General features: G+C 57.2%; 103 protein-coding genes and 13 pseudogenes (1 of these 116 only partly in view). 49 read left to right on the top strand and 67 right to left on the bottom strand.

The features are described 5' to 3' along the window. Position 1: 1 nt before the first annotated feature. Positions 2-328, bottom strand: a pseudogene (locus ACZ9EJ_RS24240) (IS6 family transposase); the annotation flags it as partial. 52 nt (positions 329-380) lie between these two features. Here ACZ9EJ_RS24240 and ACZ9EJ_RS24235 point away from each other — a divergent pair. Beyond that, positions 381-467: pseudogene (locus ACZ9EJ_RS24235) on the top strand (IS6 family transposase); the annotation flags it as partial. Between the two features lie 221 nt (positions 468-688). On the opposite strand, the gene ACZ9EJ_RS24230 reads toward ACZ9EJ_RS24235, so the two are convergent. From ACZ9EJ_RS24230 to ACZ9EJ_RS24220, 3 genes are all read right to left on the bottom strand, one after another. Further along, positions 689-1240 carry a hypothetical protein gene (locus ACZ9EJ_RS24230; protein WP_046642164.1) on the bottom strand — a complete coding sequence of 184 codons (552 nt, stop codon included), beginning with the start codon at positions 1238-1240 and terminating at the stop codon, positions 689-691. A gap of 192 nt (positions 1241-1432) precedes the next feature. Next, complete coding sequence (locus tag ACZ9EJ_RS24225) at positions 1433-2275, bottom strand: alpha/beta fold hydrolase (RefSeq protein WP_046642165.1); 843 nt, start codon at positions 2273-2275, stop codon at positions 1433-1435. 194 nt (positions 2276-2469) lie between these two features. Next, positions 2470-2988: a Dps family protein gene (locus tag ACZ9EJ_RS24220; protein WP_046642166.1), complete on the bottom strand. Its 519-nt coding sequence runs from the start codon at positions 2986-2988 to the stop codon at positions 2470-2472. A gap of 258 nt (positions 2989-3246) precedes the next feature. On the opposite strand from ACZ9EJ_RS24220, the gene ACZ9EJ_RS24215 reads away from it, so the two are divergent. The 5 genes from ACZ9EJ_RS24215 to ACZ9EJ_RS24195 all read left to right on the top strand — a co-directional run bounded on the left by ACZ9EJ_RS24215 (position 3247) and on the right by ACZ9EJ_RS24195 (position 7980). Further along, positions 3247-4824 carry a sensor histidine kinase gene (locus ACZ9EJ_RS24215; RefSeq protein WP_046642182.1) on the top strand — a complete coding sequence of 526 codons (1578 nt, stop codon included), beginning with the start codon at positions 3247-3249 and terminating at the stop codon, positions 4822-4824. Continuing rightward, positions 4817-5458, top strand: coding sequence for a response regulator transcription factor (locus ACZ9EJ_RS24210; protein WP_046642167.1), 642 nt, complete (start codon positions 4817-4819; stop codon positions 5456-5458). Before ACZ9EJ_RS24215 ends, ACZ9EJ_RS24210 begins: the two co-directional genes overlap by 8 nt. A 93-nt stretch (positions 5459-5551) precedes the next feature. After that, on the top strand, positions 5552-5923 hold the full coding sequence (locus ACZ9EJ_RS24205) for a response regulator transcription factor (RefSeq protein ID WP_046642168.1): 372 nt from the start codon (positions 5552-5554) through the stop codon (positions 5921-5923). A 24-nt stretch (positions 5924-5947) separates the two neighbouring features. Then, complete coding sequence (locus ACZ9EJ_RS24200) at positions 5948-6253, top strand: UBP-type zinc finger domain-containing protein (RefSeq protein WP_046642169.1); 306 nt, start codon at positions 5948-5950, stop codon at positions 6251-6253. Positions 6254-6306: 53 nt separating this feature from the next. Further along, positions 6307-7980: an FAD-dependent oxidoreductase gene (locus ACZ9EJ_RS24195; RefSeq protein ID WP_046642170.1), complete on the top strand. Its 1674-nt coding sequence runs from the start codon at positions 6307-6309 to the stop codon at positions 7978-7980. Between the two features lie 91 nt (positions 7981-8071). Here the strand turns inward: ACZ9EJ_RS24195 and ACZ9EJ_RS24190 are convergent, their stop codons facing one another. Together ACZ9EJ_RS24190 and ACZ9EJ_RS24185 are read right to left on the bottom strand one after the other, a co-directional pair. Next, entirely contained in the window at positions 8072-9187 is a 1116-nt protein-coding gene (locus ACZ9EJ_RS24190) for an FAD binding domain-containing protein (protein WP_046642171.1), read from the bottom strand. A gap of 10 nt (positions 9188-9197) precedes the next feature. Continuing rightward, entirely contained in the window at positions 9198-10421 is a 1224-nt protein-coding gene (locus tag ACZ9EJ_RS24185; protein WP_046642172.1) for an MFS transporter, read from the bottom strand. A 153-nt stretch (positions 10422-10574) separates the two neighbouring features. On the opposite strand from ACZ9EJ_RS24185, the gene ACZ9EJ_RS24180 reads away from it, so the two are divergent. The 3 genes from ACZ9EJ_RS24180 to ACZ9EJ_RS24170 all read left to right on the top strand — a co-directional run bounded on the left by ACZ9EJ_RS24180 (position 10575) and on the right by ACZ9EJ_RS24170 (position 14294). Continuing rightward, positions 10575-12869 (top strand): FdhF/YdeP family oxidoreductase, encoded by a 2295-nt coding sequence (locus ACZ9EJ_RS24180; RefSeq protein WP_046642173.1) that lies wholly within the window; start codon positions 10575-10577, stop codon positions 12867-12869. A gap of 473 nt (positions 12870-13342) precedes the next feature. Then, positions 13343-13831 (top strand): hypothetical protein, encoded by a 489-nt coding sequence (locus ACZ9EJ_RS24175; RefSeq protein WP_255743293.1) that lies wholly within the window; start codon positions 13343-13345, stop codon positions 13829-13831. Beyond that, positions 13764-14294 carry an extracellular solute-binding protein gene (locus tag ACZ9EJ_RS24170; protein ID WP_370649814.1) on the top strand — a complete coding sequence of 177 codons (531 nt, stop codon included), beginning with the start codon at positions 13764-13766 and terminating at the stop codon, positions 14292-14294. Before ACZ9EJ_RS24175 ends, ACZ9EJ_RS24170 begins: the two co-directional genes overlap by 68 nt. 460 nt (positions 14295-14754) lie before the next feature. Here ACZ9EJ_RS24170 and ACZ9EJ_RS24165 read toward each other — a convergent pair whose 3' ends face one another. The 6 genes from ACZ9EJ_RS24165 to ACZ9EJ_RS24140 all read right to left on the bottom strand — a co-directional run bounded on the left by ACZ9EJ_RS24165 (position 14755) and on the right by ACZ9EJ_RS24140 (position 18734). Continuing rightward, complete coding sequence (locus ACZ9EJ_RS24165) at positions 14755-15909, bottom strand: epoxide hydrolase family protein (protein ID WP_251090071.1); 1155 nt, start codon at positions 15907-15909, stop codon at positions 14755-14757. After that, positions 15906-16259 carry an NIPSNAP family protein gene (locus ACZ9EJ_RS24160; protein WP_046635102.1) on the bottom strand — a complete coding sequence of 118 codons (354 nt, stop codon included), beginning with the start codon at positions 16257-16259 and terminating at the stop codon, positions 15906-15908. Before ACZ9EJ_RS24160 ends, ACZ9EJ_RS24165 begins: the two co-directional genes overlap by 4 nt. 65 nt (positions 16260-16324) lie before the next feature. Beyond that, on the bottom strand, positions 16325-16879 hold the full coding sequence (locus ACZ9EJ_RS24155; RefSeq protein ID WP_046635101.1) for a CGNR zinc finger domain-containing protein: 555 nt from the start codon (positions 16877-16879) through the stop codon (positions 16325-16327). 97 nt (positions 16880-16976) lie between these two features. Beyond that, the gene (locus ACZ9EJ_RS24150) at positions 16977-17303 is read right to left on the bottom strand and encodes a hypothetical protein (RefSeq protein WP_046635099.1); all 327 of its coding nucleotides are present in this window, start codon (positions 17301-17303) and stop codon (positions 16977-16979) included. A 40-nt stretch (positions 17304-17343) separates the two neighbouring features. Further along, positions 17344-18222 carry an alpha/beta fold hydrolase gene (locus tag ACZ9EJ_RS24145; protein WP_046635097.1) on the bottom strand — a complete coding sequence of 293 codons (879 nt, stop codon included), beginning with the start codon at positions 18220-18222 and terminating at the stop codon, positions 17344-17346. Positions 18223-18389: 167 nt separating this feature from the next. Then, positions 18390-18734 (bottom strand): Tn3 family transposase, encoded by a 345-nt coding sequence (locus ACZ9EJ_RS24140; protein ID WP_046642175.1) that lies wholly within the window; start codon positions 18732-18734, stop codon positions 18390-18392. Here ACZ9EJ_RS24140 and kynU point away from each other — a divergent pair. The 5 genes from kynU (at position 18733) to ACZ9EJ_RS24115 (ending at position 22661) form a co-directional block, all read left to right on the top strand. After that, entirely contained in the window at positions 18733-19926 is a 1194-nt protein-coding gene (kynU, locus tag ACZ9EJ_RS24135; protein ID WP_046635168.1) for a kynureninase, read from the top strand. The two genes, ACZ9EJ_RS24140 and kynU, sit on opposite strands and share 2 nt — an antisense overlap. Continuing rightward, positions 19923-20762, top strand: a complete 840-nt coding sequence (gene kynA, locus ACZ9EJ_RS24130) for a tryptophan 2,3-dioxygenase (RefSeq protein WP_046635093.1) — start codon at positions 19923-19925, stop codon at positions 20760-20762. Before kynU ends, kynA begins: the two co-directional genes overlap by 4 nt. Positions 20763-20775: 13 nt before the next feature. Beyond that, entirely contained in the window at positions 20776-21606 is an 831-nt protein-coding gene (locus ACZ9EJ_RS24125; protein ID WP_046635091.1) for an alpha/beta hydrolase, read from the top strand. Between the two features lie 98 nt (positions 21607-21704). Continuing rightward, positions 21705-22394 carry a GntR family transcriptional regulator gene (locus ACZ9EJ_RS24120; RefSeq protein ID WP_080954248.1) on the top strand — a complete coding sequence of 230 codons (690 nt, stop codon included), beginning with the start codon at positions 21705-21707 and terminating at the stop codon, positions 22392-22394. Between the two features lie 60 nt (positions 22395-22454). Next, entirely contained in the window at positions 22455-22661 is a 207-nt protein-coding gene (locus ACZ9EJ_RS24115) for a tautomerase family protein (protein WP_046635090.1), read from the top strand. Here ACZ9EJ_RS24115 and ACZ9EJ_RS24110 read toward each other — a convergent pair whose 3' ends face one another. The 5 genes from ACZ9EJ_RS24110 to ACZ9EJ_RS24090 are packed head-to-tail and all read right to left on the bottom strand — an operon-like array spanning position 22662 to position 27068. Beyond that, positions 22662-23495 carry an alpha/beta hydrolase gene (locus ACZ9EJ_RS24110; protein ID WP_051903978.1) on the bottom strand — a complete coding sequence of 278 codons (834 nt, stop codon included), beginning with the start codon at positions 23493-23495 and terminating at the stop codon, positions 22662-22664. 15 nt (positions 23496-23510) lie between these two features. Beyond that, positions 23511-24425, bottom strand: coding sequence for a DMT family transporter (locus tag ACZ9EJ_RS24105; protein WP_046635088.1), 915 nt, complete (start codon positions 24423-24425; stop codon positions 23511-23513). Beyond that, positions 24425-25585 (bottom strand): M14 family metallopeptidase, encoded by a 1161-nt coding sequence (locus ACZ9EJ_RS24100; RefSeq protein ID WP_037082685.1) that lies wholly within the window; start codon positions 25583-25585, stop codon positions 24425-24427. The genes ACZ9EJ_RS24105 and ACZ9EJ_RS24100 overlap by 1 nt, the downstream gene beginning before the upstream one ends. A gap of 32 nt (positions 25586-25617) precedes the next feature. Continuing rightward, positions 25618-26700, bottom strand: coding sequence for an aldo/keto reductase (locus ACZ9EJ_RS24095; protein WP_046642176.1), 1083 nt, complete (start codon positions 26698-26700; stop codon positions 25618-25620). After that, complete coding sequence (locus tag ACZ9EJ_RS24090; RefSeq protein ID WP_046635084.1) at positions 26697-27068, bottom strand: TIGR04076 family protein; 372 nt, start codon at positions 27066-27068, stop codon at positions 26697-26699. Before ACZ9EJ_RS24090 ends, ACZ9EJ_RS24095 begins: the two co-directional genes overlap by 4 nt. Positions 27069-27218: 150 nt before the next feature. Here ACZ9EJ_RS24090 and ACZ9EJ_RS24085 point away from each other — a divergent pair, with 150 nt between their 5' ends. The 5 genes from ACZ9EJ_RS24085 (at position 27219) to ACZ9EJ_RS24065 (ending at position 34856) form a co-directional block, all read left to right on the top strand. Beyond that, positions 27219-29222 (top strand): hydantoinase B/oxoprolinase family protein, encoded by a 2004-nt coding sequence (locus ACZ9EJ_RS24085; protein WP_037082690.1) that lies wholly within the window; start codon positions 27219-27221, stop codon positions 29220-29222. Further along, positions 29219-31300 (top strand): hydantoinase/oxoprolinase family protein, encoded by a 2082-nt coding sequence (locus ACZ9EJ_RS24080; RefSeq protein ID WP_046642177.1) that lies wholly within the window; start codon positions 29219-29221, stop codon positions 31298-31300. The genes ACZ9EJ_RS24085 and ACZ9EJ_RS24080 overlap by 4 nt, the downstream gene beginning before the upstream one ends. Before the next feature lie 96 nt (positions 31301-31396). Further along, positions 31397-32905 (top strand): ABC transporter substrate-binding protein, encoded by a 1509-nt coding sequence (locus ACZ9EJ_RS24075; protein WP_052764705.1) that lies wholly within the window; start codon positions 31397-31399, stop codon positions 32903-32905. A 110-nt stretch (positions 32906-33015) separates the two neighbouring features. Beyond that, complete coding sequence (locus tag ACZ9EJ_RS24070; RefSeq protein ID WP_046635163.1) at positions 33016-33966, top strand: ABC transporter permease; 951 nt, start codon at positions 33016-33018, stop codon at positions 33964-33966. A 74-nt stretch (positions 33967-34040) separates the two neighbouring features. After that, the gene (locus ACZ9EJ_RS24065) at positions 34041-34856 is read left to right on the top strand and encodes an ABC transporter permease (protein ID WP_080954246.1); all 816 of its coding nucleotides are present in this window, start codon (positions 34041-34043) and stop codon (positions 34854-34856) included. Between the two features lie 7 nt (positions 34857-34863). Here ACZ9EJ_RS24065 and ACZ9EJ_RS24060 read toward each other — a convergent pair whose 3' ends face one another. The 3 genes from ACZ9EJ_RS24060 to ACZ9EJ_RS24050 all read right to left on the bottom strand — a co-directional run bounded on the left by ACZ9EJ_RS24060 (position 34864) and on the right by ACZ9EJ_RS24050 (position 37283). Then, complete coding sequence (locus tag ACZ9EJ_RS24060; protein ID WP_046642178.1) at positions 34864-35580, bottom strand: aspartate dehydrogenase domain-containing protein; 717 nt, start codon at positions 35578-35580, stop codon at positions 34864-34866. Between the two features lie 210 nt (positions 35581-35790). Beyond that, positions 35791-36780, bottom strand: coding sequence for a ShlB/FhaC/HecB family hemolysin secretion/activation protein (locus tag ACZ9EJ_RS24055; RefSeq protein ID WP_046635077.1), 990 nt, complete (start codon positions 36778-36780; stop codon positions 35791-35793). Positions 36781-37007: 227 nt separating this feature from the next. Next, positions 37008-37283 carry a 3-keto-5-aminohexanoate cleavage protein gene (locus ACZ9EJ_RS24050; protein WP_080954253.1) on the bottom strand — a complete coding sequence of 92 codons (276 nt, stop codon included), beginning with the start codon at positions 37281-37283 and terminating at the stop codon, positions 37008-37010. Here ACZ9EJ_RS24050 and ACZ9EJ_RS24045 point away from each other — a divergent pair. Next, a pseudogene (locus tag ACZ9EJ_RS24045) lies at positions 37184-37432 on the top strand (Tn3 family transposase); the annotation flags it as partial. The gene ACZ9EJ_RS24050 and the pseudogene ACZ9EJ_RS24045 overlap by 100 nt on opposite strands. A 46-nt stretch (positions 37433-37478) precedes the next feature. Here ACZ9EJ_RS24045 and ACZ9EJ_RS24040 read toward each other — a convergent pair. Then, entirely contained in the window at positions 37479-38195 is a 717-nt protein-coding gene (locus tag ACZ9EJ_RS24040; protein ID WP_046635070.1) for an IS6 family transposase, read from the bottom strand. Between the two features lie 309 nt (positions 38196-38504). On the opposite strand from ACZ9EJ_RS24040, the gene ACZ9EJ_RS24035 reads away from it, so the two are divergent. Both ACZ9EJ_RS24035 and ACZ9EJ_RS24030 read left to right on the top strand, forming a co-directional pair. Beyond that, the gene (locus ACZ9EJ_RS24035; RefSeq protein WP_046635074.1) at positions 38505-39221 is read left to right on the top strand and encodes an antitoxin Xre/MbcA/ParS-like domain-containing protein; all 717 of its coding nucleotides are present in this window, start codon (positions 38505-38507) and stop codon (positions 39219-39221) included. Positions 39222-39225: 4 nt separating this feature from the next. Beyond that, positions 39226-39816 (top strand): RES family NAD+ phosphorylase, encoded by a 591-nt coding sequence (locus ACZ9EJ_RS24030; RefSeq protein ID WP_046635159.1) that lies wholly within the window; start codon positions 39226-39228, stop codon positions 39814-39816. 57 nt (positions 39817-39873) lie between these two features. On the opposite strand, the pseudogene ACZ9EJ_RS24025 reads toward ACZ9EJ_RS24030, so the two are convergent. Next, positions 39874-40060 (bottom strand): annotated as a pseudogene (locus ACZ9EJ_RS24025) (Tn3 family transposase); the annotation flags it as partial. A gap of 51 nt (positions 40061-40111) precedes the next feature. On the opposite strand from ACZ9EJ_RS24025, the gene ACZ9EJ_RS24020 reads away from it, so the two are divergent. Then, on the top strand, positions 40112-40828 hold the full coding sequence (locus tag ACZ9EJ_RS24020; protein WP_046635070.1) for an IS6 family transposase: 717 nt from the start codon (positions 40112-40114) through the stop codon (positions 40826-40828). Between the two features lie 29 nt (positions 40829-40857). Further along, positions 40858-41136 (top strand): annotated as a pseudogene (tnpB, locus tag ACZ9EJ_RS24015) (IS66 family insertion sequence element accessory protein TnpB); the annotation flags it as partial. 110 nt (positions 41137-41246) lie between these two features. Here the strand turns inward: tnpB and ACZ9EJ_RS24010 are convergent. The 7 genes from ACZ9EJ_RS24010 to ACZ9EJ_RS23980 all read right to left on the bottom strand — a co-directional run bounded on the left by ACZ9EJ_RS24010 (position 41247) and on the right by ACZ9EJ_RS23980 (position 48454). Then, on the bottom strand, positions 41247-41444 hold the full coding sequence (locus ACZ9EJ_RS24010) for a UPF0262 family protein (RefSeq protein WP_370649762.1): 198 nt from the start codon (positions 41442-41444) through the stop codon (positions 41247-41249). 195 nt (positions 41445-41639) lie between these two features. Further along, the gene (locus ACZ9EJ_RS24005; RefSeq protein WP_046635065.1) at positions 41640-42539 is read right to left on the bottom strand and encodes a dihydrodipicolinate synthase family protein; all 900 of its coding nucleotides are present in this window, start codon (positions 42537-42539) and stop codon (positions 41640-41642) included. A gap of 243 nt (positions 42540-42782) precedes the next feature. Beyond that, positions 42783-43754, bottom strand: coding sequence for a proline racemase family protein (locus ACZ9EJ_RS24000; protein WP_046635156.1), 972 nt, complete (start codon positions 43752-43754; stop codon positions 42783-42785). Positions 43755-44139: 385 nt separating this feature from the next. Next, positions 44140-45375, bottom strand: a complete 1236-nt coding sequence (locus tag ACZ9EJ_RS23995) for an NAD(P)/FAD-dependent oxidoreductase (RefSeq protein WP_046635063.1) — start codon at positions 45373-45375, stop codon at positions 44140-44142. Positions 45376-45644: 269 nt separating this feature from the next. Next, complete coding sequence (locus tag ACZ9EJ_RS23990) at positions 45645-47021, bottom strand: FAD-dependent oxidoreductase (RefSeq protein ID WP_080955889.1); 1377 nt, start codon at positions 47019-47021, stop codon at positions 45645-45647. Then, positions 47014-47331 (bottom strand): (2Fe-2S)-binding protein, encoded by a 318-nt coding sequence (locus ACZ9EJ_RS23985; protein ID WP_080951310.1) that lies wholly within the window; start codon positions 47329-47331, stop codon positions 47014-47016. Before ACZ9EJ_RS23985 ends, ACZ9EJ_RS23990 begins: the two co-directional genes overlap by 8 nt. Further along, the gene (locus ACZ9EJ_RS23980; RefSeq protein WP_046635059.1) at positions 47324-48454 is read right to left on the bottom strand and encodes an NAD(P)/FAD-dependent oxidoreductase; all 1131 of its coding nucleotides are present in this window, start codon (positions 48452-48454) and stop codon (positions 47324-47326) included. The genes ACZ9EJ_RS23985 and ACZ9EJ_RS23980 overlap by 8 nt, the downstream gene beginning before the upstream one ends. Before the next feature lie 566 nt (positions 48455-49020). Between ACZ9EJ_RS23980 and ACZ9EJ_RS23975 the strand changes: the two genes are divergently transcribed. The 5 genes from ACZ9EJ_RS23975 to ACZ9EJ_RS23955 all read left to right on the top strand — a co-directional run bounded on the left by ACZ9EJ_RS23975 (position 49021) and on the right by ACZ9EJ_RS23955 (position 54786). Next, a complete protein-coding gene (locus ACZ9EJ_RS23975) occupies positions 49021-49863 on the top strand; it encodes a transporter substrate-binding domain-containing protein (RefSeq protein ID WP_046635057.1) in 843 nt (280 codons plus the stop codon). A 331-nt stretch (positions 49864-50194) separates the two neighbouring features. Further along, positions 50195-50848, top strand: a complete 654-nt coding sequence (locus tag ACZ9EJ_RS23970) for an amino acid ABC transporter permease (RefSeq protein WP_046635055.1) — start codon at positions 50195-50197, stop codon at positions 50846-50848. Next, the gene (locus ACZ9EJ_RS23965) at positions 50848-51711 is read left to right on the top strand and encodes an amino acid ABC transporter ATP-binding protein (protein WP_046635053.1); all 864 of its coding nucleotides are present in this window, start codon (positions 50848-50850) and stop codon (positions 51709-51711) included. Before ACZ9EJ_RS23970 ends, ACZ9EJ_RS23965 begins: the two co-directional genes overlap by 1 nt. Positions 51712-51923: 212 nt before the next feature. Then, positions 51924-53357, top strand: a complete 1434-nt coding sequence (locus tag ACZ9EJ_RS23960; RefSeq protein ID WP_046642470.1) for an NAD-dependent succinate-semialdehyde dehydrogenase — start codon at positions 51924-51926, stop codon at positions 53355-53357. Positions 53358-53397: 40 nt separating this feature from the next. Beyond that, positions 53398-54786, top strand: coding sequence for an aminotransferase-like domain-containing protein (locus tag ACZ9EJ_RS23955; RefSeq protein WP_046635049.1), 1389 nt, complete (start codon positions 53398-53400; stop codon positions 54784-54786). Between the two features lie 489 nt (positions 54787-55275). On the opposite strand, the gene ACZ9EJ_RS23950 is transcribed toward ACZ9EJ_RS23955, so the two are convergent. Further along, the gene (locus ACZ9EJ_RS23950) at positions 55276-55677 is read right to left on the bottom strand and encodes a transposase (RefSeq protein ID WP_476099971.1); all 402 of its coding nucleotides are present in this window, start codon (positions 55675-55677) and stop codon (positions 55276-55278) included. Positions 55678-55928: 251 nt separating this feature from the next. On the opposite strand from ACZ9EJ_RS23950, the pseudogene ACZ9EJ_RS23945 reads away from it, so the two are divergent. After that, positions 55929-56012, top strand: a pseudogene (locus ACZ9EJ_RS23945) (IS5 family transposase); the annotation flags it as partial. Between the two features lie 347 nt (positions 56013-56359). On the opposite strand, the gene ACZ9EJ_RS23940 reads toward ACZ9EJ_RS23945, so the two are convergent. After that, positions 56360-56629 carry an FAD-dependent oxidoreductase gene (locus ACZ9EJ_RS23940; RefSeq protein ID WP_245282870.1) on the bottom strand — a complete coding sequence of 90 codons (270 nt, stop codon included), beginning with the start codon at positions 56627-56629 and terminating at the stop codon, positions 56360-56362. A gap of 122 nt (positions 56630-56751) precedes the next feature. Then, complete coding sequence (locus ACZ9EJ_RS23935; RefSeq protein ID WP_046635047.1) at positions 56752-57651, bottom strand: dihydrodipicolinate synthase family protein; 900 nt, start codon at positions 57649-57651, stop codon at positions 56752-56754. 215 nt (positions 57652-57866) lie between these two features. On the opposite strand from ACZ9EJ_RS23935, the gene dapB reads away from it, so the two are divergent. From dapB to ACZ9EJ_RS23910, 5 genes and pseudogenes are all read left to right on the top strand, one after another. Beyond that, positions 57867-58673, top strand: coding sequence for a 4-hydroxy-tetrahydrodipicolinate reductase (gene dapB / locus ACZ9EJ_RS23930; RefSeq protein WP_046635154.1), 807 nt, complete (start codon positions 57867-57869; stop codon positions 58671-58673). A gap of 309 nt (positions 58674-58982) precedes the next feature. Continuing rightward, positions 58983-59675, top strand: a complete 693-nt coding sequence (locus ACZ9EJ_RS23925) for a GntR family transcriptional regulator (protein ID WP_080954243.1) — start codon at positions 58983-58985, stop codon at positions 59673-59675. Between the two features lie 186 nt (positions 59676-59861). Continuing rightward, on the top strand, positions 59862-60722 hold the full coding sequence (locus tag ACZ9EJ_RS23920; RefSeq protein ID WP_046642472.1) for a tyrosine-type recombinase/integrase: 861 nt from the start codon (positions 59862-59864) through the stop codon (positions 60720-60722). 12 nt (positions 60723-60734) lie between these two features. After that, positions 60735-61895 (top strand): annotated as a pseudogene (locus tag ACZ9EJ_RS23915) (IS91 family transposase); the annotation flags it as partial. A gap of 382 nt (positions 61896-62277) precedes the next feature. Next, positions 62278-63229 (top strand): IS630 family transposase gene (locus tag ACZ9EJ_RS23910; RefSeq protein WP_255743295.1). Its coding sequence is split into 2 segments (ribosomal slippage): positions 62278-62613 and positions 62615-63229, totalling 951 coding nucleotides; the frame shifts between segments, so codons are not numbered across the junction. Between the two features lie 169 nt (positions 63230-63398). On the opposite strand, the gene ACZ9EJ_RS23905 is transcribed toward ACZ9EJ_RS23910, so the two are convergent. The 10 genes from ACZ9EJ_RS23905 to ACZ9EJ_RS23860 all read right to left on the bottom strand — a co-directional run bounded on the left by ACZ9EJ_RS23905 (position 63399) and on the right by ACZ9EJ_RS23860 (position 72733). Beyond that, a complete protein-coding gene (locus ACZ9EJ_RS23905; RefSeq protein WP_476099969.1) occupies positions 63399-63824 on the bottom strand; it encodes a hypothetical protein in 426 nt (141 codons plus the stop codon). Beyond that, positions 63769-64788: an aminotransferase-like domain-containing protein gene (locus ACZ9EJ_RS23900; protein ID WP_476099967.1), complete on the bottom strand. Its 1020-nt coding sequence runs from the start codon at positions 64786-64788 to the stop codon at positions 63769-63771. Before ACZ9EJ_RS23900 ends, ACZ9EJ_RS23905 begins: the two co-directional genes overlap by 56 nt. Positions 64789-65487: 699 nt before the next feature. Next, entirely contained in the window at positions 65488-66453 is a 966-nt protein-coding gene (locus ACZ9EJ_RS23895) for an ornithine cyclodeaminase family protein (RefSeq protein ID WP_046635038.1), read from the bottom strand. 116 nt (positions 66454-66569) lie between these two features. Further along, complete coding sequence (locus ACZ9EJ_RS23890) at positions 66570-67445, bottom strand: Rossmann-fold NAD(P)-binding domain-containing protein (RefSeq protein WP_255743329.1); 876 nt, start codon at positions 67443-67445, stop codon at positions 66570-66572. A gap of 874 nt (positions 67446-68319) precedes the next feature. Then, positions 68320-69009, bottom strand: a complete 690-nt coding sequence (locus ACZ9EJ_RS23885) for an aldehyde dehydrogenase family protein (RefSeq protein ID WP_255737031.1) — start codon at positions 69007-69009, stop codon at positions 68320-68322. After that, a complete protein-coding gene (locus tag ACZ9EJ_RS23880; RefSeq protein ID WP_046635034.1) occupies positions 68966-69178 on the bottom strand; it encodes a hypothetical protein in 213 nt (70 codons plus the stop codon). Before ACZ9EJ_RS23880 ends, ACZ9EJ_RS23885 begins: the two co-directional genes overlap by 44 nt. 47 nt (positions 69179-69225) lie before the next feature. Next, positions 69226-71145, bottom strand: a complete 1920-nt coding sequence (locus ACZ9EJ_RS23875) for an acyltransferase family protein (RefSeq protein ID WP_046642632.1) — start codon at positions 71143-71145, stop codon at positions 69226-69228. Between the two features lie 710 nt (positions 71146-71855). After that, positions 71856-72098, bottom strand: coding sequence for a DDE-type integrase/transposase/recombinase (locus ACZ9EJ_RS23870; RefSeq protein ID WP_157885375.1), 243 nt, complete (start codon positions 72096-72098; stop codon positions 71856-71858). Further along, on the bottom strand, positions 72082-72318 hold the full coding sequence (locus tag ACZ9EJ_RS23865) for an IS3 family transposase (RefSeq protein ID WP_080955890.1): 237 nt from the start codon (positions 72316-72318) through the stop codon (positions 72082-72084). The genes ACZ9EJ_RS23870 and ACZ9EJ_RS23865 overlap by 17 nt, the downstream gene beginning before the upstream one ends. A 145-nt stretch (positions 72319-72463) precedes the next feature. Then, positions 72464-72733, bottom strand: a complete 270-nt coding sequence (locus ACZ9EJ_RS23860) for a hypothetical protein (protein WP_244447638.1) — start codon at positions 72731-72733, stop codon at positions 72464-72466. A 678-nt stretch (positions 72734-73411) separates the two neighbouring features. Between ACZ9EJ_RS23860 and ACZ9EJ_RS23855 the strand changes: the two genes are divergently transcribed. The 9 genes and pseudogenes from ACZ9EJ_RS23855 to ACZ9EJ_RS23815 all read left to right on the top strand — a co-directional run. Next, positions 73412-74029 (top strand): nitrogen fixation protein NifQ, encoded by a 618-nt coding sequence (locus ACZ9EJ_RS23855; protein WP_080719419.1) that lies wholly within the window; start codon positions 73412-73414, stop codon positions 74027-74029. Next, positions 74026-75330 (top strand): dicarboxylate/amino acid:cation symporter, encoded by a 1305-nt coding sequence (locus ACZ9EJ_RS23850; protein ID WP_046635032.1) that lies wholly within the window; start codon positions 74026-74028, stop codon positions 75328-75330. Before ACZ9EJ_RS23855 ends, ACZ9EJ_RS23850 begins: the two co-directional genes overlap by 4 nt. A 353-nt stretch (positions 75331-75683) precedes the next feature. After that, positions 75684-76490: a calcium-binding protein gene (locus ACZ9EJ_RS23845; protein ID WP_040126002.1), complete on the top strand. Its 807-nt coding sequence runs from the start codon at positions 75684-75686 to the stop codon at positions 76488-76490. 293 nt (positions 76491-76783) lie between these two features. Beyond that, positions 76784-78484, top strand: coding sequence for a type I secretion system permease/ATPase (locus ACZ9EJ_RS23840; RefSeq protein ID WP_046635030.1), 1701 nt, complete (start codon positions 76784-76786; stop codon positions 78482-78484). A 35-nt stretch (positions 78485-78519) separates the two neighbouring features. Then, on the top strand, positions 78520-79830 hold the full coding sequence (locus ACZ9EJ_RS23835; RefSeq protein WP_046635147.1) for an HlyD family type I secretion periplasmic adaptor subunit: 1311 nt from the start codon (positions 78520-78522) through the stop codon (positions 79828-79830). Positions 79831-80814: 984 nt separating this feature from the next. After that, positions 80815-81297, top strand: coding sequence for a MaoC family dehydratase (locus ACZ9EJ_RS23830; protein WP_040126001.1), 483 nt, complete (start codon positions 80815-80817; stop codon positions 81295-81297). A 530-nt stretch (positions 81298-81827) separates the two neighbouring features. Further along, positions 81828-82808 (top strand): LysR family transcriptional regulator, encoded by a 981-nt coding sequence (locus ACZ9EJ_RS23825; RefSeq protein WP_046635028.1) that lies wholly within the window; start codon positions 81828-81830, stop codon positions 82806-82808. A gap of 159 nt (positions 82809-82967) precedes the next feature. After that, a complete protein-coding gene (locus tag ACZ9EJ_RS23820) occupies positions 82968-83960 on the top strand; it encodes a hypothetical protein (RefSeq protein WP_040126079.1) in 993 nt (330 codons plus the stop codon). 157 nt (positions 83961-84117) lie between these two features. Further along, a pseudogene (locus ACZ9EJ_RS23815) lies at positions 84118-84318 on the top strand (IS5/IS1182 family transposase); the annotation flags it as partial. A 76-nt stretch (positions 84319-84394) separates the two neighbouring features. On the opposite strand, the pseudogene ACZ9EJ_RS23810 reads toward ACZ9EJ_RS23815, so the two are convergent. Next, positions 84395-84817 (bottom strand): annotated as a pseudogene (locus ACZ9EJ_RS23810) (IS66 family transposase); the annotation flags it as partial. Position 84818: 1 nt separating this feature from the next. Between ACZ9EJ_RS23810 and ACZ9EJ_RS23805 the strand changes: the two are divergent. Continuing rightward, positions 84819-85442, top strand: a complete 624-nt coding sequence (locus ACZ9EJ_RS23805) for a reverse transcriptase domain-containing protein (protein ID WP_476099963.1) — start codon at positions 84819-84821, stop codon at positions 85440-85442. Between the two features lie 48 nt (positions 85443-85490). After that, a pseudogene (locus tag ACZ9EJ_RS23800) lies at positions 85491-85852 on the top strand (transposase); the annotation flags it as partial. 61 nt (positions 85853-85913) lie between these two features. Here the strand turns inward: ACZ9EJ_RS23800 and ACZ9EJ_RS23795 are convergent. Next, positions 85914-86366: pseudogene (locus tag ACZ9EJ_RS23795) on the bottom strand (IS5 family transposase); the annotation flags it as partial. Between the two features lie 70 nt (positions 86367-86436). Between ACZ9EJ_RS23795 and ACZ9EJ_RS23790 the strand changes: the two are divergent. After that, on the top strand, positions 86437-87465 hold the full coding sequence (locus ACZ9EJ_RS23790; protein ID WP_046636226.1) for an IS110 family RNA-guided transposase: 1029 nt from the start codon (positions 86437-86439) through the stop codon (positions 87463-87465). 255 nt (positions 87466-87720) lie between these two features. Here ACZ9EJ_RS23790 and ACZ9EJ_RS23785 read toward each other — a convergent pair. The 23 genes and pseudogenes from ACZ9EJ_RS23785 to ACZ9EJ_RS23675 all read right to left on the bottom strand — a co-directional run. Next, a pseudogene (locus ACZ9EJ_RS23785) lies at positions 87721-88053 on the bottom strand (IS5 family transposase); the annotation flags it as partial. Positions 88054-88126: 73 nt separating this feature from the next. Beyond that, entirely contained in the window at positions 88127-89839 is a 1713-nt protein-coding gene (gene nodU, locus ACZ9EJ_RS23780) for a nodulation protein NodU (RefSeq protein ID WP_040125997.1), read from the bottom strand. 1188 nt (positions 89840-91027) lie between these two features. Continuing rightward, the gene (gene nifT / locus ACZ9EJ_RS23775) at positions 91028-91264 is read right to left on the bottom strand and encodes a putative nitrogen fixation protein NifT (protein ID WP_040125995.1); all 237 of its coding nucleotides are present in this window, start codon (positions 91262-91264) and stop codon (positions 91028-91030) included. 285 nt (positions 91265-91549) lie between these two features. Then, positions 91550-91741: a 4Fe-4S dicluster domain-containing protein gene (locus ACZ9EJ_RS23770; RefSeq protein ID WP_080719417.1), complete on the bottom strand. Its 192-nt coding sequence runs from the start codon at positions 91739-91741 to the stop codon at positions 91550-91552. Then, the gene (gene nifB, locus ACZ9EJ_RS23765; protein ID WP_080719416.1) at positions 91723-93246 is read right to left on the bottom strand and encodes a nitrogenase cofactor biosynthesis protein NifB; all 1524 of its coding nucleotides are present in this window, start codon (positions 93244-93246) and stop codon (positions 91723-91725) included. The genes ACZ9EJ_RS23770 and nifB overlap by 19 nt, the downstream gene beginning before the upstream one ends. Before the next feature lie 191 nt (positions 93247-93437). Then, the gene (locus ACZ9EJ_RS23760) at positions 93438-93683 is read right to left on the bottom strand and encodes a thioredoxin family protein (protein ID WP_157885372.1); all 246 of its coding nucleotides are present in this window, start codon (positions 93681-93683) and stop codon (positions 93438-93440) included. 166 nt (positions 93684-93849) lie between these two features. Further along, on the bottom strand, positions 93850-95475 hold the full coding sequence (gene nifA / locus ACZ9EJ_RS23755) for a nif-specific transcriptional activator NifA (RefSeq protein WP_046636069.1): 1626 nt from the start codon (positions 95473-95475) through the stop codon (positions 93850-93852). A 157-nt stretch (positions 95476-95632) separates the two neighbouring features. After that, on the bottom strand, positions 95633-95929 hold the full coding sequence (locus ACZ9EJ_RS23750; protein WP_040125992.1) for a ferredoxin family protein: 297 nt from the start codon (positions 95927-95929) through the stop codon (positions 95633-95635). Between the two features lie 12 nt (positions 95930-95941). Then, positions 95942-97249 (bottom strand): NAD(P)-binding protein, encoded by a 1308-nt coding sequence (locus ACZ9EJ_RS23745; protein WP_040125991.1) that lies wholly within the window; start codon positions 97247-97249, stop codon positions 95942-95944. Then, on the bottom strand, positions 97242-98321 hold the full coding sequence (locus ACZ9EJ_RS23740) for an electron transfer flavoprotein subunit alpha/FixB family protein (protein WP_046636076.1): 1080 nt from the start codon (positions 98319-98321) through the stop codon (positions 97242-97244). Before ACZ9EJ_RS23740 ends, ACZ9EJ_RS23745 begins: the two co-directional genes overlap by 8 nt. Before the next feature lie 67 nt (positions 98322-98388). After that, positions 98389-99276 carry an electron transfer flavoprotein subunit beta/FixA family protein gene (locus tag ACZ9EJ_RS23735; RefSeq protein WP_040125990.1) on the bottom strand — a complete coding sequence of 296 codons (888 nt, stop codon included), beginning with the start codon at positions 99274-99276 and terminating at the stop codon, positions 98389-98391. Positions 99277-99563: 287 nt separating this feature from the next. Continuing rightward, positions 99564-99893: a ferredoxin III, nif-specific gene (gene fdxB, locus ACZ9EJ_RS23730; protein WP_080719415.1), complete on the bottom strand. Its 330-nt coding sequence runs from the start codon at positions 99891-99893 to the stop codon at positions 99564-99566. 232 nt (positions 99894-100125) lie between these two features. Continuing rightward, on the bottom strand, positions 100126-100623 hold the full coding sequence (nifX, locus tag ACZ9EJ_RS23725; RefSeq protein WP_040125989.1) for a nitrogen fixation protein NifX: 498 nt from the start codon (positions 100621-100623) through the stop codon (positions 100126-100128). Between the two features lies 1 nt (position 100624). Further along, a complete protein-coding gene (gene nifN / locus ACZ9EJ_RS23720; protein WP_046642646.1) occupies positions 100625-101971 on the bottom strand; it encodes a nitrogenase iron-molybdenum cofactor biosynthesis protein NifN in 1347 nt (448 codons plus the stop codon). An 18-nt stretch (positions 101972-101989) separates the two neighbouring features. Further along, on the bottom strand, positions 101990-103420 hold the full coding sequence (nifE, locus tag ACZ9EJ_RS23715; RefSeq protein WP_080719414.1) for a nitrogenase iron-molybdenum cofactor biosynthesis protein NifE: 1431 nt from the start codon (positions 103418-103420) through the stop codon (positions 101990-101992). 55 nt (positions 103421-103475) lie between these two features. After that, on the bottom strand, positions 103476-105017 hold the full coding sequence (gene nifK / locus ACZ9EJ_RS23710) for a nitrogenase molybdenum-iron protein subunit beta (RefSeq protein ID WP_040125987.1): 1542 nt from the start codon (positions 105015-105017) through the stop codon (positions 103476-103478). A 96-nt stretch (positions 105018-105113) separates the two neighbouring features. After that, positions 105114-106613, bottom strand: coding sequence for a nitrogenase molybdenum-iron protein alpha chain (gene nifD / locus ACZ9EJ_RS23705; RefSeq protein ID WP_040125986.1), 1500 nt, complete (start codon positions 106611-106613; stop codon positions 105114-105116). A gap of 101 nt (positions 106614-106714) precedes the next feature. Next, positions 106715-107611: a nitrogenase iron protein gene (nifH, locus tag ACZ9EJ_RS23700; RefSeq protein WP_040125985.1), complete on the bottom strand. Its 897-nt coding sequence runs from the start codon at positions 107609-107611 to the stop codon at positions 106715-106717. Between the two features lie 430 nt (positions 107612-108041). Next, positions 108042-108830, bottom strand: a complete 789-nt coding sequence (locus ACZ9EJ_RS23695) for an ABC transporter permease (protein ID WP_040125984.1) — start codon at positions 108828-108830, stop codon at positions 108042-108044. A 2-nt stretch (positions 108831-108832) separates the two neighbouring features. Then, complete coding sequence (gene nodI, locus ACZ9EJ_RS23690) at positions 108833-109849, bottom strand: nodulation factor ABC transporter ATP-binding protein NodI (protein WP_255743301.1); 1017 nt, start codon at positions 109847-109849, stop codon at positions 108833-108835. 2 nt (positions 109850-109851) lie between these two features. Then, on the bottom strand, positions 109852-111153 hold the full coding sequence (gene nodC, locus ACZ9EJ_RS23685) for a chitooligosaccharide synthase NodC (RefSeq protein WP_040125983.1): 1302 nt from the start codon (positions 111151-111153) through the stop codon (positions 109852-109854). Positions 111154-111176: 23 nt separating this feature from the next. Next, positions 111177-111816 (bottom strand): annotated as a pseudogene (nodB, locus tag ACZ9EJ_RS23680) (chitooligosaccharide deacetylase NodB). Beyond that, positions 111813-112403, bottom strand: a complete 591-nt coding sequence (locus ACZ9EJ_RS23675) for a NodA family N-acyltransferase (RefSeq protein ID WP_080719412.1) — start codon at positions 112401-112403, stop codon at positions 111813-111815. The pseudogene nodB and the gene ACZ9EJ_RS23675 overlap by 4 nt, the downstream one beginning before the upstream one ends. Positions 112404-112648: 245 nt before the next feature. Between ACZ9EJ_RS23675 and nodD1 the strand changes: the two genes are divergently transcribed. Then, entirely contained in the window at positions 112649-113560 is a 912-nt protein-coding gene (gene nodD1, locus ACZ9EJ_RS23670) for a transcriptional regulator NodD1 (RefSeq protein WP_040125982.1), read from the top strand. A gap of 648 nt (positions 113561-114208) precedes the next feature. Continuing rightward, positions 114209-114238: the beginning of an acyl carrier protein gene (locus tag ACZ9EJ_RS23665; protein WP_040125981.1), read on the top strand. Its footprint extends 249 nt past the window's final position; the window shows 30 of its 279 coding nt (coding positions 1-30); it begins with the start codon at positions 114209-114211; its stop codon lies off the right edge, out of view.

The following is a 114238-nucleotide window of genomic DNA, read 5'->3' as shown; positions in this document are numbered from 1 at the left end:
CCAGGGCGTCGAGAACGTAACCGTTGGCATCGACGGCGCGCCATAGCCAGTATTTCCTTCCCTTGATCGTCACCACCATTTCATCGAGCTGCCATTTGTCGGCAAAGTGACCGCGTGAACGTCGCCGGAGGTGATGGGCGAATTTCAAGCCGAATTTCGCCGCCCATTCGGAGACGGTCTGGAATGAGACGTCGATGCCCCGCTCAACCAACAGATCTTCGACATCCCGGAGACTGAGCGGGAACCGAAAATAGAGCCATACCGCATGGGCAATGATCTCAGCGGGAAAGCGGTGGCGTCTATAGCGGGTGGGTGAGGCTTCGGTCATGACAATCCGAATATCAACTCCATCCCAACCAGACGGTTAAGGCGACGCCACCATCGAGGTAGCTCACATGATCCGCAAGCATCAGTTTCGAACCAGTGGCCAATCCGCATTTCGGCAATTTGCCGCACTCGCAGCATAAGTGTGTCCAGCGATTGCCCTGTCTCCGGCCTTTGCAAGAATTTGCGACAGAACCACTTCATGTCTCCAAGATTGCGATTTTCGCTGCACTGCCCTCGGCATCATCCTTTGCACATGTAAAGGTGCAGCGCGGGATCTAGGTTGTCCTACGAGACAATGCGTCTCAGGATCGCCCGCAGGGCGATACCGTTCGGCAGCGATAATCTGCGCTGCCGATTTGACCTACCGGGCCGCTGTCTTCGCCCGCGCCGTGCGGGCAATGCTTTCCGCAAAAAGTGGTGTTTCGCGGCTGTTGTGGTCGCCGCTTGCTGACTGACGAGCGGTCGCGGCCTGCTCGAAGGTCTGGCCGTGCTGCTCGATGAACGCCAGAAAGGCTTCGGTCGGATGAGATGTCACACGGTTTGTGTATCGGGTGCGGTTGCCCTCGAGAGGTTCGGCGATCAGCTCCCAGATCACGTTCACCTGCGTGCGTTCGCCCGTTGGTGTGAACACGTCGGAGATCGAATTCATCCGGCAATAGGCAGGCGTTGCCGTGTCTGCGACATAATGCTGAACGACTAGACCGGTGCCGATCTTTTCGACATTGATCGACATAAGACGACCGTCATCCGTCGTCGTGGCACCGGCGGAAATGTGGTCGGGCGGGCAGCAACGCTGATACTCGGCCTCCGGCAGATTGAAGAGCCAATCCGCGATATCGACCTGTTCGAAGGGGACGTCGATATCGTGCGAATATGCGGATTGCGAAAGAAGCATTTCGGTCAGAATTTTCATGGTTTTCTCTTTCGTTACGTTTCGGCACCGTGTCGTCTCGTCACGTGCCGGCAAGGTTCGGAAGTAGTCGCTTTGCGTGTTGTTCGAGGAGATGGCAGCTTGCCCGTTCCGGTTTACTGATCAGCGCCGCACTGCCAATTCAAGAATATGGCGGCTGAACGACCGCCATATTCGAACGTCGCCGCTGAATGTTCAGCCCTCCACGAAAGCCAACAGATCAGGATTGATGACGTCGGCATGGGTGGTCAGCATTCCGTGCGGGAAGCCCTTGTAGATTTTCAGGGTGCTGTTCTTCAGCAGCTTGGCCTGGAGTTCCACGGCGTCCTTGTAGGGAACGATCTGATCGTCATCACCCTGTGTGACCAGCATCGGCACGGTGATCGCCTTGAGGTCTTCTGTCTGGTCGGTCTCCGAAAAGGCCTTTATGCCGTCATAATGCGCTTTGGCGCTGCCCATCATGCCCTGGCGCCACCAATTGTCGATCACGCCTTGCGAGACCTTCGCGCCTTCCCGGTTGAAGCCGTAAAATGGGCCGGACGCAACATCGAGGAAGAACTGAGCACGATTGGCTGCGAGCGCGTTCCGGAAACCATCGAATACTTCGATGGGTGTGCCATCAGGATTGGCTGCGGTCTTGACCATCAGCGGCGGAACGGCGCTGACAAGGATGGCCTTGGCGACACGGCCCTGCGGCTGCCCATATTTGGCGACGTAACGAGCGACTTCGCCACCACCTGTCGAATGGCCGATATGGACGGCGTTGCGCAGGTCGAGGTGCTCGGCGACAGCTGAAGCATCGGCGGCGTAATGATCCATGTCGTGACCGTCGCTCACCTGCGACGAGCGGCCATGGCCGCGGCGATCATGTGCGACGACGCGGTAGCCCTTGCTGAGGAAGAACAGCATCTGGGCATCCCAGTCGTCGGAGGACAATGGCCAGCCATGGTGGAACACGATCGGTTGGGCGTCCTTCGGACCCCAGTCCTTGTAGAAGATTTCAACGCCGTCCTTTGTGGTCACGAAACTATGGGTCATTGGTCCAATTCCTTGCTGATGAGGGGAAATTTTCTTTTCAGAAGCCAAAGCCGGGATGGCCAGGGCGAGAGAAATGGTGGTGCCGGTCAGGAGAACATGCCGACGGGAGAGAGAGAGAATTCGTTGGTCATGAGATGTCTCCAGGACTTCGAGCCGGCCAAACCGCCAGCTTAGCCGTTGACGCACTGTTGCGCTTACTCGGCGCCACGGGTGCTCTCGAACAGGAACCAGGCACGGCGCTCAGCCTCGTCCACCCAGTTTTCGATCAGGCTGGCAGTGGCGATATCGCCATGCTCATCGCAAAGATTGTGGGTCTCCTTCATCAGAGAAACGAGCGTGAGATTGTCCTCGCGGAGTTCGGCCAGCATGTCGGCCGGCGTCACGAAATCGGCATCGTTGTCAAGCAGGCGCTGCACCTTGGAAATATGGCCGATTGAACGAATGGTGGTGCCACCGATTTTGCGGGCCCGCTCGGCGATATCGTCCGTCATGGCAAAAATCTGCTCGCCCTGCTCATCGAGCATCAGGTGGTAATCGCGGAAGTGCGGCCCGCTCATGTGCCAGTGGAAATTCTTGGTCTTGAGATAAAGCGTGAAGACATCGGCCAGAAGCGCGGTCAGCGCGCCGGAGATGTCGGTCGTTGCGTTGGCACCGAGGGTAGTCGGCGTTGCGAGCGGCGATTTGCGATGTTTCTCAGCGAGCGTGCGGTCCATGATGATCTCCTTTGGATTGTGTGGGCTGCTGAGGATTTTTTAGAGCGGTAAGCCACCCCACGGTATCCAATGCTTGGCTAGTCAAACCCACACCAAGGTATAGTTTCGGAACTCTCCACATTTCGAAACATCCGCGCTATCAATGCTGCGCGCGCCAACCTATCGGTCTGGTTTTACACGGGAATAGTCGATTTTGAGTTTGCGTTTTGCCAACCGGGATGGCTTGATGAGGCAATCGACGTCAATATGGGAAACGACATGCCTTCGCTTGAACTTGTGAACCCGAAACGACGGTTATCGGCACGCTACGAAACCAGCATCCTTTCGTTCGCGTTCGTTCTTGCAACGACAGTTTTCTATCTCGATACATTCACCGACATCCACAGCGCGCTTGCCACGCTCTATGTCGTCACGCTGCTTCTCTCTGCGGAAACGCTGACGGAAAAGGGAACGCTGCTGCTGACGGCAGTCTGCATCGGTCTGTCAATTCTCTCCTACGCCGCGGCCCATGGCACAGAAGCCGACCTTGCGGCAATATTGCGCCTGGCGGTGGCCGTCGCTGCCATCTCGATTACCTGTGCGCTGATCATACGGAACCACCGTGCGCGGCTGGATCTGATAAAATCCAATATCGCCTTGCAGAGCAGCGAAGAACGCTACCGGACGATTTTCGAGCAGAGCCGCGTCGCTCTGTGGGAGCGTGACTATTCCGAGGTACGCGCGTCGTTGATGGCCCTTAAAGCGCAGGGCGTCGCTGATCTGCGTGTTTATGCGCGACACAATCCGAACTTCATCGGCGACTGCATTGCCCGCATACCGACAGTCGCTGCCAATGCCGCGGCGCTTGAGCTTCTCGGTAACGTCAGTGCAAAGAATGCAGGCTCGATGCGCCGCTACATCGCGCAGGACGACGAGACCTTTCTCGATCTGATGGTGGCGATCTTCGATAACCAGAGTTATTTCGAGGGGAAAGGCACGATCATCACCAGCGACGGCACCACCAAGCTGGTTTTGCTGACGGTGGGCTTTCCAGTGGACGTCGCCAACTTCAACCGCGTCATCGTCGGCATGTTCGACATTACGGAGCGCGAACTGGCCCAGAAGGCGTTGTTCGAGGCCCAGGCCGAACTCGCACTCGCATCGCGTGCCGCGACTGTGGGAGCCCTTTCGGCGTCTCTCGCACACGAACTCAACCAGCCACTCGGCGCAATCGTCGTCAATGCCCAAACCCTGCAGCGCTGGCTCGATCGGGATCCGCCGGATCTGGCGGCGGTTTCCCGCTCGGCCGAGCGGATCGTGCGCGACAGCCAACGCGCCAGCGACATTATCCAGAGCACCCGGTCGATGTTGAGCGAGCGCACGCCGGTCCTTGAGCCGGTCTCACTGGCCGATCTCGTTAGCGAGACGCAAGCGTTGATGGAGAGCGAGCTTTCGAGGAACAAGATTACATTCGCGACAAGCGAGGCTTCCAGCGTCACCAGCGTCAGTGCTGTCCGCATCGAGCTGCAGCAGGTGCTGATCAACCTGATCACCAATGCCATTCAGGCCATGGCCGCAACGCCGGAAGAGCTTCGACGGATTTCGGTATCGATCAACCCGGCAGAGGGCCATGGCATGCGAGTCAGTGTTCGTGACAGCGGCCCTGGTCTGAGCGACGAAATCCTCAAAACTCTGTTCAAGCCGTTCTGCACAACCAAGGAAACCGGCCTTGGCATGGGGCTCGCCATCTGCCGCGGCATGCTGGAAGCCCGGGGTGGCTCCCTTACTGCAAGCAATCACGTTGAAGGCGGCGCGCTGTTCGAAATGATCGTACCGATGGAGGCTGTCCATGAATGATGCCAGAAAGCTCACCAAAACCACGAGCAACGATGCACCAGTCGTTTACGTCGTGGATGACGATCCCTCGATCCGCGAGGCGTTGGTCGATCTCTTCCTGTCGGTCCGAACGGAAGCAAAGGCCTTCGAGAGTGCCCAGGACCTTCTTGACAATGCCGATCTCAAGCGGCCGGGCTGCATCCTGCTCGACGTAAGGCTACCCGGCCCCAATGGCCTGGATTTCCAGCTTCATCTGGAAAAGCTCGGTAACCAGATGCCGATCATCTTCATGACCGGCCATGGCGACATACCGATGACCGTGCGGGCAATGAAGGCCGGCGCGGTGGATTTTTTGGCAAAGCCGTTCCGGGATCAGGATATCCTCGACGCTGTCGCCGTAGCGTTTCAGAAAGACAGGGACCTGCGCCGACAGTCTGCTGCAAATGGCGCCGTCACGGAACTGGCCAAGACATTGACCCGTCGCGAACACGAGGTCATGACGGCAGTGGTTCAAGGCCTGATGAACAAGCAGATCGCCTTCAACCTTGGTATCAGCGAGATCACGGTCAAACTTCATCGCGGCAATGTCATGCGCAAGATGGAGGCGCGCTCGGTAGCAGATCTGGTGCGCAAAGCTGAGCTGCTGGGTCTGTGAGTGGCAAAAACCTAGACCCTTGTATGGTGCAACGCGCGACCTCGAAGGCGCATACAGAGGCTAATTGATTTTACGAAGCAAGGCCCATCCAAATTGTCCAAAACACCAGTCATAGCCATCGTCGACGATGATCGGTCGATCCGCGAAGCGCTTGACGATCTCATATTGTCCTGCGGCTATCAGAGCCGGCTGTTCACGTCGGCGGAAGAGTATCTTGCTGCGCAGGATCGCGCCTCGATCGATTGCATGCTCGTGGATGTCAAAATGCCCGGTCTGACGGGGCTCGAGCTGCAGGCTGTGCTGAACGAACACGATACGCTGAAGCCTCCGATGATCTTCATGACGTCCTATAGCGACGACAAGACAAGGGCGGCCGCGATGAGTGGTGGCGCTTTTGCCTTTCTCGGCAAGCCCGTAAATTTTAACCAACTGGTCCAGTGTCTCGAGCGGGCGCTGAAGCACTGATCCACGCCAACGAGGAGTTACTCCATGTCGCACGGCTGCTCTCACACATCGACGATCCGAACGGTTCGGCCCAAAACGCTCGGCTGCAAGGAATGCCTTGAAACCGGACAGGCCTGGTTTCATTTGAGGCTCTGCCGCGAATGCGGCCATGTCGGCTGCTGCGACCAGTCGCCTGGCCGGCACGCGACCGCGCATTTTCATGCCACTCAGCATCCGATCATCGAGGGCTATGACCCACCCGAGGGCTGGGGTTGGTGTTTTGTCGACCAGACCATGGTCGAACTGCCGGACCAGACTCCGCAGCGCGGACCGATCCCGCGATATTACTAACTGGAAACGCCAACCGGCGTTTGCCAAATGACAGTGTAACCCCGGGAGAATTTATGGCGGATCTCAACGCCCGACAGCACCAGATGTATCCGGTGCTCTCCACCCTTCAGATCGAGACAGCAAAACGATTTGCCAATGGCGAGCCGGAGCACTTTAATGCCGGTGAGTTCGTCTACAAGGTTGGCGATCACGCTGCACCCGCCTGGCTGGTGCTTAGCGGTTCGATGGATGTCTTTCGCCATGAAGGCCTGTCGCATGAGGCGTCCATCACCACCCATGGTGCCGGCCAGTTGTCAGGTGAAGTCAATCAACTTTCCGGCCGCCCGACGTTGGCCGGGGCGCGTGCCGGAGCCGACGGCTGCACGGCGATCGCATTCGATGCAGCTCATCTTCGTGCCTTGGTCATCGGCTCGGCGGATGTCGGCGAGATCATCATGCGCGCCTTTATCCTGCGTCGCGTCGGCTTGATTGATGCCGGCGCGGGCTCGGTTCTGATCGGCGCTCCCGGCAATGCCGCACTTTCACGATTGCAGGGGTTCCTCGCCCGCAGTGCCTTTCCCTATATCGTGCTCGACTCTTTGTCCGAGGGTGAAGGCCGCGCGTTGATCGAACGTTTGGGCATTCTCGCCTCAGAGCTGCCTCTTATGGTTTGCCCCAATGGCACGGTGCTGAAAAACCCGACCGATGCGGAAGCCGCAGCGTGCCTGGGCATGACGCCTGAACTCACGCCCGGCAAGCTTTATGACGTTGCCGTCGTTGGCGCCGGGCCCGCTGGCCTCGCCACCGCCGTTTATGCCGCCTCCGAAGGGCTTGACGTCATTGTCATCGACGAACGTTCCGTAGGAGGACAGGCTGGCGCATCGTCGCGGATTGAAAACTATCTCGGCTTCCCGACCGGCATATCGGGCCAGGCTCTGGCCGGCCGCGCCTATAACCAGGCACTCAAATTTGGCGCCGAAATGGTATTGCCGGTCGCGGTCGACAGTCTGATCGCGCCCGAGCGCGATGCAGGAGTTCTGACGCTGGAGCTCGCAGGTGGAAAGGCCGTGACGTCGCGAACGATCGTCATTGCCTCCGGTGCGCACTACCGGCGTCCGAATATCGCCAACATCGAGAGCTTCGAGGGGAATGGCATCTCCTATTGGGCCTCGCCGATCGAGGCAAAACTCTGCGCAGGCGAAGAGATCGCCCTGGTCGGCGGCGGCAATTCGGCCGGCCAGGCCATCGCTTTTCTCGCACCTCAGGTCAGGAAACTGCATCTCGTCGTCCGGCGTGCGCTCGCGGAAACGATGTCGCAATATCTGATCGACCGCATCAAGGCTTTCCCAAATGTCGAACTGCACATGCACTGCGAAGTGGATACGATCGAAGGCGATCCCGTAGGCGGCCTGAAATCCGCCACCTTACGCAATCGGCTGGATAACAGCGAAAGACAGCTGTCACTTCACCACCTTTTTCTTTTTATCGGGGCCGATCCGAATGCCGGCTGGATCAGCGACCGCGTCCATACCGATGACAAGGGCTTCATCGTCACCGGACAATCTTTCGATGCGCCTTGCAGCTTCACCCGCAAGCCTCTGCCGCTGGAGACCAGCCTGCCGAACGTCTTTGCCATCGGCGATGTCAGGGCCGGATCGACCAAGCGGGTCGCGGCCGCAGTCGGGGAAGGTGCCGCCGTTGTCTCCCAGATCCACGCTGCGCTCAGCCTGATGAAGATCCCGCGCTGAAGCATTCGGACATCTCAAAATAAAACGACCCGCTGGTGATGCCGGCGGGTCGAAATTTTGTTCTCTAAGGTGATAGACGATCGGTCGATGCTCAAATCGCCGATGCACCAAGCTGGCGGCCATATGCCACGATTTCTCGGCCAACGACGATGCGATCAGCTTCGAACCGATCCAGGGCGGTGGGAAGGTCAATCTCGGACGCCAGGCAGTTGCTCAACGCCATGACAGCGCCCGCTGCTTTCGACACGCCCATCGCCGTGTGCGGCCGCGCGACGAAGGCGGCGTCGCCGATCAGGACGATTGACCGGCCGATCATATGGGGTCCCTCGTAGTCAAAAACACCTTGATTCGACGGGCTTGGCTCGGCAGCAATCGCCAGCGCGAATTGCGGCGGAAGCATTTGTGCGGCATCGGTGCGCAAGGCCTGCAGACGGTCGTTCGACAGACCGCCACGCGGTAGCGAAAACGGATGCACCCGCTGATCGAGATCGGTGAGGGTGCCGGCAAGTTCGCTTGGCGGCACCTTGCGATACCAGACCCAGTTGTACCGACGGCTGCCACTGTTCATCTCGCCCTTCGGACCCGGCACCAGATAGCCGAGTGCATGGACGCCTGGACGGACATGGAAGGCAAACCGGTCGAGAAGCAGCGCGGCGGCGGTCGGAAGGCTCGCTTCCGGGATCAACCCGCGCCATGCGACATAGCCGGAATAGCGGTTTTGATTGTCTTTGGCATTGACCACCCCGCGCACCACCGAGCCGAGGCCATCGGCCCCGATCACAAGATCGGCTGTCTCTCGCGTACCATCACCAAAAATCAGTTCGGCACCGTTCTCGCCGTCCAGCACATCGACGACGTCCCGGCCCAAGAAATAGGTTTCGGGCGCGATATGCGATGCGACGGTCTCGAACAGCACATCCCAGGACATCTGCGTCTGCGGCATCCTGACGGTTTGCGCAACGCTTCCGTCATGATTGAGATAGATGCGCTCCTTTGCCACCACGCCAACCCGCGCGACATGCTCGCATCCGATCAGCCTGAGAATGTGCAGCAGGTCGCTTTGGCTGACCAGACCCGCACCCCGCCCGGCCAGGCCGCTTCTCGATCGCTCGTAGATACGAACATCGTGACCGGCCTGCTGGAGCATGATGCCCGCGAAGAGACCGGCGAGAGAACCGCCGACTATTGCGATACGAAGCTGTTTCATCGTCCCGACCTCACTGCCCGGTAACCGTCGGCGAAGGCCGGGGATGATGAATGAGTTTCACCGCGAAGGCTGCGATACCAAGTGCCACGCCAAGAACACTAACGGAGAGCCAGCCACCCTGCCCCCAGGCAAATGTCGCCATCGCCGAACCCGCAGCGCCACCAAGAAACATCCCGGTCATGAACACCGTATTGAGCCGGCTGCGTGCATCGGCGTCGAGCGCGTAGATAATGTGCTGGTTGGAAATCAGCGCGCTCTGTATGCCGAAATCGAGCACTATGACGCCGACAACCAAGGCAGTGATCGATGCCCAGACACCAAAGATCAGCCAGGCGACGATCGTCAAGCCCGCGCCCATCCAAACCACAGAATGCGGTCCCCGAGTGTCGGCGACCCGGCCTGCCAGCGGCGCTGCAAAGATGCCGACCGCGCCGACGATCCCAAACAGACCCGCGACATCCGCGCCGAGCTGGAATTTCGGCCCGGCGAGATAGAGCGCCAGGATTGTCCAGAAAGCTGTGAACGATGCAAACAGGAATGCCTGGATGCTAGTTGCAGCCCGCAATGCCGGATGGCGCTGCCACAGGTGACCGAGCGACCGGATCGCCTGATGATAGCGCAGAGTCGATGTCGGTCGGTGATGCGGAAGAACCGCAAACATGAGACCTGCGGCGAGCAGCGCCAACGGCACCCCGATCCAGAACATCTCCCGCCAGCCCGCATGTTCGCCGACGAAGCCCGACAGCGTGCGGCTGAACAGGATGCCCGACAGCACTCCAGCCATGACGGTGCCGATCGTGGCACCCCGTTTTTCCGGCGGTGCCAGCGATGCGGCAAAGGGAACAATCTGCTGGGCAACAGTCGAACAGGCCCCGACGATGACCGAAGCTGCGACGAGCATCCACGCAGTCGGCGCCAGTGCTGCAAGTGCGAGGGCGGCTGCCAGTACGACGAATTGACCGATGATCATGCGACGGCGGTTAACGAGGTCGCCGAGTGGCAGCAGCAGAAAGAGCCCCGATGCATAGCCGAGCTGCGTTGCCGTGGGCACCATGCCGGTGATCGACTGCTGGCTGAAATCCGCCTCGATGAGGCCGAGCATTGGCTGATTGTAGTAGATGTTCGCGACGGCAATACCGCCCGCGACGGCCATGGCCAGCAGCGCGACTTGCCCGACCGTATCATTGTGGGTGGCGCTTGCCGCCCTGCCCTGCATCTGTTCTGTCTTTTCCATCATCCTGCTCCATCGTCAATTGATGTGAGCAAGGTATGTCCAACGGCGTTGCACGCACATCCAATGGACGTCTACCCGGACCTATACATCGGTCTAGGTTCGCGTCGATGCGTTCGATGCTAGACCTATCGAATACCATGAAGGGAAATTGCGATGAGCGAGAAGCGGCCGGATGGGATCGAGAGTTACACAGCGCCAGCTGGTGGCTGGGGCGCCCTGAAGGCCGTTGCCAAAACGCTGGCCCATCAACAGATCATCGCCGAGGGCGCGGCGACACTGTTGAAGGCCAACCAGCCCGAGGGTTTCGACTGTCCCGGCTGCGCCTGGCCCGATCCGAAGCACACAAGTTCTTTCGAATTCTGCGAGAACGGCGCCAAGGCGATCACCTGGGAATCGACAGCCAAGCGCGTCGGCCCCGATTTCTTTGCTTCGCATTCGGTGTCGGATCTCTGGGACTGGAGCGATCACAAGCTCGAAGACCAGGGCCGCCTGACACATCCGCTGATCTACGACCTTGGCAGTGACCGCTATATTGCGATCGAATGGGAGGACGCATTCAATCGCATCGCTGCCGGGCTGAACAGTTTGCCCGACCCTGACATGGCCGAGTTCTATACCTCCGGTCGCGCGTCGAATGAGGCGGCATTCCTGTTCCAGCTGTTTGTACGCGCCTATGGTACCAACAATTTTCCCGACTGTTCCAATATGTGCCATGAGGCAACCAGCGTGGGGCTGCCGCTGTCGATCGGCGTCGGCAAGGGCACGGTGACGCTGGAGGACTTCGACAATTGCGACGCGATCTTCTCGTTCGGCCACAATCCGGGTACCAACCATCCGCGCATGATGACCACACTTCACGACGCTTCGCGACGTGGCGTGCCCATCGTGGTCTTCAATCCCCTCAAGGAGCGCGCGCTGGAGCGGTTCGCCGCCCCGCAGGACCCGATCGAGATGACAACGATGTCCTCGACGCCGATCGCGTCGGCCTATCACCAGGTTCGAACCGGTGGCGATCTCGCGGCACTTAAGGGTCTGATGAAGCGCATCTTCGAACGGGACGCGGCCGATATCGCGAGGGGTGGCTCCGGCGTACTCGACCGCGAATTCATCGCAGCCCATACAATAGGGCTCGATGCTTTGAAAGCCGATGTCGAGCAAACCGAATGGCCTGAAATTGTTGAAAAATCTGGCCTGACGCTGGAGGCGCTGGACAGCGCCGTCGATGCCTATCTCAAGGCGAAAAACGTCATCCTTTGTTACGGCATGGGCATTACCCAGCACGCCAATGGCACAGCGAACGTCCAGCAGCTTGCCAACTTCCTGATGCTGCGTGGCAATATTGGCCGGACGGGCGCCGGAATTTGCCCTTTGCGTGGCCATTCCAATGTCCAGGGCGACCGCACTGTCGGCATCACCGAAATCCCGAATGCGGCCCTCCTGGACGGCATGGAAAAAGCCTTCGGTTTTCGGCCGCCTGCTGAAAAGGGCCACAATGCCGTGGAGGCCATCGAAGCCATTATTGACGGCAGATCGAAAGCCCTCGTTTGCCTCGGTGGTAATCTCGCCGTCGCCATGTCAGATCCCGAGGCGACATTCGCAGGCATGCGAAAGCTCGACCTGGCCGTCCACCTCGCGACAAAGCTCAATCGCTCGCACCTCCTCTTGGCAAAGACGTCGATCATCCTGCCAGTGCTGGGCCGCACGGATCTGGACATTCAGGCGTCGGGGCGCCAGTCCGTCACGGTGGAAGATTCGATGTCGATGGTGCATGCGTCGCGGGGGTTCCTCAAACCGCCAAGCGACCAGCTGCGCTCGGAACCTTGGATCGTTGCCCGCATGGCCAAGGCGACGCTCGGCGATCGGTACGGCATAGATTGGGAGGGTATGGCCGGCGACTACGGCCTGATCCGCGACAAGATCGAGATCGTCTTTCCAGATTTCCACGAATTCAACACCCGCGTGAAAACGCCCGGTGGCTTCCGCCTTACTGTCGCAGCATCGGATCGCGTCTGGCATACTTCATCCGGCAAGGCCCAATTTCTTGTCGCGCCGGGTCTCGATGAGGACGCCCGCTTCCGCGACCCCGAGGCTCTCGTGCTGACCACATTGCGCAGCCACGACCAGTACAACACCACCATATACGGCCTCGACGACCGTTATCGGGGCGTCTTCGGCCGCCGCGATGTGATCTTCATGAACCGAAACGACCTTAAAATGCGGGGGTTAAGAGACGGCGATCTGATCGATGTCGAAGCGATTTGCGCCAGCAATGCCAAAACCGTTGCCGGATTTACCGCAGTTGCCTACGATATCCCGTCCGGCTCCGTGGCAGGATACTACCCCGAAATGAACCAGGTGATCGCGCTGACCGATTACGACAGAAAATCCGGGACGCCCGCATATAAGGGCGTTCCCGTGAGAATACGCCGATCCGTAAGCAGAGATTGACCACATCCGGGACCAGAGATGGTGGTGGGAACCACACAGCAGTCTATTCCAGCTACAAGCGGCTCTATCAACTCTCAAAGTTCAGTCGCTTTGAAAGGACTCGAACCGGCGACCGGCTGATATCTCGTCGCTCATGAGCTTAAGTTTCTGCAACTACTGCAGTGACCTCTGGTTGGCTCATTCAGTAGCCGCCTTCGACCCCCTCTTCCGGTCTTCCCACTCCTGCGGCATCAGAGTCTTGATATCGAACTGGTCGCGGTACGAGCATAAGTGTGGCCAAGTTGATCGAGCAGATCTGAAATGCCAAGCGGCTGCGCTCGACCATTGAATATGCAGATCACACGCAGAATTTGAAACCTGCTTAGCCAAGCGGGCGGCGAAGAGTGAAGCTCTTCGCGGGCCCAGTCCGAAGTCGCTTTTAATCGCATGGAAGCCATCAGAAGCCAAGCATTCTTAATTTCAGTATCCCCAAAGTGGTTCTGGGATATCTGTCAAAGCGGTACTTTGAAGGTGCCGATCTTCCTGACAGATTTTTTCGCACACCGAGCCGACCAGGCGCAATCATTACGATTGAAGCGGTCACTCTGGGTGAATTGACTAAAAGTCACACCAATAAGGGGAACGTCAAATGTCATTCAGTCGGGGGAACATTCGCAGCAAACTCCAAGAAAGTTTTCTGGGAGCCCTTCACCGCCGAAACCGGTATCAAAATCATCGAAGCCAACTACACGCTTGCAAAGCATAAAGCTATGGTCGAAAGCGGGCAGGTCGAGTGGGATATTTTGGCCTTCCTGCCATTGCCCCGCTGGGCGAGCTTCTCGATATCAATGCCGTCGTGCCGATCGACTACAGCAAGGTCAAAAAAAGCCAGTATTCCGGCGCCGCTGCCGGGGAATATCATGTCGGCTTCCAATATTACTCATCAAATATTGCGCTCAACACGAAGCAGTTTCCGGCAGTAAACCGGCGCCGAAGAGGTGGGCCGATTTCTTTGATCTCAAAGCCTTTCCGGGACCGCGGAGCATGCAGCGTCAGCCTTATATTCTGCTTGAATCGGCATTGCTCGCTGATGGTGTTAGCCCAGAGAAGCTTTACCCGCTTGACGTCGATCGCGTCTTTAAGAACCTCGATCAGATCAAGTCGAGCGTTTCGGTGTGGTGGACGACTGGTGCGCAAGCTGTTGATGTGTTGGCAAGCGGAGAGTGCACTATGGGCGTGGCTTGGGACAGCCGTATTGCGCCTGCGAAAGCGTCTGGCCAACCAGTTGACAATGTTTTCAACGGCGGCCTGTTAGTTCTCGTCCTACGGGAAGAGCGCGCCAAACCGCATCGAGGAATCCTTTGGCGATGCCAAGAACCTTCGCTTGCGCCACCCGCTTGCGGCACTAGGGTTTCTGTTTGGCCTGCGCTCCGATATCCTGGATAAGGAACCGAAAACGGCGGAGTGGCTGTTCGATCTTCTCGCCAAGCTTGGCCGCGAGGACGATGCGTATCACTCCACCTGCCTGGTGTTGATGGACTATTCGACCGATCCGGTACTGTCGGCGGCCGACGAGCAAGAACCCACCGAAGGTATATTAGAACCGGGCCCTCAGCCGATCGAAGATCCCGCCGAGGGCGAGATCGCGCATCTTCCTGACAGCACTGTCGAGGCAATCGTCAAGGCCCTGCCAAAGGTATCGATCCTGGAAGAGCGGACGCCAGATGATCTGTCGCCGACTCGTTTTCTCACGTCTTTAGTTACACGTGTTCTCGCAGCCACACCCGTCAACATGCACGAAGAAGCGCGCGATCGCCGTGGTTCGATCCTTGCGAGGAAACAGAGCTTCACGGCGCTTGCCAGCGGTAGGTTCAAGAGCAAGCGATCGGAGCGTTCCACTTCTTCTTTACGAGCGCTCGAGCGAACTGAAAAACTCGAGCAGGTCAGCCGAGTAGAGGTCAGGCGCTTCGATGGCGGCGAAATGTCCGCCGCGGTCGTATTCATTCCAATGGACGACGTTGAATTCCTGGTCAGCGCGGTGGCGCAGAACGGGATCGGTTGGGAATACAGCAATCCCCGTTGGAACCTCAGTCCGTGGCAGAGGAGACATCATCTGTTTTTCGGCACGAACTTCGTAATAGAGATTCGCGGACGACGCTGCTGTGTTGGTCAGCCAGTATAAGGAGACGGTCGAAAGGATATCATTGAGATCGACGGCCTCCTCTGGCAAGGGTTTTCGCGGATCAGTCCATTCCTTGTACTTTTCGATTATCCAGGCCAGCAAACCGACGGGGGAGTCGGTGAGGGCATAACCGACCGACTGAGGACGGGTGGCCTGAATGTGCGCATATCCAGTTCCAAGCCGCAGCAGTTCGGTCGCGAAATCAATTCGACGGCGCTCATCGGCGCGCAATCCCAGATACTCGTCTGCAGTCAAGTGGGGCCGCAGGAGACCTCCGTTGACGTGGACTCCCACCACCCGCTGGGGAAATAAGCTTGCAAGAGCTGGTGCAACCAAAGATCCAGTATCCCCTCCGCAGGCGCCAAATTCCTCATAGCCGAGCTGGCCCATCAATTGTCCCCAGGCGGCCGCGATACGGCGGTGGTTCCATCCAAAGCTCTGCAACGGGCTGGAAAAGCCAAATCCGGGCAAGGACGGGATGACTAGGTTGAAACAGATCTTGCCATTTCCGTTCAGCAGCGCTGGGATAACCTGGTCGAACTCCATGAATGAGCTTGGCCAACCGTGCGTCATCACGAGCGGCATCGCGTCGGGACGGTCCGAACGATAGTGCAGAAAATGGATTGGTTGGCCTTCGATCTCGGTTCTGAAATGTGGCATCCCAGACAGCCGGGCCTGCCAAAGCTCCCAGTCGAAACCGTGGACCCAATAGTGAGCCACCGTTTGCAGGTAACTCTTCGGCACGCCACGGCTCCAATCGTCGGCATAGACAGAATTTGGCCACTGCGTGGCGTCGACACGTCGTTTCAGATCTTCAATGGCGAGCGTGAAGTCCGGCAAATGGTATTGCAATACACGTGTCGAGGCGCTCCCGCTCACGATGAAACTCCCTTTATGTGCTCGCTCCAGGCCGGCGTGTTCTGGCTGGGGAAAAGCGGGGTGAAGAACCGACGATCCCACGAGCGGAGACGTCCGGTCTCTGCTTTATACTCGTCTGCCGAGAGCGCCCCGGGATGGGATTTCGCTTTGATCCGATAGGCTTCATATTCGGCCAGAGATCGAAACGAGAATAGACCGAGCGCTACATCGCTATGTCCCTCGCCGGGCAGGAAGTACCCATGATGGACGCCTCCAAACTCGGGGATGAGCTCAAGCCACATTCTGCACCAAGCTTCGAACTCCGCCTGCTTCGTCCAATCAATGCGGTATTCCAACACACAGGTAATCATCGGTCCTCATCCTGGTTTAATCACAGTGCGGAGTCCCGGTATCTGCTCATCGGCACTGTCTCGGATTAACGGGAGGCTCTGTGCGTCATCTTCTTGGCGCGATTGCCGCATGTGCCCATGTCGCACCAGCGCCTCGAGCCGTTCTTTGTGCGATCGATGAACAGCCAGTGACAATCGTCAGGTGGACATTGCTTCAGTCGGGAGAGTTCGTCTCCCCGAAGCAGGTCGAGCGCGGACCATGCGATGGCGCCGGTCACACGATAGATGCCCTCGAAATGCAACGTGGACGGGGTTCCGGAAAGCGACGCCTGGCGCAGGGCCAACGCGGCAACGTCGCGAATGACATCCAAATCTGGCCGTGGCGGATGGAGGTTGTTCGCTATCGCCGATCCCGCGGCGCTAATTGCCTTGCGAAGCGCAAGCACCTGCTCGTACAGCGTCTTTTGCTCCGGCGGCGATAAGACAAAGTTATCGCCGATCAATCCGACTTCTTTCGACCATGCCACGACGTCATCGAAGGTTGCCAGATGGTCAACTTCCCGACTCGTGTTGCGCCAACTGATGGTGTTGGCGAGATCAAGCGCCAGGTTGCCAGAAATCCGATGGGGCAGTGATATCATATTGGCTTTCGTTCTTCTGATCGGCGCCGTTGCACCAACACAATGCGAACTCCGCTGTGGTCGACGCTCGTCGCCGGCAGGCTGAGATCGGACCTAGTCAACGAAGGCTCGGATCGTGCACCAGGATGCGATGGAGCTCAATGCGCTCCGGCAGTTCGATGAGGAACTCGGCGTCGCGATCGAGATGATGAACTTTGATCGGATCTCCCTTCGTGAAGGCGGTCATTGCCTCGATGTCAGGCCAGTAGGAGATAGTCGTGAACCACGTCACCTCGTCCCGGTCCTCCCGAAAGAGCTGGACGCCGAGGGCAACCTCCTGAAGCGGAGGAATGCCCTCGGCTCGCAAATAAGGCTCGTAGCTGTCGGCGACGTCGCGGCGCGTACGGCCGCGCCAGATGCGTGCAATTGTGGGCTTCGTAACCATGTATGCCTCCTTTAGTCCGAGATTTTTCTTAGAGGCGCAATCATCGGAGCGCCCGAGAGAGGAACCCGCGGACGAGCGGTAGCGCCTGTTCGAAATGTGTCTCCAGCAGCCAGTGCCCGGCATCGTCGAGAATGTGGAACTCGGCGTCGGGGAGATCGCGCTGGTAGGCTCGCGCCGACGCCTCGGGCATGTAGCCGTCCTGCGGGCCCCACACCACTAGCGTCGGGGGGCGGTGCTCGCGCAGATAGGCTTGATAGCGCGGGAACCAGTCGAGGTTCTCCTCCAGCTTTTCCATAAGGCCGACTGACACCATCTTGCGTGTCGGCGTGTCCATGAGCGGCCAATGCAGCTTCCAAAGGTCAGGAGGGACTCGGCTTGCTACCTCCTCCGAGACCTCGCCGAGGAACTCCTTGCGAAACCCGTCTTCGCTTACGGCCTCCTCGAGAGGGCGGTGCTTCTCGGGCGACTTGTCGGCCCACCACGCTTTGATCGTCCCGTATTTAGGGCCGAGCACGTCTTCGTAGATGTCACCGTTCTGGATGATCAGCGCGGCGATCCGCTCCGGGTGGGCGATGGCATGCCGAAGACCGATCTGCGATCCGTAGTCGTGGAGCCAGAGCGCGTAGCGCTCCAGACGGAGCGCCTCAGCGACGTCGTAGAGCACCTCGGCGTAAGCGTCGAAGTCATAGCCGAACTCGGCGGGATCAGGCGTATCGCTGTAGCCAAAACCTGGCCAGTCGAAGGCGACGGTGCGCCACTGATCGGCAAGCGCCGGCATTAGCCTCCGGTACTGATAGGAAGAACATGGGTATCCGTGCGGCAGGAGCAGGACAGGAGCGTCGGTCGGTCCCGCTTCCCGGAGAAACAGCGTGCGCCTTCCAATGGTCGCCCGACGGTGAGTTATTTCGCATCTTGTCATGCTTTCTCTCCTAACAGCTTCTCCGCATTGTGGAACCAGCATAACATCTTTAGCCGGTTCTTGTTCCAATTTCCGCGAGCCGATGGTTGTCGCGACCTGAACCTGCGTGTTTGGGGTCGGAATAAGAGCAGTCCGAAATCGTACGCTAAGGCGAACAGATTGAGTACTTATGCGACCCGCCGCAGCCCGGCTGGCATACGAAGCGATCGAAATCCGTTCGGCATCTGATGTTCGGCATCCCAGGTGTAGATGCCGGTAAGGTCGATGCGTTCCCAACTGAGCGGCGAGATGTGCTTCGACAGAGTGTCAGGCATGTCTCGACCCGCTCGCTTCAGCTGTGTGATTGCACGGTGGAGATAAACGGTATTCCAATGGACGATCGCACTGACGACGAGGTTGAGACCCAATGCGCGGATCTCGACGTCGCGCTTGGCCGAACGTCTCCCTCGATTTGATCCTTGATCAAAGATCAATTTGTTGATAGGCAAAATGCACCAAAAGGTGTTTGCCATGACGGATTTTTCGAAGACACGCTCGCTGTTCTACCTGCCGGAAGGCGTGATTTACCTCGACGGCAACTCGCTGGGGCCTCTGCCGCTTTCAGCCAAAGCCCGCGTCGCCGGCCTGATGACCGACGAATGGGGCGAACTGCTCATCAAGGGCTGGAACAAGGCCGGCTGGATGATGATGCCGCGCCGGATCGGTGACCGTGTCGGCAAGCTCGTCGGCGCTGCCGAAGGCACGATCGTAATGGGCGATACGCTGTCGATCAAGGTCTACCAGGCGCTGGCCTCGGCGATCGATCTCGTGCCGGAACGCAAGGTCATCCTCTCCGACAGCGGCAATTTTCCCTCCGACCTTTATATCGCCCAAGGCCTGATCGGCTCGCTCGGCCGTGGCCATGAGCTGAAGATCGTCGAGCCGGAAGCCGTGGAGGCCGCAATCGACGAGACGGTCGCCGTGGTGATGCTGACCGAAGTGGATTACCGCACCGGCCGTCTGCACGACATGAAGGCGCTGACGAAAAAGGCGCATGCGGCAGGCGCCGTCACCGTTTGGGATCTTGCCCATTCCGCCGGCGCGCTGCCGATCGATCTGTCCGGTGCGGAAGCCGATTTCGCCGTCGGCTGCACCTACAAATACCTCAACGGCGGCCCCGGCGCGCCGGCTTTCATCTATGTGGCGCCGCGCCATGCGGACAAAATTCGGCCGGCCCTTTCCGGCTGGCTTGGCCATGAGGCGCCCTTCGCCTTCGATCTCGACTACCGCCCCGGCGGCGGCATCGACCGGATGCGCGTCGGCACCCCGCCGATCCTTGGCCTCGCCGCGCTCGATGCGGCGCTGGATGCCTGGGACGGCGTCGAGATGGCGGACCTGCGCCGGCAGTCGATCAAGCTCTGCGACCTGTTTATCGCCGAGGTCGAAAGGCGCTGCCCGATGCTGGTGCTCGCTTCGCCGCGCGACGGCACGAAGCGCGGTAGCCAGATTTCCTTCCTTCACCCGCAAGGTTACGCGATCATGCAGGCGCTGATCGCCCGCGGCGTGATCGGCGATTTCCGCGCGCCGGATGCGATCCGCTTCGGTTTCACGCCGCTCTATATTGGCGAGAATGACGTCATCAGGGCCGTCGATATCCTTGAGGACATCATGTCGAACAGCCTTTGGGACACGCCCGAATACAAGCAACGGGCACTCGTGACATGAGCTCGAAACCCTACGACCCATCGCAGGACGGCGCGGAAATGTCTTTCCGCGATAAGATGTCCTATACCGACTACCTGCAGCTCAACGACGTGCTCGGGGCGCAGAAGCCGATCTCGGACGCGCATGACGAACTCCTGTTCATCATCCAGCACCAGACGTCGGAACTGTGGATGAAACTGGCGATCCACGAGGCCACCTCGGCGATATCGGCCATCCGCGACGACAATCCCCAGCCCGCGTTCAAGATGCTGTCGCGCGTGGCGCGCATCTTCGAACAGCTGAACAATGCCTGGGACGTGCTGCGCACCATGACGCCCAGCGAGTATACGACATTCCGCGATTCTCTCGGCAAGTCCTCCGGCTTCCAGTCCTACCAATACCGGGCGGTGGAATTCCTGGCCGGCAATCGCAATCTGGCGATGCTCGGCCCGCACGCGCACCGGCCGGATATCCTGGAAAAGCTCGAAGCCATTCTCGCCAAGCCGAGCCTTTACGACGAGGCGCTGCTGCTTTTGAAACGCCGCGGCTTCGACATCGGCGAAGACGGGAACCGGACCGGCTGGCGCGAGAACCGCAGTGAGAACCCGAACGTCCTGGAGGCTTGGCAGCAGGTCTACAGCGCACCCGGAAAATACTGGGAACTCTACGAACTGGCGGAAAAACTCGTCGACTTCGAGGATTATTTCCGCCGCTGGCGTTTCAACCACGTGACCACGGTCGAACGGGTGATCGGCTTCAAGCGCGGCACCGGCGGCACATCGGGCACGCAATATCTCAAGAAGATGCTGGAGGTCGAACTGTTTCCCGAACTCTGGCGCGTTCGCACCGTCCTTTGATGCAGGAACCAAGATGATCTACCACCGGATTTCCGACTGGGAAAATTCCTATTCCAACGGCATCAATATCGCCGGCGGTGATGCCTGGCCGGAAGCATGGGTCGCACCGGCCCAGACCTACCGCGACAGGATGCTGGCAGCCGGCCGCGCCGAGCTCGGTATTTCCTATGGCGAGCGGCCCCGCAACGTCTATGACCTCTTCCTGCCGGAACAGGCGCCGCGCGGCATCGTGGTCTTCATTCATGGCGGCTACTGGCAGAGCCTCGACAATTCCTACTGGTCGCATCTGGCCGAAGGTTCGATTGCCCACGGTTTCGCCGTCGCCATGCCAACCTATACGCTGTGCCCGGACGTCCACATCACCGATATAGTCGTCGAAATCGGCAGCGCGATCACCCAGATCGCCGCGCGGTTCGACGGCCCGATCCACCTGACGGGCCATTCCGCCGGTGGTCATCTGGTCTCCCGCATGGTGTCGAACACATCGCCGCTGCCGCCCGGAATTCGCGCCCGGATCGGCAATACCGTATCGATCTCCGGCGTCCACGACCTGCGTCCGCTGATGCGCGTCAACCTCAACGAGCGCTTGAAGATCACCCCTGAAGAAGCGCAACGGGAGAGCCCGGTGCTGCTGGAGCCCGGCCCTAACACACGGATCTTCTGCTGGGTGGGTGGCAACGAGCGTGCCGAATTCCTGCGTCACAACGAGCTCCTGGCCAATATCTGGACCGGTCTTGGTGCTGAAACCGGCGCCTATGCGGAGCCGGACAAGCACCATTTCAGCGTTCCGGACGGGCTGATGGACCCACACCATCCCCTCACCCGCACATTGTTGGGTGTATGACGTTTTCCAAATCTGGTTTTTTGATCAATTATATGATTTCGATGGGAGCGAAATCGGTCAACTAACCGGTAAAAGGCCTGGGAGAGGGCGCAGATAACGTGGCAGATATCGATAGCAGCACGCTTCTTTCCGACGTGGCACCCGTCATGCGCGAAACCGTGCAGGCCCGCGTCCATCAGCGTCTGCGCCATCTGCTGATGGTCGGCCGCTTCCAGCCTGGCCAGGCGCTGAAGATCCATGACATCGCCGAGGTGTTCGGAACCAGCGCCCAGCCGGTGCGCGAATCGATCCGCCAGCTTGTGGCCGAGCGGGCGCTCGAAGCCCTGCCCAACCGCAGCGCCCGCGTGCCGCTGATGAGCCATGAACAGCTGGAAGACCTGCGCCGTACCCGCTTGGCACTGGAAGGCCTCGCCGCTGAAATCTCCGCCGAACGGGCGACGCCTGCCGATATCGAGGCGCTGGCGAAAATCGTCGACGAGGAAGTACAGGCAGACGAACAGCTGCATGTGGAATCGAGCGTTTCGCGCAATCTGGAATTCCACTTCACGCTCTATCGCATCTCCGGTTCGACCATCCTGCCGCCGATCATCGAAGGGCTCTGGCTGCAGATCGGCCCGAACATCCGCCGCGCCGCCGAAAATTTCGATGCCCGCGACGGCCGGGGAGCGGAACTGCATCTGCGCACCATGGCCGCCCTGCACAAGGGCGACGTCAAGGGCGTGCGCGCCGCGATCGAGGATGACATCAACCGTTTCTTCGACCTGCTGGCTCCGCAGGATCGCAAATGATGTGCCGATGACGCGGGTCCAGCTCTGGACCCCGCGCATTCATCCCAAACGGAGCTGGAAATGGCCGTAGTCCAAATCACCCTGGTCAAGGGGCGCACCAGGGAACAGAAGGCTGCCATCGCAGCCGCGATCAACAAGGCGATGGTGGAGATAGCCCATTCGCCTGCTGATCACATCAATATCGTTTTCCATGAGGTGGATCGCGAGGATTGGGCGATCGCCGGAAAGCTCCTGCCCGAATATATCGCGGACATGGACCGCAAATAGCTAGCCCAGCATCCACTCCCGCACCTTCCGGGTCCAGATATCGTCCGGATTGGCGGTGTTGAGGTGGATGCTGAAATGGTCGTCATCTGCAAAGGCGTGAGATTCGACCGGCTGGCCCGCGGCACGCAATGCCTCGACGAAGGCCAGACCATCGCGCTGCACCTGTTCCTTCTCCTTGCCGCCCCAGGTGATGTAGAAGGGCGGAAACGTCTTCGTGGCGGTTTCGATCGGGCTGTCGGGCGTCTCGGGGCTGACATGGAGGCTCTCATCTGCCTCCAGATCCGCCAGCCGCCGCGAATAGCTGCCACTCACCGCAAACACACCCTTGATGCCATCTTCGGGAATACCAGCGGCACGGCGGGTATCGTGACGCAGTGCCATATGGGCGACGGTCTGCGCACCGGCCGAATGGCCGCCGATGAAGATGCGATCCGGATCACCACCATGCTCCGCGATATGGGCGCGGACATAGGCGAGCGAGGCGAAGGCGTCGCCGATAATGTCGCGATAGGAGGTGTGCGGCGCCAACCGATAGGACACGGAAACGAGGATCGCCGGAAACGCGGTGATCGCCGGCGCCATGAAACCGCACCATTCCTTGTAGCCATGGGTGAAATTGCCGCCGTGGAAGAACAGCAGCACCGGCACCGGCTTTTCCGTTGGCTCGGGCGGCAGGTAGATGTCGATCTTCTGCCAGTAGTCTGGGCCATAGGCCACATCGAGCACGCAACGGGTCGTCTCGGCGACCTTGCGCGACTGCTCAAGGCAGGTCTCGGCGTAACGATCGGCGTTCGGATTGATCGGCGTCTGCGGGGGAAGATCGTCAAAGCTCATGATGGGCCTCCAATGTCAGGAAATGATATCCGGCCGTTTCGGCGAACGGCTCAGGGAAAGAAGCGCACCGGCGATGACCACCAGCGTGCCGATCACCGCCGTCAGGGTCGGCACCTCGCTCAGAAAGGCGAGGCCGATCAGCACGGCGAACACGGCGCGGGTGAAATCGACCGGCGCCAGCGCCGAGGCCTCGCCCATCTTCAGCGCCATGATCATCGATGTATTGCCGATGACGCTGAGGAGCCCGGTGCCGACGAGGACGCCGAGCGTCGCGAGATCCGGCGACACCCAGTTCCAGATCGCGACGGGCGCCAGCATCAGCGTGCCGAAGGCGGTCTGGTAGAGAAGCAGCAGCGATGCCGGATCGCGCTGGGCCAGGAAGCGGGTCGAGATCGCGCCGGCCGCGGCCGTCGCCGCCGAGATGACGCCGAGTGCGGCGCCGGTCACCGAAAGATCGCCACCACCGGGCCGAGCCAGAATGAGGATACCGCCGAAACCGATGGCGACCGCGAGCCAGCGTTTCGGCCCCACGGCCTCCTTCAGCAGGATGGCGGCAAATAGGGTGACGAAGAACGCTTTGGAAAAGCTGATCGCCGTCGCCTCCGCGAGCGGCAGGAGCACGACGGCGGAAAAGCCGGCATACATGCTGGAGACCAGCAGGAAGACCCGCAGAAGATGGGCGCCACGCAGCGTGCTGCCCATGACCGCCTGGCCAAAACCGCGAAAGTGCCGCAGCCCAATGAACAGGAACTGGGTCGCCACTGAGAAGAACATCACCAGCGTGATCGGCACGGTGCTCGAACTGACCTTGATCAGCGCTACCATGATCGAGAAGATCAGGGCGTTGATCAGCATTAGCAGCGAGCCGCGGATATTGCCGCTGAGCCCGCCCCAGGCCGTCACCAATCGGGGCGGGATGAGATTTGGCATCAGCCGAGCCGTCCGGCAGTTGCCCTCAGGGCTTCGACAAAGGACCGGCCGAAGCGATAGGCGCGGGCGGGCGACCAGCCGGTTTCCGGCATGGTGAACCGCGTCACATCCTTGAACGGCTGTTCGAGCAGGATCGACAGCGCATGCGGGAAACGATTGCCGATCCAGTTCCAGGCCATGCTGAGATCGGCTACTTCAGGGCAGCCGCCGGGATAGGGATGGCCGAGCTCGTAATCCGGCGAGGCCTGCGCCCAGGCGTTTTCGAACGTCTCGAATATGCCGCGACGCTCCGGCGTCCAGGTCGGCACATTTTCCGACGGCCAGATGAAATTGCAGCGAAGCTCCTTGTCGGCATGGCAATCGATGCAGAAATCCAGCCCGATCTCCTCCATCTTGCCGCGCACATGAAAAACTTCCGGCGAGTTCTCCAGCGACGGGCTGACCCATTCGCGGTTGAGATTGGCGCCCTTGACGTTGGAACGGGTCAGGCCATTGGCGGAACCATCGGGATTGACGTTCGGCACCACATAGATGACGGCGGACGACAGCAGCGCCCGCGACACCGGATCGGTCCGGTCGAGCAGCCGGTCCAGCAGGCCTTCGACGAAATAGCCGCCCTGGGTTTCGGACGCATGCTGGCGGGCGATGATCCAGCATTTCTTCTTGTCGGCCGCCGGCTCGCCAATCGTCAGCATGTCGATCGGCCGGCCCTCGACGCTTGTGCCCAGGGTTTCGAGCCGCACGAGCGGCGACATCTGCGCCCGGGCGATCGCCGCATGTTCGCGTTCCGCGCCATAGGGCGCCCAGGTGGCGTAATAGCAGATGTCGTGTTCCGGCGTGTGCTCGAAGCTGAAGGTCGTGCCTTCGAACGTGCCGGGAATACGGAACCAGGTCTGGCCGTCATAGCTCACCATCGGCCCGGTTCCCTGCCAGCCGTGCTCGTAATCCTCCCGGTTGGCGAGCCGCCAGGAGAGGATATCGCCGGCATTGACGAGGTTGAACCGGCAGGGCGTGCCCCGCGCGCCGGACACCCGGAAGTGAAACCAGCCGAGGAACACGCCGTTCGGATCCTGGCGGAGGGCAAGTTTGATATCGGACGGGTCGGACACATCGATGATATCGACACTTCCCGACGCGATGCTGGTGCTGATCGAAACCATATCCTGCCCTCCCCTTTATCCGACAATCCGGCTCAGGCGGCCGGTTTTTCCTCGTTGAGATTGTAGTGCATGATCCGGCCGTGACGGCCCTTCTGATCACGCTCCAGATCGTAGACGTCGCCTTCCAGCGGTGTCTTCTGGTCGAGGATCGCCTTGATCTCGGCGTGGTCGGTTGCCGTCAGCTCCAAGCCGAACAGGCGGGCATGGGCTTCCAGATGACCGCCATGACGGACGCCGACGATGATGCCGGAAACCTGCGGGAAGGCGAGTGCGGCGCGCATCGCCACATCAGCCACCTGCACGCCGTGACGGTCCGCCACACGGCGCAGCGTCGACAGCAGGGCCTGGAACATGTCCCAGCCGCCCATGTCGTCGATGATCAGCTTGTATTTGGTCAGCGAACGATTCTCCAGCGGATGCGCCGGTTCCGGCACGCCGAGCCAGCGATCGCTGAGGAACCCGCCGGCCACCGTGCCGTAGCAGAGGATCTTGATGTCTTTTTCCTTGCAGAACGGCAGCAGCGTCCTTTCCGGACGGTTGTCGAGCAGCGAATACTGGACCTGCATCGACGCAAAATTGACGCCGGCATCGGTCATTTCCTGCATGCAGGCGGTGTTGAAATTGGTGGTGCCGAGAAGGTCGATCTTGCCTTCCTTCTGGAATTCGGAAAGCCAGCCCGCCACTTCGACATAACGCCGCACATCCGTATCCCACCAGTGGAACTGCACGAGGTTGAGCTGGTCGAGGCCGAGGCGCAGCAGCGAGCGGTCGATGGTTTCCTGCAGCTCGGCGCGGGTCAGCGTCGCCAGTTTCTGCAGGTCGGGCACACATTTGGTATGAACCTTGAGCGGCGCCAGAAGCGACACATCGCCGGTCGCGATCGTCGCGCGGCGGAAATCGCCGATCATCTGCTCGACGCCGGTATAGATGTCGGCGCAATCGAACGTGGTGATGCCGGAGCGGATGTAATCGCCCATTTCGGTGATCGCCTTTTCACGGTCGATCTCCGCATGGCCGCCGGCCAGCTGCCAGCCGCCCTTCAACACCCGGCTGATCCGGTATCCCGGCCTGATTTCGGTGGTTTCCACAGGTGTCCAGGTTTCCGCAGGTGTCATGCTGTCTCCTCGCCCGGCAGGGCCACTTTCGTCGTATCACTATGATTGAAGGCACGGCGCGCCAGCCGCGTGATGCGCAGCCGCGTCGGGCAATTGGGATCGGGGCAGGCGACTTCCGCATCGGAGGTCATCCAGTCGTTCGGATGCGTCGGCCGCTGTTTGGCGGCCAGCAGCGGCAGCACCGCCGCCAGCGAATAGACCGAGAACCCCTGCCCCGGCGGCAGATACAACATCTCGCCGCGCAGCTCGAAATGGTCGCCCGGCTCGGCGCCGCAATATATCTTGCCCTCGCCGCAGCGCACGACCTCGACCTTGAGGTCGTAGAGCTCGAACAGATGGTCGGTCTGGGATATCCCCGTTTCAGACATGCATCGCTCCCACGGTCTTTGACGCCGTTTCAAGTTCTTCAAAAACGTTGTTGATCTTTGATCAAATGTCAAGCAGCTTTGCCGGCACCAGAAAAGCCAGAACCATCGGCTCCCGATTTTACGTTGGAATGGCATAGGGGAAATAGCACGATGATACCGGATAGCACGACGCTCGAGATCCTGCGCTACAAGACGGTGGCCGCCGCCGAGGAGATGGGGCTGACGCTCGTGCGCTCCGCGCGCACCATCTATATCAAGGAAGTGGCGGACTTTTCGACCGCGATTGCCGGGGTCAACGGCAAATTCTTCGCCTATCCGGAAGCGCTCGGCGTCTCGGCCTTCGTCGATCTCGACCTCAACCCGTCATTCAAGGATATCGGACCGCTGAAACCCGGCGACGTGATCCTGTCCAACCTGCCCTATGCCAATGGCGGGCTTTCCACCCACCTGCCAGACCTGCAATTCATCAAGCCCTATTTCCACGAGGGCGAGATCGTCGCCTATGGCTGGACCTTCGCCCATACGTCGGACATCGGCGGCGGCGTGCCGAGCTCGATCTCGCCGCGCTTTTCCGACGTCTACCAGGAAGGCCTGCAGATCCCGCCGGTGAAGATCGTTCACGAGGGCCGTATGGACGAGGGCATCCTGCGGATCTACCTCTCCAACTGCCGCTCGCCGGAAACCAATCTCGGCGACGTCAAGGCGATGCTGGCAGCCCTCGACAAGGGCGGACAGCGCATCGCCGATGTCATCGCCGCGCATGGCGCCGAGGCGCTGGTCGCCTCTCAAACGATGCTGGCGGAATATGCAGCCGACAAGGCCAAGGCAGTGCTGAAGCGCATCCCCAACGGCACCTACGAGTTCTGGGATTATCTCGACCACGATTTCGTCAGCCAGGTGCCGGTGCGCATCCGCTGCAAGGTCACCGTCAAGGACGGCGCGATCGACCTCGATTACGAGGGCACCGATCCGCAGCTGATGTCGGCCTTCAACGTGCCGACCGAAGGGCTGCGCCATCCCTACCTGACGCTGCGGCTGATGCACATGATCACCAGCCACGATCCGTCTGCGCCGCTGAACCACGGTCTGATGGATACGATCACGGCAAAAGCCCCGAAGGGCACGCTGATCAACCCGGAATATCCGGCCGCCTGCGGTGTGCGCCACGCCACCGTCATGCGCCTGATCGACGTCGCCTCCGGCGCGCTGCACAAGGCCGATCCTTCTCTGGTGCCGGCCGCCGGCGGCGGCACGGTTCTGCCGGTGGTGCTGGCAGAGCCAGACCCCGTCACCGGGCTTCGCCGCTCCATGGTCATCCAGTCGATCGTCTGCGGCTCCGGCGCGCGCGACGGGTCCGATGGCGTGGACGGGCGCGAATCCGGCCTGTCCAACACCCGCAATTCGCCGATCGAACGCACCGAGGACGAAGCCGGCGTGATGATCGAGGAATATGCGCTGCGCTCCGATTCCGGCGGTCCCGGCCGCTGGCGCGGCGGCACCGGCATCGTCTACACGATCCGCATCCTGAAAGACGACTGCGCCGTTCTGGCGCGCGGGCTCGAACGGTTCTTCTTCACCCCCTGGGGTGCATCGGGCGGGCGTTCCTCCGCGCCTTGCCGCGTCGTTCTCAATATCGGCCGCCCGGATGAAAAACAGCTCAACCGCGTCGACATGCTGGAAGTGAAGCGTGGCGATACGCTGACCCTGATGACCCCCGGCGGCGGCGGCTTTGGCGATCCCTTCACCCGGCCGATCGAAGAGGTATCGTACGACGTGGAGCGCGGCTTCGTCAGCGAGGCATCCGCGGAGCGCGATTACGGCGTGGTGATCCGCAAGGGCAGCGTCGATCAGGACGCGACGGCCAAGTTGCGCGGCGCGCATCAGGCGTCGGAAGGTTTCGATTTCGGCCAAAACCGAAAGCTGTGGGAAACCGTGTTCGATGACGAACTCGTCACCCGCCTCAACCGCACGCTAACCCGCTTCCCCGCCTCGATCCGCGGCCGGAAACGGCGCAGCATCTATGAAGACGTGGTGCCTGAACTGAAGGCCGAAGGCCATTTCAATATTGCCGACATGGCCGGCAGGGCGGAAACCCTGCGGGCAAAACTTGCCGATCTGGTCGCGGCACTGGAAGCACAGGAGACACGGGCATGACGACGACGACACGCACAGGCTGGCGGATCGGCATCGATGTCGGCGGCACGTTCAACGATTTCGTCGCCGCTGAAAACGGCACGGGAAAACGCGTCTTCTTCAAGGAACCGAGCGTGCCGAGCGATCCGTCGCTGGCCGTCGAGCGCGGCATCGGTGGGTTGCTCGCCCGCGCCGGCATTGCGGCAAGCGATGTCGAACTGGTCATGCACGGCACGACGCTGGCGCTGAACTCGATCCTGCAGCGCAACGGACCGCGTCTCGGCATGGTCGTCTCCCGCGGCAATCGCGACGTGCTGGAAATCGCCCGCTCGCGCATGCCGTCTGCCTTCGATTTCACCGCCAAGCGCGAAACGCCGCTCATCCCGCGCAATCTCGTGTTCGAGGTCAATGCCCGCTGCCTGTCCAATGGCGAGATCGTGCACAGGCCGGATGAGGCCGAACTGGATCGGCTGGCGGACGAAATCCGCGCCGCCGACCTGAAGGCCGTCGCGGTGATGCTGATCAACTCCTTCCGGCATCCGGAACTGGAGCAGCTGGTGGCGGAGGGCCTGCGCAAGCGGCTGGGCGAATTGCCGGTGACCGAAAGCGCCTCCATCTGGCCGGAAATGCGCGAATACGAGCGTGGCCTTCTCGCCGGCTTGAACGCCTATATCCAGCCACTGATGAAATCCTATTTCGACCGGCTGGAAAGCCGCATGCGCGGGCTCGGCCTGACCGCACCGATCTTCATCACCACCAACAATGGCGGCACCGTGAGCCTGCAGACCGCCCGCGCCCGGCCGATCGACACCGTGCTCTCCGGCCCGGCCGCCGGCGTGGTCGCCTCGGTCAAGATGGCGCCGGCCGATCTGCGCGATCATCTCGTGACGCTCGACATGGGGGGCACCTCCACCGACATGGCCGTCGTCATGGGCGGCGAGCCGGAATATACCCAGCTTGCCCAGGTCGGCATTTTCCCGATCATCCTGCCGGTCGTGGCGGTGACCGCCATCGGCGCCGGCGGCGGATCGGCTGTCTGGATCGATGCGCAGGGCATTTTGAAGATCGGCCCGGAAAGCGTCGGCTCCGATCCCGGACCGATCTGCTACGGTCGCGGCGGCGAACGCGTGGCGATCACCGACTGCTATCTCACAAGCGGCATTCTCGATCCGACCACCTTCCTCGGCGGCCGCATGCAGCTGGCCAAGGAGCCGGCGGTCGAAGGCCTGCGCAAGCTTGCGAGGGCACTGAACCTCGATGTGGCAAACCCGGCCGAAGAGGCGGCAGCGGCAGCGCTCAAGGTCGCAACCGCCAAGATGGCCGTGGAACTGTCGAAAATGCTGGCGCGGCGCGGTCTCGACCATCGCCAGTTCGCGCTGGTCGCCTTCGGTGGTGCCGGTGCCACCCATGCCACCTTGCTGGCCGAAGAAGCCCGGCTTGAAAAGGTGGTGATCCCGCTTGCCCCCGGCACGTTCTGTGCTCTTGGCGCAAGCCTTGCCGACATCCGCCGCGATTTTGCCCGCTCGCTCGGTGTGCTGCTGACGCCGGCCGGCGACGGGTTCTCCCGTGTCGCCGACGCGATCACCGACATGATGAAGGAATCGCTTGCCTGGATCGCCGGCGAAACGGATTCCGGTGCCGCGCTCTCCTTCCGGGTCAAGGCCGACATGCGGTTTGCCGACCAGGCCTACGAGCTGGAAATCTTCGTGCCCGAGGCGATGCGCGAGCAGCTTGACGGTGCGGCCCTGCTGGAACTTTTCCATGCCGAACATGAGCGGCTCTACGGTTTTGCCGACCGCGCCGCATCAGTTCGGGTCAGCACCGTACGCCTAGCGATTGCAGCCCTGAACGAAGCACAGGTCGAGCGAGTGCTCGAAACCGGAACGGCACAGTCATCCGGCACGCGAAAGGTCTATCATAAGGGTGAATGGGTGGACGCCGCGCTCTTCCGGCGCGCCGATCTGCGATCGGGATTTGCCGTCAGCGGCCCTGCTATCGTGGAACAGGATGACACGACGGTCTGGATCACTCCGGGCTGGCAGGCTACCGTCGAGCCACATGGAAACCTCGTGCTGGTTCCAGACGACAAAACGGCCTGATCGCACTGCAACAAGGGATTGACGGCCCGAAGGGTTTACGGCACTCTCAAGAAAAAGTTGATCAAAGATCAAAATAAACGGGAACGGAGAAATTATATGAAGCGCATCGCCTCTCACATTCGCTCGGTCGCGCTTGCGGCCCTGGCTACCGCAGCGTTTGGCGCAGCCGCCCATTCGGCGGATCTTCGCATCGCGCTCGCAGACGATCCAGACGCGCTGGATTCGATGACCAACCGCGCCCAGACCGGCATCACCGTGCTGACCGCCATGTGCGACCGCCTGATGTGGACGGATAGCAAGCTGACGCTGACCCCCGGTCTCGCCAAGAGCTGGAACTGGTCGGCTGACGGCCTGACCCTGACGATGGATCTGGTGGAAGGCGCAAAATTCCAGGACGGCACGCCGTTCGACGCCGAAGCGGTGAAGATCAACATCGAGCGTTATCTCGGCAAGGGCTCGCAGCGCGCCGACGACATCTCGACCATCGCCAGCGTCGAGGCACCGAGCGCCAACAAGGTCATCATCAAGACCAAGGTTCCAAGCGCCCAGCTGCTGTCCAAGCTTGCCGAGCGTCCGGGCATCATCTTCTCGCCGGCGGCGATCAAGTCGCTCGGTGAAAACCTCGGCCGCGCACCGGTCTGCATCGGCCCGTACAAGTTCGTCGAACGTGTCGCGCAGGATCGCATCGTGCTCGCCAAGGACACGGCCTATTACGACGCCGCCAAATATTCCTTCGACAAGGTGATTTTCCGCATCATCCCGGATGACGCGGTGCGCCTGGCCAACCTTCAGTCCGGCGAGCTGGACCTGATGGAAAAGCTCGACCCGTCCAACGCCGCCTCGCTTGCCAGCGACAAGAAGCTGCAGATCCTGCCGATCACGGTTCTCAACAACCAGACGCTGGTTCTGAACTTCAACTTCAACGGCCCGATGCAGAACCCGAAGATCCGCGAAGCGCTCGAATATTCGATCGACCGCCAGGCGATCGTCGATGTTGCGTTTGCCGGCCAGTATCAGGCGGGCAACCAGTTCGCCGCACCGGATTCGCCCTTCTACAATTCGAAATTCCCGGTCCCGGCACGCGATCCCGCCAAGGCCAAGGCGCTGATCGCCGAGGCTGGCATCAAGGGTCCGGTGCCCTTCACCATTCTCGTGCCGAACCGGCCGCTGTCGGTCCGCGTCGGTGAAATGATCCAAGCCATGGGCTCGGATGCCGGATTTGCGATCAAGCTCGACGTCGTCGATTTCGCCACGACGCTCAAGATGACCGACGAAGGCAAGTTCGAATCCTGGGGCCCAATCGGCCCGCAATTCGCCAACGACCTGGATACGGTCGCCTTCGCCGTGCTGCACTCCACCGGCGGCCGCAACCTGACCCGCTACAAGAGCCCCGAAATGGACAAGCTCCTGGAAGCGAGCCGCACCGCGACCGACCCGGCAAAGCGCATGGAGATCTTCAAGGAAGCCGCAGCGCTCGCCGTCAAGGATCGCCCGGTTCTCTATCTCTACCACCAGAAGCCGCTTTTCGTGGCCAAGGCAGGCCTGAAGGGCTTTCACACCACCGGCGACGGCTTCCCGAAGCTTGACGGCCTGACCCTGAACTGAGCAGACTTGAGAACAAGTCCTTCCGCGCCTGACGACCCGGCATTCCGGGTCGTCTCTCTGGCCGCCACCTTTCCGGCGGCCCGCCCTCTGGACGCAAAGAGGAGATGCTGATGATCGGTTTCCTAATCCAGCGATTGCTAGTCGCCATACCAACGCTTCTGATCATCTCGGTCATCGTCTTCTGTCTCCAGCAGCTGCTGCCGGGCGATCCGGCGCTGGTGATCGGCGGCGGCGAGGCGACGCCCGCCATGCTGGCGGAAATTCGCGAACGTTACGGCTTCAACGATCCGCTCATCGTGCAATACTGGCACTGGATCACAAGCGTCATGCATGGCGATTTCGGCGTGTCCTACCGGACGCGCGAGGAAATCGGCCCGATGCTGGCGGCGAAGATCCCGGTAACCCTGCATCTGGCGCTGGCCGCCATGTTCATCTCGCTGATCATCGGCATACCGGCCGGCATTCTTGCCGCGATCTGGCGCGGCCGCGGCTGGGATCATGTCGTCACGATCACCGCGCTCTCCGGCATCTCCATCCCGAATTTCTGGCTGGGGATCATGATGATCCTGCTGTTTGCGGTGAACCTCGGTTGGCTGCCCGCCAGCGGCTATGTCAGCCCGTTCGTCGATCCCTGGGCGAGCCTGAAATCGATCACCATGCCGGCGATCGTGCTGGGCACCGCGCTTGCCGCCGCCATGATGCGCCACACGCGAAGCGCGATGCTGACCGTGATGAGCCAGGACTATGTCCGTACCGCCCGCGCCAAGGGGCAGCGGGAGTGGATCGTCATCCTCAAGCACGCCTTTCTCAACGCGCAGGTGCCGATCATCACGCTCGCGACGCTGCAGTTCGGCACGCTTCTGGCCGGCGCCGTGCTGACCGAGCAGATCTTTTCCATCCCCGGCATCGGCAAGATGGTCGTCGATGCGGTGTTCAACCGCGAATACCAGGCGGTTCAGGCCGTGACGCTGCTCTCGGGCGCCGCCTTCGTGCTGATGAGCCTGCTCGCCGATGTCCTGTATTTCTGGGCCAATCCGAAGCTGAGGTCGAAAACGCTGTGAGTGCATCGAGCCCTTCCATCGCCCCCGTTGCCATCGGATCCACCGAGGCGGCTACCGTTTCCGAGCTGAGACGCATGGTGCGCCGGTTCACGCGCAACCGCGCCGCCGTCTTCGGCCTTGCCATCGTGGCGCTGTTCGTTGTCATCGCCATCGTCGCACCGCTGATCTCGCCCTTCGATCCGATCAAGACGAACTGGGGCCTGGTGCGCAAGGCGCCCTCGGCTGCACACTGGTTCGGCACCGACGAACTCGGCCGCGACGTGCTGTCCCGCGTGCTCTATGGCGCGCGCGCCTCGCTTTACGCCGGTGTCGTCTCGGTGGTGATCGCCTTTGCCATCGGCGTACCGATCGGCATCATTTCCGGTTTTGCCGGCGGCGTGCTGGATGTGGTGGTGATGCGCGTCGTCGATGCGTTTCTCGCCATTCCCTTCCTCATTCTCGCCATTGCGCTCGCCGCCTTTCTCGGCCCGAGCCTCACCAATGCGATGATCGCCATCGGCGTTTCCACCGCGCCGGTCTTTGCACGCCTCGCCCGCGGCCAGACGCTGATCATCAAGGTGGAGGAATATATCGAGGCGGCGCGCTCCATGGGCGTGCGCCCGTCGACGATCCTAACTAAGTACATCTTCGCCAACGCCCTGCCGCCGCTTCTGGTACAGTCGACGCTGGCGATCGCCACCGCGATCATTGCCGAGGCGGCACTTGCCTTTCTCGGCCTTGGCCAGCAGCCGCCGGATGCGAGCTGGGGCAGCATGCTGAACTCGGCGCGTTCCTCGCTTGGCCTCGCGCCGTGGATGGCGATCTATCCGGGCATCGCGATCTTCCTGACCGTGCTCGGCTTCAACCTTCTCGGCGACGGATTGCACGACGCGCTCGACCCGAAGGCGTGACGAGGGTTTAACCGATGCGGATCGGGCGCGTTGCGTCCTTCAGGGCGGCGATAATCGACGCCGCCACGGGATGCAGATGGCCCAGCGACAACGGCCGGATCAGGATATCGACGTCGAGCGTCGCAAAACCGCCGTCACCCTTCAGCATCAGCCGGTGTTCGCCCCCCGGACCCGGATCGACAAGCGTCATGGTCGTGATGTTGATGCCGGGACCCGCAAGCGCCACGGCCACAGCTGCATTGACCTCGTCCGGATAAAGCCCGGCCGCGTCCCGCAGCGATCCGGAAAACACCGTGCCCGCCTGTTTGCCAAGACCCGGCCGCTGGTTGATGATTTCAAGCCTTGAAGCACCGCCCGCCGCCTGCGCCGCAACGCCATCGAGGCCCGCCATCGAGCCGGACAGAAGCCGAAGCCGGTGACCGGACTGCGCTCCGGCCCGTTCGACCGCTTGCCGGAAACCATCATCGGCCAGCACACTGCCGCTGACGGTCCACAGATCCGCCATTGCCAGCGCCCGGATTGCATGTTCATGCAAGGCTTCCGGCCCGGCCGCCTCAATGATCAGGTCATAGTCACGGTCGAAAAATGCATCGGCCTGCAGCTCGAATTCCCGGCTCGGATTGCGGGCCAGAACGCCGGCCAGCTGCCAGTCGCCATTGTTGCGGATGGCCTCGATCACCGGCCCGGCAATGCGGCCGCGTCCGATCACACCGACACGTTTCAAGACTTTCTCCCGCAGACAACCCTAAACACTCCCGGCACCCTATCAGAAGATACGGCCGATCACCCGGGCGAACACCGTATAATCCGGGCTGCCAGGCACTGGATCACCGACCGGTACGCCGAGCGTCGCTTCCAGCGTCTGGCGCTGGTTATAGGAATAGGAAACACCGGCACCGACGCCGGTGAGGCTGATCTTCGACGGGCTGGTGGATTAGACCGCGCCATTGTCGACGAAGGTGAACACATCGACCACGCCGAAATCGCCGTTGAAGCTCTTGTGCAACTCGAGATTGGCATAATAACCGCTGCCGCCGCCGACCGAGTTGCCGTATCCGCGCACCGTGGTTGCGCCGCCGATCTGGAACAGCTGGTCGCCCGTCACCAGCGGCTTCGACGAAACCTGCCAGGCACCGAAACCCTGCAGCGCGAAATCTTGCGGCAGCACGGCGGAAAAGGACGCGGTACCGTTGAAGAACTCCGCTTCGTCGAGGGCTTCGGTGACCTTGATATCCGTCCGCCCGTAGGGATAGGACGGCGCGAAGGAGGCGGAAAAATCCTGTCCGTAATAGTTGAACGTCGCGCCGATCAAGGGTTTCAGTGTGCGATTGTCGGTAAAGGCGATGCCGCTCTGCTTGGTCGTCGAATGGCTGAGCGTGCCGCCGAGATTGAGCATCGCCAGCCACGTGCCATCGGAATAGACCGGCTGGATGAAATTGATGCCGGCGCTGCGCGAGCCACCGGTCACGTCCAGCCCCTTGAAGCCGAACGTATAGGAGGCATTGCCGGAGAGGTTGCCCTCGGCATGCACGCCGTAGAGCTTCAACCGGTCGTCAATCCCGAGCAGGCCATAATGCTGGAAAAGCAAGCCGCGCTGAAACCGGCCGGTCGTCGGCGAGCCGAAATTGTCGAGGAAGACGTCGAGAATGTCTTCCTTCGGCTCGGTCACCGAAAGGGTGATATCGTTCTGGCCAAAATCCGTGCCCGGCTGCAATGCGATGCGGATATGCACCTCACTGATGCGGTTCTGCGCCGCCATGCGGCCGCTGAGATCGGGCACATCCACCACCGTGCCGGGTTCCAGCTGCGCACGCCCGCGCACGTAATCTGCGGAACGCGTCGCGCCCTCAACGGTGACCTTGCCCACCCGCCCTTCGACGAGCTCGATCCGCAGCACGCCGCCCTCGAGCTGCTGCTCGGGCAATGAGGCACCTGCCTACTTTAAGATAGCCCCTTTCAGCCCGGGCGACCGACTAAGCTCAGCACCCACGAAAGACGCTCTGACCGGCTCCGCGAGTACGCGAGTGACCGGTCCAGGCCCGCCTTGTCGCTCAGAGCACCGCAGTCATCATGACGGGAAGCCTTTGTGGTCTTAGGGTTCCGCTCAAAGTTCGGCGGCAACTCCAAGGCAACGCGGCACTTCTAAGTCGCTCAGAAAGCGGTGTTGTCCGTTCCCTTGGTCAAGAGCATAACGCGCGCCTCGTCGGGCGTGGCGACAATGAGGGAGAGTTTCTCGAGGATACGGCGGATCTTGCGAACTTGGTCGGCATTGGACGGCGCGAGTTCGCCCTTGCCCAAATAGAGGTTGTCCTCCAGGCCCACGCGCACATGTTCGCACTGGCGACGTCCCAAGAAATGTCTCTGCCATGCTCGCCGGCATTCTGGCAGATGGGACGAACCTCGGTCCGAAACGAATGGCGGGCGCATCAAAAGGAATCAGCGCTCACCAGATCAGCTGGATGCGCACCTTCCACACCCGCTCTGAGACCTACCGTGCCGCGCAAGCATGCATCACGGACGCACACACCAGCCATCCGCATTCTCTCCTTTGGGGCTATGGCACAACGTCAGGCGCCGTAAAGTTAACGGACACCGGTCAAAAATGTTGCGCGCGGCTTTCGTTTATGCGGCTTGCAGGTGTGCGATTTCGTTCCACATCTGCATGGCTTCGGTTCTCAGTTCGCGGTGATGGTCTGATGAGATCTCGTGGCGTGGAATGTGAAAAAGGTTGGCAATCGGGTCGTGGATGGAAACGAAACGCTGGAGATGTCGCGCTGACTTGAAGCGCTTCATGATCCTTTCTCGCTTGCGGATCGGCTGATGGGAGTTTTCTGCCCGATTGTTCAGTCCCTTGTGCGAACGATGCTCGACGCCAGGCATGATCTCCCGCTTCGCCGCACCGTAGGATCGAAGCTTGTCGGTGATCAGCACGCGTGGCGAACGGCCTTGCCCTTTTAGAAGCTTTCGCATCAACCGCTTTGCAGCCTTGGTATTGCGGCGGCTCTGTACCAGGACGTCGAGGACGAACCCATTCTGGTCGATGGCGCGCCAAAGCCAGTGTTTCTTGCCGGCGATCGTGATGACAACCTCATCGAGGTGCCATTTGTCGCCGAGCCTGCCGGCGGATCGCCTCCGGATATCATTGGCGAAGCGCCTGCCGAATTTCTCCACCCAGAGACGCACGGTCTGGTGCGAGACGATGACCCCACGCGCTGCCAGCATATCCTCGACCATGCGCAGACTGAGCGGAAAACGAAGATACAGCCACACTGCATGGGCAATCACTTCAGCTGGAAACCGATGGCGGCGATAAAGGCGATCAGGAGCAACTTGGGTCATGCTGGAAGATCGCACAGGTCAATCGCCGACAGGTTAACTTTACGATGCCGTTGACGCTCGTCGGCATGTTGGCTGGGGGGGTTATATCTGGGCCAATACCACCCGAGATATCGAAGACCTCATGAAGTGGCGCCTGTCTCACGAGGACTATCACAAGGAGCGGTTTGCGGAAACACGGGCGCGAGAAGCCACTTTCAACGAACGCCTTTGCGCCGAGGAGGTCAGGGGCAATGACGTTGATGCGCCCTGCAATCTGGACATTCCGGACAATCTGTACTATCTATCGTCGCAGATGATAGGAGCAGGAACATGGTCACATCCGTCAGAAAATCGTCAGCAACCTCCCTGTCGGGGTTGAACCCGGCGGCCATCGCCGATGTCGTCGAGGTCCTCGCCCGTCATAATCCACGTCTTTCCAAGACGGCGCTTGCCGCGACGGGGCGTGTCGTCGCCGCAGTCACCGCAGCAACCGCACGTCTTGCCGCCGACCAGCAACGCCGGATCGTTGCCGACGAACGCGAGCTGGCGCAAGCCGTCGAGGTCGCGGTTGCTGGCCTCGTCGCGGAATCTGGTGTCTACCTCACGCCGCTTGCGGTTGGAAAATCCGTCGAGGTCAGTCAGGGTGCAGGCCTTCCCGCGCCCATCGATCTGGATGATGGCAGGCGCAGACTTGCAGCTTTTGCAGAGCCGACGCGTCTCGAGGACTGGGCCGGTCCTGTCGCGGGACCGGCCGAGATCGAAAAAACATTTGGCACGAAACGGTCGACCCTGCACGACTGGCAGAGGCGTGGCGCGGTGATTGGCCTGCTGAAGGGCGAACGCAAGCATGTCTTTCCATTGGCGCAGTTCGTCGATGGCCGCCCGGTAGAGGGTATGGCTCAGGTGACGCGGATCATCGCCAATCCTCGTGTCGCATGGCAGTGGTTGATCCGGACAAAGCCTGATATCGGCGGCTCGCCGTTGGATCTCATGAAAAATGGCTGTCTGGACGAGGTCCTTGCTGCGGCCGAGCGTGATTTCGGCTGACACTGTGAAGCTCGATCCCAAAACAGTTGCCGATCTCGCGCTAGCGTTTCGGCCGAATGCCTGGCTGCGCGTTTTGCCGCGTGCCCACATGGCGACACCACTCGGCATGGGCTTTGGCAATAGCCGCTTTTCCAGCCCTCACAGGCGATTTCGCCTGGTCTACATCGCGCAGGATCTACCGACGGCGATTGCCGAAACGATCGTGCGTGACCGCTTCGAGGGCAGCGCCGACCGGGTGCTTGATGAAACAGAGTTCGAAGACTGGGCGATTGCCGAGGTTTCCGCTGTCGATCCCTTGACCATCCTCGATCTGAGAACCACCGGTCTGCTCAAGCTAGGAGTCAGCACCGATGCTGCCCGTGCGAAAACACACAACGATGGGCAGGCGCTGAGCGAGGCCGTCTACGGAACCTTCGATGCTGACGGATTGTTGTACGCATCGCGGTTGACAGGTGCCCATTGCCTCGCGGTCTACGACCGTGCGGTGACGCGCAAGCTTGCGGCGACGCCGGCAATCGAGCTTCTTCGACACCCAGACCTCGTTCCCGCACTGAAGGAAATCGGTGTCTCGGTCCGGAGCGCCCGCTCTCCATGACAGGCATTCTCACTCCCTTCTGCCGATGCGCTCATGGCCGCGACAGGGATGCATGGATAGCCCATCGAGCACATAGGCCGCCTCGCTTTCGGTCGGACTGATGGGCAGAATGCTGAAGTAGCCGTACTGATCTGACAGAGCTGTAGAATTTCGATCCAGGTTCGCTGCCGTAATGCAAATTGATATCGCCGCGCTTTGCGGCTCGGTCGCTCGCGCGGAAGAACTGGCCATCGGATGATGACGTTGGGCATCGTAAAGTTAACCTGTCGGCGATTGACCTGTGCGATCTTCCAGCATGACCCAAGTTGCTCCTGATCGCCTTTATCGCCGCCATCGGTTTCCAGCTGAAGTGATTGCCCATGCAGTGTGGCTGTATCTTCGTTTTCCGCTCAGTCTGCGCATGGTCGAGGATATGCTGGCAGCGCGTGGGGTCATCGTCTCGCACCAGACCGTGCGTCTCTGGGTGGAGAAATTCGGCAGGCGCTTCGCCAATGATATCCGGAGGCGATCCGCCGGCAGGCTCGGCGACAAATGGCACCTCGATGAGGTTGTCATCACGATCGCCGGCAAGAAACACTGGCTTTGGCGCGCCATCGACCAGAATGGGTTCGTCCTCGACGTCCTGGTACAGAGCCGCCGCAATACCAAGGCTGCAAAGCGGTTGATGCGAAAGCTTCTAAAAGGGCAAGGCCGTTCGCCACGCGTGCTGATCACCGACAAGCTTCGATCCTACGGTGCGGCGAAGCGGGAGATCATGCCTGGCGTCGAGCATCGTTCGCACAAGGGACTGAACAATCGGGCAGAAAACTCCCATCAGCCGATCCGCAAGCGAGAAAGGATCATGAAGCGCTTCAAGTCAGCGCGACATCTCCAGCGTTTCGTTTCCATCCACGACCCGATTGCCAACCTTTTTCACATTCCACGCCACGAGATCTCATCAGACCATCACCGCGAACTGAGAACCGAAGCCATGCAGATGTGGAACGAAATCGCACACCTGCAAGCCGCATAAACGAAAGCCGCGCGCAACATTTTTGACCGGTGTCCGTTAACTTTACGGCGCCGGTCGACTTCAGGGCCGGCATCGACAGCCTTGCCATTCTGGTGGAGCAGTCGATGGCGCTTGATCCTTTTGCGCGGGCTGTCTTTGCTTTCTGCAACCGTCGCAGGGACCGGGTGAAGCTTTTGTTTTTTGATCGGTCAGGCTTCGTCTTAATTTTGAAGCGCCTTGAGGAAGACCGGTTTTGCTGGCCAAAGCGCCGGGATGCAGTGGCGCATCTGACGACGGAACAGCTTCATTGGCTGCTCGACGGTATCGATATTGAAGCCGTGGCCCGGCACCCGATACGTCAGTATGTCAGCGCCGGCGCAGATGTGCAGCAGCACTTCGATACGCCTATGCTGCCCGAGCGGTCTTCGGGATATTCTTCTCAACAGGATCCTATGCTCGGCATTGCGGTCGAGGAGCGTATAGATCGGGTTGAACAGGCGGGCGCCGTGTCCTTGTCGATGCTGACTTTGGAGAAAAGACGCTCTCTCAAAAGCTCGGCCGCTTCATTATGGATGCCACGGCGGCCGATATCGATTGGCTCCAGCCGCTCTATCCCGGGTCGGCAGATGGCGTACATAATTGCATGTACTCCTTGACCATCCGTCGGAAGCGGGTGGTCGCATCTCATAAGGCTATGCCGTGGCCTACACGGTTCGCGTGCGACTGCCGCCACGATCCGGCAATCACCGTCGCCCTCAATCAATACTGCCGGAGCCGAGCCTGTACAACAACTCCTGCAGAGCCGGACGAGTTGCGCAATTTTTGATCGCCTTTACACTTTTGCCCAGCGCCCGAGGCCGGCATCCGCAATGATCTTGCGGATCGTTGCTTTTTGCTCATCCGCCAGTGGCATCAGTGGCATCCGAGGACCTCCCACGTCGCGACCAAGCTGGTTCATGGTTTCCTTGATTGCTGCGTAGTACGATCCAGACTGAAAGCAACGATAAAAAGCGAAAATGTCGCGGCCAAGTGTTTCGACCGACTTGTCTCCGTTCAGCGCCTTATCCCAGTAGTCCCGGACCAGAGGTCCAGCGATCTGATGGGCCATTGCAACGACACCATGCGCTCCAACAGCACGGGCTGGAACAATCATTGTTTCATAGCCGACAAAAACACGAAGCTTATCGCCGACCCGCTGTACAAGCTCACTTACCTGCGTGATAGCGCCCGAGCTGTCTTTGATCGCGACCACGGTTGGAAGCGCGGAGAGCTGTTCTACCAGCGCCGGGATGAGGTCGATGCCGGCGCGGCGGGGACTATTGTACAACATCAGCGGCAACGTTGTGTTTTGAGAGATGTGTTCAAAAAAAGCCAAAATTTCCCGGGGATTGGGCATCGCGTAAATCGGCGGAAGAATCATACCCCCAGCGCAACCCGCCGCAACAGCCGACTGGCACGCAGCCAACACGTCTTCGACGCGCAAGTCAGCTACGCCCGCAAGGACTGGAACGCGGCCAGCGACATGACTGACGGTAAGTTTGTAGAGGGCTGCGCGCTCGGCGATTGTTAAAGCGTAAAATTCACCTGTGCTACCGGCAGCAACAATGCCGTGCGCGCCATTGGTGATCGCTTCATCGACAAGCTCCCTGTACAGCGCCTCATTGATCGAACCATCGACATCGAACGGTGTGACAAGTACGGGGAAGATGCCGCTCCAATTGACATTAGCCATTTAATTTTCCTTCTTTGGAAGATGTGGTTGAAGAATGCTCCGTTGGGCACCGAAGAGTTCGACCGAGATCCTGCCGATCCACGGCGATAAGGACCAAGGACTGAGTTGGAGAACGGCAACAAGCAGGCCGAGGCAAGTCCAAACGCGCAGCTTTAGATCTTGTATTTTCTATCGAGCAGGCCGGGTGGGAGTAGACCCCAGTTTCACGTTGAATGGGCGAATCAAGGTTCATGGCAGACTCCATCACGTAGGAAGGAAACCGGCAGGCAAAGGATCGCCCTCTTCCAGCACGATTGTCGAAAATGCGCTGATGTGAGCCATCCCACAAATTTCAGGGATGACAGCAGCCCGCCCGTCTTGCAGTTGAGCTGTGGCCACGACCTTGGAAGTGAACGGTATTCCGAGGATGTTCTCGGCTCGGTAGGGTGTATCGAGAGCAAGCTCCCCCTGAGCGTGAAGTTGCGCAAGCCTGGCTGACGTGCCTGTCCCGCAGGGCGAGCGATCGAACTTATTGGCAGCTAATATCACCAGGTGACGCCCGCCACCTTCGATCGCTTGGTGGAAAAGAATGCTGTTAACCGGCGGTATAGCGTGCTTTGCGTTCAGAGTGTCTTTAATCGCCATCCCCGCTTGGCACCAGCGGCTGACCTGATGCATTTCGAGCGGCATTTCGAACTGTCTCGCATCAACGATTGCGTAGGTAATGCCGCCGTAGGCGATATCGCAATCGATGTCACCGTAGCCGTCGGCTCTTACGACAACATTTGAAGCAGCAAGGTAAGACGGTACATTGCGCAAGACCACTGAGGCCAAGCGACCTTCTTCAAACGTGCCAGTGACATCCAGGATGCCAGCCGGAGTCTCGATGGACATTCCGTTTTCTTTGAAGTGCGCCGGAAGCGCACCCATCGCTGCCAAGCTTGCGACGTAGCCAATCGTGGCGTGACCACACATATCGGCATAGCTATAGGAAAAGACGAAGAACAGTCCTTGGTCGGCTTCGCGAGATGGCACGGGCACAGCGGCCGCCATAGCAGTGTGCCCGCGCGGCTCATGCAAGAGAAGAGTCCTCAGGCCGTCGTGGTTCTCGCGAAAGTCGTTCCGCTGTTCGAGAACGGTTCGACCACGCAGCGAAGGAATACCCGACATGACAGCGCGGGTTGGATGTCCCGCTGTGTGGCTGTCAACAACGTTAAACAGACGGTTCGCACGCATGATCAGCAAGCCTTTCCGAACTGGGTTACAAGTCTAATGCCGATGCCACGCTCACGCGCATACGGAGTGCTTCTCGTGCTCCCATCGACAGAGGTCCCTCCCCGTCGCATCTTCTCGTATGATTCAAGTATTCCGGCTCACGCCCCGACATAGCGAGAACCTCCAGAACTTCGTTGTATTGATGCTTTTGACCAGAAGAGAGGAGTTGCCTACTGGAGCCGGTACGGCGCTATGGCGGATTGTCCAAGCGGTTCTTACCGGAGTTGCGGATGTACAATTCATCCCGTGGTTCACCGAAACCTCCATTGCAACTTGAAGCATGTCATTTGGTTCAAAACTATAGGAATGCACTACTACAATGCAACAGGAAACTGTTGATTGCTCGTTATCGAAGTCGATAAGGAGCAATTCGAATCCGCGGAACTCGCGCGGCTATCAAATCTGAGATGAGTGCGGCGGTCATTGGAGCACCGGAAATGCCCATGTGGCCATGCCCGGTTGCGAAAAAGACAGAAGGGTGGCGAGGGTGACGGTCGATCAACGGAAGACTGTCCGGTGTGGATGGCCGCACACCCACCCAATCTCGCATTTCGCCTAACGGAATATCAGGTAGCATGGTCCTGGCAGACACCTGTAACTTCCTGCTTTGACGCGGGTCCGGCAACACGTCAGGCGCCTCGAATTCGGCTATGCCCACGACTCGCAGTCCTTCGATCAAAGGAGTTGCTACAAAGGCTGAAGCAGCATCTGTAACGGGGCGACTGATGGCGTTGGCGACGCCTTTCATAGTAACATGGTATCCGCGCTCGCTTGCTAAGGGCAAACAGACTTCGAGCGAGCGCGCTAGATCTCGGCTAGCAATACCAGCAGCAATAACGACATAATCAAAGGCTTGCGCTCCCAGGCTCGTCTGCAGAGTCACAGTGCTGGAGCCGGGCTCTACGGCGAAGACCGTTGCTTTTTGTACCTTGCTACCCAGCGCATTCGCCCTTTGCATCAGTCCTTCGACCAGCCCCACCGGCGACACTACGTGGCCGCTATCGGGAAAAAAGATGCCGCGGCGATAGTCGCGAGACAGCTTCGGCTCCAGTTCCCGTACGTCTTGACCCGTGATCCTTTCGAACCGGACGCCTTTTTCGAGACGCATAGCATCAACAATCTCGTCCAAAGGGCCTGCAAGCTCGTCTCTGAACACGTGCATGGCGCCATTCATTCGGAAATGGCGGTTCCAATCGGGCTCGCCAAGCATCTCACGATAGAGAGCCGCGCATTGGGAGTTCAGCGCATGTAGCCCGTCGTAAGCTGCCTCCCACTTCCTCAACCGTCCGGTGTTGAGGAACCGGATTAACCAGGGAAGGACCCGAGCAAACTCCCGTGGCGCTATGCGAACAGGACCATTGGCTTTGACGACCCATTTGATGGCTTGACGGACAACACCCGGATAAGCCAGCGGGAGAGAAGAGCCCGCATTGAATTGCGCTCCATTCCCCCATGAGCATCCATGTCCGACATTTCCTTTCTCAAGCACCGTGACTCGATATCCCTCACGGGCAAGCGCAAGGGCGCAGCTCGCGCCGATCACACCCCCGCCGATTAACGCCACAGATTGATGCTCTTTCATTGTATTCACTTCCAACGCGCTTCTGTTTAGCTAGCGGCTAAATCTTAGGTATAACAATTGCCGTCCGCGACGCAGGGCAGCCCCGGCTTAGGCTCCCGGCGCTGCGTGCCAAGTACCGTTGAGCTCACTCGACTCAGACCGAATGCAGAGTCGGATGGGTCGCTTAAGTTCGCGGTCCACTTGCTTTGTCGGCCGAGCTGGCGTCAAAAGTCGGTGTCGCCGGCCGAAATCCGCGCCCTGTTGCGCGTGTTTGCGATCTTTCACGGTGCTCAGAATTTCTTCAACCAATCGCCAACTTTCACCGGTCTAAGTGGCAAGCGGGGAACTGGAGGCTTGAATTGATCCGGTTCTTTTCCGACTGCCGTTGCCAACAAGGCAAGGACCGTATGCATGCATGTGCGACCTTGACAGCGCCCCATGCATACACGCGTTTCCGCTTTCAACGCGTTCAAGTCTTGGACACCCTGGCAAAGCGCGTCATTGATTGTAGCTAGCGAGACATCTTCGCAGCGACAAACGATAGTGTCATCTGTTAGCGGTCGCTGGTCGAGTGATTCCTTGACGGTTAACTCCACCACAGCGGATCTGAACTTTTGGAGGCGGCGCCATCTCCACTTTAGCCTCGAAAGTCGCCTCAGACGACCGCGCTCGCCAACGTCTTTTGAGGCAGCAATAGATATTGCAACAATCTCCCCCTCCAGCAATGAGTTCTCCACGCCGGAAGCTGTCACGCAATCGCCGACCGCGTACACGTGAGGTATGGTCGTCTCAAAATCCGCGTTCCGCTTGGGAGACCAAACAGACGTTGACGGTTCCCACTCGATCTCACAGCCAGCACGTGACGCCAGTTCGATATTGGGAAGCAAGCCATCGTTGACGACTATCAGGTCAACATCCAGGCGCTCCTCGGAAGGCGGCAGGCCTTCGGCGAAGCGACGCGTTATGACGCCAGTCACTTTCGCGTCTCCGATGACATCAGTGACACGATAATCACTGAGCATCCTAATCCGATAAAGCTTGAGCATTAGAAGGTAGCCCACTCCCCGGAGAAAGATGTCCGGTCTCCGCATCAAGCGCAACAGGGCGTTGAATGTTACCCGCGGTCGGCTCGGAGCGCAGACAGCAACAATTTTTACCCCACACCTCAAAAGGCTTGTCGCTGCCAGTAAGCAAAGGGGATTTGCGCCCACGACAACGACGCGGGATCCAGGAAGAACGCCACTCGCCTTCATCAGGTTTTGCGCCGCTCCAGCGCCAATGACGCCAGGAGTGGTCCAACCAGGAAAGGGTATAACTCGCTCCCGAGCCCCCGTCGCAATAACAACATTTTCACCCTGGAGTTGGGTGATGCTCCCACTGAATGCAACGGTAAGAGTTCGATCTGCCGATATTTCAACAACGGTCGCCTCGTTCAAGACTTCTACACCGCACCTGCCCAGTGTGGATAGGCTAGTATGGATGTATCGCGCCCTTCCAAATCGGGGTGCTAAGATCCCCCCGATTCGCCTCACGCCGGCATGTCGGAAATATTGACCGCCTATCCGAGGCTGATCGTCTATTAGCGCGACTTTCAATCCGGCTTCAGCAGCCATACGAGCGGCAGACAAACCTGCAGGACCCGCACCGACGATTACAACGTCATACATCATCGTGGCTCTCCGCATCGGTTACGATACGCATCCCGTCACAGATCTCAGTGAGGCAAGCCCGTACACCGCGCTGGCCGTCTATGGCGACTGTACACTCCCAACAAACACCCATCCCACAGTAATAGCCGCGTGGCAGTTGTAGGTTGAATGAACGTCTTATCCTCAACGCACCAATTGTGAACAGCAAACCGGCTACTGTGTCACCCGCAACTGCCGACATGCTGTGGCCATTGACAAATACTTTGACAGCGGCGGCGGTATCGCTCGCCCCCAAGCGCTTAAAAGTTCTCTTGTCCGCTTTAGACATTTTCCGGAAGCCTCAGAGAGTTTTTGAACATTGGCGTCGCGTGGCCACATATTGCATCGGCCGCCATCCGACCGAACAGGGGACCTAATGTGAATCCGATGTCACCGGTTAGAATGATCCAGACCCGAGCATTATCATCGATGCTGTCCAACACCGGGCCATAGCTGAATGCCGTTTCAGAAAATCCAGCCCAGCTCCGTACGAGGAGAAGGGATTCCAGGCCAGGCACAACTTCACATTGTGCCTGCAGATTTTTCTGGAGCTCATGTACGTCAATGTCAGCAGCATTGCTTTCGAGACTTCCGACGCCGGAATATCCACCGCCAAGAATGCATGAGCCGTTGGCAAATTGCTTCAATGTAAACTTGCCACCAGCATGGGTAGTTACTGATCCCTTCATAAACTGAGAAGTACGTTCAGTTACCGAGAGGATATTGACCTTCAGGTCAGTTGGAACCGACCGTCCGAACATTCGCGAGACCTCGGTGTTCCATGCTCCCGCTGCGATGATGACGTAATTCGCTTCCACGGCATGGGAGTCGGAAGTAACAAGCTTGGTCGTCATGTTGGCGCTTTCAACCGCTTGGACGTGCGATGCAATTCGCAGGCCGCCCAGGCGATCGAACGCATTCATCAATGCCATGCGCGTTCGCAAAGGGCTCGCCATACCATCGTAGGGACAGTAAGACGTCGCTCGTACGTCTTGTGAGAACCAGGGGGTCCGCTTCCGGACGTCGGGCCCTTCGACAATTTCACAATCCACACCGTGGAATTTGAGTTCAACACGGCGCTGATGGAGCGCCTCTATCTGATCATCGTTACATGCAACGCGATAACCACCAGCCCTCATGTAGTTGGTTGCACCATTCAGGCTCTGGTCGAGCTCCGCCCAGACTCTGATTGCGGCGAGACAAATGTCTTGGATTTGCGGAACCTTGTTTTGAAGGGCAACCGTTCCAGCGTTGATCCACGACGCCGCCTTACGAGTACCACCGTCCTCGACCACCGCAACTTTCAGGCCGTTCTGCAAAAGAGAGATGCCTGCAGTCAACCCCGCAATCCCTCCGCCGATGATCGCGACGTCAGCTTTTACGTTGGCCCATTCCCGCGTCAGTATCGTCATGGCTTAAACCTTTTCCCAGGAGGATGAGGACTTGCGGTCTCATGGTGCGCATCGTCAAAAACGGCTTGCGTCAGCGCGCTACTGATAATCGACCAACACATCGCTCGGCAAAGCCACAACATTGAATTATGACAAGTAATCATTGAACCATATCATGACCGCGTGTCGACGCAACTGATTTCTTCCGGCTGCACATATTCCATATGTCCCGATGGATCCAACAACCGCCCCTCCGCTGTGTTCTTGAACCAGTTCGCGCGGTTGATCGTCAGCGGCGGGCATCTTCACCCCCACGCTGTCTTCGAACTCAAGGCTGGTGCACTTGAGAAATTACGTGGGCGAAACCCCCAAACCCCGCAGTTATCCTACAATACCGGGTTTTGAGTCCTATCGTGCATGAACAGCACGACGATGGCCGCCGCCGTCACACGCGTTTCAAGAATGACGTGTCCGGCGGCTCTGGGAGTTCGAAGGCTGGCAAATTTTTGAGTTGCGCGAGCGCACGTAATTGATATAGTGCATACGTCACTTGACATGGTTCAAAACAATAACAGAGGAGAACTACAATGAAACGCTGGATTAGTGCGATTGCGGCTGCCTTGATTGGAGCGGCGACTTTGCTTGGGCCGGCCACCCTACCAGCCCGCGCTGAGGATCCGTCGCTGGTGCTTAACCGCATTAAGGAGAGTGGGAAGCTGAAGTTTCCAGTCATGACCTCCGAGGAGCCAGGTTACATCAAGGATCCCCGTACGGGTGAATGGGGCGGCTTTTACGTGGACTGGGGTCGGGATATCGCCAATATCCTCGGCGTCAAACTTGAGTATGTTGAAACGACCTGGGGCAATTTGGCCGCCGATTTTCAGGCCGGCAAGTTGGATCTTGCGGTGGCTCTCAATCCCAATCCGCGTCGCGGTCTCGTCATCGACTACGTGCCAGGATCCATCGTAGACGGCATTTGGGCGCTGATTGTCCGCCCAGATTTTGCGCCGAAGACTTGGCGCGAAATGGACACCAAGGACAGTCGTATTGCGGTGCAGAAGGGTAGCACCATGCAGGTGATCGCGGAGTCGGTTGTTCCCAATGCTACCATCGTGGTTGTTGCTACACGGGACCAAGCAATCCTTGAGCTCCAGTCCGGCAAGATCGATGCCATCATACTCGGAGACCAAGATGCAGCTCTTCTTCATTCCAAGGGGCTCGGCAAGGCTTTGGTCCCTACTCCCGTGCTGCGTAATCCCGCCACGATCGGTATCCGGCGCGAGGCAGGAAATGAGGGCTATGCCAACTTCTTGGCCAACTGGATGTCGCAGCAGAACTCGCTGGGTCTCTCCTGCTCGCGCATCACTCGCTACATGCTCGAGCGCGGCATCGATATGAAGGTGGTTCCTCAGTCCGGAAAATACTGCTGATTGGCATAAGGGCCAACCGTTAAGCAGTGAGCTCGTCCCGTTGAGACACTGTCGGATTCTATCGCTTGTCGAGGCAATCTTCCCTCGCAGTTGTTTCAGAAACCGGCGTGACGAGCAGATGGAGCCTTGGCCCCAAGAACCGCGCGGGCACGCCGCCATTGTGGTGGCCTTGCCCGCGCCCTCCCGCGATGCGGATCGGGGTCCCGGAGCGGATATCCGTTCCGCCTTAGTCCGCGGGCTGGGCATCGCTTAGTCAGTGCATTTTGCATTTTCGTGTCGGAAGCGGACAATCTGCTGCCTAACAGTTTCCTTCCCCGTTGAGGAAAAGACCATGAACTTCGATATTTCCCTTGTTCTAGCCAATTGGGACCTCTTGGCCTTCGGCCTGCTCGTCACCTTGAAGTATACCGCTTACACGTGCGCGATCGGGCTCGTGATCGGCCTCTTCGTAGCGCTGCTTCAACTCACCCCCTGGCTCCCCTTGCGTTTGCTTGGGCGCGTGTGGGTCGAATTTTTTCGCAACATACCACTGCTCGTGCTGTTGCTGTGGACGTACTACGCGCTGCCGATCTTTCTCCAGATCCAGATCAGTAAGGAAGTTGCAGGCATTCTGGGGCTCGGGTTCTATGCCAGCGGCTTCTATGCGGAAATCTTACGCGCCGGTGTCCAGTCGATAGATCGCGGCCAGACCGACGCCGCCGTCGTGCTGGGCATGAGCTACTTCCAGCGAATGAGGCGGATCATACTGCCACAGGCCCTGCGCCGCATGGTGCCGCCGTTGGTCGGCCAGACCATCATGCAGCTCAAGAACACCACGCTGCTCTCTGTGCTGACCATCCCGGATCTGCTTTACCAAGCGGGCTACATCTCCAGCACTACCTACCGGCCGATGGAAGTTTACACGGTAATCGGCATTCTCTTCATCCTAATTTTGTTTCCTCTAAGCGCCCTTTCGCGCCGCTTCGAGCGCCGGGAGGCCGCGTAATGACCAAAAAATCGAACGATGTTATATTGAGCGTACGCGGCATCCAGAAGTCTTTCGGCAAGCAACATGTGCTGCGCGGTGTCGATTTCGACGTCCATCGCGGCGAGGTGGTCTGCCTCATCGGCGCCAGCGGGTCCGGCAAGACCTCACTGCTCCGCTGCATGAACCTCCTCATGGAACCAGACCAAGGCGAGATCCTCATCGAGGGTGCGCCACTGTTCCGTCGCAATGGACGCGAACGGCTAAGGTTGTCCAGTTCTAAAGTTAGTGCCGTCCGCATCAAGACCGGCATGGTGTTCCAGAGTTTCAATCTCTTCCCCCACCGGACGGCTTTGGAGAACATCATCGAAGCGCCGATCGTGGTGAAGAAGGTTCCCCGCGCCGACGCTGAGGCGCAGGCGCGTGAGCTTCTCAGCCGCATGGGCCTTCCCGATGCCGGAAACAAGTATCCTTCGCAGCTGTCGGGCGGGCAGCAGCAGCGTGTCGCCATCGCCCGTGCGCTTGCCATGCAACCAACCATCATGCTGTTCGACGAGCCGACGTCGGCCCTGGACCCGGAACTGGTGGGTGAAGTCCTCGCCGCGATTCGCCAGCTGGCCGCCGAGGGTATGACTATGGTCATCGTGACCCACGAGATAGGTTTCGCTTACGAGCTGGCTGATCGGGTGGTCTTCATGGACCAGGGTGTGATCGCCGCGGACGGTCCTCCGCGTGAACTCTTACTCTCGGGCGACAACGCGCGCCTTGCGGCATTCGTCAGCCGTTTCACGGAGCAGGCCCGCCTTCTAAGCCCTCTCGTGGCGGCGGCAGACGCCTCGTCAATCGCAACTCCATCAAAGGATAGCAAATCATGGCCAACATAAAGCTGGCGTAGTCTCGCCGATTGTCCGCTCGCTCAACCTGCCTGCACAGTCGTAGGCGAGGTCGCAGATAGAAGATGGCCTTAACGCCATCGAAGCACGGGTGCGGACTCAACCTGTATCAACGGACTTCCTCACCACCTCAATTGACCTGTCCCGGCGGCCTTTGTCCGACTGGCGTCTCGTCACGTTCTTCCAAGCAAAGGAATAAATAGATGTACACCAAACTGGCCCTGCTCATTGATGGCGAATGGATCGAAGAAACCAATGCGGGGAGCCAATCCGTTCTCAATCCTGCTACGGAGCAGCCTCTTGGCAGATTGCCTCATGCTGGCAAACCGGAGCTTGACCGCGCACTCGCTGCCGCAAGCCGAGCCTTTGAAACCTGGAAGCGCGCTTCACCTTATGAGCGCGGCCAGATCATGCGCCGCGCTGCGGACCTGATGCGCGAGCGAGTAGACCATATTGCCACTGTGCTGACCCTGGAGGAGGGAAAGACCTTCGCGGAAGCGAAAGGCGAGATCACGGCTGCGGCTGAGTTTTTCGACTGGTTTGCTGAAGAAGGCCGGCGCAGCTATGGCCGCGTCATCCCGGCACGGATGGCCGGCATGCGCCAGACGGTCACGCAGGAGCCGGTTGGCCCCGTCGCCTGCTTCACGCCGTGGAATTTCCCTGCGGTAACGCCAGCCCGTAAGATTGCTCCCGCCCTTGCCGCCGGGTGCACGTGCATTATCAAACCCTCTGAGGAGACACCTGGCACGACATTGGAAATCGCCCGCGCGCTTACCGATGCGGGTCTACCCAAAGGTGTGCTGAACGTGGTCTTCGGAGTTCCCGCGGAAGTCTCTGAATATCTCATTCGCTCACCGATCATTCGCAAGATCTCCTTCACCGGATCCACTCCGGTGGGGCGTCATCTTGCTTGTCTGGCAGGGGAGACCCTGACGCTCGCCACCATGGAACTCGGCGGCCACGCTCCAGTGATCGTGGCGAAGGACGCCGACATCCAGAGAGCGGCGGAGCTCTCCATGAGCATTAAGATGCGCAACACTGGCCAAGTCTGCACGTCGCCGACGCGCTTCTTCGTGGAACGTCCTGCATACGAGGAATACCTGGAATACGCACGCGCCTTCGTTGAAAAACAGGTGGTGGGTGACGGGTTAAACCCGGGCACCACCGTCGGCCCAGTCGCAAACGTGCGACGCATCGAAGCCATGGATGACTTGATCTCCGATGCTCTGTCTCATTCGGCCCGACTGATCGCTGGTGGTGAACGTCTCAAGGGTCCGGGCCTGATGTATAGCCCAACAATCCTGGCGGACATGCCTGGGCAAGCTAAGGCCATGACACATGAACCGTTCGGCCCACTTGCTCTGGTGCAACCTGTTGATGACCTCGATCAAGCCCTCGCACGGGCGAATGCATTGCCCTATGGTTTAGCAGGATATGCGTTTACCGGCTCGGCTGCGGTCGCCAATCGTATCGCAGAGGAACTTGCAGTTGGGGTCATCGGAATTAACCAGATGGTTGTCACAATACCTGAGACGCCCTTCGGCGGCATAGGCGACAGCGGCTGGGGCCGCGAGGGCGGCGTCGAGGGGCTCGAAGCATACACTGTTAAGAAATACGTCGGTCACCTTCATCTTTGAAGGCAGCTGACGAAAGGATGCGAATAGGAGCGCGGTATATATGAACTTGGAGAGGACATTTTTGGGCTGGCAACCACGCCAGCTCGCATCCGAAGGGCCGCGCTACCTCGCTCTGGTCTATGCACTAGAGCAAGACATCTCCGATGGTCACCTGTCCGACGGTGACCGTCTGCCACCACATCGTGAGTTGGCTCAGCGGCTAAGCTTATCCGTGGGCACCGTTGCCAAGGCCTATCAAGAGGCCGAGCAGCGGGGCATCATAAGCGGTCGCGTCGGCCAGGGTACGTTTGTTCGCCGCCGTGCCATGAGCCGTCCCGATGGGGCTGCGCCCCGTGAGCCTGTGAACATGGCACTGAATGTGCCCGCCCACGGTCGAGAGACGGAGGTGCTTTCCGGGTTGTTTAGCGAGTTGTCGCGGAATCGCGACCTTGCTCAACTTCTGGACTATCATCCCCACGGCGGTATCCGCGAGCACCGCGAGATCATTGCCGCGTCTGTTTCAAGCGGTTCATTTACAATCGATCCCGCACGACTTTTGCTTTGCAATGGCGCGCAACACGCGCTCGATATTGCAATTCGGCTGGTTGCAAGTCCAGGCGACAGTATCCTTGTAGATAGCCTCACCTACTCCGGCTTCAAGGCTATCGCAGCCGCAAACCATCTAACACTTATTCCCATAGCCATGGACGGCGAGGGTGTCGATCCAGATGGCCTCGAGGCAGCTTGTAGGTCCTCGGGTGCGAAGGTCTTCTACTGTATGCCGACCTTGCAGAGCCCGACAGCCCGCACGATGAGCTTGCAGCGTCGGCGCCGTATTGCGGAATTGGCCGATAAACTGGACCTGACGGTCATTGAGGATGATGTTTATGGCTTCTTCGTGCCGGAAAGGCCTGTGTCGCTCACCGAGCTCATTCCTGACCGCAGCTTCTACGTAACGTCCTATTCAAAATGTGTCGCGCCCGGGTTCCGGCTCGGCACCCTGACTTTGCCGTCGGCATACACACAGCAAGCTGAGCTTCTGCTCCACGCCTCGTCCTGGTTCGTCGCACCCATTCTCAGTGAGATGGCTGTTAGGCTCATCGAAAACGGTCAACTGGATGAACTGGTCAGAGAGCGTCGACATCAGGCCAAGGAACGTTATCGGATGTTTTCCGACATCTTTCCAACGGTAGAGCCACTTGAATATCCTCCGTTCTATGGCTGGCTGCCCCTGCCCTCTGAATGGTCGGCGAGCAGTTTCGCCTCTGCCGCGCGCCGAAAGAACATACTCGTCACTCCTCCCGTCGCGTCCTCGGTCGACGAAACCGATCCCGGAGCGATCCGCGTTTGCTTGGGCGGATTGAAAGATCTCAACGACCTGTCAGATGCGCTGTATACTCTCAATGAAGTTATTACCCGCCCGCCACCCAACGTGTTCTCATTTGCCTAGCACTTCTGTGGTTGCCGCCCGTAATGCAAGAAGTTTTTGTCCATCTGAACGTGTGATCGAGGGCGGTCTTCTGTCAGGCCTTTGATTGCGGCATTTCGAGAGACCGCTGGCCGGTATGGTGATCTGCGGATCAGTTCCAAATCTACTTTCCGAGCTGTAAAGCTCATAGTGCTAACTGGTTTTCCTGATCCAGATCGGTTCGATCATTGCCCCCATTCAGGTCATCGACTTCTCACACCTCTTTCACCAGTATCAGCGTATTCGGCGGGGCATGTATCATGCCATCGCCGACAACGCTTGCTCCGGTAATCTTCCTGTTTCTTCAGCATGGCCCAAATTTTCCGTGCCATCTTGTTCGCCAGTGCAATGGCGACGAGCATTTTTGGCTTGCGCATCAGCATTCGGGCAAGCCATGAGCCTGATGCTGGCGGTTTACGGTTTGCCGCTCTTACACGCGACATTGCGCCGATGATCAAAAGCCTGCGTATGTCAGCCTGCCCCGCCTTCGACACGCGGCCGAGCCGGTCCCTTGCCTCCAGAAGAGAACTGTCGTGATACAAGTCCAAGCCAGGTTGCAAAATCGCGCCCAGACCGGAAAGTCGTCATTGCTGGTGTAAATGCCTCAACCGCCAGCGCGATCATGGGACCGACACCCGGCATCGTCTGAAGACGTGTTGCAGCGATACTGCCTCTGGAGACATCGGTAAATTGTGCCGTCCTGGTTTCGATACGGGCTTTCTTCTCTGCGATCTGCGCGAGCAAATCGCGGCATTCCTCCCGCACGACATCCGGAAAGTCTATCGTTGCATCACGGATGATTGCATCAATGCGCTTGATATTGGCGATGCCCTGCGGAACGATCTGCCCAAATTCGTAGAGAACGGCACGCAAGGCATTCACCAGTTCGGTACGCTGATGAACAAGCCGCTCTCGCCCCCCGGAAAAGCACTGCTCTCGCTTGTTGATCCGGCGTTTTCGGTTCTAGCCCAACTGACGGATGGTGGCATTCGCCCGTTTGCCGAGCTTGATATAGAGCTGCACAGCTCTCATGCGGTCTTCGTACGAATACATGAACTATCTCCTGTTAGTCCAAGAATTCGTCCGCACCTCCTTCTGGGGAGAATTCACTCGGCATTGACAAGGACAAAACCAAAATATCATTCGCTGCGTTCCTGGCGATCGCGGCGGCGAAGATCTGGCTGCCTTACTTTGTCAACACGACCTAGCTAAATGCTTCTAGGGTCTGCTTGCCGAGGTGCATCAGTGCAGGATTGAGATTATTTGCGCCGATCATCAAAGGCAGCCCACCAAAAGTCGTTGAGGCCGATCAGTGAAACGCACGGGAGTTGGGGCGTGCGGCGCGCGACTAAATCGCATAGTAGCGAGGCAGTCATGGGTGCGCCGCTTATTCCCATATGACCATGCCCGGTCGCGAATAGAATGTTTGTATGATCGGGGTGGAGCAGATGATTGGTGGGCTGTCCGGTGTGGAAGGTCCCACACCAATCCAATTGCTCACCTCCGCGTCCGGTAGACTTGGAATCATTTTGCGTCCGCAGGCGATCAGTTCGTCTCACCAAGGAATGTTACGGAGCAGTTCACGCGGAGCGAGACCGACCGGTCCATTCGCATTGGTCAACCAGCTCAGTGCACGCCACGCGATCCCGGGATGGGCCATCGGAAGAGTAGAACCTAAGTTGTATTGCGCACCGTTGGCCCCAGAGCAACCGTGTCCAATACTTCCTTCTTCAATGAGAGTAACGTGATGCCCATCTCGCGGCAGCGCAAGGGCACAACTCACCCCTATTATACCACCGCCGATTACAGCCACTTTACGGGCCATGGACAAATCCTGCTTCTCAAACCGCGAGAGCCATGAAATCTCGGCACCCTACATGGCCTGCCTTGGAGACGGCTATCACGACAACAAGAGCGTCGTCATGATAGCCGCATAGGAACCCTTTTTTAGGCGTCAATCATCTTCAGGCGACGCAATTCCTCACGCAGCTTTCCGATGAGCGCTTCGTTGGCAGGCAGATGCGGAAGCCTTATTTCGCCGCCGGGCCGCCCCAAAAGTTTCATCGCCGCCTTCACCGAGACGAAGGCGGGAGCGCCAAGTGTAGGAAGAAAATGATAAAGCTGATCGATCAACTTTTGCGTCTTGTAAGCTGTGGCGCTATCGCCACCGATCACGGCGTGATAATATGAAACCATATTGGCAGCACAAATATTGGAGATTGTCGATACGACCCCAACCGCACCACGCGGCAGCACGCTGCTAGCATAGGGCTCCAGACCCGTAAACACCGCCAGCTTGTCGCAAACGCGGTAGATGATCTCGCTCGCCGCGTAGAGGTCTCGGTTGCTGTCCTTAAAACTTACGATTTCTTCTGCTTTAGCGATTTCCGCCACCATATCAGCATCCATATTAACCCCCGTCCTCGGCGGGTTATTATAGACCATGATCGGAAGCCCCACACCGGCAAGCGTGTGGAAGTAGTTCACCACCTCGTTGCGCGAAGCGAAGATGCCGCCCGGCGGAAGAAGCATACATCCGTCGACACCTACGGCTTTCGCAGTTCGGGTAAGCGCCAGGGCCTCACGGGTGCCAACTGCGGAAGTGCCGGCGACTACCGTTATCCTGCCGGACGACGCCTCTACTGCAACCTCCCAGACGGTTGCACGCTCGGCGTCCGACATTGAATACCACTCACCCGTGCTACCGGTAACCACGACGCCTCTCACGCCCTCGCTGATGTAGAGCTCGATCAGGGCTTTAAAGGAGGCCTCATCGAAAGATCCATCTTCCGTAAACGGTGTTACCATCGCAGGAAAAACGCCATTCCAATCTGTTCGCAGTGTCATTTTTAAACCTCCAGTTAATTGAATCAGGTGATATGTGTTATATCACTTATGGGAGGCTGGTCAACCGACCGCTTGACGAGAATCTGATGTTTGATGTATCACTTTTTACGTAGTCTGCGCGTCACCGGCGGATCCACATAGTGTGCCACGATCTTCGCGCTCTCAAAAGAAAGTTGCGCCAGGGCGTTCAGGAGGTTTTGATCTCGATGTCTCAGATGCGTCTCGTTGTTGTCGGAGCGGCCGGGCGCATGGGCCGGATGCTCATAAAGACTATTGCCGAAGATCCAGGCTGCACCCTCTCGGGAGCGATCGAACGGCCTGGCAGCGCTGCTGTTGGTCAAGACGCAGGGGTCGTTGCAGGGATGTCGAGTTGTGGGGTTCTCGTAACTAGCGAAACTGGATCCGCCTTCGCCGAGGCAGACGGCGTGTTAGATTTCACTACGCCGGAAGCAACCGTAGAATATTCATCACTCGCCGCCCAAGCAGGCATCGTCCACATCGTCGGCACCACCGGAATGGAGCCCATTCATTTCTCCAAGCTGGAAAGGGCAGCAAGAACTATTCCCGTCGTCCAATCTGGCAATATGAGCCTGGGTGTCAATATCCTTGCCGCTTTAGTCGGAAGAGCTGCAGCTATCCTTGATAAAGAGTGGGACATCGAGGTTCTTGAGATGCATCATCGGATGAAAGTTGATGCACCTTCCGGTGCAGCTTTGTTGCTGGGAAAGGCGGCGGCCGCTGGACGGCAAACGATATTGTCCGATCATTACGTCGCAGGCCGTGATGGTTACACTGGCTCCCGGACTGTCGGCTCAATCGGCTTTGCCGCCTTGCGCGGCGGGACGGTCGTTGGCGATCACAAGGTCATCTTCGCCGGCGCCGGCGAGCGGATAGAGTTGTCACATATCGCTGAAGATCGCGGCCTCTTCGCACAAGGGGCCATCAAGGCCGCATTTTGGGCGCGCAACCGTGAACACGGTCTATATACTATGTCCGACGTACTAGGGCTGGACGGGCTTTAGCCATGCACTCGCCCTCACATAGACACCCGCCACGCGGCGCCTCTATTAGATCGCAAAATTGTAATATCAAATATCATTCGGCTGAAGGCAGATGGTCGGGGACGGCACCTCCACAGTGAGGGGGGCACTTCCGTACATTATTTCATCCGCATCAATTGACGGCCTCTTGATTCCTTCAGATTTCTATAGAAAAGCTGACAAACGTGTAGACGACTGCGACTCCGCTTCGCCCCCCGACACCGAATGTTCTTTGGTATAAATAATACCGGTTCTAGGGGATTTAGTGGTCACGGATAAAGGACTTCCAACTTGCGGACTTCATTACCGGATCTTCAAATAGATGGTCGGGGAGATACTTTAGGAGAACAGGTTTATTCACGGCTCAGAGAGGCAATTCTGTTGGGTGTTTTAAAGCCTGGGCAAAAGTTGAGTGTTCGTGCGCTGGCTAACTCTTTGAATGTCAGTCTGACGCCAACCCGCGACGCTCTCGCGAGACTCATCGCTGAGGACGTTGTTAAACAAGGTCCAGATCGGACGGTTTTTGTTCCAGTCCTTGATCTTGGTGAGATTAATGAAGTATTTGATCTACGTTGCTTACTAGAGAAACGACTTGCTGAGCAAGCCGTTGCAAATTCACTAAAATCGCTCGCACCTATGCTAAGAAAAATCCAGAACAAGCTTGTTCTGTCAATTGAGGATCACGACTATAAGCGCGTGGTGGCGCGCAATTTCGAGTTCCATTTTACGCTCTACGCTGCAGCAAACGCCAAGGTCACTGTCAAGCTGGTGGAAAATTTATGGTTGCGCGTTGGTCCTATGCTGAACCTACTTTACCCCGAGTTCGATCGAACGCGGTCAGGCGTTCGGAAACACGCAGCGATCTTAGAATGTGTCGAAAAGGGTGCGGTCCAGGAGGTTGGGATGGCTATTCAGTCGGACATTTTAGGTGCCAAGAGCGAGCTTATTAGGGTCGTGTCGTCGCTGATGACCTCTTCAAGGTAGGCACGCCATGTTCAGCGCCACCTCACTAGGGCGGGTTGCTGTTTACCGGATTCGGAATTTTCAAAGTTCGTGATTTGTGATTGAACGAAGCCGCTTGCGCGGCATTTGGAGCGCGGGATTTGCATGATGCGCTTCTGATTTGAAGGATTGGGCTGTTTTAGCCCAACCTTTGAACAGGAGATGACGATGACAGAGATAAGCCCGCTGCGCCGGCGCATGATCGATGACATGACGATCCGCAATCTTTCGCCAGCGACGCAACGATCGTATTTGCATGCGGTGACGAAGTTCTCGCGCTATTTCGGGCGATCGCCAGACCGTCTTGGACTGGAAGACGTGCGCGCGTTTCAGGTGCATCTGGTCTCATCGGGCCTATCATGGCCGGCCTTGAACCAGACAGTTTGTGCCCTCCGATTCTTCTTCGGCGTCACGCTTGGTCATGCCGAGATACCGGAGCGCATTGCCTATGCCCGGACACCGGCCAAGCTGCCTAGGATCCTCAACGGCGACGAGATCGTGCGGTTTCTGGAAGCTGTTCCAAGCCTGAGGACCCGCACCGCACTGACAACCGCTTATGCGGCGGGGCTGCGCGCCTCGGAAGCTGTCCATCTCAAGGTCCGCAACATTGATGGCGAACGCGGCATCATCCGCGTCGAGCATGGCAAGGGCGGAAAGGATCGCAACGTCATGCTGTCAGCGCAGTTGCTGGCGATCCTGCGGGTCTATTGGCGGCTGGCGAGACCCGAGGTCTGGCTGTTCCCGGGCCGGGGCGAGACCAAACCCATCGACGTCCAGGTTCTGTATTCTGCCTGCCGTTCGGCGTGCACTGCTGCCGGCATCGACAAACGTGTGACGGTGCATACGCTGCGCCACAGCTTTGCTACCCATCTTCTGGAAAGCGGAACCGACATCCGCATCATCCAAGTTTTGCTCGGCCACAACAATTTGTCCACCACGGCACGCTACACCAAGGTTTCCAATACCCTGATCCGCAGCACGACCAGCCCGCTCGACCGGCTGACGCTGGAGGTGGTGCCGCCAAGCTGAGTAAGCTTCGCCATGGCGGCGGGACTGGAGGTGGCGGATATTTTTCGCCGCCACGGGGAAAGATATCGTCAAACCCATGACACCCATCTCGGGCGTGTCGAACGCCGGGTCATGAGTGCGGTCGAGATGTGCCGGACCGCTCGCCTGGGCGGGCATGTCCAGCAATGTCAGGACTGCGCAGCGTTCCGCATCGCCTATAATTCCTGTCGCAACCGGCATTGCCCAAAGTGTCAGGGACAAGCGAGCCGTGACTGGCTTGTTGCCCGACAGGCCGATCTTCTGCCTGTCGGCTATTTCCACGTGGTCTTCACCCTCCCGCAGCAGATCGCCGCAACCGCCTTCCAGAACAAAAATGCCGTTTACACGATCCTGTTTCGCGCCGTCGCCGAGACGTTGCCCAAGCTTGCTGCCGATCCCAGGCATCTGGGTGCAGAGATCGGCTTCATCGCGGTGCTGCACTCCTGGGGACAGAACCTCCATTATCACCCACACATCCACTGCATCGTGCTGGGCGGCGGATTGTCGTTCGATCAAACCCGCTGGGTGACTTGTCGGAGGAACTTCTTCCTGCCCGTGCGGGTGCTGTCGCGTCTGTTCCGGCGACTGTTTCTCGAATACCTGAAGCAGGTTCATGACGAAGGCCAGCTTCAGTTCTTCGGCAGCATCGCGAGCCTGGCCGATCCAGCCGCATTCACTCGCATGATCAGAGAAGCGCGGCGCGTCAATTGGATCGTCTATGCCAAGCCGCCCTTTGCTGGACCCGAACAGGTGCTGGCCTATCTCGGCCGCTACACCCATCGCATTGCCATCTCCAACTCCCGGCTCGTCAGCATCGATGGCGATCGCGGCACATTCCGATGGAAGGATTATCGAACGGGCGGCAGGCAAAAGGTAATGACGCTCGATGCCAACGAGTTCATCCGCCGTTTCCTGCTTCACACCGTTCCGGACGGCTTTCATCGCATTCGTCATTACGGCCTGCTTGCCAATGGCCATCGGCAACTGAAGCTGGGCCTGTGCCGCAGCCTGCTCGACGTCCCGCCGCCGGAGCAGCCGATCAAAGAGCCGCACGCAAAGCCACCACCTTTGGCGCGCCGCTGCTCCTGTTGCGGCGGAATCATGACGATCATCGGCGCGTGGACCCCGCTCCAGCCAGTATGGAACGACAGCTCATTATCATATCAGTGGCGGCATCATTGCAACGATCAGCGTCGGCATGCCGAGAGGCCGCGTGGCGAGTGCTTTTGCCGATCGTGCCTGTGCGACGTAAAACGCAACGGCATCAAGGGTCCGGTCGATGCAAACCAGCCGAGAGGCCAGTCAACGACACCGCAACGACTACCAACAATCTCCTCCCAGGCCTGTGCACGCGTTCCGGCAAGGCTCGCCCCTGCCAAACGCCATCCACTGCTTCGGCGAAATCCCCATAGCGCCAAACAACCCGCGCCTTCGTTCAATCCGGTTTCAATGAGGTCCGATCAGTGAGTGCCGCATCCCCAGCGCCCGGACCTCACAGAACCCTCCAGATTCACTTGGCCCATGGAAGGAGAACGTCATGGGCAAGCCGCATCCGATCGAGTTGCGTGCGCGTGTTGTAGCGTTTGTTGAGGAAGGCAATAGTCACCGGGAAGCCGCTCGACATTTCCGGGTTTCGCCCAGATTTGTGAACAATATGGTGATCCTGAAGCGGGCGTCCGGTGCACTTTCTCCGGCCAGGCAGGGGCATCTGGGCGGCGGCAAGCTGGTGGGACATGAAGAATGGGTTCGGTCACGCCTGGCAGAGAACGGCGATCTGACGCTGAACGAATTATGCGTCGCTTTGGCAGGGCGTGGTGTCTTGGTCGACCGCTCTACGGTCAGCCGGCTTCTGCATCGGCTGGGGCTCAGCCATAAAAAAAAGCCTGCAGGCCGCCGAGCAGTTGCAGCCGCAGATCGCTCGCGCGCGTGATCTGTGGATCACCCGGCGCAAGCGATTCCTCAACAAAGCATTGGCGCAGTTGATCTTTATCGACGAGACCTCGACCAATACGAAGCTGACCAAGAAAACGGGATGGTCGCCAAGGGGAAAGCGCTATCGTACCCATGCACCGTTCGGCTCGTGGAAGACCCAGACCTTTATTGCCGGCCTGCGCTGCCATAGTTTGACGGCACCCTGGATCGTCAATAGGCCAATGAACAGCAAGATCTTCGAAACCTGGGTCGAAACCCAGCTCGCGCCGACCCTGTCGCCGGGCGACGTCGTGATCCTCGACAATGTCGCCTTCCACAAAAGCCAGAGAGCCGAGGAGCTGGTAAAGGCCCGAGGCGCCTGGCTTCTCTTCCTGCCGCCCTATTCGCCGGACCTCAATCCCATCGAGATGGCCTTTTCCAAACTCAAGGCTCTGTTGCGAAAACGCGCAGCACGTACCTTTGATGCCCTCTCAAACGCTCTTAGGGACATCTGCGATCTCTTCTCCGTCACAGAATGCCGCAATTTCTTCAAAGCAGCAGGATATGAGGCGGAATAGATGCAAAGTGCTTTAGGCGGCCTTACCGTGGGCTTACCTTCCAGACCACATGGTGAGACGTGGATTCCTATGTCGAGGTGTCAGGCGAAATGGTCCGGGCGGTGATAGATTTACCTGCGAGGATTCCGTGCACGGTTCAAGGTATCCAAGACCAAGAAATCGGTTCAGTTCAAGCGACAGAATCAACATCAATTGGCCGGCTGGAGAGAATATCGTTAAGGGTGTGAAGTACTTGAGTAAGTGTTTTTGTGTCCTTGGGCGCGCCTAGGCAGATACGAACCGCACCGGGCTCGCTTTCTCTGACTGCGGAAGCACCCGGAGGCGTCACGAGAATTCCACGGCTACCTGCGGCAGCAGTAAATTGACCTGCCGCCCACTCGGTGGGAAGCCGCAGCCATCCGTAAAATGCAGGGCACTTAAGTTTTTCCGCATTTGAAAAAGTGTTGAAGAAGACACTATATCGCTCTTGTGCCTGCTTTCGCCGTTCGCGTAGCAGGTCTTCCAAATTGCCGTCTCGAAGTAGCCGCACAACCGCCTCGCTAAAAATTGGAGACGCGTACCATGCGGAAGCATGCAAGAGGAGATTCAGCTTCATGAATGTACGGCCTAGGCACGGTCAATGTGCCCAATCGAAAGCCAGGCGTAATACATTTCGAATAAGAAGTCGTGTAAAAGGTGCGTGTTGGCGCCAACGAGGCGATTGGCACAGGGCGCTCGCTAAAGAAAAAACCGTAGACATCATCTTCTATGACAGTCAGGTCCAACTCCTCAGCGACTTCGGCGATTTGCTTACGCCGGGTCAGGCTCATGGTCCGGGCAGTCGGGCTTTGCAACGTCGGCATACAGTACAGAACCCGCGCCCTGGATTGGTGAAACACCTGCCTCAGGGACTCTGGATCAAGCCCTTCAGCGTCCATCTCAACGGGAATCAAGCGTAAACGGCTTGCTGCTGCGATTGCCTTGAAGCCGGAATACGTAAATGAACCAACAAGAACACTATCGCCGGGCTCTGTGACAAGACGCAACGCGATATCCAGTGCATGCTGAGCACCGTTGCAGAGGAAAAGATGCGCCGGTTCAATCGTGAAATTGCTATTTGATAGTGACGCTGCAATGATCTCACGGTGCTTCATGATTCCGCCGTGAGGATGAAAGCGCAGCAACGGCCTGAGCTCGTTTTCCCGCGTCACTTCGGCGAACAGCCTAGACAAAATCCGCACCTCGCTTCCTTCTACGGGTACATTGAGTGAGAGATTTACTGGTTCATATTTTGTCACAAATTGGGGCTGCTCAATCAGACGGCGGCGAACAAACGTTCCCTGCCCAACTCGGCTGTTAATTATCCCACGATGCTCAGCCTCCTGGTACGCTTTACTAACCGTCCCTACGGAAAGGCTGAGCTCACGGGCCAGATTACGGTGAGGTGGCAGACGATCGCCCTCGGACAGCCGACCGTCCGCGATGTCTCGTTCGAGAGCAGCGACTAATGCAAGGTAACGCGGACCTTCAGATGCTAGATGACCTGGCCGCCAGCTCAAACTTCCCTCGTCCAGACCCATGTTCCCTGCTCCTTGCACTTGATACCAGCCGCGTCCGACGTTAAGTTGATGCACTTATTATCGTACGACATCGGATTCCAGTCCTTCCGTGCCGCCATTTCGACCGCGCAGCTATCGCCAATGCGGCCGAATGCTGGTGAGGAATGTTTGACAGCACATGGATGATGTGATCCTGCCAACCTCCATCAGTCCTGGTCTGTGATTCGCCATTGCGGAATACCTGTAACGGCATATCCGGCGAAATCATGCGCAGACCCTCCCTCCTGTTCTATATCATCAACAGATTGTACCAATGCAAGTGAGTACATGCGCATCAGACCGCTTTTGCTCGCTCAGGACCGAGAAGGGCTCTGTGGGGTTCTACGAGCTATTGCGCACGATATAGATCGGCCTGCGTAATTTGCGTCTTGGCAAAAGGTGCGACCTGAGTTGGACGGATAATTACTTCCGCTTCATCGAGAGGCGTATCCAGAAACACTTGCTCGGCAACGCCCCCTCAATAACCTTTTTGACAGACGGTTTTTCGCATGACCCCTGGTCCCCGTGCTTTTTTTTTGCAGAGCGCTGACGGCCCCTCACCTCGTCAGGTTGGGCGCGACGTGGCAATAATTCACTCCCAGCAGCCTATGCCCCGCGCAGGGGTCATTTCGTGATATGGCTCATGACACGTATGGTTGACGCAGCTTCGGCGGGGCGTAATCAGTAAGGCACGAGCGTCCCGAGGCCCAGTTGTTCAGCAATCTCGAAAATTACAGAACCTACAGCGACGTCCTGTATTGCAACGCCGAGATTAAAAACCACAATGCGATCAACGTTACTACGTCTTCCCGGAAGCCTGCCTGCGACGACGCTGCTCATGGATCCTGCTATCCGCGAGATATCAGAGTAAGGAGAGCCCGTAGTCTTGATGTAGCTGTTAAATTGTTGCACATCGTCAGCCAAGAGTAGATCAGAAGCGGTGGTTATATCCTCTGACCACCCGCAAACATGAACTGGGAGAACCAAACTGCCCTCTCTAACCCAAGAGAATTGAAATGCCACATCTTCCAATCGACTTGTGGCGGTCACGACGACGTCAGCGCCGCGAATCGCAACCTCGGCATCTTTCACAGGGATTATTGTTGCTTTTGAACCAACCGCTTCAGCCAGAATGCGCACAGCGTTGTCATCTATATCAACGACGTGAAACACTGCTGTAGGATGGACTAACGAAAGCATTTCTACGTGGTAACGACCCTGGATGCCCGCACCGACGACCGCTATCTTTTCCACCGGGCTCGGCGCAAGATATTTGGAAGTGATAGCCGACACTGCGGCAGTGCGAACTGCTGTAAGGTAAGCGGCGTCCATCACACAGACTGGTAGCCCTGTATCTGGATTGCTCAACAGCAATAGTCCTATGATGTTTGGCAGCCCCAGCTTATAATTGCTGGGGTAGCTAGCAATCCATTTAAGGCCGGCTCTGCGCGATATAGGGAGCCAACCGGGCATTGCGTGCATCAAGGCATCGTTTCTTGGATGTATGCCTATCTTAGGCGGGTTCTCAGACGCGCCATTGGCGTGGTGACGAAGCGTCTCCTCGATAATATCCAACGCTGAGGCGAAGGGCAGTCTCGTTTGCGCGACGTCATTTCGACTTAACCATCTTACATGTGGCTGGTTCATAGTACTGCCTAGTGTTACAGTTGTTTTCGGCTATTGGGTCCCGCGCGGGAATACTGGCAAGCCCAAAAACCGGGCCGCCCGATACATTGTTGTCACTGCACTGATGGTGCTTTGGATCAATGTGCGCCTTCGAACTGCACTGTTTCGATTGCTGTCCGTATATCGGAAAGTAACAATGGTCGTTTTGGCGCCAAGGCCTTGTTGTTCTTAGCGATGTACTGAAGGAATTCCTGATCGTAAATGGTCACGTAGCTCAGCTTCCCTATCTCAGCTGAGGAGAGCAGTGGGATTGATGAAAGGTCCACAACGGCGCGCGGCTGCAAACGCAGAAGGGCGTCGTAAATTGAAGTCTTGTATTCTCTCTGCACGTCGGCCGTTGCGATAATAGCCATCGACAACGGCTCAATTCGGTGTCCGATCTCTGCCGGGCGCAGTAGTGCAACTTCTTTGTGATCCAAGGAACGTGTCCGCCTTCGAAAGTTCTTTGGATCGCGCGTTACCACTACGGTGCCTCTGAAGCGTCCTCTTACGCTACTCCGGATCAGGCCTTGGCCAAGCATGCCAGACCCAACGACGTAGAGACGATCGCACTGCTCTCCATTTGGAAATCGAGCAGCTACGAATTCGCGGACTATTTCATCGTAGTCCAATGACGCCTTAAATCCCTGTCGCTCGCGGGCTGCGCGCCCGATTTTTATTGCTGCTTTTCCAATATTGAAAATGTTGAAGTGGGGACCAAGAGGCTCGATGGCTTTCTCCAATTGGTCACTGATGTAGCCCTCGCCAAAGATCTGGGAGTGAGCACCGGATGCAATCTCGGCGAGACGGATAGCAATATTGTCCGCACCCGCAATGCGTTTGCACGGCAAGCCTAAAAATATTGGCCCGGCGACATCTCTGATTGCTTCCTCTTCGCCATATATTTCAAGACGCACGCAGGTCGAGATCAGAAGAACCCCACTTTTAGCGAGGTTCAGCGACAACGGCTTCACCCTCGCCGACTGCTGCGCTATCGTTAAAATGTCAGATTCGGCTGAATCAGCGAAGTAACAAGCTAGCATATTTGTCGTCCCTTACGTCGAATGACGCCTTTTCGCGGTGGAAGCGAAGTGCTTCGGAACTGCACTGACCGGTGCTTTGTCATAGCTTTTGCTCGGTTTGCTTGAGCCGTCGTCCATCCGAATTGTGAGACGCGCTTGCAAGGTCTCGCGCGGGTATTTTAGGATTCCGAGCACACTATCGTCGAGACCGAGCTGCCTGGCTGCATCAGTAAGGCCTCTTTGCACCTGAGTTAACATTGATTGGGCTGCCATTTGATCTACTCCTTATTTCGCGCCGTGCTGAGCTCGACGCCGAGAGCATTTGACGACTATCGCGCATGGGTGAGTCTCGAACCGGCACCTCGCCGTGTTCCACGCAAAGATTGCCGGCAGCTTCCGCCACCGCATACTCTCAGCAAGATACGTGCCAACTTTGGACTTGAATCTAGGAAAGGCGGATTTGGCATAAAGTTCAAAGGCGAATATGGACTGAACTGTCGTCGGACCAATTGAGAAAATGTCCTGGAGGTGACAAAAGTCATGGGAGTTGTCACGCATGATCAACGACCCTGCCGGATGCTAGGCAAGATCCGGGTCCATCAGTTGGACCATTCAACTCGCCCCTCAAATCCTCCCGCGGCACTTGGGAGGCGTTTCGTACAAATGCGCAACTTGTGCAAAATGCATGGCGACGGCAATTTGCGGATTATCTATTAAAGGCCGTGTGTTGGAGAAATGCCGCTGAGAACATCAGCGCGTCGATCCGTCGATTTCGATCCCGTACCGGCGGGTACAGGAAGGGTAAACCTTCAGTTCTGAACCCGAGCTAGGGAGTTGTCTCAATCAACATGCGGCCCAACGTGACGAAGTCAGCGACGGGAAGACCCGTGTGCTTTCGGGCCGAGTCAATCGCGAGCGGGAACCCTATGCACTCGAACACTAACACCGCTATGGAGGGGTTTGCCGGTAGCAACGCGCTTGTGGCGGCCATCACGTCTCTATTGAGCATCTCGGACGAAATGTCTGGTACGTGCGCAGCAAATTCTCGCCAAGAATCTGAGCCTTCAATGCCGCCTATTGCAACCGGGGTGTCTGCGGAACTCCAGCCTGCCGAATTAAAGTGGCGCTCCTGGAGCTTTGTCGCGTCGTAGGTTAGCAGACCTATCGATCGTCCAGCCGGCAACAGCCTCGCCATGAAAGGGACAAGAATCGAGCTTGATAGCCCGACTGGGATCGATACAGCGGAGGCCACGCCACCTTGAGTAGCCATCGACGGGCTTAACATCCCTAAGGGTGCTGTGGCCAGCGATGCTGCATGGCGGATGAGGAGTGCGCTACGCTCGATCTCCATGCTGGCCTTGGCATAGATCGAGCCGGATTCGCGCATGATCCAGAGGATCAATTCCGCGCCATTCTGTTCGAGCAGGTCGGCGGATTTAGACAGGATGCGCGCCCGCCCGGACGGCAATGTCTTAGCCCAGATTTTTTTGCGCTGCGCGTGCCTCGGTGGCAGCACGGACGATATCGGCGGCGCCACCAACGCCGACCGAGGCGATCACCGCGCCGTGCGAGAACGCGTTTCGCTTGGCAGCCGTCGCCTCGTGCGCTTTCAGGTCGGCGCGGCGGGCGTCCGAAATCCTCGTGCGCTTTTCATTGCAGGCTACGCGAAAGTGCTCGCGGTTCACTCCGCCTAGAAAATTCGTCTTGAAACAGAGTCTATCTCGAAAATGCTCTAACGAGCAGCCCTGATCAGCCTCTCAACAAGTCCTGTCTTTCGAGCGATGATCTCTGATCCCTGGTAGGAAAGGTGGCCGCTGTCCCGGTAGAGGAATTTACCATCGATCTCAGTTCTGCATTTTGTGTCGTCGCAGAGAAAGTCGTGGTAAGAGACAACCTCGACGTCAGCTTTCACGGCGACCTGGTTTAAGAGATCGAGAGTGCGGGATCGCATCCGGCGGTAATCGATGACATCGATTTTGCAATCACTGTGCCGCCCGAGCATAAGACCTCCACTCACCTTTCGCTCAAGGCAATCGCCGATATCGAAGCCTGCGACTGGCGGGGGAGCAACTATGACCACTCGCCTACCCAAAGCGCGAACTGCCTCGACGAGAGACTTGATACCCTCAATCGCTTCATCTACCGACGTTTCAACTTCCGTGAATGTCCCGTCACGTCTTTTAAGCAGCATGAAGTCTTTGGAGTCAGGGGCGTCAAATGGACTCGAAATGACGACGGTCCTTATCTCCGGCCGATTTTTCAGGGTATTCAAAACACTGTCATTGAAGCGGATACAGTCCTCACCAAAGGAGAGAGACACTGCGCGCTTGGAGATGGCAGCAACGCCGATGGCGGGGGAGCATCCGCTCATTGTGAGCTGAGCCAGGCCGGCCTCTCCGACCGTTTTGGCCAAGCCGGGAACCAGTGCCATGGCAAATGAATCGCCCCAGACCAGCAATTCGGGCCTGTCTGTCGTCTGGCAGGCCTCCAGAATGCCCTGAGGCCGCGATCCAGATGTGCGATCACATTCCCTTGCCAGGCCGTAATTGATCCGTCGGCTCTCGGAAAAGCCACCCTTACTTTCGGCTGCGCCAATGTCGACTGACAGTGCGAAGCCGAGAAGAACCGTTGCGGCAACGAGTCCTGAGGCCATCCGTCCACGAGATGTGACGAATCCCCGCTGGAACGGCTTTTCCACGAAACGGTGAAGTACCAAGCTCGCTACAACTGAGAAGGCAACTGCCGCATAGATCGCAAGCGAAGGAGGCTCTTCCAGCCAGGCAGCCCGCACATATACAAGCACCGGCCAATGGATCAGATAGAGCGAGTACGAGATATCCCCAATCCTTGCCATGCTTCGAACTGCCACATTATCCTTGTTGGGCGACAGCAGGAGGATCAGGGTTGCCAAGCAGACCAAAGCGGCATTCACGATCGGGTTCTGCAAACCAGAAGGTCCAAAGGGAATAAGGAGGATAAGCACGAGCGCCGGGAGGCGCAGCGCCGCAAACTTGGCAGTCACGCGAGCGCTGGCGGGAAGCAATGCCCCGAGCGAACCAATCGCTATTTCCCAAAAGCGGGTCGGCAAAAGATAAAATGCTGCGGATGGGTCACGAAAGGCCACGTAGAGACACAGTGCCAGACTGGCAACCAGAAGTGAACCAACCATTGTGAGCCACCATCTCTTGGGAGACAAGGCCAAGAAAGCAGGAAGCAGCAGATAACACTGTTCTTCGACAGCGAGCGACCAGAAATGCAGGAGAGGCTTCGTTTCGGCGGATCCGCCGAAATAGTCCGCCTGAATCCAGAGAACGATGTTGCTGGTGAATGTGAGCGCCCCGAGGACCTGAGTTCGGAAGTCCCGTAGGCCCATATCTGACAGGAAGAAGGGTGCAGCGATCGTCGTGAGCGCAATGACCACATAGGCGGCGGGCAACAGACGCTTCGCACGACGATAATAGAATTCCCAAAAGCTGAACCGTGCCTGCTCAAGCTCGGTCGCGATGAGGCCGGTGATCAGAAAGCCCGAAATTACGAAGAAAATATCAACGCCGAGATAACCAAACGACGCGACTTGGGTATGATAAAAGACAACCAGCAGGGCAGCTAGACCCCGCAAGGCATGGACATCGGCTCGAAAGTCGCGCGGCATAGAAGACCTGATGAAATTCCCGGCTTAACTGGATGAACTAAGACCTTAGGCACCTTGGTCAGCCGCAGGAATCCGCAGCGACGATGTGAAAGGTGCTTTCATTCGCTGGATCGATTTCGGCCGATTTGCCGCACTCGCCCATAACTAAGAAGATCGTCGGCAGCAGGTGCCGGCGTACTTGCTTTCAGTCGATTGTTGTTCTTCTAATGGAGCATGCCCGCCAATTCGTAAAATCGATTGTGTGAATGCGATACATCCATGTTATGGATTGCTTGCAGACGCCGTTGGCTCGATGCTTTGACGGAGGGTAGAAACTTATGGTGACGCAAGCAGGCGCAACCTCGCCTAGTGCGCTCGCCACGCTCATGTCGCCGTAAGGCTTCATCACGCTGTTGATTTGCACTGAGAGCTGACCCGGGGTTGGAGTGAACCCCTCGGGCTGGACCAGCGAGGCGCTTCAAACCAAGCCAGCCAGTGGGCGAGTTGGGTTTCAAATTCTGCTGGCGATCTGTAGCCACGGGCCGAGTGCAGCCGCTTGTGTAATTGTAGACCTCCTCGATGAACCTCGGCAACCGCTCGGCCACGTCTGCAAAGGTCTCGTAGCCTGCGGGGTAGATATCCTCCACCTTGAATGTCTTCATAAAGCTCTCCGCCTGCGCATTGTGATATGGGTTCCGACGGCGCTCATGGAGCCTATCAGACCGGCCGCATCAAGCGCCTGTCGGTAGGTTTCGCTTGCGTATTGGCATCCGCGGTCCCGCGCAGTGAATGCAGCCCGGCGGAGGCCTCCTATTTTCGATCGCTGAATGCAACGACGCCAGCGCTAACGGCGTGTCCAGTCGCTTTGACAGACCACGGCCGACGACTTTCCGACTGCAGGCATCGAGAATAACAGCGAGATAGCAGAAGCTCGCGGCGATGCGGATATAGGAAAACTCAGCCACCCAGACCATGTTGGGCCTCGCCGGGGTTGCCGTAGAGTTTCGGGTAGATCGGTGAATCGTGGCCACCGTCCGTCGTTCGAACATAGCGGTTTCGAGGTTTGATGCCCAATCCATTGGCCCGCATGACACGAGCCACGCGCTTGTGATTGACGAGGTGCCCCCGTCGGTGAAGCTCGTGCGTCACGCGGCGATAGCCGTAGCAGGGAAATTCGTCCTGAACGTCCTCGATTCAAGGCCCTTGCTGCGGAGCATTAGTAGTAGCTGCATCTCGGGAGGTCGATCTTCTTGCAACCCCGTCAGACGGAGCAGGCCGCGGGCCGATGACGATGGAGGAGTTCTCGTTGCTGCCGGCGATCGGCTGCTGCGGAGTGGTTTTAAAACCAGGTCCAACTCCATCGTGAGCTGGCCGACTTTGCGTTCGGCGCCGCGATCTGCGCCTCATATTCGGCGATGTCGCTCGCCTCTGCCTCTTCATCGCTCAGTTCGCCGCCGTCAAACTGCGTCAACCACAACTGGATAAGGTTGGCCGAAACGCCGTAAGTGCGTTGCGTGTCGCACCGTCCAATGACACCGTTTCGAATATCCTGGCAAAGCTGCAGCTTGAACGGCGTCGAATGCCGTCGATATGGTCCTCGGGACTTCATGAGCCTTCTCCGATTGAGGCCCACAGAGCGTGTGTTTTTTCGTACCCCGTGGCCCAGCCCGAGGGGGTCACTCCAACCCCGGGTCAGCTCTCAGTGCAAATGAACAGACAAAAGTCATGCGCGTTGTCGTACACGCTTCATGGCGATGCGGTATGCTCGTTAAGAGTTGGTCCATCGGTTGGATTCAGCTCAGCCTTGAGGTCCACCAGCGACTGCATAGGCGATAAGGAAGTTGCTGTTCACCATCAGTGGCCACGCGATAAAGTGGCGTTATCATGGCAACGATGGCAAGTCCACCCAAGCGAAATCCTGCTGCTCAAGAACATTTCGAGAGCGGGACACGCCGGAGCGTTTGCCAACGGCTTTGCGACATTCGGCGCTATGTCCGTCGATTTCCCGACACACCCCTCATGCACGTCTGCATGCTTCACCGAACAAAGAGCCCAAATCCGGGAGATGCGAAGCCAAATCCAAATTGGCATGATTCTTGATTGCCAATTACCAGGCAGCCAATGCTTGGTGCCGCAACACGGAAAATCATGGGTCGCAGGATGCAAGCTCAGAAGCACAGTCTCACGATTTGCACAAGTTGGGTAAGGTCGGTGACGAATAGTCGATCGGGGGCGGCCAACGGTAATCGTCGCAATCGATGGATCTCGAGCCGCTGTGAATTGCGAGATGGCTTTCGATTGTCATCTATCAACGAGCGGCCTTCTACATGTACTAAAAAAAGGCGCTGCCAGATCTATGACTGTAAGTAGCTCGAAAGGAATTTCCGCAACCGAGTTAGACGACGCCCTTTGCCTCTCCGCCCCCGCCGCCGTTTTACAATCCTTCGCAGTGCCAAACCTGCAAGCCGCTGAATCGAGGGCGGAGGAAGAAGTTCTACTCGGTCTGCTCCCCGCGCATGCGCGACGAGATAATGCAATGAGAGCCTTCTTTGCCGAAACGCTCGCTGGTCCGACTATGGGTCAAGACCATCTTTGGCGGGCGGTAGGTCTGTACGATCGGTCTGAGCTCAGTCATTTGCTAGGAAGCATGTTCCAGCACTTGCGGCGGGCAACACCAATAGCCTGCGGGTGGAAGAAATACCTTTCCCGCAAACTCTGCGAGGCTGATGGCCATATCTCTATGGGTTGCACAAAGTTGCCGACAGCGCATGGAGCGCCAGACCTGCTTCGGACCAGAAGAAGGCGAAAAACCTGCAAAAAACCGGTCGGTGAGCGCAGTCCCAGCCGGTTGCCACGTCAACGGCGTAGAGAACGCTTTGGAAGCTATAAAGAGGACCGACAATGATTGCGAATCAAGCCGCAGAGACCCCTCGTAAGGTGCCGTTTTACCGTCATCTATACGTGCAGGTTCTCACTGCAATCGTCGCTGGCATTCTGGTAGGCAATTTTTATCCTGACCTCGGTGCTTCTTTGAAACCACTAGGGGATGCATTCATCAAGCTCGTCAGTATGATTATTGCGCCGGTCATATTCTTGACGGTTACAACCGGCATTGCCGGAATGGCTGACCTGAGGAAAGTTGGACGTGTTGCCGGAAAGGCGATTCTCTATTTCACTGTGTTTTCGACCTTGGCACTCGCTGTTGGCCTTATGGTCGCCAATCTCCTTCAGCCGGGCGCTGGGATGCACATCAATCCCGCGACACTTGATCCAAAAGCCGTCGCCGGCTACGCGGCAAACGCTCACGGGACGACTGCGGTGAGCTTTCTTATGAACATCATTCCAAACACCATCGTCGGCGCCTTCGCGGATGGCAATATCCTTCAGGTGCTGTTCATCTCGGTACTTTTTGGAATAGCAATCGCAATGGTCGGCGATCATGGTCAACCGGTGGTCAGGTTCCTGAATGCACTTACGGAACCGATCTTCAAGCTTACGGCCGTGCTGATGAAAGCTGCTCCGGTAGGAGCTTTCGGCGCGATGGCATTCACCATTGGTAAATATGGCATTGCCTCCCTTGTTAACCTGGTAATGCTGATCGGCACTTTTTACCTCACGTCGCTCCTCTTTATCCTCGTCGTGCTCGGGACTGTCGCGCGATGCAATGGATTCTCGATCATCGCTTTGATCGCTTACATCAAGGAGGAGATCTTGCTCGTCCTGGGGACATCCTCGTCGGAAGCGGCTCTGCCGGGCTTAATGGCGAAGATGGAGCGGGCGGGCTGCAAGCGGTCGGTCGTTGGACTCGTTGTCCCGACCGGATATTCTTTCAATCTCGACGGCACAAACATCTACATGACGTTGGCTTCACTTTTCATCGCCCAAGCAACGGACACGCCGCTCACGCTGGCGGATCAAATCCTGCTTCTATTGGTTGCCATGCTGAGTTCAAAGGGTTCGGCCGGCATCACAGGTGCCGGCTTTATAACGCTTGCAGCGACGCTTTCCGCGGTGCCCTCGGTGCCGGTCGCCGGTATGGCGCTGATCCTCGGAATCGACCGTTTTATGTCGGAAAGCCGGGCAATCACCAATCTAATCGGCAATGCAATAGCGACGCTCGTCGTCGCTAATTGGGAGGGAGATCTCGATCGGGACCGGATGACCGCTGCGCTGGCCAGGGAACCAGCGGTGGACGAAATCCAATAACAAGATGTTCAAACTCAAGTGAGGTTTTCGTGCGCCAACGGTGAATACGAAAAGGCACAAATCGACTGAGTGGTTGAGTCCGCTCACGTTCCAATAGCTTTCAACTCAGGTGGAGCGGCTATCATGTCAAAAGGAGGCTGTATCAAGCAACGTGTGGAGCGCTCCCACCTGCGTCGAACGAATGCGCGCCTCGCCATGTCCTGTTACAATCTCCTGGAGCTTCGAGGCCTAAACCGGCGGCGCGGCATTTGCAGCGTCTATGCATGCGATCACATCAATCGATTTCCCAGGAACCATTTCGGACGACATAAGGGGCAGGCAGCATCGGAGCTGCCTCTTATGGAGCACATGTGATGAAAATAGACGGCGATCATCGTGGCAATAACATCAGCGGTACAGACGGCAACGATATAATCAATGGCCGCGGCGAAGGAGATTGGATCCAAGCTCGCAACGGTGATGACTGGATCGACGGCGGCAAAGGGCATGACCTGGTTTTCGCCGGTGAGGGTCACGACATTGTCTGGGGCGGCGAGGGTTCCGACACCCTTTATGGTCAGGAGGGAGATGATCTCCTGTACAGCGACGCGCCGAACGCGCCGCGCAACATTCCTAAAGGGCTTGAGGGGTACGACGTACTCGGAGGTGGCCCGGGAAAGGACACTCTCATCGCAGGGGATGGCATTGATCTTATGAAGGGTGGAGCCGACGCCGACGCGTTTGTGTTTTCTTTCCACGACCCGATGATCGGGGGCGACAGGAGCTACGCCATCGTTGACGATTTCGACCCCAAGCAGGACCGATTTACCTTTGATGCAAAAGGCTTGGGCGGAGATCAACCCGGCGCAAACTTTGTCGACCACTCCAGCGGAGTGCCGGGTTCGTTTGTGGACACCTTCTATAGCGGCGCAGCGGCGCACGCAAAGGGCCAGCATGTGGTGGTGCTCACCGACCAAACTTACGCGTCTGCTTCCGCAGCCGCCAAAGCGATTTCCGGCGAGAACGCTGGCGACATCATCGTGTACCATGACTCCTGGACCACCGTCGCGATGGTGGCTTACGTCGACTCCGCAAACCACGCTGACAGCTTCGCGGAGCTGAACCATCTAACCCTGGCGGACCTTGCCACCATGACGGCGTCGAACTTCGCCTTCATCTGACCTGAAGAATTCGTGGAATACTTCCAGCTGGGAGTTGAGGTCAGTCAACACAGTCTGGTGTCGTAACTTCGACACACAACGTAACCCGGTGCCTCCCTCTGAAATGAGAGGCACTGGGCGTATCCGAAACTGGGAATGCGCAGCGGGGCAGCCAGCACATATCGGTTTCCCATTCTCAACTGGTCGTCCCTGAGACGAGCCAAGCACCAAACATAAGAGATAAGTCGCTAGATGAAGTCGCGATGGTGACACTATTCCGCACGGCTTGAGCGTTACAGACGCAGGAATACTCTATGATTTTGTCTCACAGCAACCCAAATCGACCACAGTTGTTTTTCGTGACAATCCTATTGTCGCTGAAAAATGCTTTTCCCGGCATTGCTGCGACTAGCGCCGCGATCAACGTGCTTGCGATGACGGGCTCATTCTTCATGCTGCAAGTTTATGATCGGGTAATTCCGGCCCATAGCCTCCCGACCCTCGTTGGCCTCGGGGTAATCGCAGCGACCTTGTACGTCTTTCAGGGAATACTTGAATTCATCCGGTCGCAACTGCTCATGCGAGTCGGCATGTCCGTTGATGAGCGGTTCGGAAGGGTGGTCTACCAATCGCTTTTCATCCAATCCAACCACATGCAGACGCCGGACGACGGCCTTCAGTCTGTGCGCGACCTGGACACGGTTAGAGGTTTCCTGTCCGGTCTTGGCCCGACAGCTTTGTTCGATATTCCCTGGATGCCGTTCTACCTTGGACTTTGCTTTTTGTTTCACGTCTGGATAGGAGTTACTGCTCTTGCGGGAGCGGTCACCCTGGTCGCGCTGACCATTCTGGCCGAGCACAAATCGCGTCAGCCTGCAAAAGAGGCCGCCGAGGTCTCGACAGAACGGCTTGCTCTCGCCCAGTCTTGCAGGCGGAATTCGGAGGCAGTCTTGGCAATGGGGTTTGGCCATCTGCTTGGCCGAAAATGGGCTGACGTAAACCGCCGTTATCTTGATAATCATTTTAGTTCAATTTCTGCAACTATCTCTTTGGCAACCTTGTCCCGGATTTTACGTATGATGCTCCAATCCATAATGCTTGGAGTCGGTGCAAGTTTGGTCATCCGGCAGGAAGCGACGGGGGGCACAATGATCGCCAGTTCTATTTTGATGAGCCGCGCCCTGGCGCCAGTCGAACTGGCGATTGGCCAATGGAAGGGATTTGCTAGAGCCCGGGAAAGTTGGTCACGTCTTATCCGACTCGCCGATGTCATTCCTCCGACAAGGAAGGAGGTGGTATTGGGACGACCTACCGAGGTTCTCACTGTCGAAAATCTACACCTCGCGGCGCCCGGCGCGCGAAACACTATCGTCCGCGGCATTGCATTTGAGCTTCGTTCGGGACAGGCACTGGGCGTGATCGGTCCCAGCGCCTCAGGTAAATCCTCTCTTGGTCGAGGATTGGTGGGGCTGTGGCAACCGGTCGCCGGCACCGTACGCTTGGATGGCGCCGCAGTCTCCCAATGGGGTCCCCAGTTGCTTGGCACCTATATTGGATACCTCTCACAAGATGTTGCTCTCTTCGGAGGGACGATCGCAGACAACATAGCTCGCCATGACCCGGACGCCTCATCAGAAAAAATCATTCACGCGGCGAAGGCGGCTGGCGTCTATGACATGGTTGTTCAATTCAAAGACGGCTTCAACACAAGAATCGGAGAGCAGGGCTCCGTCCTATCTGCGGGGCAACGACAGCGAATCGGGCTGGCGAGGGCGCTCTATGGCGACCCTTTTTTGGTTGTGCTCGATGAACCCAATTCTAATCTTGATGCAGACGGCGACAAAGCACTGTCGCGCGCGATTATGGGGATTCGATCGAGGGGAGGCATAGCAGTCGTTATCGCCCATCGCCCCAGTGCACTTGAAGCAGTCGACAAAGTGCTTGTGCTCGAGGACGGTCACACAAGGTCATTTGGCTGGAAAGATGAGGTGCTGCGAAGGACGACGCAGTCATGACGAACGATGCTTCTATCAGTCAAAATAATGGCGCGATGGTTCAAGACTACGCTCCTGTAGCCGAGCGCTCAATCCGCCGCCTCACTTTGGTTGCCTTTGCTACAATATTCCTGCTGTTTGGGGTCTTGGGGGGGCTTGCAGCAACCGTTCACCTGCGCGGAGCCGTCATTGCTTCGGGCACGCTCGTTGTTGATAGCTATGTGAAGACAATCAGGCACCAAAGCGGTGGTACTGTCAGTGATGTGTTCGTCAAGAACGGAGACCGTGTCCTCGCCGGACAGTTGCTCGTCCATTTGAACGATATCCAGCATCGAGCGAATCTGGCGGTCATTTGCAAGCGGCTGAAAGAGCTTTCGGCGCGAATAGCGCGCCTCTTGGCAGAACGCGACTCAAAAGAGGTGATCGATTTTCCTAAATCCTTCTTCAGACATCAAGGGAACGTTGAAGTAGCCAAAATCATCGAGGGGGAACAGCGACTGTTCAATGATCGCCGTGCGTCGAGGGCAGGACGAAAGGCACAACTGATCGAACGGTTAAACCAGCTCTCGAAGCAGGCAGAAGGATTGTCGGCCCAACAGGATGGAAAACGCGGTGCCGTCTCCCTCGTCAAAAAGGAACTGGCGAGTCTACAATCGCTGTTCGAACGAGGCGTCATACCTGCGACCCGGGTCTACGCTTTGCAGCGCGACGCGGCGGATCTCACTGGAGACCTCGGGAGTCTCATTGCATCAACCGCTGAGATAACTGAAAAGATGGCAGAAACAAAACTTCAAATCATTCAGATCGACGATGATCAGAGAACTGAAATTTCGGATCAACTGCGTCAGGCAGAGAGTGAGGTCGGCGAATATTCCGAACGCATGGTAGCCGCAAGAGATGAGCTGCAGCATGTAGATATCCGCGCTCCCCAGGCAGGAACCGTCCACCAACTGACGGTGCACGCTGTTGGCGCCGTAGTGACGCCTGGCGAAACGATCATGCAAATCGTCCCAAGCAGCGATGCTTTCACCGCAGAACTCAAGCTTGCACCCCAAGATATCGACCAAGTTGCCGTGGGGCAGGATGTCAGGCTCCGTTTCTCAGCATTTAGCCAAAACACAACGCCTCAGATGAATGGCCGCGTTACGGATATAGCGGCCGATCTCACAACCGACCAAAGAACCGGCCAAGGCTACTACACCTTGCGGGTTCACATTCCGCAAGAAGAATGGGCGCGCGTCGGAAAGCTCACGCCCGTCCCAGGGATGCCCGTCGAGGCGTTTATTCAGACGAGCGAGCGGACCGCGCTGGCATATCTCGTTAAACCACTAGCGGATCAAGTGGCGCGAGCTTTCCGAGAAGAATAATAGCCCTCAAAGCCGCGCTTGCGAACTTTGTCCTGGTGGAATTCGGAGCTCTCATCGACTGGGGCACGTCGCTGGTGAGATTCCGCCCTCATCCAGCGTAATTGGCACCGCAACCCCGATCTACTTGGATCCGCAGCATGGCGGCGTTTAACCCTTCTGGGAAATGCAGTACCTGCCGCTTTTCTGTGCGCCTGACGTGGCTGCCGATTCCGATGAAGCGGCCCCTTTGTTCCGAGAAAATCGCGCGCCGGGTTTCCAAGTTGTTCTCACCCCCTGTTTACTGGGGTCTACAGGCAATGATTGTTGCCCGTTCATTCAGGCGAGGTGTCAAGCTTTTCCGGGTATGTTTCGGCGTGGGACTTTCGCCGTTTAATTCGGGCTCCGACGCATGCGTGGAACGGCGCAGTTAGCACGGTTTTTGTTGCATGAATCTCTATTGGACGGTGCGGTCATATGTCCGGCCTGTTAGCGCGGTCATCGACCGCTGGCCACGATGAGTTCCGCGATGCCGATCGCCTAATGGATTTTGCGCGATCAAAGGCGCACCCCGTCAGACGGTTTGATCGGCGTTGAGATTCGTCCCTCAAGTTCATCATGCTTTGGCAAGTTGCCACGTTATCCCGACGCCGAGACGCCAGGAATTCTGTTTCTAGACAATAGCCAGGGATGTTGCTCGTTGAAAAATTCGGAGCCAGCGCGCAGCAATCTTTGCATCCATATCCATAGCGTGAATTGGTGTCATCCTCACAATCAATTTTACCAAACTCGTCATACACTGGTAAGGCATGCCGAGTTCAAAAGTGAATGACTGTGCGCGCGATCGTCGAAGCTGACGCTGGCAGTTTGTATGGAGAGGACAATGTGCGGGCAGGGCCGCAATACAACGACTACGGCTCGCGGGCACGAATGGCGTGAACGGCACGCGGTCGATGACGGCCTGGTCCACGAGACATTACCAAACTCACAGTAACTGAGGTCACGTGAATGACAATATCTCTTGCTGACGTACCAGGCATGGTTGGTCAGGAACTTAGCATTTCGGATTGGATGACGGTCGATCAAACGATGATCAACCTATTTGCCGATGCGACACATGACCATCAGTTTATCCACGTGGATCCTGACCGCGCAGCGATGGAAGGCCCATTCGGAGGAACGATCGCGCATGGTTTCTTAACACTGTCGCTTCTGCCAGCGATGACCTTCAATGGCCTACCGAACATTCGGGAACAAACAATAACCCTGAACTACGGTTTCGATCGCGTCCGCTTCCTGTTGCCTGTCAAGACCGGCAGTCGCGTACGGGGCCGCTTCTTGCTGTTGAATGGCCGGTTTCGCGGCGCCAGTATTCTGATGACGACTTACCAGGTGACTGTCGAGCTAGAACACGAAAGCAAACCGGCACTCACCGCCAACTGGATAACCATGGTCCAGTTCAATCCAAAGGACCGGCCAAAGGACATCTGACGATCACCCGTGGATCGGTTCTGTCGTGCGCTCCTGCTGCTCATCAGGCCGCTCGAGATGTTCCGCCTCACCTCAAAATCTCCCTTGAACGAGGATTAGTCCGGCCGGCCGAAGAGGCAAAGTGTCGCGTCTGTTTCTCGTCACATCGCCATGTCGGGATGCAGTCTACCTCTCCCAATTTACCGACAGGAGGTAATCTCTCTGCCCGTATCTATTGTTTTGTCTAGAGCAGACCATGCGTCACTTCACAAGGCTCGGCGCCCTTCCATGAGACCCCCACCATCTCCTAATTGGGAGTATTCAGGGATAAAATAGGATGCATCTTCAAATGCAACTAGATAGCTTATGTTGGCGGCTTTCATCATTTCTTGATTGGTACTACGCCGCGTCAGTTGCCTCCCCTAACGGACGATATCCCGGCAGAGGCGATCCAAGATCACACCCTGACCATGTCACGAATCCGCCTACGATCTGCGCTTACGGACCGTATCCCTGGGGCTTGAGGGCCGGCGAACTGGGTTCAATAGGTTATGCGGTTTAAGGGACTTGATCTAAATCTTTTGGTCGCGTTCGACGCCGTGATGACTGAGAGAAGTGTCACAGCGGCTGCTCGGAGCATCAACCTCAGCCAGCCCGCCATGAGTGCTGCGATCGCCCGCCTCCGGCTCTATTTTGGCGACGAGCTTTTTATTATGCGGGGGCGCAGTTTCTTAACCACCCCGCGTGCGGACGCACTCGCCGTCGCGGTGCGCGATTCCCTGCTCAACATACAGTTTTCCATCATTTCCGCAGACCCGTTTTGCCCAGCGAAGTCGGGTCGCTGTTTCAGGTTCGTTCTTTCGGACTCTATGACCCTTGTATTTTTTGGTAAGGTCGCGGAGCGTGTAGCCCGAGAGGCGCCAGGGGTCAGTTTCGAGCTCCTGCCACTTGATGACGAACCTAGTGAGCTTCTACGCCGAGGAAGTGCCGACTTTATTATCCTTCCCGACCTTTTCATGTCTAGTGAGCACCCCAAACGCAAACTCTTTGGGGAGACGCTCGTATGCGTAGGCTGCCCGAGGAATAGCCTGTTAACGAAACAACTGTCGTTAGAGAAGTATTTTTCGCTGGGACATATCGTGGCAAAGTTTGGAAGCACAAAAGGGCCTTCTCTTGAGCAATGGTTGTCGAGTCAACACGGCTTTAAAATGCGTGTTGAGCTCGTTGTGCCTAGCTTCGTGTCAATCCCTCCCCTGCTATCGGGTACTAACCGGATAGCGACTCTGCCCTTGCGATTGGTGAAGAAGTTGGAACATGCTATACCATTAAGAATCGTCAAGCATCCATTCTCCGCCCTTTCTTTTAACGAGATAGTCCAGTGGCCCGCGCTTCATAACGCAGACGCGGCCAGCATTTGGATGCGAGAAATATTGTTACAGGAGGCGTCGAGTATGGATTACATGGATGCCATCGAGCCTTTTCGAAGCGCAGAATGTTCTCGCACACGGAAGCGAGGGGGCGATGTCCGGTAGGTGGCATCTGCACGGACACCACACATCCGATTGGTGCCTGAAACATGGCCAGCCGCGTTAACTCACCACAAACCGGAGAGGATCTTCGCGATGCCCATGTTGCGAAAACCGGGTTTCCATTGGACCTCTCAAGGAAGGCTCCTGTTCAAACCAATGGTACTGGTCGCCTCCTTTTGGATGCTAGGCACGGGCTCCGCCGGTGCGCACGTCAAATGGTTCTCTGTCTACGACACTGCTGCCCAACCACGCGGCCTCGGAGAAGTGCTATGTCAGGATTTCGGTTTCCTTCTTGTCGTTGCCATACTCTGCTTTTTCTCTGGCTGTCTGGTTGAGCAGACTGCTCTGGGTGAACCAATATCACGGCTGCTCGGGCGCTTTGCGTTTGGCCTGGGGCGACATGCTGAGGCGGTAATCCGCACTGGTTGTGGGTTTTTCTTCGTATCGCTCTCTACGACCGGAGGGATCCTACTGACGCCCGAACTGAAAACCACGTCCGCCGTTGTGGGGCCCTTGCAGCTGACAATCGCGGCTGGGCTGCTGTCAGCCAGCACGACACCTTTATCCGCCGTAGGTGTCGTCGCGCTTTTCGGCCTGGCCGTACGGGACTACGGTGTATTTCATATGGCGGACTATTCGATCTTCCTGGGGCTTTCGGCCTATCTCGCCCTTACCGGGTTGCAAAAAAGGTTGTTGGGCGTCCTACCGTTAGACATCCTGCGATATTCGACCGCTGCCACGTTGATGTGGGCCTCCGTTGAGAAGTGGGCCTATCCTGACTGGAGCTTTCCGCTCCTGGCCGCGCATCCCAATATCGCGCTTGGCATAAACAGCGAGTCTTACATGCGGGCCGCGGGCATGATCGAGTTCACACTCGCGTTTGCCCTATTGTGGACGCCTCTGGTTCGACGCCTTTCCGCGGTCGTTCTACTTGCAATGTTCGTCAGCGCCTGCGCCGAGTTCGGCAAAGTGGATATAGTCGGCCACTCCGTGATCATCGTCGTGCTCATCACGATTTTCGCAGATGACCGGCCTAAGACGGTGGATCTGCGCGTTCCATGGCTCAGTCCGGCGGCGCTCTGTGCGGCGCTCGTGGCAACCATCGTGGTCTACTATGCCAGCCATGCGGCGATCTTCAATACCACGATTCTGTAGGCCCTTGCTTCGAGAGGAGCTGAGGTTGAGGAAAACGCTACAAAAGCAAGAATTTTGCGATCAAGTGCCTCTTAGAGGCTGCCTAAAAAAGATGTGTGCTTTTAGCCAGTTGTGATTCCTTCGGAAATTACGAAGATTTGATGGAGATCACGATCGCCTGGCTGAAACCACCCGGCGGGATTATGTCCGGCGGACGCTGCGATGTGCAAGCGACGTTACGGATTGCGAATGGATTTTGCTGTGGAGTTCATGACTGCGCCAGGGAGTTTGGCCGGCGGTGCAAAACCGACTTGGGCGAGGTTGTGAACGCCTTCTGTATATCGCCTCGACAGGTTGTCTGTGGCGGACGCTGCCGGAGGTAAGCGCGATTTTCCATACGCATTGACGAGCGCGGTATCGCTGGACCGGCCCCGCCTCTTTAACGGTATCCGGCTTTATTGGGCCGCAGAGGTTTTGGAGAAGTTGAACGGCAGCAGGTCGCCGATATCGGCCGCTTCTTTACGCTGCGGCAACTCAGTGAGCACGTGGTGCAGCCAGGTTAGCGGGTCGACGCCACAGGCGCGGCAGGTCAGCATCAAACTGTAGATCACTGCGCTGGCCTTGGCTCCGTCAGCGGTGTCGCTGAACAGCCACGATTTTCTGCCGGTTGCAAAAACTCTGATGTCGCGTTCCAGAATGTTGTTATCGACCGGCATTCTGCCATCGCTTGTGTAACGTGTCAGATAATCCCATTGGTTCAGGGTGTAGGACACGGCTTCGCCGAGCCTGGTGTCCGGCACGACCTTCGGCGCGATGGCGTCGAGCCACACCTTTAGGGCGTTCAGGACAGGCAAGCTGTGCTGTTGCCGGAAGCGGTGAATGCGGTCGACCTGCGATGTACGTTATGCCGACGACAGCGTGATTGGGTTCCAGTACGAAGGAGAGGCGCAGCGCTTCCTGCAAGCATTGCGGGAGCGTCTCGCTCATTTTGGCTTGCAACTACACCCGGAAAAGACGCGGCTAATACGCTTTGGGCGGTATGCTGCGCGAAACTGCCGGGAGCGTGGTATCCGCAAGCCAGAGACCTTCGACTTTCTGGGATTCACACACTGCTGTGGTAGGCGGCGCAATGATGGGGGCTTCAAGATTGTCCGTCTGACAATCAAGAAGCGCATGCGCACGACGCTGATGGCAATTCGGGAAACGCTAATGCGAAGACGCCATGAACCGATGGCAGTAGTAGGTAGATGGCGACGGCAAGTGTTACAGGGGTATTTGAACTACCATGCGGTGCCAGACAATCTAAGACGATTGGGAGGGCTCCGCTGGGAAGTTGGTCGAGCTTGGCGACACGCTTTGATGCGTCGAAGCCAACGAAACCGGCTGTCTTGGGATCGTTTCCAAAGGCTGCTTCGCAAATACCTGCCGCCATGTCGTTTGTTGCACCCGCATCCAGATGCTCGGTTCACCGTCACAACATCCGATAGGAGCCGTATGCGGTAGTGCCGCACGTACGGATCTGGCCGGGGGGCGATGGATAACCATCGTCCCTACCGGGACCTGCCCGAGCACTTTCCGCCCCGTCCGACGGCGCAGCATGAATGGCGGGCCATGGGTCTTTGATCACGGATCAACCATAGCCTCATGATGGAGTCGAGGGAGTGGGAGGGCATGGAAGCTTCGCCAACGCTTGGTGCCATCGACGGCCAAACCGACAGGGCCAGTGAAAGCGGTGGTATTCGGGGCAAGGACGCAGTCGTCATATCATTGTCGATACGCTCCGGCGGATGGTCGGTCTCATGGTGCACGGCGCCGATATCTAGGATCGCAACTAGGCTCCCGATCTTCTGAAGTCCATTCACAACCGATGGCCATGGCTGCTTCAAGTCTTTCCCGATGGAGGCTATACGGGAATGGCGACGCGATACTCGACTGCTCCACCAATTCTTGGCTATCATCTTACACCGGACCGATCTAGGTCATGTTGACAAAGTGGGGCAGCCAAATCTTCGCTGCGGCGATCGCCAGGAATGCCGCGAATGATGTTTTGGTCTTGTCGTAGCGCGTAGCGATGCGGCGGAACTGTTTGATCCGGTTGAACATCCGCTCGATGCGATTGCGATCCTTATAGGCATGATAATCGCAATTCGGTGGGTTCTTTCTACTTGCTCGTGGCGGAATAACCGGGCGTGTGCCGTGGAAGAGAAGTTCCTGGCGGATGCTGTCGGCATCATATCCCTTGTCGGCGAGTAGACGACGGGGCCTGTTTACCGGCATTGCGAGAAGATCTGGAACGGCCAGATAGTCAGAGGCTTCGCCACCCGTCAGGACAAAGCCAAGAGGGCGGCCCTGACCGTCTGCTCGGGCGTGGATTTTTGTCGTAAAGCCGCCGCGTGATCGACCAAAAGCCTCCTTATGAGTCCCCTTTATGGATGGCCCGCCCCTCCCGCCGGCACCAGTGTATGATGCCAGTGTCCAAGAGAGGAAGGAGCGAGCCATGCAAATAATGATCCTTGGTATTGACCTGGGCAAGAACAGCTGCAGCGTCGTTGGCCTGAACGAAAGTGGGAAGGTCGTCGTTCGACGGCGGATGCGGCGTGACGGGGTCATCTCGTTCGCTGCCAAGCTGCCGCCATGCGTCATGGCAATGGAAGCTTGCTGTGGTGCCCACCATATGGGCCGGTCACTCGTGTCGTTTGGGCATGAGATTAGACTCATGTCGCCGGAGTATGTGCGACCTTACGTCAAGGCTCAGAAAAATGACGACCGCGACGCAGAGGCGATCGCCGAAGCCGCAAGCCGCCCGACCATGCGTTTTGTCGAACTCAAAAGCGAGGAGCAACTTGACATTCAAACCCTCCATCGCGTGCGCGACCGTTTGGTTGGTGAGCGCACTTCATTGACCAACCAAATCAGAAGCTTGCTTTTGGAGCGTGGGCTCGTCGTGGCACAGGGGCACGCTCGATTAAGTTTGTTGCTTAGCGAATTACTTGACACCGATGCCAGCACGCTTAGCCCGCGCATGATGTTCCTGCTGCGTGACATGCGCACACGTTGGGAGGAACTCGATCGGCGCATCGCTGCTTTTGATGCTGAATTTGCGTCCATGGCACGAACTGACGAGCGAGCTCGGCGTTTGACGGACATTCCCGGGATCGGGGCATTGAACGCCACGGCGCTTGTCGCGGCTGTCGGCGACGCAGCGACGTTTTCCAAGGGACGCGACCTCGCAGCGTGGTTGGGACTTGTGCCTCGCCAGGCCACTACCGGCGGAAGACCGAAGCTCTTGGGCATCACTAAGCGCGGCAGCAGATATTTACGCAAGATGCTGATCCAGGGCGCGAGATCTGCCATGCCCTCGTTGGCAAGGAGTGACACCGCCGTAGGGGCGTGGCTGCGAGGACTTCTCGCACGTAGTCACTCCAATGTCGCCGTTGTCGCACTGGCCGCAAAGATGGCGCGAACCGTCTGGGCCTTGCTCCACCACGGACGAAGCTACAAGGTGATGTCGATAACGACTGCCTGAGACACATAAACAGCGCTCATGGCGAAACGACGCCGGATGCGCCGAACTGCGAGTGGTAAAAGGAAGATGGCCTGACAGTCGATCGGCGTCCTGAAAACCTCCGGCGCTAAATGGCCTTCGAGGCCGGCCCCTTTATGAGGATGAGGACGCGCGGATCTCCATCTTGGCAGTGGCCAGCGCGCCAACATGCCGGATACGTTTGTGCAGACTGTTCAAACCAGCATCCGATTATCGCTTGCAAACGGGGCGGGCCATACGTTTAGCGCCCGCTGCCTGTGAATGGCCTCGGACTGTGGTGCTGTCCAGCATGTGCTGCCAATCATCTGTAAGGCCAAGCTCGACAAGCGTTTCCAAAAGTGCATCCCATACCCCTTGCTCAGCCCAGCGACGGAACCGGACGTAGACTGAATTCTACTTTCCATATCGCTCATGCATGTCACGCCACGGGCAGCCGACCCGAAGGACATGCAACATGCCGTTCATGAACTGACGATTATCGTGCGAGGGTCGCGATTTACGGCCACGCTCCGCAGGAAGAAGTGGTTCCACGATCCGCCATTCTGCGTCGGTTAGGTCTCCACGTGCCATTGCTGCCTCCTAAAAAGCAGCCTTGAATCAGACCCTACCTGATTTGAAAAGGCACTTTGTCAACAGGGCCTAGTTAGAATGGCGGGAGGGTCGGCTGACTTGCAGCAAAGACGGCGGCTGGTTTGGTCTTTGTCAGAAGTAGTCCGTCGCACCACACCTGATCAATGCGTCCCCAGAGGCAGGCTGCCGCAGCATCCGGAAAGAAGCCGTGCCCATTTAAATTGGCGCTTGTGTTACAAAGCAGCGGAATGCCCGTCAGCTTCTCGTACTCTACCAATAGCTGAGCCACCTTGTGGTCAGAATTCCTCGGGATCGTCTGAAGCCGAGCGGTCTCATCGATGTGTATCACCGCTGGAATTTGATCGATCCATGCGGACCGGGTCCGATGGTCGAATAGCATATAAGGATCCGGAGTCCCTGGATCGAATATGCCTGGGGCACGATCTTCCAAACAGATTGGTGCTACTGGTCGAAAGTATTCTCGCAATTTCACTTGATTGAGGTAGTCCTTAGCTTCCTTTGACGTCGCTGCGGCCAAGATGCTTCGCCCACCTAAGGCGCGAGGGCCAAGTTCAGCACGACCGGTAAGAAATACCACAGGTTTGTCGTCGGCGAGTAGCTGCGCTAGCTGTGTTAAAGTGCAAGGAGCGCTTTGCCACCCATCGGGGATGTCCCCCAAGGTAATGTTGGGGCCGCTATATACTGACCATTCAATGGCCACGAAGCCTTCTTCGGCAGCCAGCGCGCAGCAAGCGGCACCTATCGCCGATCCACTATCGTTGGGAAAGGGTGGTACCCAAACTGCGTCGAAAAGACCATCAGCGCGGAGCGCACTGTTCCATTTGATATTCAGGCCACATCCACCCGCGATACATAGGTTTCGTGGGAGCGGCATTGAGAGATCACGCAGGGCTGCAGTGGCCTCCTCGACAAGCAGCCGCTCAAGGAAAATATGAAATGAAGCAAGTATGTCTTCAGGTTTCGCCGCTCCCAGCCGCCGAGCACTTTCGTCGAAGAAATCGTGCACAGCTTCTAATAGTGAGTCTTCACTTTGGCTGTTTTGTCTATAACTGCAAGCAACGGCACCAGCGCCGGCGAAACGCTCCTCGTAGAGTTCACGAAATACTTTTAGAATTTCCTCGCGAGCTGTACCGAGAGCGATGTAGGCCATCATCTTTCCCGCGATATCCAGGTTCCATCCGTCTCTCTTAGTCTGCCTATAGGGCCCAAAATGTTGGCCCGCGATAGCATAGGTATGACCAATGATTGGGAACAGACACTTGATAAAATGAATCCCGCGCGGCTCGACATAGTAGAGCCGTGGAAAAATGCAGCCATCCCACACCAAGCAGAATGCGGGCTCTTTGGCCGCTGCGAATGGGCTGGTGCAGTAAGCAGATGCAACGTGGCCAGTAACATGCGGATAACTTTCGTAGGCAAAATTAATGCCGCCGAGCATAAGTCCTGAGCCATGGTAAGCTGCCAGGGGGCTCGTAGCTCCCCTTTCTACATATGGCGCCCCAACTAGACTGACGGGCTGCCCGTCACTAAGCACCTCGAACTCGGAAACAGTCTCACCGTCCCAGCCGTCTATAACGAACCGGTCCACATGTGTTGGATCCAGACCATATTCCCCCAACGCGGCGACGACCGCGTCGAGATCATTGATGTGCTGGAACCGGGGGTTGTTTCCCAACTTCTCCTGTTCAATGGAAAAAATCAGCCTGCCGTCCTCCAGCAGGGCAACTCCTCCGTCATGTGTCAGTTTGATGCCACAAATGCGCATAAAAGCTCCATACTGATGTTGGAGGTCATTTGCGCGCCTTGAAGGTGAGATCCTGTGGCGCAAAGCGACCTCGGCATTGACTTTAGTTGCGGCCGAGCATGAAGGCGCTCTAGTGATCGCTATCAGGTCTGATGGCGATCACTGCTGCCAGCGACTGTTTCGATGCAATAGTTTAATGGGTTAGCGAGTTTGCACTTTACCCGCACTCGTGGGTTCTTCGATTGGCAACATGGTTGCCTAGCAATTATGGAATCTCCGATATTCACAGGCTTTGATAGTGGCGTTAGGAGGTCGGTGGCAGAATTACAAACAGTCCCGCTCGAGCAACGCTTTTTTGGGTTGTCTTTGCTATGCCTTAGTCAGAGAGGTTGGTAAAATCGATTGGTTGGATATAAGACATCCACGCCGCGAATACATGCCAGAACGATCAGATCGATGCCCGCTCCGTGTATCTTTCACGCTGACAGGGAACATCTGATTGCGTTTGTCAACAGTGACCTCGCATCTTGGTCAAGGCTATTGCTTCACTTCGACGTCAGAGCTGTTCCTGCTCATCATTCCGTTTGAGCCGCCTTAGCGGGTAGTTCTCAACCACCTGCCTTCAATGAAGAGACCCGGCAGATTCGGGCCAACATTGATGCGGCCCCTCGTAAATGCGATGTCGAAAAGGTCGGCGCTCCGCCTCGATACGCGCCCCCGGATCTCCTTTGTTTGGCCGGTCACATCATGTTGACGTGACGCAAAGTGGCCGGGTTAAACAATGCTTGAACAATATTTTGAACATCAATGATTGCGATGGCGCCGCGCGGACACGCCGACGCCAGGCGCAGACATGAAAGACGATAAGAGCCCGCGCCAGCATCAACGCCGAGACAATGGCACCGAACGACAGCGATACATCCATGTCACGAAAGGCCATTTCTCAGCCGGTCGGGCTAAGCCGGCAACGCGCGTACGATCAACATATCAAGAATGCGTCGGACCCCGTTGACCAGCTTCGCAAGGCGCGCAGTAAGCGCCAGAAAACCTTCATGAGAGCGGTAATCGGTCGTCCTTCCAACCGGCTACGGTTGAACGACTCGAGTTTACCGGACAACGCCGATGACCACCCTATCCTGCTACACGGCTCCCGGAGCCTCTTCCGTTGAGGACCCTGTAACGGTATTCGGGAACCTCAACGGGTTGCATTTACGTTCGCTGCTGGAACACGCTCTGCTCCTCCATCCGGTACCTTGGAGCCTCGACTGTAACCGGGAGGCGCGTGTCTTGCGGAAGGTCGGGAAGGGCTAGTCGCATCCCACTAGCTAGCAACACGATACCGCCCCACATTTTTTCACTCTCCATCGTGAGTATCGGTTCCTCGAGATCAAGCTTTGGCATATAAGCCGAGAGCCTGTTGCAAGTTCGGCGAATCGTCACTTTCATCTGGCTGACTCCTTCCTTGAGACAGAATGTTCTTCGTGAAGGCAGTGGCTGCATACCAAATGCACATGCACACGGCATCGCTACCAAGTCATCTGCTGCGAAGAGAGAGGGATGTCCTTCGTTTGTACCGAGCGTTGGCGATACGTGCAGAGACCCCTACTGCTTCTTCAGACGATCGGCGGGTGCTAATTATCTCATGTCCCGCTTGCAGCCGCCTCGGAATATCCTCCAGCACACAGAAAGCACCCTTGGCAGCCGATAGCTGCAGTAATCGTTACGTAGCGGTTAGGCGGGGACACACGTCTTCTCCATTGGGCACGCTGCGGCACATTGCTGAGTTCCGAACCCTTCGCACTCGGTGCATTTTCGCGGATCGATGACGTAGTGTTCGCCCTTCAAGGCGACTGCCCCTGAGGGGCACACAAATTCACAGGCGCCGCATTGGCTGCATTGGGATGTTACGATCTTGAAGGCCACTTTAAGCTCCTGGTCATATTGGCAAGATGGGATTTCGCTACCGCCGTTTTATTCTCAAATTCGGCGGCGTAGAACGCGCCGATTGCGGCTTCGATATAGTCATAGGCATAAGCCTCTGTCGCTCGCACACCAGCGTCCGCCAACCTCTTCTTTGGGGTGTCTCCGATCTTGGCGCACAGCAATAGGTCTACGCCATTTAGCGCAACAACCGTGCTGTTGAAGGCAGCGTTGTCACACCAGCCGCCGAGACAGAATTGCTCGACCTTGCGATGGCCTGCTCGGCTAATCCCCGACGGCGAGACTTCGTAAATCTGGAATTCGCTTCCGTGGCCGAAGTGCTCGTTTATGCGGCCACCGCCCTTGGTCGTCACCGCAACAAGAAGCGATCGATCGGACACAACGGATCTGACAACTTTGAGTGCTTCTTTTCTAGACGCCAGACGTTCACAGCGCGCACGTTCAACGAACTCGCGGTAGGCAAGGCGCTTTGCCGGATCATAGGCCGGCGCAAGGGGGAGCTCACCGGTCGTAAATTCCCGAGCGAGATCAACGCCGAGCAGGCCGACCGCATCTGCGCGACATTGCCGGCAGTGCCGCATAAGCGTCCCTCGACCCTTTATCCGATCCTGGAGTAGGCTTAGTTCGAGAGCGGTTGGCCCACGCTGGCCAGTGAGTCCATAATAAGTTCCGTGAGAGTGATCTGAAATAAGGGGCGTTACGTTGTGGATGAATGCCCCACGATCTCTGACTGATCTGTTCACTTCGATCAAATGCTCGTCGTTGACCCCCGGAATTAGTATTGAATTGATTTTAGTGAGGATGCCTCGCTCAGTCAGCATCTCCAAGCCCAGCATCTGACGCTCGTGAAGGGTACTGGCAGCTTCAATACCCGTGAGGCGGCGATCCTTGAAAAATATCCATGGGTAAATCTTCGCACCGACATTTGGATCGACCATGTTGATCGTAATGGTCACGTGATCAACATTCAACTCAGCGAGCTCTTCGACATGGTCAGGCAGCGCAAGTCCATTGGTCGACACGCAAAACTTGATGTCGGGGATTTCCTTCGCGACCAGTTCCAATGTTGTTTTTGTCCTGTTCCAATCATAACAAGCGTCGCCAGGCCCGGCGATACCAAGGACAGAGAGCTGCGGCAATGCGCTGGCTACTGTCATTACCTTTCGCAGAGCCTGGTCAGGGTTTAACCTTTCAGAGGTAACGCCAGGTCGGCTTTCGTTAGCGCAGTCATATTTTCGGTTGCAGTAGTTGCATTGGATGTTGCATGCCGGAGCAACCGCAACGTGCATTCGAGCAAAATAGGAATGCGCGTCTTCTGAGAAGCAGGGATGATCGTCCACTCGTTTCCAAACCGCCGGATCTGCACCATCTGGTGCCGAGCGCCCATAGGTATGGGATTGTCCAGAAGCACCAGCATATAAGTTTACGCAGGCGGGCGTGTAGACGGTCTTGTTAGGCCCTTCATTCATTTTAGCTGGTGTCATCATTTCTCCGTTGACAGGCCCACAATAGCTGAAGGTAAACGCGATCCTGCTTGGGCGACGGGCCATTTGGATTGTGGGAACAACCTGAGCTCGAAGACGCACGGTTCCCCGAGAGGATGATGCGTTTTATTTTAGACACGTCTTTTAAGAGGACGCGGGCACAAGCGCGGCAGCTGATACCGACGACTTTGCCTTCATTGAAGATGGCGAACATCGGCGTCGCATACCCGGAAACGATTTGCCAGTTCTGGATTTTCGTCAATGTCCAGTGCGACGACCGTCATCTTATCGGCAAATTCCTCCGATATGGGTTCGATTAGACGGGCAACTACGCTCGTCAAGCGACACTTGAGAGAAGTGAACAACACAAGCACAGTGTTGGGAGAATTGAGAACGCCATCTGCCAAGTCATCTGCGTTCCTGGCCTTACCGATTGTCATATAACTGTCCTTTCGCCACGTATCTGCAGGCGCAAAAATCGGGTGCCATACGATCACCCTTTAGGGTGAGTTTTTGCTGAGGAGGGACAAAGAGGATGAAGGATCAATGCTAGCGGGAAATGGCTTGGGAGACTAAACGGGCGCCGACACCCTTCAGGCAATTCCGTCACAATTCATTCAACTTTACACCGTGCTGGCGGACGGCATAAGATATCTGCCTGGCTGTTTTACCGAGTATCCGAGCCGCCTTCGCCTGATTGCCACCTGCCGTTTTCAATGCTGTCATCAGCAGCTCAGATTCAACGATACGATTTTTTTCTAGCGGTGCTTTAAATGCGGCTCGGTCAGAAGTGGACATCAATCTGCCATGAGGAGGATCGGTGATATCAAAGTGGCTCGGAGGGGCCACACCTTTCCAAAGTCGGCTGGAAAAACATTGATCCTTTGCACAAGCGAAATCCGATGGCATGATCTTGTTTTCCATTGCAAGGGTCGCCGTACGTCGAACGCAGTTTTCCAGTTCTCGCACGTTGCCCGGGAAGGCGCATTTCGACAACAGATCGAGTGCATCCGGATTAAATTTTCGGTTGTTATCGTTCTCCTTGTTGAACTTCTCAAGAAAATGATTCGCCAGGCTGGTGATATCGCCGGAGCGGTCCCGAAGCGGCGGCAGGGCAATAGATACCACATTAATCCGGTAATAGAGGTCGGATCTGAAGTCGCCGTTCATCACAGCTGTCTCAAGGTTTTTGTTGGTGGCGCATATCAGGCGAACGTTGACCTTTCGCGTCTTTACTCCGCCCATCCTCTCGAATTCACCTTCCTGCAATACCCGCAATAGTTTTGACTGAAAATCGAGCCCTGTTTCACCAATCTCATCTAGCAGCAAGGTCCCGCCGTCGGCTAATTCGAAACGGCCTGCCCGCTCGGACACAGCTCCGGTGAAGGCACCTTTTTCGTGTCCGAATAGCTCCGACTCTAGAAGACCAGTCGACAAGGCGGCGCAATTCACTGCCACGAACGGTTTCTTGTGACGCGGCGACAGCGCGTGGATCGCTTTTGCGAATACCTCTTTGCCGGTACCGCTCTCACCCCTCAGCAACACCGCCGAATTGGTAGGCGCAATTTTTCTGACGGTCTCAAGGACCTCCCTTAGCGCCACGCTTTCTCCAACGATCCAGTCAAGTTTCTGATGCGTGGGAGAGGCATATACTCTCTCTCCCCCCGCTTTCTGATTCTCAGCAGTTGTCCGCTCGATGCTGCTGACCCCGGATCGGAGCCGGTGGAGTGTCCCCACCACATTGGCGACTGCTGTTAGGAACGCCAATTCCTCTTGGTAATTATAGCTTATTAGCCCGTCGTTGACCAGATCAACCCACAGCGCTGCAATGACCTTGTTCTCGATTTTAACTGGGACGCCGATAAAGGTGGTGGCGCTGTCGGGGGATTGTAGGAGCGAGGTTTTGAATAGCCTCGCCTTTTCCTTAGCCTCCACGACTGACGGCCGACCGGTATCAATAATCCTTTTAACCGTTGGCGGAGCCACAAACCGTGAAGTTATGGATGGTATACCGCGACCAGCCTTCGAACTTGCGGATATTCCTACCTCTCCGTTGGTGGCGGGGATCTGTATAGCGCTCTCCCGACACGGGAGAACGGAACACATAATATCCAGCACACTGTCAAGTCTAACCTCCAAACGAGTGGATGCCACCAACTCGTTAGAAATTCGATAGATTCCGATCAGCCGCTTATCCCGGCCGAACTCGTTCTTTCCCGGGGATTCGGTCAAGTCCTGCTCCGTGAAATAAAGGTAATTGCGATTTTGTGCGCCCGGAATTCGGTTGCGCTTAAACGTGGATTGCTTTGCTCACGTCTCCGGTGAATTATAATCGCATCCACAGGTACTGCAAATTACGGTTTAGAAAGGTCGAATTTTTCGCTAGACCTCATCCGAACTTGAAAAGGATCCCAAACCCTCCCCTGGGGTAATTCCAGTCGATCTCACCGCTGGCTTCGCATAACACTCTGCATGTGCCGCATTCCAAGCAGCCGTCTGTAACAACTTTAACCTGCCCTGCGTCGTCAAAACTGTAGCAGTTCGCTGGACAGATCTTAGTCAAGGCACGCAGACTAGCGCTTGGAGAGAGGTGCCTGCGCACTCTTATGTGCGGCCGGCCGGCATCGACGAGATAGCGGTTCCGATAGAGCTTTTCCTCGATGGGCTCGAAGCTGCTTTCGCTCATTTCAACTCTCCTTCAGCGCCAGGCACGGGCGATGCGGACGGCGTCGCTTACAAGGCCCCAACGGGACCGCGCCTTGATGAAGGCGTCGATCGCTGCCTTTTCTTTTTCAATTTTTGTCGAACCGTCAACTCGAACAAAGCCCTGCGCTGCCTGCGATATCAGCTTTGGATAGGTTGAAAACAAACTTTGGCTATTCGTATGCAAGAGGGCGGGCACATCTTTGTGCTTGATTAGATCTCTCATAACAAATGACTTGTCCAACATACTCTTATACAAGGAAAGGTTATCCTTAGTCATAGGCCTCCCTTGGTTCTTTATTGTACAAATTGCCTCCCCCGCGATTTGGCCAGACGTCATGGCCAGGTTTGAGCCCTCCCTATGGACCGCGTTGTTCAGCTGTGCCGCATCGCCTACAACAACCCAGCCTTCACCATGCAGCTCGGGGATTGCTCTGAATCCTCCCTCCGGAATGAGATGGGCGGCATATTCCTTTACTTCTGAACCTGCCAGCAGCGGCTTGATGGAAGGATGGCACTTGAAGCCGTTGAGAAGGGTGTGGGGACTTTCCATACTTTCAGCCAACCCGGAGACGAGGCAACCGATTCCCAGGGAGACTGAATCTCGATTCGTATAAAGGAAGCCTAGGCCGGCCACGCCCCGCGAGATTGTTCCAAGTGCTTCGATGACGCAGCCCTGGTCTCCCGTCAGCCCGAAGCGCTCCGCGATCACGTGCTCCGGCAAGAAGTGCATTTCCTTGACGGCAAGAGCCACGTTTTGCGACTTCGGCACGTCGCGCAAACCCATCCGCGTTCCAAGCACCCCATTCACGCCTTCAGCGAGAACCACGACATCCGCAAGAATTGGCCGCCCCGCCCTATCAGTGTGGACGCCGATGACGTTGCCACTGCCATCGCGAGCAAGTTTCGTTGCTGTTGTCTCACATAGGATTGTTCCGCCGGCCTCACGCACTTTGCCCGCGAACCACTTGTCGAACTGAACGCGGACGATGGTGTAGCGGTTTGCCCTTTGCTCATTGAAGTCATGTGACCGATAGTGCATCCCACTGTGCGAGGTGTCGTCCATAATCCACAGTCGCTGCTCGACCAGATGTCGTTCAAGAGGCGCGTCATCGCGAAAATTCGGAACGATCCCCTCCAGCATGTTGGCGTACAATATGGCCCCTTGGACGTTCTTGGAACCTGGATACTCTCCTCGCTCCAACTGTAGCACCTTCAAACCCCGGCTAGCCATTGTGTAAGCAGCCGCGTTACCGGACATGCCGGCTCCTACGACGATGGCATCAAAACGCTCCCTACTCATAGGCCTTCACCCTCAGTTCACAAAGTTGACGCTCTCGGAAGGGCATTAGCCTAGAGAACGCCTTTGTCAGTGCCGGCAAAAGCCGATGTGCATCAGCCACCACCCCAACATGGGCGAAATCAAAGATCGGCGCGTGCGGATCATTGTTAATCGCGATGATCAAATCGGCGCCCTCGGCGCCGACACGGTGCTGGACCGCGCCTGATATTCCGGCGGCTATGTACAGTTTCGGTCGGATCGTCACACCCGTTTGGCCAATCTGCCTAAACGACGACGCCCAACCCTTTTGGACCAATGGACGTGTACAACCCATCTCCCCACCGATTGTTCTTGCGAGGGCGCCCACATGCTTCAGGTTGATTGCCGCGCCGATCCCCAGTCCACATCCAACCACGACGTCAGCTTTGGCGAGATCCGGACGGTCGGATCGATTATCGGCGAGGAAACCGATGACTTTGGTAGCAATCTCCTCCTCGACCATCGTAAGCTCATGCCGAATAATACGCCCGACTGGCTTGGTTTGTCGCTCAGGCATTGACATCACTCGAGGACGCACGGTTGCCATCTGTGGGCGAGAGTTGAGCGTGTAGATCGTACACAATAGCGAACCGCCGAAGGTTGGGCGCGTCGCGGCGAGAGACCCGTCGGAATCGATGTTCAGTTCAGTGCAATCGGCAGTGAGGCCCGTTTTCAAGCTTGTTGCCACCGAACCTGCGAGGTCGCGGCCAAGCGTGGTTGCGCCGAGAAGTAGAATTTCGGGTTTATGTATGGTGACGAGGTCTGTCAGCGCCTTGGTATAGGGCTCGTTTCTATAATTGGTCAGCAATTGGGACTCAACCAGGTAGACAAGATCGGCGCCATAGGCAAAGGCCTCTTCGAGGGCAGGGCCACCGCCTCCGCCTTTCGGCGGACCCATGACGACACCGGCGAGTTGAGCACCTAGTTTGTCAGCGAGTTTGCGGCCTTCGCCGAGTAATTCGATGGAGACGGGATTGACCTGGCTTTCCTCCAGTTCAATGTAAACCCAGACATGCCGATGATCCTGGAACTGTGTTGGCAACTTCATCATCATCCCACCACGGCTGGCAGCGGGAGACAGCGTCCCCTTATCTTGAGTGACCACAATTGGCCCTTTCTGCTTACGCACCTGATTTGGATAATGGCATATCTGCCAACTTCGGTTGATGGCTGGATATCCAGGCGACAAGCTCGTCAGCGACATGACCTACGGTCTTGCTAGCAGTCTCGAGTTGCACGGATTTTTGCGCCCTCGGCGTAGGAGCAAATACCCGCTTCACGACAGTCGGCGATCCTTTCAAGCCGAATTTATCCACTTCCCTAACGCCGAGATCTGCTACACCCCACGTCAGGATTGAACAACGTGCGGCACGCAAGGAGTCCTCGATAGAGCCGCGGCGAATGGTGTTGAGGCCGTCGGCCATGGTAACGAGGCACGGCATCTTACTCTCGATAAACTGTGTCCCGCCCTCCAAACATCTCTCTACGTCAACTGAGCGCCGCAAATGATCGATACGGGTGACCTTTTTGATATAGGTCAGTTGCTGGATATTCAGGCGCTTGGCAATTCCCGGTCCGACTTGGGCGGTATCGCCGTCGATCGTTTGTTTGCCCGTGAAGATAATATCGGGAGGACCGAAGCGTTCGCCGATCTTTGCGATAGCGCAGGCAAGAGCAAATGAGGTTGCTAGCGTATCGGAACCTGCGAAACGGCGATCTGTTACAAGTACCGCCCGGTCTGCCCCATATGTAAGCGCTTTGCGCAGCGCTTGCGCTGCCATCGGCGGCCCCATGGTGACGACGGTTACCTTTCCACGACTGGGGTTGCGCAACCAGCGCTTCTCCTCAAGTGCAAAGCGGTCGCGCAACCTGAGCGCCTCCTCAAGTGCAAAGAGGTCGTACGGGTTAATTATGGTTGGCACGCCTTGGCGCATGATTGTGTTCGTCACCGGGTGGACGCGGATCTGGCTAGAGTCCGGCACCTGCTTGATACAGACTACGATGTGCATGATAGGCTTCTCCAAGCTCCGTCACGGCGGGTCTTCTGGGCACACCTTCTAGATGCAGTGTCCCACAAATGTACGTTGTACAGGTGTCATTATGGCCCCCACTGCCCTCAGTTATGCGGATGGCATTCGTTGTCGGGTTGCGCACGGCGCGGGCGTTGCGACATCTCTGTCTGAACTCACATCGAAGAGCATGGGCGCCCTCGCTTTGCACGTCCTTCGTAAGAGATGTTCCACAGAAGATCTTTGAAGTGATCGGTGCAACGAATATGAAATACCCGCAGAGAGGATTATTTATGAGGTTCACTCGGCAATAGGTCAGCCCTCACATAGACTTGGCAATTCTTGGGACAGACGCGGGCGCAGGCTCCGCAGCCGATACAGCGACCGGGATAGTCAACCGCCATAATTACGCGAGTGAGTTCTCCGTCGAAATCCTCCTCCGCTCCGCGGCAGACGCCAAGTATCTGACCTGCGTCGTTAATACCGTAAGGGTGCATGACCTCACGCGAGCAGACCTTAAAGCAACGCCCGCAGCCGATGCACGTCCCAGCATCGACAAAGTTTAGGTATTCCGGAATCCAACTGCAGCCGTCGCGGGTGAAGCCTGAACGGTTCATTTCGATTTCTCCAAAGCAGTGTAATCTCTTCGAGCAATGTCCCAAGCAGCAAAGCTAGAACATATCTGGACTGCAACTCGACCCGATGTGGTCCGCGTGGCAGAGAGGCTTTTTTGCGGATTCATTCAGAGATTCCCTTGCTGGCATCAGCCGCACGAGACAGTGGACGTCTTGACCGCGGTTTCCTCATTGGCACGAGGTGTAACTGTTCGAACTTCAAAGCTCGCCATCGTCAGCCTTTTTCGTCCAAGCGCGCTTTCTCTCCCCTGGCACCTGTCTGCGCTATGGCCCTACGGAGCCATGGTGGAGGGCCTGCTTTCAACCTACTCTGAACACGGGCCAGCAACGCCCCTATTCCTTCAGGCCGCGGCAGCTTGATCGGGTGGATATTCGCCGAAATAACTCTCGCCGCCGAAGGTCCGCCAATACCAATACAAAAGAAAAGCTGGCACGAGGCCAGAACCGCGATTTTTGCGGCCAGGCGCTCGTGATGCGGTGTTCGCTGAACGGCCAGCTCATCAGACAGATTTTCGAATACAACAGCTCCTATGAAACTGAGCGAATCTGGCGTCACATCGTAGATCGCAAATCGTTCGGCGGATCCGAAATGACCATTCAGCCTTTTCATGTCTTGAGTGGCGATCGCAAGCCGCAAGGTACCTGCAGGCCGCTCCGCCCCTATTTCCCGAAGTCGTTTGTCGACAAGCGAGAGACGACGAATGGAGCTCATCTTACACTTCCATATTGAGGGGCGAATCAGTTCTCCCAGGGCTTGGCCGGTGTTGGCTCGCCTGGATGATATTGGCAGCCTCGTAGATCAGGTCGCGGGTTCCCTGATAGAGGATCGTGAGCTTGTGTTGGTTGCCCAAGCGGTCGAAGACGGGAAAGCCGACGCGCATCAGCGGAATGTTAAGCCGATCTGCTGCTTGCCGGCCGTGCGAATGAGTAACGAGAAGGTCGGTCCCAGCAGCAAGGTGTTCAAGATTCCAAAGATCACCGGTATGGATGGTATCGAGCGAAACTGATTGAAGTGCTCTGGACATCCCAGTCGTGGAAACCGCTACTGCTACTTCCGCCCCCATCCCGGTGAAGAAGTCGATAAATTGGACCAACCGATCCGGATCGGAACCAATTGCTATTCTTTTGCCGGTTAGGTGAAAGTGCCCGTCGAGCATCGCGTCCTGCAATTGCATGCGGCGATGCCGAATGCTCAGCGGTGCTTCTTCTGACGAAATCTCGGCGAGGAGACTGATGAATCGATCAGCATTCTTTAGGCCCGTGAGGGATCCGAACAGCACGTAAGGGACGCCTGTAATTCGCTTCAACGCTTCAGCCGGTCGCCTCATTTGTTCCCCGATGGCGATGCACCGAATGGCCGAACCGAGGTGGCGAATTTCGTCAACTTTCGTGCCGCCGTACGTCGTCGCAACCCATTGCTCGGGTATGATGCCACCGAGCGATTTCGACAGATCAGGCAGGATTATTGGGTTTAGCCCGAAACGTTCTATTGTCTCGCGCAAATGCTCGAGATCAGCAACCGTTAGGTTTGACCCTGGCAAGACTGCGATTTTTGTGGCGTCGCGTGGGTGTTCGCCGGGCAGCGTAATCTCCTCGATAACAGCGGCAACCGCTGTGGACCAGCCCTCCTCCATTGCCCCCGCGAAATCCGGCGAACTGGCGAGCACCACCTCAGTGCCACTTAGCTCCGCGACCCGCCCGCCCTTCATTTTTAAGAGTTCACCGGCGATGTCGTCATCTCGAGTCTCGACCAGGGCAGAGGTGCATATCCCGATAACTCGCGGTTTGACCCGTGTCTTTAGGGTGAGGATTGCTTCCTCAAGACGATCAGCGCCGCCGAGAACCGTTACAATTTCGTCCATCGCCGTAGTGTGCAGGGGGATCGTTTCACTGAAATGTCTTCCAAGTAACACGAGCCCAAAGCTTGCACACCCTTGGCTTCCGTGGATCATGGGAATGGCACCATCGATGCCGAGAAACGCCAAGGCAGCCCCCAGCGGCTGAGACGATTTCAGAGAGTTGATTGCCGCAGCTTTTGTTTGGGAAAAGATATTAACCATTTGGGGTCTCAACCGCCCTCAATGCCCGAACTGAAGGGGAATGCGGTAAGGTTCGCGCTCGCCATGCTTCCTGATGTTTGCATCCCGATGCCGCTCCCATGGTGCGGGTTCGCGTAGTTCTGTCCAGATGGGGTTGTGGATTGCCAGGTAGGTCTGACGCACTAGCTGCACCATTCCCTCATAACCCGCGTAGGCGTGACGCCGCTCCTGGTTAATGTCGAGCCACGGCACCTTTGCCTTAAGAGCGATGAATTGCGTACGACCGCCCGACAGCATGATGTCCGCTTTGCCTCCTGTGAGCGTCGAGTAGAGCCTGCTCGGGGCAATCGAGTCATGCAGATGGCACTCCTCTTTCAGAACCTGCTTGATACGACCTCTATCGTCATCGGTAGATTTTTTGACCGATGTCGCCACGATCTCCATGCCGATCTCCAGCAGCGCATGGACCAACGACCAAGATTTCACCCCGCCGGTGTTGAGCAGGACGCGCTTGCCCTTGAGCCCGGCCCGGAATATTTCCAGCCGTTTCCATGCTCTGTTTTCTTCTACCGAGATAAGCGCTTCCGCGCGATCGAGAAGTTCGGAGTCGGCGCCGTTCTTGATTAACAGGCCAGCGATCCGCCGGAGTGCGTTCGATGTGCCAGAGATGCCATAGAAGGAGCCTTCAAAAAAGGGAATATCCCAGCGCTCCTCCATTTTTTGAGCAAGATTGACGAGGGCCGACGAGCAGACCACCATAGTCGCACGCGCGCGGTGAGCAGAGGCGACCTGCAAATAGCGGGCGTCGCCAGGAATGCAGGCGCGAACGCGGATTCCGAGTGTGTCCAAGAGCGGCTTCACGAGCCAGAATTCGCCGGAAATATTGAATTCGCCTAAGATATTGATGTCGTTAGGTCCGCAGTCCTCAGGCTCCACCGTGCCAATAACATGATCAAACAAGGCTTGGCCAGCAAGCCTATTGCCGAGCTTCTTCGCACCGAGAAAGCCAGGTGCGTTGACCGGCACCACCGGAATCGCGAATTCTGCCGTTGCGGAACGGCATATCGCCACGATGTCGTCGCCGATCATCGCAGGGACGCAGGTTGCATAGACAAAGATCGCTGCCGGTGCGTGGTCCTTTTTGATCTCGCAGATGGCATCGACGAGTTTCCGCTCGCTATGCCCCATCAATATTTCGAGTTCAGTTAAATCCGTCGTGAAGCTTGTCCGCCAAAGCCCAGGACCTGACGATGCGGCCCCGCGATTGTCCCAAGAATTGCCTTCGCAGGCCAACGGCGCATGTATTAGATGGGCTACGTCCGAAATAGGCTGTAAGACTACTTTAGCTCCGTCAAACGCGCAGCCCGCGGCGGCTCGTAGGTTGAATGGCTTTTTGGCACCATTGCCGCGGATTATCTTGCACAGCGGCTCGCGGACGGAACCTTGAGGTGTCGAGTTGATTGAGAGCATTCGTTGACCTTGAAATCGATGAACAGAGGGCCGGCCCCCAGACCGGCCGTTCCTCCTATCGGGTGAGGTCGTAAGAAAAGTCAGTCGCACCTAGCGTCATCGTCTCATGATCCAGCTTGTCGAAGATCTTGTCGAGGATAGCCGTTAGAACACGCAAACCTCCAACATATCCCATGAGAGGAAACCGGTGGTGGTGGTGCCGGTCGAAGATTGGAAACGTCAGTCGAATCAATGGAGTTTCAGCATCGCGCTCAAGATATTTCCCATAGGAATTACCGATCAGTAGATCAACCGGTTCGGTGAACAAAAGGGATCTCATTGCCCACAGATCCTTGCCGGCCCAAACCTGCGCATCTTTACCGAAGGGCGACGATGCGAGTAATTCCTTCATCTCGGTTTCCCACGCAAACGTGCCATTGGTGGCCAAGCAGTGGGTGGGCTCGCCGCCAGTCTCCATAACGAAACGTGCGATGGCATAAACAAAGTCGGGGTCGCCATAGATGGCGTACTTCTTTCCGTGTAGCCACGACTGGCTGTCTGCCATGGCATCGATCAACCGGCCTCTCTCCAGCCGGACGGCTTCGGGAATGGTCTTACCGGATATCCCAGATATTTTCATCAGGAATTCGTCAGTCCCTTGGATACCCAGCGGATAGTGGAAGGATGCCGTCTCCTGTCCAACTTCTTTGCAGTATTCAAGGGTCTTACGAGTATTGTAGTGCTGCAACGACACTGTCGTGCCGGCGTTGAGTGCTGCCTTCACATCATCGAGCTTTGTGCCTCCGTCATATATGCGGAACTCACCATCGGATGGTGTATCGAATTGATCTGAGGCGTCCGAAATAAATGCGTAGGACACGTCCATCAAGGTGAGCAGTCGCTTTAATTCACGTATGTTGCCAACACAAAAGCCGTCGAAACCTGGGATAATATTGATACAACTTGGGTTCTTACTGCGCTCTTTGCCGGCCCAAAAATGCTCCAGTATGCCTTTGACCATGCTGTCATAACCATCGACATGGCTTCCGACGAAGGCCGGTGTGTGTGCGTACGGTACGTCAAAATCCGCTGGTACGGACCCTTCGTTCCTGGCATTCTCGATGAAACCATGTAAATCGTCGCCAATCACCTCCGCCATACAGGAGGTGGAGACTGCGATCATCTTCGGGTCGTAGAGTTTGTAAGCGTTGGCAAGGCCGTCGACCATATTTTTCAAGCCGCCGAATACAGCTGCGTCTTCAGTCATTGACGAGGACACCAGGGAGGACGGTTCCTTGAAATGCCGCGTCAGATGCGATCGATAGTAGGCAGCGCAGCCCTGACTTCCATGCACAAAAGACATTGTCCGCTCGAACCCGGCGGCTGCGAAAACCGCGCCTAGCGGCTGGCACGCCTTTGCGGGGTTAACGACGAGCGCTTCGCGAGCCAGATTTTTCTCGCGATATTTCCACGTCTTTGTAAAGTCACGTTGATCCGAAGCGACTTGGTCCGGGTGAGAAGATTCGAAGTTTATCTTCTTCTCGGCCAACATCTTCCTGTATTCCGGCTCGCGGAACAGGGCAGCATGATCCAGGATTTTTTCGGCTGGTCGCGTCATGGCGTCACCTTTCTCAACGGCTGTACCGTTGCGCGGAGGCCTACCTATCCTCAAGCACTTTACGTTTTAGCAACTTCTTACCTACAGGGCGGGGTCTTATTCGGCTGCGACCGCTGCGAGTGCCGTAGCTTTTTTCCAAGGTGCCTCGTAAAGGCCCCATATCGGGTTGTTTATCGCGAGATCCATGTCGCGGGCGAAGATCGCAAAACCATCATAACCGTGATACGGGCCGGAATAATCCCAGGAATGCATCTGACGGAACGGTATGCCCATCTTCTGCACCGTGTATTTTTCCTTGATACCCGAGCCAACGAGGTCAGGGCGAATCGCATCGATGAATTTCTCAAGTTCGTAACCATTGAGATCGTCGTAGATCAGGGTGCCCTTTTTGGTATAGTGACTGGTTCGCTGATAATCATCACCGTGACCGAATTCGTAGCCGGTGCCGACGACCTGCATTCCGAGATCCTCATAGGCAGTAATGACGTGACGCGGGCGCAAGCCGCCGACATAGAGCATCACCCTTTTGCCATTGAGACGCGGACCGTACTTGTCCGTCACAGCATCGATGAAAGGTTGATGCTTGGCGATCACTTTTTCGGTCGTATCCTCAATCTGGGGCCCAAAGTGCTTGGCTATGGCGCGAAGCGAGGTTGCAATCTGAGACGGACCAAAAAAATTGTACTCCATCCAAGGTACGTCGTACTTCTCTTCCATGTGCCGCGAGATGTAGTTCATCGAGCGGTAGCAGTGGATTAGGTTTAGCTTGGCTTTCGGTGCGCGCTCTACCTCAGCGAGCGTGGCATCTCCAGACCAGTTACCGATCACTCGCAGTCCGACCTCCTCGAGTAACAGGCGCGATGCCCATGCGTCACCACCGATGTTGTAGTCGCCTATGACGTTAACGTCGAATGCACCGGGCGTAAAATCCGGGTTCTTCTTGTCAAAGATCCAATCTCGTATGGCATCGTTGGCGATGTGGTGGCCGAGAGACTGAGAAACACCACGAAAGCCCTCGCAACGCACTGGCACAATCGTTTTTTTGTATTCCGCTGCCTTCTTCCGGGATACAGCCTCGATGTCGTCGCCGATCAGGCCGATTGGGCATTCGGATTGTATTGTAACGCCGTTGTTCAGCGGAAACAGTTCTTCGATCTCATCGATAACCTTTTCCAATTTTTTGTCGCCGCCGAAAACAATATCCTTTTCTTGAAAGTCCGAAGTAAATTGCATGGTGACAAAAGTGTCGATGCCTGTTTGACCCATATAGTAGTTGCGGCGCTGCGACCACGAATACTGACCGCACCCAACCGGTCCATGCGAGATGTGGACCATGTCCTTGATCGGCCCCCAAACGACACCCTTAGAGCCTGCATAGGCGCAGCCGCGGATGGTCATCACGCCGGGAATTGACTTAACGTTCGACTTCACGTCGGATCGGGACGTTGAGGAGTTGCCCAGGCTGCTCGCATCCTCACCCGTTGCCACGTTGAGATGCTTGTTGCGGCGTTTTGCCGTCCTATCGTGATATCCAGACAGCACATCCTCTATCACCTTCGTGTGAAAGGCGCTGTCATTTTCGTAGTTCGCGCTCATTCGATCCTGCCCTGCTTCCAAGATAATAGTGGCGCCTCGCGAGCGAGCCGCCATCGGTTTCAACGCGCATGGATCAACTGCGCAAACCTCGTCGGAAGGAGTCAGCGACTAGAAGGCGGCGCGTTCGCGTCCTTGGCCTGAAGCTCCGCGAGCATCTGCTCGTCTGTCTTCATGATTCCGAAGTCGAGCAACATGTCTTCCAACTCTTCCATCGTGATCGGAGTCGGAATTGTCCCTTGGCCCGAGTTGGCGTGAATTTTCTCAGCCAACTTCCGGTACTCCGCAGCCTGTTGGGATTCTGGAGCATATTGGATCACCGTCATCTTTCTAAGCTCGGCGTGCTGCACGATGTTGTCGCGTGGCACAAAGTGAATGAGCTTTGAATTCAGCCTTGCAGCGAGTGCTTCGGCAAGATCCAGTTCACGGTCAGTCTGACGTTCATTGCAAATCAGGCCACCTAGGCGCACGCTGCCGACCGTCGCATACTTAAGGATGCCTCTGGCGATATTGTTGGCGGCGTAGAGTGCCATCATCTCGCCGGACATCACGATGTAGATTTCTTGGGCCTTGTTTTCTCGAATTGGCATCGCAAAGCCGCCACACACCACGTCGCCCAGGACGTCATAGGAGACATAATCGACATCATCATATGCGCCGTTCTCCTCCAGAAAGTTAATCGACGTAATAACACCGCGGCCAGCGCAGCCGACGCCAGGTTCCGGTCCACCGGACTCCACGCATCTAATGCCTTTGTATCCCAGCTTGAGCACATCTTGGAGTTCCAAGTCTTCAACCGAACCTTTTGTCGCCGCAAGATGAAGAACAGTATCCTGCGCCTTCGCGTTCAGGATGAGGCGAGTTGAATCGGCCTTTGGGTCGCAGCCGACGATGAGGATCCTCTGCCCCAGTTCGACCATCGCCGCGAGAGTATTTTGGGAAGTGGTCGATTTACCGATCCCGCCTTTTCCGTAGAATGCGATTTGACGCAAACCTGCCATGCTTCTGCCTTCCCTATGGAACTTCGCCCTGTCCCGTCAATGATTGCCGGCAGCTTTCGCCACCGCATAAAACACAGCAAGATACGTGCCAAATTGCGACGCGATTCGAGGAAAGGCAGATTTAAATTAGATTTCAAAGATAAAAATGGACTGAACCGACGTCGGACCACCTCGGCAAATGTCGTGGAAGCGACAAAAGTCGTGTGCATTGTCGCACACGCGAGACGACCATACGATATGGGGGCCGAGATCTTTGTGCATCGGCAGGGCCATTCAGCTCCCCCTCGATATCACCAGCGCTGTATATTCCGTAGGGAATTTCATCCTAGGCGAACCGAATGCACTGCGAACGCATCTTCAGTCTCTATAACGGTCGAAACCCACGGGCCAATTCGAGAGTCAGTACTTCCATAGTTCCAACCGTTTGCGGCTATTGGGTTAGGCGACGACGCAGCAACGCGATCGACACGAAAAAGGGCAGCACAATGTAAAGGCAAAGAGCTCCAAGATGCAGCGTGATATCTGGAACGGGATGCCCAAGCATTGCCGGACGAATGAGATCGATGGAATGTGCGAGTGGGAGAAGGTGCGTTATACGCTGAAGCATGGGCGGGAGCTGATCAACCGGGAAGACGGATCCCGACAGGACCAACATTGGGGTAATGACAAGCGACTGATAAAAAACCAGATAGTCGTAACTGGGTGCCAGTGCCGCCACGACCATCGATAAGCTCGCGAAGGCAAGACCCGTCAGCGCGATGACTGGGAGAACATAGATCAGGGAGTCCCATTCCGAATAGGCTAGCGTGGCTGTCACGATACCAATCGCCGTACCTGCTATAGACGCCTTCGTTGCCGCCCACGCCATTTCCCCCAGGACGATATCCCCAAGCGTAAGTTTGGTGTATAGCATCGCCTCCCAAGTGCGGTGATCTCGCATGCGAGCAAACGTAGCGTAAATCGTTTCAAAAGTAGATGCGGTCATCGCGCTCGTTGCGACCATCCCGGCCGCCAGAAATGCAGAATAGGAGACGCCGCCGACATTGCCCAACATCACGCCGAGTCCTGACCCTAATCCGAAGATGTAAATCATGGGATCGGCAAGATTACCCAGGAGTGATGCTGGAGCGACTTTCTTCCATGCCAGAAAGTTTCGCCGCCAGACCGCGACCCAATTCAGCAATCCCGAGGGAAGTGCCTCTGTAGAAAATCTACCCATCGCTACTTCTCCATCTCGCGCCCTGTCAGCCGCAAAAAAACGTCTTCCAGATTAGCCGGGCGTTCAAGCAGGCGCAGACCGGGAAATTCCCGCAGCTTGGCACGGACCTGATCGGAATTAACTGTGTAACAGAACAGCGTCTCTCCACTAATCTCGATCCTTTCGACATGTGGTCTGACTATCAAACTGATTTCGTCAGGGTTGCCCCCGTAAACCTCAATAACCGGGCAACCGATTATATCTTTAATCAGGGAGAGAGGGGGGCCTTCGGCGATCATGCGCCCACCTTCGAGTACGCACAACCGGTCACACATCCGCTCGGCTTCATCCATCATATGCGTTGTCAAAAGAATGGTCTTGCCGCGAATAAGCAGGGAGCGCAGCCGCTCCCATATCTGGTGGCGAGCGGGCGGATCCAGGCCAGTGGTTGGCTCGTCCAGTATAAGCAGTTGCGGATCGTTTACGAGTGCTCGCGCCAACGTCAATCGGCGTTTCATGCCGCCCGATAAGTCTGATACGCGAACATCAGCTTTGGCCTCAAGCTGTGCAAATTCTAGTAGCGATGGGATGAGCTCTTCGATCGCGCCGGTACTCATTTGGAAATAACGACCAAAGACCAGTAGATTCTCGCGGACGGTAAACTCCATGTCCAAATTGTCGAACTGCGACACTACCCCGATGCCCGCTCGCGCTAAACGAGCCTTCCCTGGTACCGGCAGTCCAAGCACAGATATCTTTCCCGCGCTCGGTGTCGCCATCCCAAGCAACATACGCGTAATCGTGCTTTTGCCTGCACCGTTTGGCCCTAGCAATCCGAAGCACTCTCCAGCTTTCACGCCGAACGACAAGGAATCGACGACCGTTTTCTCGCGGTAGATCATAGTAACGGCCTGAAGATCGATCGCCATGGTAGGCGCAGAGTTGGGTTCGCGCTCGGGATTGGATCGAGCGGAGGCTGAGTTTCGGTCCGTTGATATAGTCTTCGGTCTCAACTTTTCACGTTCCATGTTCTCACCCATAGCTACCTCCGAAAGCGCGACGAAGTATCGCCCACAAAAAGGGATTCGGAGGTCACGATCTCCGCTTCATTCGGAGCGCCGTTACCTTTGGCAATTGCCGGTCCGTCGGCCGTCGAACCGCGAGACAGCCAGTCGCTATTGGAGAGGGTGAGCAGGGCAAAGCCCTTCAAAGGGATCAACATGAACAGGTTTATTAGCGTGTGAATTGAGAATGCCAGAAATCGGATCTGGCGCGCGCGGTAGGCAGCGACTGAACATCGCACCATTGTCATCGACGCAATGATGATGATCGTCCATCCCGGCATCGTTGCTGTTAGGACGAACTGGATTATGCCCGTGGCTGAAGACACCGCCAAGAGCAATGGTCCGATGTTCTGGTGAATGGCATCCAATGTCAGAAAGCGATTGTGGCTAGGCAGGAGAGGCAAAGCGAGTAAGGTGTCACGGAAGGTGCTGCGTGCCCAACGTAGTTGCTGACGTAGGTAGGACCCTATGCGGTCTGGTACGACAGTTTTCGCTATTGCCTCGGGAACGTATTCGGTTCTGAATCCTGCACTTAGCATGAGGATCGTTAAATGGCGATCCTCGCCAAAGTCACTTGGCTTGCCTCGATAAAGTTGCGTTTGATACTGATCAAGAAGCAAGAGAAGTGCGGACCGGCGGTACATGGCGCACGGGCCGCAGCAACACATAACCGCGCCAAATCGAGCCTGGGCGGCGCGTTCGTCGTTACAGGCTAACCAGTATTCCATGTCAATCAAGCGCGTCAGCAGGTTTTGGTCGCGATTGCTCGCTTTTAATTGGCCCATAGCGGCGCCAACGTCAGAGTCGCGCATTTTTTCGACGAGCAGAGTCACGACGTCCGAGGCGATAGAAGTGTCCGAATCAACGTTTAGGATCAAGTCTCCACATGACCGTTCTATTGCAGCGATCTGTGCTTTGCGCTTTCCGACATTCTTCGGCAGCAGCAGGAATTCGAACCTCGGATCCGAGGTGTAAAGCCCGTGAACAGGCAAGATTGCCTCACGATTGCTGGAGCCATCATCAACTATATATACTCGAAACTTGCCGCCATAGTCCTGCCCCGCCAACGAGGCGAGGCAGGCCGAAAGAATGGCCGGATCTTCGTTGAAGCATGGGACAATGATGTCTACGCTGGGCAAATGGGCAGGATCAATCCCCTTTGACCTCGGCTGTGAGCCGCTGGCTTTGCTCGCGTAGAAAGCCTGCATACTTTTATAGATTGCCGATAACAGCGCATGAAGCGTGGCGGCTGCGATACCGATTGTTTCAAGCAAGGTCATAGTATCTCGTGTGTTGATCAATGCTAAGGAAGTGAACGGATCGTCAGTCCACGGCTACGCAGTGATTTGATGATTGCGGATATGGCTGCAAGCGTTTGATCACGCAGCGTTGGAAGCTTGGCCGGGTCCGCAGCACCGGGGGGGCATCCATCATGCAGAAGCCACGATGGACCCGGGTTTGGTAGCGCCAAGCACGCGGTCAACGATGGCGTCGACGCCCGGGCAAGACCAGTCTCGAGGGTCAACTGACCAATGTACGGGTGCTAAACCTAAGCTCGCCGATTTGACGAGAGCCTCTTCCGTCCACTTGCCATACGGGGCTCGAATGTGGCGGATAGAAGCGCCAGCGCATGCGGAGAGAAGAGCCCTATTTGCTTCATCTATTTCACGTTCCACCTGTGGCCGGCTGCAGAGGGCCAGATCGGGATGCGTCATCGTGTGATTGGCGACACCGTGGCCTTCCGAAACAATACGTTGAACAAGGCCCGGATGTGCTTCCGCGTGAGCACCAATGACAAAAAACGTTGCTGACACGGCATGTTGTGCTAGGACATCCAGAATCTGTGGTGTGCAAAATGGGTTGGGACCGTCATCGAACGTCAGGTAGACGCACTGATCGTCCGCACCCGCATCCACTCTATCTATGATATTGAGGTTCTTCATAGTTCCGGCCCGCGTCGCTGTATGAGGGACCCCGACGGCCAGTCGCTCATTGTGCGCCCAACCGGAACTACAACAACTAGAACGTCTTCGGTTCGAGTGGCCGGGCAATCACGATAGACATCCGCAAGAGTAGACTCTACGCGAATGCCGGACACGATATTTGCCGCGCCATCCCTGCAGAATCTCTCGATGTGATTTCGCATCGCGTATCGCACAGTTCCGAATGCGAAAGGCACGCCAAGCCCTTCCACGACCGGAGCCATGGCTCGAATGGAGTGAGCGATGCCCAGTTTTTCTAGATCCGGCCGAACACCATATAACCCCAACTCAGCCACAAGCAGTTCTGTCTCACCCACTCTGATGAAACGCCGTAACAACCCTAGATGACCGGCTATTCCTTTGGAATCGTAGGCAATAGCGCGAAGCTCAGGCCGAGCGCCGGCCCAGCTACGACCATCCTCAAAGGGTTTGGCGTTAAACTTCCCGGTTGGGCCATATGTATTCCGAAAGAATGATGCGAGCTCCACGTGGTCGGAGGAAGCCAACTCAGTTTCCCAATGTAATTTCCAATGTACCCCGGAAGACATGCAGCGCTCCAATTGTTGTTTGACCAAAGGAAACAACCATAAACAGCAGCAACCAACGCACGGTACAGCTGCTTTGGGCTGTGGAGCTGGCTTGGTCCACCAATGCACAGCAGCGTTCCTTGTTGCCCCCCGGTTTCGGCGAGAGGCACCTTGATTTCTGCAGGATAGTGGGTCTTCTAGTTCGATGAGATGATATCGGTAAAATCTATTGTTTGGATACAAAGCATTTAGGAGATGGATATCGGATGCGATTCAGAGGCTTGGACTTAAACCTGCTTGTAGCGCTTGACGCTCTGATGACCGAGCGGCAGTTGACTGCCGCGGCCCGGCGCATCAACCTCAGTCAACCGGCAATGAGTGCGGCTATTGCCCGTCTCCGAAATTATTTCCATGATGATCTCTTCGTAATGCAAGGGCGCGAACTCATTTTGACCCCCCGTGCCGAAGCACTTGCGCCTGCTGTTAGAGACACCCTGCTCCATATCCAACTCTCTGTTATCGCCTGGGATCCAATCAAACCCGCGGAGTCCGATCGTCGGTTCAGGATTATCCTATCCGACTTCATGACACTGATATTCATGGAGAAGGTGATAAAGCGGATTGCGCGGGAGGCGCCACGTGTGACCTTTGAACTGTTGCCCCTTGATGACGATCCCGATGAGCTTCTGCGCCGGGGTGACGTTGATTTTCTGATTCTGCCGGATTTGTTGATGCCGAACATCCATCCCAAAGCGAAGCTCTTCGATGAGACGCTTGTTTGCGTAGGATGCCCAATGAACAAGCAGTTGGAAGATCGGCTTTCCATGGAACAGTTTATGTCGATGGGGCACGTCGCGGCCAAATTTGGCCGTTTAATGAAGCCTTCAGTTGAGCAATGGCTATTGCTCGAACATGGGTTCAGAAGAAGGATTGAGCTCGTCGTACCGGGCTTCACTTTAATCCCGCCACTGCTGGTGGGGACGGACCGAATTGCGACCATTCCAATGCGATTGGTGAAACATTTTGAGCAGACGATACCCCTGAAAATCGTCGAGCATCCCCTTCCACCTCTCCACTTCCCCCTGGCAGTCCAATGGCCCGCGCTTCATAACACCGACCCAGGCAACATTTGGATGCGTGAGATCATGTTTGATGAAGCTTCCCGGATGGAATCTTGATCGGAGACATTGGCTGTTTAGGCGGCACCGTTCGCTAGGACGGATGATGCTGACCCCATGGAAGTCACAGGCGGGATCATCGCGACGATACTGTAATGTTTGGCCAATGTGATTTTACTCTTTCTTCAACCATTGTTAGCTGGATGACGCTTGGCGGAGCCAGCTCTTCAGAGCATCGCTAGCGTAAGAACGGCGCGCGAACACCAATTCTTCCCGTTCCCCTAGCTGCCAACATTTCGCTCAACCTCTTGATCCCTTCCGATGGTGGGCGATCGACAATTTTGCCCCGAGCCGACGGAGGCATATGTCCATCTCGCAACTTCGCTTACGTCTAGCGATCAAGTGCCAGTCCGCTGATCAGGCTTTTACCGTAGCGGCCGGGGATAGAGGTCGCGTCACGAAGAGCTTGCTCCACCAAGCGACTTCTTACTCGACGTAACACGGCACATTCGCCGGACAAATACATCAAATCCACGCAATCAATTTTACTAATGGCGGCAGATGCAACATAGGGGATCTGACAAGAGCCAACTCATAGCACTTCGCGCCTGGGGACTAGCTCATATGTTTGCTTGCCAACGGAGCGGAGTCGCGTGTCGTTGAACGCGCAGATTTGCCCTCTCAAACCAGAACGCATGGAGGAAAAGAATGGCTGATGAACTCGCGATTGAAGTTATC

The sequence above is a fragment of the Neorhizobium sp. USDA 3394 genome (assembly GCF_056280385.1).
Note: the sequence above shows the minus strand (reverse complement) of the source record. Positions and strands in the feature narration are given on the sequence as shown.

Excerpts from the sequence above, each read along its gene's own strand:
- ACZ9EJ_RS23990 (WP_080955889.1), bottom strand. The coding sequence starts at position 47,021 with ATGTATGACGTTGTAATCGTCGGTGCGGGTCCTGCAGGTTTGTCTGCC.
- ACZ9EJ_RS24085 (WP_037082690.1), top strand. The coding sequence starts at position 27,219 with ATGATACCGGATAGCACGACGCTCGAGATCCTGCGCTACAAGACGGTG.
- ACZ9EJ_RS24200 (WP_046642169.1), top strand. The coding sequence starts at position 5,948 with ATGTCGCACGGCTGCTCTCACACATCGACGATCCGAACGGTTCGGCCC.
- nifD (WP_040125986.1), bottom strand. The coding sequence starts at position 106,613 with ATGAGCGCGAACTACGAAAATGACAGCGCCTTTCACACGAAGGTGATA.
- nodU (WP_040125997.1), bottom strand. The coding sequence starts at position 89,839 with ATGCGCATTTGTGGCATCAAACTGACACATGACGGAGGAGTTGCCCTG.
- ACZ9EJ_RS24115 (WP_046635090.1), top strand. The coding sequence starts at position 22,455 with ATGGCCGTAGTCCAAATCACCCTGGTCAAGGGGCGCACCAGGGAACAG.
- ACZ9EJ_RS23980 (WP_046635059.1), bottom strand. The coding sequence starts at position 48,454 with ATGACGATACTGACGCGGGAATGGGCCAACGTAAAAGCTGACGTCGCG.
- ACZ9EJ_RS23985 (WP_080951310.1), bottom strand. The coding sequence starts at position 47,331 with ATGTCTAAAGCGGACAAGAGAACTTTTAAGCGCTTGGGGGCGAGCGAT.
- ACZ9EJ_RS24150 (WP_046635099.1), bottom strand. The coding sequence starts at position 17,303 with ATGGTTACGAAGCCCACAATTGCACGCATCTGGCGCGGCCGTACGCGC.
- ACZ9EJ_RS24040 (WP_046635070.1), bottom strand. The coding sequence starts at position 38,195 with ATGACCCAAGTTGCTCCTGATCGCCTTTATCGCCGCCATCGGTTTCCA.
- ACZ9EJ_RS24195 (WP_046642170.1), top strand. The coding sequence starts at position 6,307 with ATGGCGGATCTCAACGCCCGACAGCACCAGATGTATCCGGTGCTCTCC.
- ACZ9EJ_RS23740 (WP_046636076.1), bottom strand. The coding sequence starts at position 98,321 with ATGATGATGAAGTTGCCAACACAGTTCCAGGATCATCGGCATGTCTGG.
- ACZ9EJ_RS24230 (WP_046642164.1), bottom strand. The coding sequence starts at position 1,240 with ATGAAAATTCTGACCGAAATGCTTCTTTCGCAATCCGCATATTCGCAC.
- ACZ9EJ_RS24140 (WP_046642175.1), bottom strand. The coding sequence starts at position 18,734 with ATGGCAAACACCTTTTGGTGCATTTTGCCTATCAACAAATTGATCTTT.
- ACZ9EJ_RS23850 (WP_046635032.1), top strand. The coding sequence starts at position 74,026 with ATGATTGCGAATCAAGCCGCAGAGACCCCTCGTAAGGTGCCGTTTTAC.
- ACZ9EJ_RS24125 (WP_046635091.1), top strand. The coding sequence starts at position 20,776 with ATGATCTACCACCGGATTTCCGACTGGGAAAATTCCTATTCCAACGGC.
- ACZ9EJ_RS24160 (WP_046635102.1), bottom strand. The coding sequence starts at position 16,259 with ATGATTACCTGTGTGTTGGAATACCGCATTGATTGGACGAAGCAGGCG.
- ACZ9EJ_RS24185 (WP_046642172.1), bottom strand. The coding sequence starts at position 10,421 with ATGGAAAAGACAGAACAGATGCAGGGCAGGGCGGCAAGCGCCACCCAC.
- ACZ9EJ_RS24080 (WP_046642177.1), top strand. The coding sequence starts at position 29,219 with ATGACGACGACGACACGCACAGGCTGGCGGATCGGCATCGATGTCGGC.
- nifH (WP_040125985.1), bottom strand. The coding sequence starts at position 107,611 with ATGGCAGGTTTGCGTCAAATCGCATTCTACGGAAAAGGCGGGATCGGT.
- ACZ9EJ_RS23840 (WP_046635030.1), top strand. The coding sequence starts at position 76,784 with ATGATTTTGTCTCACAGCAACCCAAATCGACCACAGTTGTTTTTCGTG.
- ACZ9EJ_RS24105 (WP_046635088.1), bottom strand. The coding sequence starts at position 24,425 with ATGCCAAATCTCATCCCGCCCCGATTGGTGACGGCCTGGGGCGGGCTC.
- ACZ9EJ_RS23920 (WP_046642472.1), top strand. The coding sequence starts at position 59,862 with ATGACAGAGATAAGCCCGCTGCGCCGGCGCATGATCGATGACATGACG.
- ACZ9EJ_RS23965 (WP_046635053.1), top strand. The coding sequence starts at position 50,848 with ATGACCAAAAAATCGAACGATGTTATATTGAGCGTACGCGGCATCCAG.
- ACZ9EJ_RS23855 (WP_080719419.1), top strand. The coding sequence starts at position 73,412 with ATGGCTTTCGATTGTCATCTATCAACGAGCGGCCTTCTACATGTACTA.
- ACZ9EJ_RS24155 (WP_046635101.1), bottom strand. The coding sequence starts at position 16,879 with ATGATATCACTGCCCCATCGGATTTCTGGCAACCTGGCGCTTGATCTC.
- ACZ9EJ_RS23695 (WP_040125984.1), bottom strand. The coding sequence starts at position 108,830 with ATGGGTAGATTTTCTACAGAGGCACTTCCCTCGGGATTGCTGAATTGG.
- ACZ9EJ_RS23955 (WP_046635049.1), top strand. The coding sequence starts at position 53,398 with ATGAACTTGGAGAGGACATTTTTGGGCTGGCAACCACGCCAGCTCGCA.
- ACZ9EJ_RS23675 (WP_080719412.1), bottom strand. The coding sequence starts at position 112,403 with ATGTCTTCCGGGGTACATTGGAAATTACATTGGGAAACTGAGTTGGCT.
- ACZ9EJ_RS24020 (WP_046635070.1), top strand. The coding sequence starts at position 40,112 with ATGACCCAAGTTGCTCCTGATCGCCTTTATCGCCGCCATCGGTTTCCA.
- nifX (WP_040125989.1), bottom strand. The coding sequence starts at position 100,623 with ATGAGCTCCATTCGTCGTCTCTCGCTTGTCGACAAACGACTTCGGGAA.
- nifK (WP_040125987.1), bottom strand. The coding sequence starts at position 105,017 with ATGACGCGACCAGCCGAAAAAATCCTGGATCATGCTGCCCTGTTCCGC.
- ACZ9EJ_RS23940 (WP_245282870.1), bottom strand. The coding sequence starts at position 56,629 with ATGGCCCGTAAAGTGGCTGTAATCGGCGGTGGTATAATAGGGGTGAGT.
- ACZ9EJ_RS24050 (WP_080954253.1), bottom strand. The coding sequence starts at position 37,283 with ATGCGCCCGCCATTCGTTTCGGACCGAGGTTCGTCCCATCTGCCAGAA.
- nifE (WP_080719414.1), bottom strand. The coding sequence starts at position 103,420 with ATGCTCTCAATCAACTCGACACCTCAAGGTTCCGTCCGCGAGCCGCTG.
- nodI (WP_255743301.1), bottom strand. The coding sequence starts at position 109,849 with ATGGGTGAGAACATGGAACGTGAAAAGTTGAGACCGAAGACTATATCA.
- ACZ9EJ_RS23790 (WP_046636226.1), top strand. The coding sequence starts at position 86,437 with ATGCAAATAATGATCCTTGGTATTGACCTGGGCAAGAACAGCTGCAGC.
- ACZ9EJ_RS23805 (WP_476099963.1), top strand. The coding sequence starts at position 84,819 with ATGCGGTCGACCTGCGATGTACGTTATGCCGACGACAGCGTGATTGGG.
- ACZ9EJ_RS24070 (WP_046635163.1), top strand. The coding sequence starts at position 33,016 with ATGATCGGTTTCCTAATCCAGCGATTGCTAGTCGCCATACCAACGCTT.
- dapB (WP_046635154.1), top strand. The coding sequence starts at position 57,867 with ATGCGTCTCGTTGTTGTCGGAGCGGCCGGGCGCATGGGCCGGATGCTC.
- ACZ9EJ_RS24075 (WP_052764705.1), top strand. The coding sequence starts at position 31,397 with ATGAAGCGCATCGCCTCTCACATTCGCTCGGTCGCGCTTGCGGCCCTG.
- nifT (WP_040125995.1), bottom strand. The coding sequence starts at position 91,264 with ATGAAAGTGACGATTCGCCGAACTTGCAACAGGCTCTCGGCTTATATG.
- ACZ9EJ_RS23900 (WP_476099967.1), bottom strand. The coding sequence starts at position 64,788 with ATGGGTCTGGACGAGGGAAGTTTGAGCTGGCGGCCAGGTCATCTAGCA.
- ACZ9EJ_RS24220 (WP_046642166.1), bottom strand. The coding sequence starts at position 2,988 with ATGGACCGCACGCTCGCTGAGAAACATCGCAAATCGCCGCTCGCAACG.
- nifN (WP_046642646.1), bottom strand. The coding sequence starts at position 101,971 with ATGGTTAATATCTTTTCCCAAACAAAAGCTGCGGCAATCAACTCTCTG.
- ACZ9EJ_RS23830 (WP_040126001.1), top strand. The coding sequence starts at position 80,815 with ATGACAATATCTCTTGCTGACGTACCAGGCATGGTTGGTCAGGAACTT.
- ACZ9EJ_RS23750 (WP_040125992.1), bottom strand. The coding sequence starts at position 95,929 with ATGAGCGAAAGCAGCTTCGAGCCCATCGAGGAAAAGCTCTATCGGAAC.
- ACZ9EJ_RS24215 (WP_046642182.1), top strand. The coding sequence starts at position 3,247 with ATGCCTTCGCTTGAACTTGTGAACCCGAAACGACGGTTATCGGCACGC.
- ACZ9EJ_RS23845 (WP_040126002.1), top strand. The coding sequence starts at position 75,684 with ATGAAAATAGACGGCGATCATCGTGGCAATAACATCAGCGGTACAGAC.
- ACZ9EJ_RS23735 (WP_040125990.1), bottom strand. The coding sequence starts at position 99,276 with ATGCACATCGTAGTCTGTATCAAGCAGGTGCCGGACTCTAGCCAGATC.
- nodD1 (WP_040125982.1), top strand. The coding sequence starts at position 112,649 with ATGCGATTCAGAGGCTTGGACTTAAACCTGCTTGTAGCGCTTGACGCT.
- ACZ9EJ_RS23835 (WP_046635147.1), top strand. The coding sequence starts at position 78,520 with ATGGTTCAAGACTACGCTCCTGTAGCCGAGCGCTCAATCCGCCGCCTC.
- ACZ9EJ_RS24210 (WP_046642167.1), top strand. The coding sequence starts at position 4,817 with ATGAATGATGCCAGAAAGCTCACCAAAACCACGAGCAACGATGCACCA.
- ACZ9EJ_RS24190 (WP_046642171.1), bottom strand. The coding sequence starts at position 9,187 with ATGAAACAGCTTCGTATCGCAATAGTCGGCGGTTCTCTCGCCGGTCTC.
- ACZ9EJ_RS24010 (WP_370649762.1), bottom strand. The coding sequence starts at position 41,444 with ATGTACGCCATCTGCCGACCCGGGATAGAGCGGCTGGAGCCAATCGAT.
- nodC (WP_040125983.1), bottom strand. The coding sequence starts at position 111,153 with ATGACCTTGCTTGAAACAATCGGTATCGCAGCCGCCACGCTTCATGCG.
- fdxB (WP_080719415.1), bottom strand. The coding sequence starts at position 99,893 with ATGAACCGTTCAGGCTTCACCCGCGACGGCTGCAGTTGGATTCCGGAA.
- ACZ9EJ_RS24090 (WP_046635084.1), bottom strand. The coding sequence starts at position 27,068 with ATGTCTGAAACGGGGATATCCCAGACCGACCATCTGTTCGAGCTCTAC.
- kynU (WP_046635168.1), top strand. The coding sequence starts at position 18,733 with ATGACGGATTTTTCGAAGACACGCTCGCTGTTCTACCTGCCGGAAGGC.
- ACZ9EJ_RS23970 (WP_046635055.1), top strand. The coding sequence starts at position 50,195 with ATGAACTTCGATATTTCCCTTGTTCTAGCCAATTGGGACCTCTTGGCC.
- ACZ9EJ_RS23875 (WP_046642632.1), bottom strand. The coding sequence starts at position 71,145 with ATGCCGCGCGACTTTCGAGCCGATGTCCATGCCTTGCGGGGTCTAGCT.
- ACZ9EJ_RS23975 (WP_046635057.1), top strand. The coding sequence starts at position 49,021 with ATGAAACGCTGGATTAGTGCGATTGCGGCTGCCTTGATTGGAGCGGCG.
- ACZ9EJ_RS24000 (WP_046635156.1), bottom strand. The coding sequence starts at position 43,754 with ATGCGTGCGAACCGTCTGTTTAACGTTGTTGACAGCCACACAGCGGGA.
- ACZ9EJ_RS24180 (WP_046642173.1), top strand. The coding sequence starts at position 10,575 with ATGAGCGAGAAGCGGCCGGATGGGATCGAGAGTTACACAGCGCCAGCT.
- ACZ9EJ_RS23995 (WP_046635063.1), bottom strand. The coding sequence starts at position 45,375 with ATGAAAGAGCATCAATCTGTGGCGTTAATCGGCGGGGGTGTGATCGGC.
- ACZ9EJ_RS24035 (WP_046635074.1), top strand. The coding sequence starts at position 38,505 with ATGGTCACATCCGTCAGAAAATCGTCAGCAACCTCCCTGTCGGGGTTG.
- ACZ9EJ_RS23960 (WP_046642470.1), top strand. The coding sequence starts at position 51,924 with ATGTACACCAAACTGGCCCTGCTCATTGATGGCGAATGGATCGAAGAA.
- ACZ9EJ_RS24095 (WP_046642176.1), bottom strand. The coding sequence starts at position 26,700 with ATGACACCTGCGGAAACCTGGACACCTGTGGAAACCACCGAAATCAGG.
- ACZ9EJ_RS23760 (WP_157885372.1), bottom strand. The coding sequence starts at position 93,683 with ATGACAATCGGTAAGGCCAGGAACGCAGATGACTTGGCAGATGGCGTT.
- nifB (WP_080719416.1), bottom strand. The coding sequence starts at position 93,246 with ATGATGACACCAGCTAAAATGAATGAAGGGCCTAACAAGACCGTCTAC.
- kynA (WP_046635093.1), top strand. The coding sequence starts at position 19,923 with ATGAGCTCGAAACCCTACGACCCATCGCAGGACGGCGCGGAAATGTCT.
- ACZ9EJ_RS23935 (WP_046635047.1), bottom strand. The coding sequence starts at position 57,651 with ATGACACTGCGAACAGATTGGAATGGCGTTTTTCCTGCGATGGTAACA.
- ACZ9EJ_RS24110 (WP_051903978.1), bottom strand. The coding sequence starts at position 23,495 with ATGAGCTTTGACGATCTTCCCCCGCAGACGCCGATCAATCCGAACGCC.
- ACZ9EJ_RS24145 (WP_046635097.1), bottom strand. The coding sequence starts at position 18,222 with ATGACAAGATGCGAAATAACTCACCGTCGGGCGACCATTGGAAGGCGC.
- ACZ9EJ_RS24065 (WP_080954246.1), top strand. The coding sequence starts at position 34,041 with ATGGTGCGCCGGTTCACGCGCAACCGCGCCGCCGTCTTCGGCCTTGCC.
- ACZ9EJ_RS24225 (WP_046642165.1), bottom strand. The coding sequence starts at position 2,275 with ATGACCCATAGTTTCGTGACCACAAAGGACGGCGTTGAAATCTTCTAC.
- ACZ9EJ_RS23870 (WP_157885375.1), bottom strand. The coding sequence starts at position 72,098 with ATGGTCTGGGTGGCTGAGTTTTCCTATATCCGCATCGCCGCGAGCTTC.
- ACZ9EJ_RS23905 (WP_476099969.1), bottom strand. The coding sequence starts at position 63,824 with ATGAAGCTGAATCTCCTCTTGCATGCTTCCGCATGGTACGCGTCTCCA.
- ACZ9EJ_RS23895 (WP_046635038.1), bottom strand. The coding sequence starts at position 66,453 with ATGAACCAGCCACATGTAAGATGGTTAAGTCGAAATGACGTCGCGCAA.
- ACZ9EJ_RS24100 (WP_037082685.1), bottom strand. The coding sequence starts at position 25,585 with ATGGTTTCGATCAGCACCAGCATCGCGTCGGGAAGTGTCGATATCATC.
- ACZ9EJ_RS23745 (WP_040125991.1), bottom strand. The coding sequence starts at position 97,249 with ATGAGTAGGGAGCGTTTTGATGCCATCGTCGTAGGAGCCGGCATGTCC.
- ACZ9EJ_RS23860 (WP_244447638.1), bottom strand. The coding sequence starts at position 72,733 with ATGAAGTCCCGAGGACCATATCGACGGCATTCGACGCCGTTCAAGCTG.
- ACZ9EJ_RS23825 (WP_046635028.1), top strand. The coding sequence starts at position 81,828 with ATGCGGTTTAAGGGACTTGATCTAAATCTTTTGGTCGCGTTCGACGCC.
- ACZ9EJ_RS24005 (WP_046635065.1), bottom strand. The coding sequence starts at position 42,539 with ATGGCTAATGTCAATTGGAGCGGCATCTTCCCCGTACTTGTCACACCG.